Source organism: Streptomyces sp. NPDC039424 (genome assembly GCF_055639495.1).
In genome coordinates, this window is sequence record NZ_JBVKAI010000008.1 from 111035 (window position 1) to 225016 (window position 113982).

The window sequence follows — 113982 nt, forward strand, 5'->3', positions numbered from 1 at the left end:
GCATCCTGTGGGACGTCGGCACCTTCTGGCCGCGCGCCGCCCACCCCTTCGCCCCGCCCTGCTACGCCGAGCGCGCCGTACCGGACCTGACCTGGCGGATGGCCACCTGGACGCGGCGCACCGGGGGACGCCTGGTGCTGTCCGGGCACTCCCAGGGCAGCGTGCTCGCGGCCGCCGCGGCCTGGCAGCTCACCCCCGCCGTACGGGGACGGGTCGCCCTGCTGACGTACGGCTCCCCGCTGGAGCGCCTGTACGGCCGCTGGTTCCCGGCCCACTTCGGCCCGGCCGCGCTCGCCTCCCTGCACCGGGAGGTCGCATGCTGGCGCAACCTCCACCGGCTCACCGATCCCATCGGGGGCCCGATCCGCCTGCCCGGCGACTGCGGGCCGGTCGTGGACCACGCCCCGCTCGAAGACCCCCTGGCATACGGCCGCACCGTCGAGCACCCGCTGCCCGCGCCGCTGCTCGGCCACTCCGACTACCAGGCGGACCCGGTGTTCGCCGAGGAACGGGCACGGCTGCTGGCCCGGCTGCGGACCGAGCTGCCGGGCCCGCGGAGCGCGGACGGCACACCTCAGGGCAGCTCCGGCAGGTCCTCGGCGTAGAGCAGGCTCAGGTCGTCGGTGGTCGGCTCGGCGAGCTGCGCGACCCGGCTCGCGTGCCGCTCCACCATGGCCTCGAAGGTCTGGCGCGCGGTACGGCCGTTGCCGAACGCGGGACCTTTCGGGAGGACGGTGAAGTACTTCAGCAGGGCCTCCGGCGCGCCCGGGGCCAGCCGGTACTCGTGCTCGTCCGCCTGCTGCTGAACGATCCGCAGCAGCTCGTCGGGGCCGTAGTCGCCAAAGGTGATGGTCCGGGAGAAACGGGAGGCCACACCCGGGTTGACCGAAAGGAACCGCTCCATCTCGGCCGTGTAGCCCGCGACGATCACCACCACCGCGTCCCGGTGGTCCTCCATCAGCTTCACCAGCGTGTCGATGGCCTCCTTGCCGAAGTCGCGGCCGGCGTCCTCCGGCGACAGCGCGTACGCCTCGTCGATGAACAGCACACCGCCCCGCGCCCGTTCGAAGGCCTCCTGGGTGCGGATCGCCGTGGAGCCGATGTGCTCGCCCACCAGGTCCACCCGGGACACCTCGACGAGGTGGCCCTTTTCCAGCACCCCGAGGGAGGCGAGGATCTCGCCGTAGAGCCGGGCGACCGTGGTCTTGCCGGTGCCCGGGGAGCCGGTGAAGACCAGGTGGCGCTTGACCGAGGCCGCCTTCAGGCCCGCCTGCTGCCGGCGCCGGCCCACCTCGATCATGTCGGTCAGCGCGCGGACCTCGCGCTTGACGCTCTCCAGGCCCACCAGCGCGTCGAGTTCACCGAGCACGGCAGTGGAAGTCCGGACGGGCTGCTCGGCAGCTCCGAGGGCGGCCGACGGCGGTTCCGGGTCACCGGCCCGCTGCTCGGGGATCAGGCTCAGCAGACCGGGGGACCGGCCCGCCGTCTGGACGGCCGTCTCCCGCGCGGCGGGCGGCTTCGGACCGCCGCTCTCGTCACTGGTGCAGTCCTCCACGACCGGACCGGTGCCGGGCGCGGCGTCCGGCCCGGCGTCCGCGAACTCGTACCCGCCGCGCGCGCACCGCTCGGTGCGGCACTTCTTCAGCGTCGTACGGCAGCCGTCGATGACATGGAAGCCGTATCCGCCGCTGCCGGTGACCCGGCAGCCGAGGAAGCTGCCCCGGCCCCCGGCCGACACGTAGAAACCGGCCTCCGCGGGGGAGTCGACGGTGCAGCGCTCGATGACGGGGTCGGCGCCCTTGGTGACGATCACGCCGGTCTGGGTGCCGTCCAGGGTGCAGTTGTTGAGCGTGCCGCCGCTGCCGTGGTCGCGGAACCAGGCGCCGGTCGCCGCCTCCCGGATCCGGCAGTCGTCGAGCTGCGCGGTCGCCCCGTCGCTCACCGACACGGCCGTGTTGCGCACCTGGGACAGATCGCTGTCGACCACGTCCGCGCGCGAGCCGCGGTCCAGGACGAACAGCGCGTCGGGCACGTCGTGCACCCGGCAGGAGTCGAGCACCACGGTGGCGCCGTCGCTCACCCACACCGCGGGATAGTCGCCCGTGCTGTCGAAGATCTCGCACTGGTTGGCGTCGACCCGGGTGCCCGGGTCCCACACCGACAGTCCGTTGCGCCCGAACTGACGCACCGTCGTCCGGGTCAGCGTCAGCACCGAGCGGGAGCGCAGGTCGATCGCGTTCTCGGGGATGTCGTGGATGCGGCAGTCGGCGAGGGTGAGCACGGCGTCCGTGTCGAGCGTGACGCCGTCCGCGGTGGTGCGGTGCACATCGCAGTCGGTCAGGTGCGCGGTGGCCCGGGCGGTGACCTGCACACCGGAGCCCCGCACCTCGTACACCTCGCACCCCACCGCCTCCAGCGCGGAGTTGTCGCCGGTCACGCTCAGGCCCGGGCCCGAGGAGTGGTGCACCCGGCAGCGCTCCAGCCGGGGATGGCCGCCCCCGCGCACCGCCACGCCGGACTGGCCGGCCGCGACCACCTCGCACTCCTCGAACACCCCGCTCCCGCCGTCCAGTACGGCGATGCCGACACCGGCCGGGTTGTCGACGGTGCAGCGGCGCACGGTCGGGCGGGCACCGCCGCGCACCTCGATCCCCGAGGCGGACCGGGTGACGACCCGGACGTCCATCAGCTCCGGCGTGCCCTCCTCGACGAGCAGCGCGGGCGAGGCCGCGTCCTGGCCCTCCACGTGCAGGTCGCGCACCACCGCCGAGGCGCGGACGGTCAGCGGCACCCCGTCCGGAGGCGCGATGCGCACCGAGCCGGGCGAGCCCTCGGGGCCGCGCAGGGTCACCGCCCGCTGGACGACGAGGTTCTCCCGGTAGGTACCTGGGGCGACGGTGAGGACGTCACCGTCGGCCGCGGCCTCCAGGGCGGCGGCGAGCGAAGCGTACTCACCCGTGCGGCGCCGCCACCGCGATGTGCCGGTGTGCGTCACCTGGACCGTGCCCTGTGCCATGGCGTTGCCGTGCCCCCACCTCGTCGTACGCGGGTCGATGCCGAAGACTTCGGCCGGTCCACCGTAGCGTGCGGGCGGGTGGTGGGTTGACCAGAGCCGGAAGGCCGTCAGCTGCCGGTGCCGGCCTTGCCCCAGTCCGGGCCCGCCCGGTCCCAGGCCTGGTCCCAACGCGCGTACCGGCGGCGGACCATGCGCCAGACGACCAGCCGTCTGCCGCTCTCGACGGCGCCCGCGGTCAGCAACGCCGCGCCGAACCCGGCGAGTACGGCGTGCGTCGTCGCGGTCGCCGAATCCAGCGGGCGGGTCACCATGTGCCCGTGCCGGTCGGTCCAGAGTCTGAAGTGGTCGCCCGGGTGCGGGGACTTGAGAGGCACCATGACCGGCGCCTGCTGCCGGGTGCCGTCCGGGGCGGTCCAGTGAGCGAGCACACGGGTGCGGGTGTCGCGCGCGGTGTCGGGGTCGGGCTCCAGCGGGGTGCGGTCCAGCTTCCGCGTCACCGTGGCCGTCACGAGGTGACGGGCCCGGTGCTGGTCCTGGACGGAGCGCTGGAGGGAGTCCTGGGCCACGGCGCCGACGAGCAGACCGATCACCGGGGCGGCCACCGCGATCAGCAGCAGGGCCACGAGGGCCACCCAGGCCTCGACCAGATCGGTCGTGCGGCGCAGTGGATTGTTCCGCCAGCGCCAGAGTCCGCCGATTGCCCGCACCGTCCCGCACCCCCCTTCCCGCTCCGTGATAACCCCCGGCGGAGCCGTTCGCCCGCGGTCCGGTCGAAGAGAGAGCGAAATCACCCCCGCTCCCGACCGGGACCTCTCATGAACTTCTCACGATCTGCCAACGACCCGGTCCGGCCCCTGGTTCCCGGCCGGCGGCGCCGTCTCGGCGACGTTCGGGGGCGCTGCCCCCGACCAGCAGACCCCGTCCTCCTAAAGCCCTACTCAAGGATCCGCACGGCGTCCCCGACGCGGACGGTGCCGGGGGACTGGGGTACGAGGTTCTGCCCGAACACCAGCTCCTTGCCGAAGCGGCGGTGCCGCCCCAGGGTGCGCAGGGGTTCCCGGCCGCGCTCGGCGGTCGTCTGGTCGGTCGTGGTCACGACGCACCGCCCGCACGTCCTGGCGACCCGGAAGACCACCTCGCCGACGGCGATCCGCGTCCAGTCGTCCTCGGCCCAGGCCTCGGTGCCCGCCACGACCAGGTTCGGCCGGAAGCGGGTCATGGGCAGCGGGCCCTCGTGGGCGTGCTCGCCCCGCGCGATGAGGGAGTTGAGGGCGTCGAGGGAGGCGGCGGTGGTGACGAGCAGCGGATAGCCGTCGGCGAAGCTCACCGTCTCGCCGGGGAGGGCGTAGTCCGGATCCACCGGGCGGCGGGTGGCCGGGTCGTCCATGTGGACCAGACGGACGGAGGTCGCGAGATGCCCGGCGCACCAGGCGTGCGCGGCCTCGTCGGCCACGACGGCCTCCACCTTGGTGCCGAAGACGCTCACGGTCACCGTGTCCGCCGACCGCGGCACGGGCACCGTGAGCGGCGCCAGGCCGGGCGCGGACAGACGAATGCCGCCGCCGGGCACGAGCTCGGCGGCGGCCAGCGCCAGGCGCGGGTGTTCGCGCTGTGTGACGACCTTTCCCCCGTCGTCGATCAGCACCCAGCGCCGGTCTCCGGTCAGCCCCCAGGGCTCCACGACGGCCTCCCGGGGCGAGAAGCCCCGGAACGCCTTGACCGGATACACGTGGATCGACTGCAGTTCGGCGTTCCCCATGACGTCATCGTGCCAGGTGGCACCGACATCCGGGGAGGCCGGTCAGTAGCCGCGGTACTGCTGGTTGTTGTACGGCTGCTCCTGATACGGGGCCGCCGCGGGCCGCGGGGCCGCGGGACGCATCGCCTCGTAGCCGGTGCCCTGTGCCATCGGGCGGGGCTGCTGCTGCGGGCCGGGGTAGCCGCGCGGGGCGGTGGCCTGCTGCGGGATGTACGCCGCGGGCGCCTGCTGCAGCGGGGCCGGCTGCTGCGCCTGTGGGTAGCCGTAGACGGGGGCGGCCTGCTGGGAGGGGCCCGAGGGGAGCGCGGGCAGGGCCGACGGCAACGCGGGCAGGTGGCTGCCCGAGTCGTAGGCGGCGGGAACCCGGATCGGGGCGATCTGCGGAGTGCCCCGTTCGGCCACGAGCGAGTCGTAGATCGGGGTGTCCGGGAAGGAGGCGGAGTAGTAGCCGCCACCATAAGTGGAGCGGGGGGAGGTCATGGCACATAAGTTAAGCCCACGATGTGCTGGTTGGGGAGACCGATAAGAGGGTTGTTTTCCGTGTCGGCGGTGACGCGGGATCCCTAATCCGAGCGAACTCGGGAAAATAGGACGCCAATCGCCGTTTTGATCTTGTAAAGGCCGAGTTCCGGGCCGGTTACCGGGGGTTGGCCGCGCGATTGCCGTGCTTCTCGTAAGAGCTCCCTGTGCCCGGGAATAGGTTGGCCGGGTAGGGATGGGCCAGGTACGGCGAGGACGGGCCGGGAAGCGGCCCGTGGATGATCGCGATGGGGGCGGACATGACAATGCCGAAAGGATCGAATGCGCCGGTGCCCACGACGGCCCTGCGCGTCGAATTGGGCTGGCGTTCCGGGCCGGGCGTCCCCGACGCGGACGCTTCGGCGCTGCTTCTCGCCTCCGGAAAGGTTCGCTCCGACGGGGACTTCGTCTTCTACAACCAGCCCGCGCACTCCTCCGGCGCGGTCCGGCACGAGGGCAAGCGGAACGGCGGAGGGCGGGTGACCGACACCCTTGTCGTCGACCTCGCGCGCGTGGAGGGCGCGATCGAACGGGTGGTGCTCGCCGCCTCCGCGGACGGCGGGACGTTCGGGCAGGTGCCCGATCTGTACATCGAGGTCCGGGACGCCGAACGGGGCACGGTGGTCGCCCGCTTCGACAGCCCGGGCGCGACCGTGGAGACGGCCTTCGTCCTCGGGGAGTTCTACCGGCGCCAGGGTGGCTGGAAGTTCCGTGCCGTGGGCCAGGGCTACAGCAGCGGACTGGCGGGCCTGGCCACGGACTTCGGCATCACGGTGGACGAGCCGCAGCACCCGGCGTCCCCCGCCGCCGCACGAGCCGCGATGCCGGCTCCGCCCGCGACACCCGCCCCCGCGATCCCGCCGATGCCTGCGGCCCCGCCGCCCGTCGCCCCGCCGGCCCCGCCGCCCCCGGCCCCTCCCGCACAGCCCGTCCGCCTGACGAAGGTGACGCTCACCAAGGCCGCCCCCTCCGTGTCCCTGGCCAAGCAGGGCGGCACCTCCGGCGCCATGCGGGTCAACCTCAACTGGCAGACACGCAAGCAGTTCCCCGGCCGTGCGCCCCGGCGCGGTTCGGCGGACCTCGACCTCGACCTGTGCGCCCTGTACGAACTCGCCGACGGCCGCAAGGGGGTCGTACAGGCCCTCGGCAACGCCTTCGGGGCGCTGCACCGGCCGCCGTACATCCACCTCGACGGCGACGACCGCACCGGGGCCCTGGCGAGCGGCGAGAACCTCACCGTCAACCTCGACCACCAGCGCGACTTCCGCCGCATCCTCGTCTTCGTGACCATCTACGAGGGCGCCAGCTCCTTCGCCGACCTGCACGCGACCGTCACGCTCCAGCCCCAGCACGGCGCCCCGATCGACTTCTCGCTCGACGAGTGCACGGTCCCGTCCACGGTGTGCGCCCTCACCCTCATCACCAGTACGGACGGCGACCTGGTCGTCCGGCGCGAGGCCCGCTACCTCGTGCCGGAGCGCGGGGTGAGCCCGCAGCGAACGGTCGACCGTGCCTACGGGTGGGGCATGAACTGGACCCCCGGCCGGAAGTAGCGACCGGGGCGGAGGTCACCCCTCGTCCGGCACGGCGTCCGGGCGGGCGTACGTACGGCCCTTCCAGGCCGCCCCGCGCCCTCGATAGTGCAGCACCGCGGAATCGACCGTCATGAGGAGATACAGGAACGCGGTGAAGGGGAGCAGGGGAGCGAGCCACGGCGGCTGTCGGTAGTAGCGGAGCATCGGGACGTACGTCGCCGTCATCACCAGCCAGGCCGCCGCGCCGGTGACCGTGGCCGCCGCGCTCCCCGCCGCCGCGCCCACCACCACGGCCGCGGGCGGCACCAGGTACACCAGCACCAGCCCGGCGACCGTACCGAGCAGCAGCAGCGGGTTGTGCCGCAGCTGCGCGTACGCGCTGCGCGCGACCATCCGCCACAGGTCGTGCAGCCGCGGATAGGGGCGCACACTGTCCACCCGGTCGGCCAGGCCCAGCCAGATGTGGCCGCCGCCCGCCTTCACGGCCCGTGCGAGCGCCACGTCGTCGATGACCGCGTGCCGGATGGCGTCCGGGATCCGCGCCCGCTCGGCCGTCTCGGCGCGCAGCAGGACGCAGCCGCCCGCCGCGGCCGCCGTACGCGCGCCCCGTACGCCGATCCGGCGGAACGGATACAGCTGCGCGAAGAAGTAGACGAAGGCGGGCACCACCAGCCGCTCCCACAGGCTCTCCACCCGCAGCCGGGCCATCTGGGAGACGACGTCGAAGTCCCCGGTGCGCGCCGCCGCGACCAGCCGGCGCAGGCTGTCCGGCGCGTGCGCGATGTCCGCGTCCGTCAGGAGCAGGTACTCGGGCTCACGCGCGCGTGCCAGGGCGATGCCGTGGCGCACGGCCCAGAGCTTGCCCGTCCAGCCCGCAGGCGGCTCACCGGGCGAGTCCACGGTGAGCGGCAGCCCGCCATGGCGCCGGGACAGCTCGCGGGCCAGCTCACCGGTGCCGTCCGAACTGCCGTCGTCGACGAGGAAGACCTCCGCCCGCCCCGGATACTCCTGCGCCAGCAGCGAGGGCAGGCTCGCGGGCAGCACGGCGGCCTCGTCGCGGGCCGGTACGACGACACAGACCGGGGGCCACACCTCGGGGTCACGGCACGGCGGCAGCCGGACGTCCGTACGCCAGAAGAACCCCTGGCACAGCAGCAGCCACAGCCAGCCGGCGAGGGACACGGCGGCGGTCCACACGATGGCGCTCACGCGCGAAGTCTTCCCCACCGTAGGTGCCCGCAAGGGCACATCGTCTATCGTGGCGGGGTGAAGATCGCGCTCATGGACTCCGGAATCGGGCTGCTGGCGGCCACCGCCGCGGTACGGCGCCTGCGCCCCGACGCGGACCTCGTGCTCTCCCTCGATCCCGACGGCATGCCCTGGGGTCCGCGCACCCCGGAGGACCTCACCCGGCGCGCGCTCGCCGTCGCCGATGCGGCGGCGGCGTTCGGGCCCGAGGCGCTCATCGTCGGCTGCAACACGGCGACCGTGCACGCCCTGCCCGCCCTGCGGCTCCGCCTGGAACCGGGCATCCCGGTCATCGGCACGGTCCCGGCGATCAAGCCGGCCGCGGCCGGCGGCGGCCCCGTCGCGATCTGGGCGACACCCGCCACCACGGGCAGCCCCTACCAGCGGGGACTCATCGAGGACTTCGCCGACGGCGTGCCGGTCACCGAGGTGCCCTGCTGGGGGCTCGCCGAGGCCGTCGAACACGCGGACGAGGCGGCCATCGACGCCGCCGTCGCCGCGGCTGCCGAGCTCACCCCGCACGACGTGACCACCGTCGTCCTGGGCTGCACCCACTACGAACTGGTGGCGGAACGTATCCGCGCAGCCGTCCAGCGCCCCGACGCCGCACCGCTCGTCCTGCACGGCTCCGCCGGCGCGGTGGCCGCCCAGGCGCTGCGCCGGATCGGCGCCCGGCCCGCTCCCGAGGCCCCGGCCGAGGGCACGCTGACGGTGCTGCTGAGCGGCCGCGAGGGCGAGCTGCCCGCACCCGCTCTGAACTACGCCGAAGGGCGGCTGCTGCGGGCCATGAGCCCGGCCGGCTGACCGGTCCGCCGCGCGGGTGCCGGGCGACGTCACCCTGCGCGACGCGGTACCCGCGCAGCGAAACCTGAGTAACCTCATAGGCATGAGGCACCACCTCCACGACGACAGCGCCCCGCACGCCGACGTATGGACCGGCCGGGCCACCAACCGCGTCCAGTGGCTGCTGGCGCTGGTCGGCGCGGCCTGTGTGGCGCTCGGTATCGAACTGGCCGTCGACTCCACTTGGACCTCCGGCATCGCCCCGCTGGTCATGTCCGTCGTCGGCTGCATCGCGGCCGGGCTACTGGTCCTCTTCGGCACGCTCGCGTTCGTGCACGTCGCCCTGAGAGTCGACACGGAGTGCCTGGAGGTGCGCTGCGGCCACATGGGTGTGCCGCGGCGCCGCATCCCGCTCTCCCAGGTGGTCGGCGCCGAGTTCGCCCCGCACGTCACCCCGCGCCACTGGGGCGGCTGGGGTTACCGCTGGCGGCCCGAGAAGGGCACCGCGGTCGTCGTGCGCCGGGGCGAGGGCATCGTGCTGCGGCTGTGGGACGGCCACACGTTCACCGTCACCGTGGACAACGCCGAGTCCGCGGTGCGCGTCATCCGGGACCGGTTGCGCACCATCGCGACGGGCCCGGCGCGCTGAGACCGGACGGGCGGTAGGCGAGGGGACGCGCGACGGCCTGATCAGCGTACGAGGGTGTCCGCGTCGCCATCAGGCCCGTCCGGCCAGGCGGGCCCGAGTGGCCGAGCCGTGGCCAGCCCGGCCAGCAGCCCCGCGCCCGCCGACACCGTCGTGAAGCTCAGCGCGTCGCCCACCGCGGCGATCGCGGCCAGCCCGGTCAGGGCCGCGCCCGCGGTGAGCACGACCGGCGTGGAGCGGGGGGAGCGCCACAGCGCGAACAGGACCCAGCAGAAGGCCGCCGCCAGCAGCAGCACACCGACGAGCCCCTGCTCCGCCGCCTGTTGCAGCGCCGCCGAGTGCGGCTTGCCGTCGGGCCAGAGCGCCTGCGGCGCGGTGGGGCTCAGCTCGCCGAACCGGCCCGGACCCACGCCCAGTGCCCTGTCCCGGCCGGCCAGGCGCAGGGCGTCGTGCCACAGCCGGACACGGCGCGGGGTGAGGCGGCCCTCGAGGGACGCGTCGAGTCCGGCCGGCAGCACGTTCCCGGCGACCGCCCACACCGTCCCCGTCACCAGGACCGCCGCCAGGGCCAGGCCCGCGATGCCGAGGCCCCGGTGACGCATCCGGCCGGCGGCGAGCGAGCACAGCAGGACGGCTGCGCCGAGGGCGCATCCGGTGGCCGATCCCATGGCGGCGGCGCTCACGGCGATACCGGCGGCCAGCAGCCGCAGGGCGAGCCGCGGTGCCGGGGCGGACGTGGCCCAGGCCGCACAGCAGGCGGCTCCGGTGGCGAGGGTCAGCAGCGCGGCGACGGCACCGGCATGGCCGAGCGGGGTGGCGACCTGGGGCCCCGCCGCGAGATACGGCATGGCCACCGCCAGCCCGAGCCCGGCCAGGGCCCCGGCGCAGGGCGCGGCGACCGGCAGGAGCGCCCCGGCGATCCGGCCCGAGGCGTACCCGGCGGCCACCGCCAGCACCGCGAGCAGCACGCCCTCCGGGCGGCCGCCATGGGCGGCCGCACTGATCAGGGACCAGCCGGCGCAGGCCCCCAGAATGATCACGCCCGCCGCGTCAGAAACGTTTCGTCTGTCGCTGTCCGCCCGCGCGCCCGCTGCCGCGGACACCGTCCGTGTGGATCCCACCCCGCCGCCCCCCGTACCCGGTCCCCCGACCTGTGGCAGACCCCGGCCGCCCGGGCCCTGGCCGGCCGCACGACAGAGGCTGGGGCACACCGTAACGGTTGATGACCCTTTTGTGGACGAGTTGCGCAGGAAAGATGCGGTTCCTGACCGTAGGTGTGCGGAGTGCCGCCCTCCGCACCGCGTTGTCGGCGTCCAGGCCGCCCGCCGTACACTCCCCGAGTGACCGTCACCGCAACTTCCGTGGACCAGCCCGACCGGCTGCGACCGGCGACTCCGTCCATCTGGCGCCGCACCTGGGCGGCCCGTCTGGTCCCGGCAGCCGCCGCCGCGCTCTGCGGAGTGCTGCTCTACCTCAGCTTCCCGCCGCGCACCCTGTGGTGGCTGGCGCTGCCCGCCTTCGCGGGCTTCGCCTGGGTCCTGCGCGGCCGCAGCCGGAAGGCGGCCCTGGGGCTGGGCTATCTGTTCGGGCTCGGCTTCCTGCTGCCGCTGCTGGTGTGGACCGGCGTGGAGGTCGGCCCCGGGCCCTGGCTCGCGCTGGTCGCCATCGAGGCGGTCTTCGTCGCGCTGGTCGGCGTCGGCATCGCCGCGGTCTCCAAGCTGCCCGGCTCGCCGGTGTGGGCGGCCGCCGTATGGATAGCGGGCGAGGCGGTACGCGCGCGCGTGCCGTTCCGCGGCTTCCCCTGGGGCAAGATCGCGTTCGGCCAGGCGGACGGCGTCTTCCTGCCGCTCGCCGCCGTGGGCGGTACTCCGGTGCTGGGCTTCGCGGTCGTCCTGTGCGGCTTCGGCCTGTACGAGGCCGGGCGCCTGGTCGCCGAGGCGCGCCGCACCCGGACCGTGCGGCGCCCGGCCGCCGCGGTGGCGCTGCTGAGCCTGGCCGTTCCGGTCGCGGGGGCGGTCGCCGCCCGGCCGCTGGTGAGCGACAAGGCCGAGGACGGCACCGCGACCGTCGCGGTCATCCAGGGCAATGTGCCGCGCGCCGGGCTGGAGTTCAGCGCCCAGCGACGGGCCGTGCTGGACTACCACGCGCGCGAGACCAAGAAACTGGCCGCCGACGTCAAGGCGGGCAAGGCCGCCAAGCCGGACTTCGTCCTGTGGCCCGAGAACTCCTCCGACATCGACCCCTTCACCAACCCCGACGCGGCCCTCGTCATCGACGAGGCGGCCCGGGCGGTCGGTGTGCCCATCTCGGTCGGCGGTGTCGTCGAGCGGGACGGCAAGCTGCTCAACGAGCAGATCCTCTGGGACCCGGCCAAGGGCCCCACGCAGACGTACGACAAGCGGCAGATCCAGCCGTTCGGCGAGTACCTCCCGCTGCGGTCGCTGGTCGGGGCGATCAACGAGAACTGGACCAGCATGGTCCGCCAGGACTTCAGCCGGGGCACCAAGCCCGGTGTGTTCGACTTCGACGGCGCCAAGGTCGGCCTCGTCACCTGCTACGAGGCCGCCTTCGACTGGGCCGTACGGTCCGAGGTCACCGACGGCGCGCAGATGATCTCCGTGCCCAGCAACAACGCGACCTTCGACCGCAGCGAGATGACCTACCAGCAGCTCGCGATGTCCCGGGTCCGTGCCGTCGAGCACAGCCGGACCGTGACCGTGCCGGTGACCAGCGGCGTCAGCGCGATCATCATGCCGGACGGGAAGATCACCCAGAAGACCGGCATGTTCGTGCCCGCCTACCTGGTCCAGAAGGTGCCGCTGCGCAGCTCCGAGACGCCCGCCACCCGGCTGGGCATCCTGCCCGAGATCGCCCTGGTGCTCGTCGCCGCGAGTGGGCTCGGCTGGGCGATCGGGGCCGGTGTGCGCGGCCGGCGCGCCGGTGACGCGTAGCCGTACGCCGGTCGTGCGCCCTGACCGGGTGACGGAGCGACGGGAACCGGCCCATTAGGGTCGGGCCATGGCAACTCCTGAGTTCATCCGTACACTCCGCGCCTCCGCGGGGCACCAGTTGCTGTGGCTCCCCGGGGTCACCGCCATCGTCTTCGACGACGAGGGCAGAGTGCTGCTGGGTCGCCGGTCCGACACCCGCAGGTGGTCGGTGATCGGCGGCATTCCGGATCCGGGTGAGCAGCCGGCGGCCTGCGCCGTGCGGGAGGTCCACGAGGAGACGGCGGTGCGCTGCGTCGTCGAGCGGGTGGTTCTCGTCCAGGCCCTGGACCCCGTCACCTACGACAACGGCGACGTCTGCCAGTACATGGACATCACCTTCCGCTGCCGGGCCGTGGGCGGTGAGGCGCGGGTGAACGACGACGAGTCGCTGGAGGTGGGCTGGTTCGCGGTGGACGCCCTGCCGGAGCTCAACGAGTTCGGGCTCTTCCGGATCAAGCAGTCCATGTCCGACGCACCCACATGGTTCGACTCTATGACTTCCGGCTGAAGTATGTGTTCGGCCCATATGTGGTGGGCGGTGGGCGCTGCCTAGGGTGAGGCCATGACCTCGCCCAGCCTCCCGCCCGTCCCCCGCACCCCCGCCCTGGACCTCGGCGGGCGCACGGCTCTCGTCACCGGTGCCGCCGGCGGCATCGGCCGTGCCTGCGCGCTGCGGCTGGCGGCCGCCGGGGCCAAGGTGAGAGCCGTCGACCGGGACGCTGCGGGGCTGGACGCGCTCGCCGAGCGGGCCCGGGGCCTGGCGGGCACCGTCGAACCGCAGGTGCTGGACCTCACCGACCTGGACGCCGCGGAACTCGCCGCCGCCGGCACCGATGTGCTGGTCAACAACGCCGGACTGCAGCTGGTACGCCCCATCGAGGAGTTCCCGCCCGAGGTCTTCCACACCGTGCTGACCGTGATGCTGGAGGCGCCGTTCCGCCTGATCCGGGGCGCCCTGCCGCACATGTACGGGCAGGGGTGGGGCCGCATCGTGAACGTGTCCTCCGTCCACGGACTGCGCGCCTCGGCCTACAAGTCGGCCTATGTGGCCGCCAAACACGGCCTGGAGGGACTGTCCAAGACTGCCGCCTTGGAAGGCGCCCCCCAGGGTGTCACCTCCAACTGTGTGAACCCCGGCTATGTGCGCACGCCCCTGGTCGAGAAGCAACTCGCCGACCAGGCGCGGACGCACGGCATCCCCGAGGAGCGGGTGCTCTCCGAGGTGCTCCTGCAGGACAGCGCCGTCAAGCGGCTCATCGAGCCGGAGGAGGTCGCCGAGGCCGTGGCGTACCTGTGCGGCCCGCACGCGTCCTTCGTCACCGGCACCTCGCTGGTCCTCGACGGCGGCTGGACGGCCCACTGAACGGCCCGGCGCCCGTGGGTCCGCGAGTTTTCCACAGGCCTGCCGGGACGACCGGACGATACGGAATCCTGTGAGCATGTCCCGCGATCACGTGCAGTCCGCCGAGCGCCCCGCCACCACCGCCGGGGCGCCCCTCGGCGGTGCCGTCCCACCCGGCTGCGGCACCGAGGCGCCCTTCCTCGAACTGCTGGCCCGCGGCGCCTCGGCGGACGCGTACGAGCAGCCGGTGCTGCTCGCCCGCGCCGAGGGACGGCCCGCCGACCGCGTCGCCGCGCTGGAGGAGGCCAAGGACCTCGCCCTGCGGGTACGCGCGGAGCTGGAGGGACGGCGGCGGCGCGAGGCGGAGCTGTCCGCGCTCTTCGAGACCGCGCACGACCTGGCGGGTCTGCGGGACCTGGACGCCGTCCTGCAGGCGATCGTGCAGCGCGCCCGCTCACTGCTCGGCACGGACGTGGCCTACCTCAGCCTCAACGACCCGGCCCGGGGCGACACCTACATGCGGGTGACGGAGGGCTCGGTCGCGGCCCGCTTCCAGCAGCTGCGGCTGGGCATGGGGGAGGGGCTCGGCGGACTCGTCGCCCAGACGGCCCGGCCGTACGTCACCGAGAACTACTTCGAGGACGACCGCTTCCAGCACACCCTCACCATCGACTCCGGCGTGCGGGACGAGGGCCTGGTCGCCATCCTCGGGGTGCCCCTGATGCTCGGCCCCCAGGTCATCGGCGTGCTGTTCGCGGCGGACCGGCGGGCGCGGGTCTTCGAGCGGGAGCAGATCGCGCTGCTCGGCTCCTTCGCCGCCCTCGCCGCCGCCGCCATCGACACCGCGAACCTGCTCACCGAGACCCGAGCGGCCCTCACCGGGCTGGAACGCGCCAACGCGATCATCCAGGACCGCAGCGCGGTCATCGAACGCGCCTCGGACGTCCACGACCGGCTCGCCGAGCTCGTCCTGCGCGGCGGCGGGGTGCACGACGTGGCCGCCGCCGTCTCCCAGGTCCTGGCCGGCACGGTCGAGTTCACCGAGGCCCAGGCCGCACCACCGGCGGCACTGGAGGCGTCCCGGGCCGAGGGGCACGCCGTCCGGCACGGGGACGACTGGATCGCCGCGGTCGCCGCAGGCGGCGAACTCCTCGGCGCGCTGGTGCTGTACGGCCACCCGGGCCTCGACCCCGTCGACCAGCGCACCCTGGAACGCGCCGCGATGGTCACCTCACTCCTCCTGCTCGCCCGCCGCTCCGCCGCCGAGGCCGAGCAGCGCGTCCGCGGCGAACTCCTCGACGACCTCCTCGACGCCCGCGACCGCGACCCGCGCCTGCTGCGCGAGCGCGCCTCCCGGCTGCACGCCGACCTCGACGCCACCCACGTCGTCCTGGCCGCCCGCCTCGACGGCCCGACGGCCGACGCCGACCTGGAAGCCGACGCGCGCCGCCGGCTGTGGGCCGCCGCGTCCCACCTCGCCGCGACCCGGCAGGGCCTCGCCGCCACCCGCGACGGCGGCACCGTCCTGCTGCTGCCCCTTGCCCCCGGCGACACCGCCACGGACCTGGCCCGCCGCACCGCCCGCCAGCTCGGCACGGCCGTCCACGAGCCGGTCACGGTCGGCGCCTCCGCCTCCGTCGCCGATCTCGCCGCGCACCCGGACGCGGTGGCCGCCGCCTATGCCGAGGGCCGCCGCTGCCTCGACGCACTGCGCCTCCTCGGCCGCTCGGGAGACGGCGCCGCCGCCGAGGACTTCGGCTTCCTCGGCCTGCTCCTCGCGGGCGAGCGCGACGTCGCCGGCTTCGTCGAGCGCACCATCGGCCCGGTGGTGGCCTACGACGAGCGGCGCGGTACGGAACTGCTGCGCACCCTCGACGCGTACTTCGCGTGCGGCATGAGCCCGGCCCGTACCAAGGACGAGCTCCACGTCCACGTGAACACGGTCGCCCAGCGGCTGGAGCGGGTGGGCCGCCTCCTCGGCGACGACTGGCAGGACCCCGGCCGGGCCCTGGAGATACAACTCGCCCTGCGCCTGCACCGATTGGCGGCACCGGCTCAGCACTGACCCCCGCACGGCAGACCGTACGGGGGCAGGCCGCCGTCGCGGGTCAGACGGCCCGAGCGTCGGCCGCCGGGTTCGTGACGGCGGCCTCGGTCCCGGCCGCGTCCCCCACCTCGGCGAGATCCCGGTGACGCGTCTCCTTGGCCACTCCCACGGCGACCAGCGTCACCAGCGCCGCGGCGATCACGTACAGCGCGATCGGGGTCGAGCTGCCGTAGTCGGACAGCAGGGCCGTGGCGATGAGGGGCGCGGGCGCGCCGGCCGCGACGGAGGCGAACTGGGCGCCGATGGAAGCACCGGAGTAGCGCATCCGGGTCGCGAACATCTCGGAGAAGAAGGCGGCCTGGGGCGCGTACATCGCGCCGTGCAGCACCAGGCCCACGGTCACGGCGAGGACCAGGCTTCCGAAGGTGCCGGTGTCGACGAGGGAGAAGAACGGGAACATCCACAGGCCGACCCCGGCCGCGCCCAGCAGATAGACCGGCCGGCGCCCGACGCGGTCGGAGAGCGCGCCCCAGGCCGGGATGACGGCGAAGTGCACGGCGGAGCCGATGAGTACGGCGTTCAGCGCCGTCTGCTTGGAGACACCGGCGGACGTGGTGGCGTACACGAGGATGAACGCGGTGATGACGTAGTAGCTGATGTTCTCCGCCATGCGCGCGCCCATCGCCACCAGCACGTCACGCCAGTGGTGGCGCAGCACGGAGACGAGCGGCAGTTTCTCGTCCCCGTCCGCGCGAGCCGCCTTCCGGGCCTCGGCCCGCTCCAACGCCTCCCGGAAGACGGGCGACTCGTCGACGGACAGCCGGATCCACAGCCCCACGACCACCAGCACACCGGACAGCAGGAACGGGATCCGCCAGCCCCAGCTGCCGAAGGCGTCGTCCGACAGGACCGCGGTGAGCAGCGACAGCACCCCGGTCGCCAGCAACTGCCCCGCCGGCGCCCCGGTCTGCGGCCACGACGCCCAGAACCCGCGCCGCCGCGCGTCCCCGTGCTCGGACACCAGCAGCACCGCCCCGCCCCACTCGCCGCCCAGCGCGAAACCCTGGACCAGACGGAGCGTGGTCAGCAGCACCGGAGCGGCGGCCCCGACACTCGCGTGCGTCGGCAGCAGCCCGATCGCGAACGTCGCCCCGCCCATCAGCAGCAGACTCAGCACGAGCAGCTTCTTCCGCCCGACCCGGTCCCCGTAGTGCCCGAACACCAGGGCACCCAGGGGCCGTGCCGCGAACCCGACCGCGTACGTCAGGAACGACAACAACGTGCCGACGAGCGGGTCGGAGTCCGGGAAGAACAGCTTGTTGAAGACCAACGCGGCGGCGGAGCCGTAGAGGAAGAAGTCGTACCACTCGATGGTGGTGCCGATGAGGGACGCGGCGACGATGCGCTTGAGGTTGGCGGTGGGTGGGGGAGCGGTGGTTCCGGAGGCCATGTGCGCCACTTCCTCGCGTGCGGTGGGGACGGGTGGGTGTCCGGATACCGTAGGAACGCGCAGGTCAGGCGCACATGTGGCGGCGCCACACACTTCGGGCGGCGAGTGTGCGTGGAGCGCCCATGCCCCGTGAGCCAGACTTTCCATTGCGGAAAGTTGAGTCTTGCCGCACTGGAAACACTCCTCTAGTCTTTCCGTCATGGAAACCAACGGGGACGTGATCCGACCGACACCGCAGCAGGCCCGCGACGCACTGACCGAGATCGAGCAGATCCACGCCTCTACCGCCGCCCTGTCCGCCACCCCGTGGCCGCTGTGGTTCACCACCGCGCTCACGCTGTACATAGCTGCCATCCCGCCGGTCTACGGAGGTCTGGTGGCGGCTTCCGAGTGGCTGCTGCCCAGGGTCGCCTGGGGCGTCGTCATGGCGGTGATGACAGCCGCCTATCTGGCGCTCTTCGCCGCCGCGGCCGGCTCCTGGAAGAAGAAGACCGGCGTCGCACTGCGCCTGGACGTGCTGCCCAAGCGTGCCACCGTACCGATGGCCGTCGGATTGCCCGCGCTCCTGGTGGGATCGGTGATCGCCTTTCGCGCCACCGGCGAGCCGGTGTGGCTGTTCGCCGCCTCTGCCGTGGGCGCCGCGGTATCGATCGCCTTCCACCTCACCTTCATCCGTCTGCACCGGAAGAACTCGTGAGTCCCGACCCCGCCGACCCCATGGATGGCTTCGACATCACCATCCACGCCCCCAATCGGCTGCGCATCTGCGCCCTGCTCGACACCGCAGGCGAAGCCGAGTTCGCCGTCGTCCAGCGAGAGCTCGATGTCTCCGCCTCCGTGCTGAGTAAGCACGTCACCGTGCTGATGGACGCCGACTACGTCGAGCAGCGCAAAGCCGTCCGCGACACTCGCCAACGCGTCTGGCTTCGGCTCACCCGACGGGGCCGCGACGCCTACCAGGCACATCTGGCCGCCCTGCGCGCCATCATCGGCTCGTAGGAGCGAGCCCGGGTCGTACTCACGCGCACAGTTCCCCAGGGGCCCGTTCCATCAGTGGGCCTCCGCCGCACGTGTCAGGGATGTGGGAGCCGATGCGACGCCCGCGTCACCCTGGTCGACGCCGTGGGTGGCGCAGTTGAAAGCCACCGGCATGATCATGCCCGCCCCGAAGCCGAGCAGGAGTCCCGCGACCAGCACACCCTCGACGTAGGCGGTGTCGGTCCCCATGGTGAGAAACCACAGCATGCCGCAGGAGACGAGGTGCATGCCCGGCGCCATCAGCACCCGCGGCGGGACCTTGCGCAGCAGCCGGGTGGCGAGCCCGCCGGCCGACAGCAGGACCGCCACGGTCATCGGGGCATACACACAGGAACAGACGCTTGATCGGCGGCTGGTTCACGCTGATGTGCTGGCAATGATCGATGCGGATCAGCGGTTGGGTTGGCGAGAGCGGTCCGGGGCGAGGATGCGCCGCAGAACGCGGGTGACGACACCGCGGGGTGTGCGACACGCTGGGCGGTGGGGGCGGGTACGTGTCGGCACCCCGTAGAAATACGCAGGTCAGGCGCACCTGTGGTGGGCCAACATAGTTCCGGGGCGGGGTATGCGTGCGGCTCCCCTGCCTGGTGGCGAATGAATGGCGCATCGCCGCGGATGAGATGGGCGATTTCGGTTTTGCCGCAAGCCCTCGAAAATCCCTTCTCGTGCAGGCTAGGATGTTGATCTCCGCGGCCCCACAACGGCTTTCGGTGCCAGTGGAAAATAGTGAGGCGACGTCAACCGGCTATCTCCCTGGAAGGGGATTTTTTCGTGCGAACCACCACGCTGGGCAATGGAGGGCCGGTCATCGGTCGAATAGGCCTGGGGACGATGGGTATGTCCTTCGCCTACGACCCGCAGAACCGAGATGACGGCGCTTCCCTTGCCGTGGTGCGCCGGGCCCTCGATCTGGGCGTCAACCTCATCGACACGGCCGATGTGTACGGGCCGTTCAGCAACGAGGAACTGGTCGGCGAGGCCCTCGCCGGACGGCGTGACGAGACCGTGCTCTCGACCAAGGGCGGGGTACGGTACGACGGCGCCGAGTTCACGCTCAACGGGCGTCCCGAGTACCTCCGTTCCGCCCTGGAGGCCAGTCTGCGCCGGCTGCGCACCGACCACGTGGACCTCTACTTCCTGCACCGCGTCGACCCGGAGGTGCCGGTCGAGGAGAGCTGGGGCGTGCTGTCGGAGCTGGTCGCCGAGGGCAAGGCACGCGCCATCGGTCTTTCCGAGATGTCGCTCGACGAGCTGCGCCGGGCCCAGCGCGTGCACCCCGTGGCCGCCGTGCAGTCGGAGTTCTCCCTGTTCACCCGGGAGTTCCAGGCCGACGTGGTGCCCTACTGCAATGAGCAGGGGATCGCCTTCCTGTGCCACTCGCCGCTCGGCAGCGGCCTGCTGAGCGGACGCTACTCGTCCCCGACCGACCTCGGCGACGGTGACTTCCGCGCCGAGATGCCCCGCTTCACGGCGGAGAACTTCGCCGCCAACATGCGTCTCGTGGAGATCGTCCGCGCCATCGGTGAGCGTCACGGAGCCACGTCCGCCCAGGTGGCACTGGCGTGGCTGCTCGCGCAGGGCGAGTACGTCATCCCCATCCCGGGCACCAAGACCGCGCGCTACCTGGATCAGAACGTCCAGGCCGCCGAGCTCGCGCTGACGAAGGATGAGATCGCCGAGCTCGACGCGCTGCCCACGCCGGTGGGTGCGCGCGAGTGACCGCCGATCTCTCCCCGTTTCCGTCCCGGCCCCGAAACTGAGTGAGAACGCGTGCAGAAATTCGTCATATTCGATCTCGATGACACGCTGGTGGACAGCACCGGCGCGATCGACCGATGGTTCGTGGAATTGACCGAGCAGCGGTCCCTGGGAGCGGACGGGCTGGAATTCCTGCGAGAAGAGCAGAAGCGACCGGTCCCGCCCGACGAGACGTTCCGCGCCATCGTGGACCATTTCGGATTCTCCGAGTCACCGACCGAACTCCGGCGGAATTTCTCGGTACGGATGCCGCAGCTTGTCCGGACGTTCGACGGTGTGCCGGAGAATCTGCGCGCGCTGCGCGAACACGGCTGGCGGACGGCGCTCCTGACCAACGGCACAGAGGCTCAGCAGCTTCCGAAGATGCATGACGGCCTGGGGGACCTCTTCGACGTGGTGTGCTACGCCGACGACGAGGTGGTGAGCAAACCCGATCCGGAGATCTTCCGCATCGTCGCGCGCCGCGCCGGCGTGGAGCTGGAGCACGGGTGGATGGTCGGCGACTCCCTGGAGTACGACATCGCGGGCGCCGGGCCCCTGGGGATGTCGACGATCTGGATCTCGGGCGGCCGGGCACTGCCGACCGGGGCCTCGATTCCGGGTGAGGTCGTGAAGACCGTCGCGGACGCGTTCCCGATCCTGCTGGCGGAGTGACGGACCGACGGAGCGACGGCGAGTGCGGACGAGGCGAGGACACCTCGTCCGCACCGAGCCGTGTCATCCTCCCGACAGGAACTTGGCTATCGGCGGCCCGAAGCGATCGGTGTCGACCAGGAACGCGTCATGCCCCTGAGGTGACTCCAGCGGCAGGAACCGGACGTCGGTCCCGCCGGCACTGAGTCCATCGGCTATCTGCCGCTGCTGCTTCAACGGGAACAGGATGTCCGTCTCCACGCCGACCACCAGTGCCCTGTCGAGGCGCAGCCGGGACAAGGCGCCCTCCGGGGTGTCGCCACAGGACTCGCCCAGGTCGAACTGGTCGATGGAACGGCTCAGGTAGAGGTAGCTGTTGGGGTCGAACTCGTGCAGGAAGCGGCCGGCGTGGAATGCGAGGTAGCTCTCCACCTCGAACTCCGGGCCGAACGGTTCCTTCCCCGGCAGACGGTCCCGGTTCAGACGCGCCCGCCCGAAGCGACTCTCCCACTCCTGGGCCGACCGGTACGTCGCCATGCCCAGCTTGCGTGCGAGGAGCATGCCGCTTCGCGGGTACTGCTCCGCGTGGTACCGGCCCTGGTTCCACTGCGGGTCGCGCCGGATCGCCTCACGCTGCAACGACCGGATGGCGATCGAGAACGGCAACGAGTGCACCGCGCCGGAGATGTTGATGTGGCTCCGTGCGATCCCGGGGTGCCGGGAGAGCAGGGCCAGCGCGCTCATCCCTCCCATGGAGGCGCCGATCACGCAGGCCAGTTGCTCGAAGCCCAGCGCCCGCACGGTGTAGGCCGCGGCATCCGCGATGTCCTCGATGGTGATGTCGGGGAAGCCGAGCCGGTACGGCTCGCCCGTCCGCGGGTCGATCGAGGCCGGCCCCGTCGAGCCCTTGCAGCTGCCCAGCGAGTTGATGCAGATGACGTACCAGCGGTCCGTGTCGATGGGCTTGTCCGGCCCCACCATGGCCTCCCACCAGCCCGGGCTGGGGTCGTCCGCGTGCGAGGCCGGGTGCGCGTCGGCCGAGAGGCCGGTGAGGATCAGGATGACCTCGCGTGCCGCGTTCAGCTTCCCGTAGGTCTGGTAGCCGATACGCGCGCCGTGGAGCGTGCCCCCACGTTTCATCGGGAAGCCGTCGGGCAGGTCGACGAAGCGTGTGGCAGGGGGGATGAATTCCCTCATGCGCCGTTCCCCTTCAGGTTCAGGCGCCGCCGGTGCCCTCGTCGAGCGAGGCCAGCCATTCGTCGTCCGAGCCCTCGTTCATTCCCTCGAACAGGAAGGTGGACAGGTAGCGCTCGCCGGTGTCGGGCAGCATGGCGAGCAGGACCGAGCCCTCGGGAGCGGTCTGCGCGACCTGCAGCGCCGTCGCCACGGCGGCTCCGGCGGAGATCCCCGTGAAGATGCCCTCCTCGGCGGCGAGGCGGCGCGCGGTGTCGCGTGCCACGACCTCGTCCACGGTCAGCAGCTCGTCGATCACGCTCTGGTCGAGCACGCCGGGCACGAAGTTGGGGGCCAGCCCCTGGATCTTGTGTGCCTTCCACTCCTGGCCGGCGAGCACGCGGGCCGTCTCCGGCTCGAAGGTCACGACGCGCACGTCGGGCCGGGCCAGCTTCAGCATCTGGCCGACGCCCGTGAGGGTCCCGCTGGTGCCGAAGCCGGAGACGAAGTAGTCCAGCCGCTTACCGGCGAAGTCGCTCAGAATCTCGGCCGCCGTGGTCTCCCGGTGATAGGCCGGGTTGGCCGGGTTGTCGAACTGCTGGGAGCGGAACCAGCCGTGCTTCTCCGCCAGTTCGTCGGCCCTGGCCCGGCCGCCGGCACTGCCCTCGGCGACGGCGGGGAAGAGGATGACCTTGCCGCCGTAGGCCCGGATGAGCTTGCGCCGCTCCACCGAGAAGTCGTCGCCCATGACCGCCACGAACTGGTAGCCGCGCGCCGCGGCCACCATCGCCAGGGCGACGCCCACGTTGCCCGAGGTGCATTCCACGATCGTGTCGCCGGGCTTCAGCTCGCCCCTCGCCTCGGCGTCGAGGATGACGGAGAGCGCGAGGCGGTCCTTCACGGAGCCGCCGGGATTGAACGACTCGACCTTGGCGTAAAGGGTGACGTGGTCCGGCGCGATGCGGTTCAGCTTGACGATCGGCGTGCGGCCGATGGTGTCGAGAATGCTGTCGTACAGAGGCATGGGGAACTGTCCTTCGTCGGTGAATACGCCTTCGCGCGTCGAGTCGGGCTGTCGGTCGCGGTTTCGGTTGCCCGGGGCGGGCGCGTCGCGGGTCGCACGGCGCGCCCGCCCCTCTCCGGCGAGCTCCGTCAGCTCACGTGCTGGGCGATGGCGCGTGCGCAGTCGAGCGATTCGGCGTGGGTGGTGTCGACCTCCACGTCGTACACGACGCCCTTGTGCACCGTCTCGGCCTGCAGGGCGGCCATGCCGGGCACCCGGTCGCCCCGGGCGATCTCCCGGGCCGAGGCGGTCTCGGGGGCGCAGTGCACGCCGACCCACAGCACCTGAAGGCCTTCGAGGTGTCCGCGGAGGCGCTCCTGGTCGGTCCGACCGCCGAGGAAGACGTCGTCGATGATGATCCGGGCGCCCGCCCGGGCCATGGCGGCGACGCCCTTCGTCCAGGCGGTCTCCATCGCGCGCCAGCCGTCGCCGAGGATGACCTCGCCGCCCTGTCCGAACGCGACGCCGGAGCCCGAGTCGAGCAGGGAGGGCGGCAGCCGGTCGATCAGGTCGTCCACGCCCATGTTGATCCACGGTTGCGGGAGAATCGCCTTGAGGCAGCGGACGATGCCGGACTTGCCGGAGCTGGATCCGCCGTTCAACACGATGACGTGAGTGCTCACTTGATGAAATCGCCTTCCAGAGATGTGCGTTCCGTCGTGCGGTGACGAGGCCGGGGGGCGCGGTCCGCCGGCCGCCGCGCGGCGGGAGGAACGGGGGTGACGGCGGGGGCGGGTGACCGCTGCGCCGAAGCGTGTGTCATGACTCCGTTGCCGAGAGGCGCACCGGCCGGCCGGGCTCGCTCGTCACCTCGCGCAGGATGTCGACGTACTCGTCGAGCATCCGCTGTGCGGTCGGCTGGTCCAGGACGTCGGCGCTGTAGGGGAGTACCACCACCAGCTCGTCCTCGACCTCGTTGATCTCGATGGTCAGATCGGCCTTGGCGGTGCCGTTGTCCACGAGCCACGGCACCGCGTCGGTGCCGGTGAGCCCGGCGAACGGGCGCAGCGGTCCCTGGTAGGCGAGGACCACCTGGACGAGGGGCTGGCCCGAGGCGCCGGCCCGGGCTCCGACGGCCCGCACCACGTCGTTGAACGCGACGTGCTGGTGTTCCAGCGCCTCCTGGATCTGGCCGTCGAGGCCGTCGAGCACCTGCAGCGGGACCGGCTCGTCGCCGAGCGGCACCCGCATCGCCGCGGTGTTGGTGAAGAAGCCGATGACGTCTTCGGACTCCCGGTTCGGGCGCCCGGAGAACGGCGAGCCGATGAGCACGTCATGCTGTCCGGTGTGCCGGGACACCAGCACGGCGAGCGCGAGGAGACAGACGGCGTACGGCGTGGTGCCCGCCTCCTTCGCCAACCGCTCCACGGCCTGGCGCAGTTCGGCGCCCGTGCCCTGGTTGAGCCGCGCGCCCAGATGACTGAACGAGGGCGGCCGTGACACGGCGGCCGGCAGACGCACCTCCGTCGGCGCGCCGGCGAGCAGCTCGCGCCAGTGGGCGAGACCCGTGGTGAGCGCGGGGTGTCCGACCGTGGCGCGCTGCCAGACCGCGTGGTCCCGGGGCCGCAGCTCGGCGTCCGGACGCGGGGGAGGGGTACGGCCGTCCCGGCGCGCGGCGTAGCACCGCGCCAGGTCGAGGTCGAGCACGTCCTGCGACAGGCCGTCGGCGACCGTGTGGTGGGTGACGAGGACGAGCACCCACGCGTCGGGCGCCGTGGTGAGCAGGAACGCCCGGAGCAGGGGAGCCCGGTCCAGGGCGAAGGGCTTCGCTCCCAGCGCGGCGGCGCGGCGTGCGGCCTCCGCGAGGGGGTCGGGGGAGCCGCTCAGGTCCTCCTCGGCCAGCTCCACCGTCACCCGGGGGGCGACGTCGACCCGCAGGTCGGCACCGTCGAGGTGGAGGCTGCTGCGGAAGGCCTCGTGACGGTCCGCCAGGTCCTGTACGGCCTGCCGGAGCGCGGGCACGTCGAGCTGCCCGGTCAGGTGCAGCGCGGAGGTCTCGTTGTAGGCGACGGACGCCGCCGGCTTCATCCGGGCCTGGGTCCACACCCGCCGCTGGTGCAGCGAGGCGGGGTAGGACGGGCCGGTGTCCGTCCGGGCGAGCGGGGGCAGCGCGGCCCGGTCCGCGTCGCCGGCGGCCAGCAGCCCGGCCATTTCCGCCAGCGTGCCGGTCCCGAGCACCTCGCGCACGGTCAGCGGGACGCCGAAGTGCTCGCGGATACGGTTCTGCACCCGGATGGCCTGGAGCGAGGTGCCACCCAGGGCGCGGAAGCCGTCGGTGGCACCCACCCGCTCCGTGCCCAGGACCTCCTCCCAGATCCGGGCGAGGTCCGTCTCGGTCCCGGCCTTCGGCGCCGTGTAGGCGGTCCTTGTGCCCGTGCCCGGCAGAGGGTGCGTGCGCAGCTTCGCCAGGTCGACCTTGCCGTGTTGGTTGAGCGGAAGGCTGTCGAGTCGCACGACGAAGGACGGGACCATGACGGGCGGTAGCTCCCGCGCCAGCAGCTCGGGGAGCTCCGACTCGATACCGGCGGCGCCGACGACGAAGGCGACGAGCCGGGCGTCGGGTCCGTCGCCCTGGACGACCGCGGCGCACGAGCGCACGCCGGGGTGGGACGCGAGGACGGCCTCGACCTCGCCGCGCTCCACGCGGTGGCCGCGGACGTTCAGCTGCCCGTCCACGCGGCCCAGGAAGTCCAGATTGCCGTCGGGCAGGAGCCGCACACGGTCGCCGGTGCGGTAGAGCCGGGCGCCGGGGCGGTCGCTGAACGGGTCTGCCGGGAACTGTCGCTCCGTCAGTTCGGGAAGCCCCCAGTAGCCCCGGGCCAGTCCGCGGCCGCCGACGTAGAGCTCGCCGGGTTCGCCGTCCGGTACGGGCCGCATCCGCTCGTCCAGGATGTGGAGTTCACGACCGGGCAGCGGCTTGCCGATGGGGGGCGCCTCGCCGGGGCGGCGCTCGTCCGAGACGCTCGCCGCGACCGTCACCTCGGTGGGGCCGTACACATTGATGAACCGCCTGCCGCTGCCCCAGCGTTCGGCGGCCTGCGGCTGGCAGCGCTCACCGATGTAGGCCAGCGTGTGCAGGTCGGGCAGGGCCGGTTCCTCGGTGAGCTCGGCGAGCAACGCGGGCGGCAGCATCGCGCCGGTGACCCGCGCGTCGTGCAGGAACCGTACGAGGCCCGGCCCGGCGGTCTCGACCGCGGGGGGCGGGATGACGACGGTGCCGCCGGCGGCGAGCACCGCGTAGATGTCGAGCGCCTGCGTCTCCCAGGTCAGTGGGTAGAACTGCAGGAAGCGGGTGCCGGGCCCGAGCTTCAGGTAGGGGGCGATCACGCCCATGAACCAGGCGACGGAACCGTGCTCGGCCATGACGCCCTTGGGCCGGCCGGTGGTTCCCGAGGTGTAGGTGATGAAGGCGAGGCGGTTCGGGTCCCCGGGCGGCAACTCCGCCGTGGCACCCGCGGTTTCCCAGGCGCCGCCGGTCTTGTGCGGCTCCGGCGGGGCGGCCAGCTCCTCGGCGATCAGCAGCGGCAGGCCGTCCGAGGGCACCGCCGATCGCATCGTCCGGCTCGCTATCGCGAGGCGGGGCCGGATGTCCTCGAGGATCCAGCGCAGCCGGGCCTCGGGGTGCGCGGGGTCGAGGGCCACATAGCCGCCGCCGGCCTTCAGGATGGCCAGCAACGTCACGACCATGGAGACGGAGCGCTCCAGACACACGGCGACGAAGACCCCGGGCTTTACCCCCTGGGCGACCAAGCGTTGCGCCGCAGCGTTGGAACGGCGTTCCAATTCGCCGAATCCGAGGTGGTCGGTACCGTCTTCGACGGCCGAGAGATCAGGGTTCGCCTGGGCCCGTTCTGTTATCAGTTCATGAATTGTCGTACGGCTCATGTGCGAATTCCCATGGTGTGGTTCCACGAGGTGGTTTTCCTCTGCCATGTGCGCTGTTTGCGCCACGGATCACGAGACTTCGGGCGCAATGGAAGGAATGGCGGTCGAGGGTGGGATACACCCATTCGTCCGGAAGTCGGCTCAATCGGACATACGGCCGTTGGAAGGTGATCGGTCACCGCTATGTACAACTCGGGAAGACGGCGTGTGCGCGCATGGCGCGGATATCCGCTCGCTTGACTCGCGACGGATCGCCGAAGATCATCCTCACATGTGCCCGATGTGCTGGCAAGAGGGTGTCAAAACCGGTCATGTCTCACTGAATATCCCCCGTCGATGCATTCGTAGCCTCTGCAGCACGCACTGTAGTTTGGAGCCGCAGGGGTGGCAAGCGCAGGCATCTTTGCGGATGGGATCGAAGTCCCTTGCCTGGACCGGGACTTATCTGTTTGGATGAAGGGCATCGGGCTTTGACACGGGGGAGTCTTTCATGCACGACACCGAGTTGGACTCGGATGTGCCGTTTACGTCGTGTCGTCGCACGCTCCGGCATCGCCGGCCCTGGAGCCACCTCCGGATCGGCCCAATGCCCAGGATGCCGCGTTGAGAAACCGACTGTGAGGCTGGTCGCAGCCGATCGCTGGACCTGACAGGGTCGTCCTCCCCCTCTTGGGGAGTCGACGGATTCCGGCCATTCTGAGGTGCCGCAAGGCCTTTTCGCGCCATTCTCGTGGTGCGGGAGCGGCCGGTTCGGCACCTGTCGACGCGCGCTGTCAGGTCATCGTAATTCGACTCAACAGCATCGATTCGGACGGCCGAACCTCGCATGCAGTTGTGAAGTCAAGGGAGGGGCCTGGTGATTCAGGTACGAGAACCAACGTTACTGTCGGATACATCCGGCGGTGAGTCCGCGGGCAACGGCCTCGGGGCGCTGGACGACGTGACCATCGCCTTGACCGACGTCGAACGGGAAGCTGCACACGAGGAATTTGCGGCGAACGCCCGCGCGATGAAGTCTCGGTCCCTGGACGACGAAGAGTTACTCACAGCGGCCGAACTCTCCGGATACCGGCTGCCCAGCCGGATCGTGCAGACACTGCGTCAGTTCCGTCGGCACGGGAATGACGCGGGCGTCCTTCTCATCAGAAACATGCCGACCGACGTCGACATTCCGGTGACTCCGCCCAATGGGTACCTGACGGACTGGGACGAGCTCCCGGTGGCCACCTTCGCCCAACTCGCGGTCGCCTCCACCGTCGGAGAGGTCATCTCCTACGCCGACGAGAAAGCGGGTCGAATCGTCCAGGACGTCGCTCCTGTCGAAGGAGCGGCGGAACGCCAGGAGAATTCGGGGACCGTATATCTCGAACTCCACACCGAGGACGGATTTCATCCGTACAAGCCGGACTTCATCACCCTGATGTGTCTTCGCCCCGATCACGAGCGAAGGGCCCACACCGTCCTCGGCTCCGTGACGCGGGCGCTGCCCCTGCTCTCCGAGGAGACCGTCGCCCTGCTGCGCCGGCCGCTCTTCCGGCTCCGGGTGAGCAGCTCCTTCGGGGACGGCAGCACCAACCTGCTGACCGACCCGGTGCCTGTGCTGTCCGGTGCGGCCGACATGCCGGAGCTGCTCGCCGACTTCCACGCCATGGAACCCCTCGGGGACGAGGCGCGAGCGGCGTTCGAGGAGCTCAAGTCGGCGTTCCTGGCGACGCTGAGCGGGGCGGTGCTGGACGTCGGCGACATCCTCGTGGTCGACAACCGCTCCGCCATCCACGGGCGTTCCCCGTTCGTCGCGCGCTTCGACGGAACGGACCGCTGGCTCAGACGCTGCTTCGCCGTCTCGGACATCCGCCGCTCCCGAGCGGCCCGTGCCCCGGGCTCGCGGGTCTGCGCACCCCTGCTCACCATCGGTCTCTCCGCCGCACCGGCCGGCGTCACCCCCACACTGCGAATCGAGGATCCGGCGTGAACCGGTTCATGACCACCCTGGAGGAGCTGGCCGAGCGACCGCCACGCCACATGCTCCTGCTCTACTCCGGCGGGCTCGACGGAACGTATCTGCTCCAGCACCTCCAGACGCTCGGTACCACCGTGACCGCGCTCAACGTGCGCATCGGTGACCCCGAGCCGTCCGCCACGGCCGCGGAGCAGGCCCGCCTGTTCGGCGCCGAGTTCGTCGATGTGGATGTGACGGATCGTTTCTTTGGCGAGTTCGCCCCCGCCGCGGTGCACGCGGACGCGTTGTACCAGGAGCAGTTCCCCGTCGGGTCGACGCTCACGCGGCCGCTCATGGCGCAGACCGCGGTCCGCGTGGCGCGTGAGCACGGCTGCGACGTCATCGGTCACACGGCCACGTACATGCAGAACAGTTCGATCCGGCTCAGCGGGTCGATCGCCGCGCTCGACCCCGAGATCGGCGTCGCCGCGCCCTTCCTGGGCTCCGACCTGCCCCGCGCGGACAAGCTGGCCGCGCTCCGGGAGGTCGGCGTCACCTTCCCCGAGGGCATCCACAGCATCGACAGCAACCCTTGGGCACGCGTCATCGAGTGCGGGTCCCTGGAAAGCCCGGAGAACCGCCTCGACGAGAGCGTCTTCAGGTGGACCAGGGATGTGTCGGACGCCTCCGACGAGCCGGTCGAGATCGCCTTCACCTTCGAAGCGGGGCTGCCCGTCGCCCTGAACGACGAGCCCATCGCCTTCGGCGACCTCGTGCACCGGCTCAACACACTCGCCGGCGAGCACGGCGTCGGTCGCTCCTCCGGCCTGGAGGACACGCCCTTCGGCGTGAAGAACCACGAGGTCCGCGAGGCGCCCGCCGCCACCGTCATCATCAAGGCGCACCAGGTCCTGGCCAACGCCGTGTACACGGCCCAGGAGCACGCGGTACGCGGAGCCATCGCCCGCGAGTGGACCACCACGGTCGTCCAGGGCGGATGGTTCAGCCACCTCGGGGAGAGCCTGGCGAAGTGCCTGGCCGACCTGGACCGGCCGCTCGACGGCACCGTCCGGCTGCGTCTGCACAAGGGCACCGTCACCGTCCTCAGCGTGTCCTCGCCGAACGGCCTCTACTACACCCGCTTCGGCAAGAGCTTCCACGACTCGATGCTCGAGTACTCGTACACACCGTGGCTGTCCCTGGCCACCCTGCCCAGCCGCCTGCGGCGATTCGGAGATCTGCGATGAACACCAGCAAGAGGGACCTCGTCGACCTGTCGCACGTCGTGCGGGCGGGCATGACCACCTACCCCGGGCTCCCGGGGCCGGTCATCGAGGACCACATGTCCCGGGCGGACTCGCGCGGCAAGTACACCCCCGGGACGGAGTTCCAGATCGGGCGGATCACCCTGGTGGCCAACACCGGCACCTACGCGGACGTCCCCTTCCACCGCTTCGACGGGGGCGCCGACCTCTCCGAGGTGCCGCTGTCCCGCTTCGCGGACCTGGAAGGGGTGGCCGTCTCCGTGCCGGCGGGCACCCGCGGCATCGGTCCCGAGGCCTTCGAGGGCTTGGAGGTGACCGACCGGGCCGTCCTGGTGCACACCGGCTGGGACCGGCACTGGGGCACCGAAGCGTACAGCGACGCGGAGCACCCGTTCCTGAACGCGGACGCCGTCGAGTGGCTGGTGGCCCGCCGCCCCGCACTGGTCGGCATCGACTCGGTCAACATCGACGACATGGCCGACGGGACGCGTCCGGCGCACACCGGGCTGCTCGCCGCGGACATCCCGGTCGTCGAGCACATGACGGGGCTCGAGCAGGTCGTCGGCCGTTCCTTCCGCTTCCACGCCGCGCCCGTCGCGATCGCCGGAATGGGCACCTTCCCGGTCCGCGCGTACGCCCTCGTCGACGCACAGGGCTGACAGCGCCTCACGAGAGCAGGACGTTCCTACTTCTACGAAGGTCGTGGACATGGAGAAGTACCACCTGGACGCCCAGGCCAACGCGGAGATCGACGAGCTCGTGCGGGAGCTGACCGCCGACGTGGCGAGCGTGCACGCGGCCGAGTTCCACCAAAAGGCGGCCGTGCTCGCGCACGAGCTCCCCCGGGACCTGCGCCGGGCGCTCACCGAGTTCCGGCTGACCGAGCCGTCGGGCGGATTCCTGCTGTCCGGCGTACGGATCAGCGAGGACCTCCCGCCGACCCCCGGCCACTGGCACCAGGACGAGGAGGCCGCGGCGCTCCGCGAGGAGGCCGTCTTCGCCCTGTGCGCCCAGCTGCTCGGCGACCCGTTCGGCTACACGACGCTGCACCTCGGTTTGCTGATGCACAACATCGTGCCCATCAAGGGCCACGAGAAGGAGCAGATCTCCTCCGGCTCGGCGGAGACGCTGGCGTGGCACACCGAGGAGGCGTTCCATCCCCACCGCTCCGACTACACGGCGCTGATGTGCCTGCGCAATCCGTACGGAGCCCCGACCACCTACGCCGACATCGCCGAGCTGGAGATCGACGAGGGGGACCGGAAGATCCTCCGGCAGCCGCTGTTCGCCGCCCGGCCGAGCGGCTCGCACTCGGCGGAGCGCAACGCCTACACCACCCACCTGCCGGAGCACCGGCACGCCGCCGCGCGCGAGAGCTTCGACCGCATCGAGGAACTGCACCGCAACCCGTCCGTGCAGCCGGTGCTGTTCGGCGGCGAGGACGACCCGTACCTGTGTGTCGATCCCGACTGCATGACTGCGCTGAACGAGGAAGCGGCCGGCGCGCTGGACCGGCTGTGCGAGGAGATCAACCGGAAGCTCCAGGACGTCACCCTCGCCCCGGGCGAGATCCTCTTCCTCGACAACTTCCAGGCGATCCACGGCCGCAAGCCGTTCACGGCGCGGTACGACGGCACGGACCGCTGGCTCAAGCGCATGAACATCACCCGGGACCTGCGCCGGTCGCGCGTCCGCAGGCCCTCGGCCGAGGCCCGGGTCATCGCCTAGCGGGGTGTCCCGGCGCTCAAGCCTGATCGCCGGGACACCCGCGCCTCCACCTGCACGGCCCCCGGCCGACCTCCCCGTACTGCACGTTCAGCAAGTCGAAAGAGGGTCCATCCGTGAAACTGCCTGCCTTCGTCGCCCAACACCTCGGGCGGCGCGGCGACCTGTTGGCGCTGGAATCGGGAACGCGGAGCTGGTCGTACGCGGAACTCGACGAGGTCACCCGGGACCGCTCGGCGCAGCTGCGCCGGCTCTGCCCGGACGGCGGCCGGGTCGTCCTGGTCGGCGACCACACCGCCGAGGCGCTGATCTGGGCGCTCGCGGTGATGCGGGCGGGGCTCGTCCACACCCCGCTCAACCCCAAGCTGCCCGTGGACCGCATGCGGGAGGCCATACGGGCCGCGGATCCGCGCCTCGTCCTGTGCTGCACGCCGGACGTGCGCATCGCGCTCCAGGAGCAGGGCGGAGCGGTCAGGGTGCTGGGCTGCGAGGAGATCGCGTCCGCCGCCGCGGAAACGGGCGAGAACGCGGAAACGAGGACCACGCCCGTCTCGGAGGTGGCGTACTCGATCTTCACCTCCGGCTCCACCGGTGTGCCCAAGCTGGTCAACGTGGGCCATGCCGGCATCGAGAATCTCTGCCGCGAGCAGACCCGGCTCTTCGGTATCGAACCGGGTGACCGCGTGCTGCAGTTCTCGTCGCTGTCGTTCGACGCGTCGATCGCCGAGATCCTGGTGACGCTGTACGCCGGCGCCCGCCTGGTGGTGCCGCCCCATGAGGGCGCCTCGTGGCTCGGTGCCGTGGGGACGCATCTGCGGGACCACGGCTGTGACGTGATCACGGTGCCGCCGTCGGTGTACGCCCGGCTGGACGACGGGGCCCGCAAGGCGATCGGCACGGTCGTCTTCGCGGGCGAGGCCCTGTCCGAGGTGGAGTTCCGGGCCGCGGCCCGCTACAGCAGGGTCCTCAACGCCTACGGCCCCACCGAGGGCACCGTCTGCTTCTCCGTCGCCGAACCCACCCGCTTCACCACCTCCGTCGGCCGCCCCATCGGCGGCTACGAGGCACGGGTCCACGACCCCGAGCACGGCACATACGCCCCCTCAGGACGCGGCGAACTCGTCCTCGTCGGCCAAGGCGTCGCACTCGGCTACGAAGGCGTGCCCCGCGAGGGCGGACCCTTCACCGCCGTCGACGGCAGCCCCGCCTACCACACCGGCGACGAGGTAGAACTCCGCGACGGCGAGGTCTACTACCTCGGACGCATCGACGAGCAGATCAAACGCCTCGGCCACCGCATCAGCCTCACCGAGCTGAGCGGCAGGATCGCGGAGCTCCTGGACGCGTCGGCGGTGCTCCTGGAGGACGACACCTCGCTGGTCCTGGCGCACACCGCGACGGCCCACCCGGAGGCCGAGCTGAAGACGCGGCTGCGCGCGCTGCTGCCGCCCTGGGAGGTGCCGGACGCCCTGCTCGCCCTCCCCGAACTGCCGATCACGGACAACGGCAAGGCGGACAAGGCGGCCGTACGGGCTCTCCTGCACCAGGCGGCGGAGCCGGTGGACACGGCCGACGGCGCATCCCCTACGGACTCGGGGCAGGCCTCTCGCGACGACCGGGCCACCGTCCACGCCGTCGTGGCGGGCGTCCTCGGCACCGAGATCGAGGCCGACCTCTCCATCTTCGACGCGGGCGGCGACTCGCTCGCGCTCGTCCGGGTCCAGGTCGAACTGAGCGAGATCTACGGCGAGGACACCGTCCAGGCCGTCTTCGACCTGCTCAGCTACGACTTCAGCGTCGACGGGTTCCTCCAGGGCCTGCGCGGCCTGTCCGGGAACGAGGCCGCGGACGGGACCGGGACCAGGGCCGAGGCCGAGGCCGGGGCGGCGGCACACGACCCCGTGCCGGGTGTCTTCGCCACCGTCTCCGCGGAGTTGGCCGGGCTGCCGGCCGAGCTCACCGCCCTGCGCCCGCAACCGGCGGACGACGGGGAGCGACGGCGTGCCGTCGTCCTCACCGGCGCCGGCGGCTTCATCGGCGGCCATGTCCTGGACCGGCTCCTCGCGGACGGGCGCGCCGTCACCGTCGTGACCACGAGCGACCCCGCGGAGCTCGTCTCCCGGCACTGCGCGCGCTTCGACCGAGACCCCGCCGACCTCGCCGGCGTCGAGTTCCTCGGCTACGACGACCTCGACAGCGCGGCCGGGGGCGGCGACCGCTGGGGCCCCGTCGTGCACTGCGGCTTCGAGGTCAACCACCTCCTGCCGCTCGAACGCCAGTTGAACGGCAGCATCGCCTCCACCCGCGCCCTGGTGCGTGCGGCCGCAGCCCTGGACGCGCCGCGCTTCGTCTTCCTGTCCGCCGCCTCCGTCGGCGCGGGCTTCGTGCCCCTCACCGAGGAGGCGCTGGCCGCGGTCGGGGAACCGTACTCGCAGGCGAAGTTCCTCGCCGAGGGATACGTCGGGGCGCTCGCGGGCGAGCGCTGCCGCGTCGACCTCGTACGCGCCGGGCTCGTGTACGGACACACCGGCTCCGAGGGCTCGTTCCTGGAACGGGACGTGTTCGCCCAGCTGCTGCGGCTGTCGCTGCGGCACGGCATGCTGCCCCGCCTCGACGGCGGCGTCCCTGTCTGCCACGTCGCCGACGTCACCGCCGCACTCCTCGCCGCGGCCGACTCCAAGGCCCCGGCCAAGGCGTCGGTCCTCGTGCAGCGCACGTACGACATCGAGGAGCTGCGTGCCGCACTCGACTTCGAGCAGGACCAGATCGTGGACCCGCAGGAGTGGCTGACCACCGTGAACGAGGACGGCACCGTCGAGCGTCCCCTGCTGTCGGCCTTCCGGCAGTGGCTCGGCGCCGAGGGCTGGGGCAAGCACGTGCGCACCACGGACCGGCCGATCATCCGGGAACTCCGGACGAACCACCTGTGAGTAGGAGAGCTGACATGACCTCGGCACCGCTGCTGTCCCTGAAGCGCAATGTCATCGCGGAGCCCGCCGTCGCCGGGTGGTACGCCTGGTCGTACCTGCTGCCGCCGTTCACCCTGGCGAAGTACCTCAAGGGCCACTACCGCACTGTCGTCGAATCCTTCCTGGAGAAGCCCGACACGCACCGCACCGCGCTCAAGCAGGCCCGCTTCCAGGGCGGACCCTTCGTCCACGAGCGCGAGGGGTCGTACGAGAAGATCCGCGACTGGTACGAGTCGGCGCGTGAGCAGTACGCCCCCCTCATGGAACTCGCCGACGCCATCGACGAGTTGGAGCAGAAGATCCTGCCCACCCTGGACGGCGCCTCCATGGAGCCGGTCTACCGGCAGCTGCCCGAGCCGCTGGCCGGGCGGGTGGAGCTCTTCTACAACCGGGACAACCGCACCCCCGACTACCGCTTCATCGAGCCGCTGTTCTACGCCTCCCCGTATTTCGACCCGGGGCTGCACCAGGTCCGCTTCTCCGAGATCCACCAGGACGCCCGGGAGTTCGCCCTCACGACCCCGGTGCTCGAGTACACCCCCGAGCAGGTCCTCGTGACCGTCCCGCTCTCCTCGCCGCTGCTCGACCAGGTCTTCGCCGGCGGGATGAGCGCCGACGAGCTGGACCGCGTCACCGCCGAGCTCGGCCTGAAGGGGGAGCGCGCAAAGACCTTCAAGGGCTTCTTCGAGGAGACCCCTGAACCGGCCGCCGCTCCACAGGACGCCCCGGACACCATCGAGTACGTGGGCCACGCCTGCGTGTTCGTACGCCACCGCGGCACCACGTTTCTGGTCGACCCGGTGATCAGCTACAGCGCCTACTCCCACGAGAGCGACGGCCGGTTCACCTTCGACGACCTGCCCGAGCGCATCGACAACGTGCTCATCACCCACAACCACCAGGACCACATGCTCCTGGAGACGCTGCTCAAGATCCGGCACCGGGTCGGCCGTGTCGTCATCGCCAAGTCCGCCAGCTCCAGCCTCGTCGACCCGGACCTCAAGCGGATCCTGCGCGCCCTTGGCTTCCGGGACGTCGTGGAGCTCGACGACCTCGACACCCTGGAGACCCCCGGCGGCACCATCACGGCCCTGCCCTTCCTCGGTGAGCACGGCGACATCCGCATCCGTACCAAGTGCGGCTGGCTCCTCGACCTGGACGGCACCCGCGTCCTGTTCGCCGCCGACTCCACCAACATCTCCCCACAGCTGTACGGGCAGGTCACGGCCTCCGTGGGCCAAGTGGACACGGTGTTCATCGGAATGGAGAGCGTGGGCGCCCCGGTCAGCTGGCTCTACGGGCCGCTCTTCCCCGAGCGCCTGGAGCGCAGGATCGACGCGGGCCGCCGCCTCAAGGGCAGCAACTTCGAGCAGGCCTCGGCCATCGTCGACACGCTCCGGGCCGGCTCGGTCTATGTCTACGCGATGGGGCAGGAGCCATGGCTCGGCGCGGTCATGTGTGTCGAGTACGACGAGAACCACCCGGCGATGATCGACAGCGACAAGCTGGTGGCGTACGTCAAGGAGCGCGGGGGCCGGGCCAAGCGGCTGTTTCTGCACGAGTCGATCGCGGTGCGCCCATGACCCTTGAGGCGGACCGGGCCACCCCGGCACGTCAACGGCAGCACGTCGTCCACGTCGGCTTCCACGCCTCCGAGGCCCACGCCGTCGACTTCGACGCCGACCACGTGACGGCCGTCATGCCGCGCCGCAGCGCCGCCCGGCTCCCCGAGGAGCTGGCCGCGCGCTTCGCGCGGATCGCGCTCCTGGACCTGCCGGACTCGGACGACCTGGACACGTACGACCACGCCTTCGACCGCATCCGCGAACTCGTCGAGGGGCTGGCCGCCGAGTTCGGCCCCCCGGCCGCGATCGTCGGCATGTACGAGCACACCACGCTGCCGGCCGCCCGGCTGCGCGAGCACTTCGGGCTCCCGGGCACGAGCGTGCGCACGGCGATGCTGTGCCGGGACAAGGTGCCGATGAAGGAGGCGGTGGCGGCCGCGGGCGTGCCCGTACCCCGTTTCCTGCCCGTCGGCTCCGGCACCGACCCGGCCGCGCTGGAAGCCTTCGCCCGCCGGGCCCCCGGCCGTATCGTGCTCAAACCGCGCAGCCAGGCCGCCGCCCGGGGCGTCCACGTCCTCGACGACGGTGCCGCGCTCCTGGAGCTCGCCGCCGCGGGCGGCCTGGAAGCGGGCCACGAGGTCGAGGAGTTCGTCGCCGGTCCGATCTACCACATCGACGGCGTCGTACGCGACGGCACCATGCGCTGGTTCTGCGCCTCGCGCTACCTGGACACCTGCTTCGACTTCCAGCACGGGGACGTGCCGCTCGCCGCCGTCACCCCTGACGACCCGGACCTGGCGGCCCGTATCCGCGCCCTCACCGCGACTGTCGTCAACACCCTCGGTCTGCGGGAGAGCGTGATCCACCTGGAGCTGTTCCACACGCCCGACGACGAGCTGGTCTTCCTGGAGATCGGCAACCGGTTCGGCGGTGCCGGCATCCCCTGGCACCAGCGCACCGTCTTCGGCGTCGACCTGGCCCGGGAAGCCGTGCTCGCCTGCCTGGGCAGGCCCTCGGAGGTGGAGACCCCGAGGACCATGCTCGACCACCAGGACCCGTATTCCTCCGGGTGGCTCTACATGCCCCTGGCGGTGCGGGAACCCCGGGTGGTCGACGGGATCACCGGACTCGACGACCTCCCCGACTCGGTGCTGGCCACCCGGATCCCCGCCGTCGGCGACGTCCTCGAACAGAGCGGCAGCGTCTGGCCCAACGCCGGCGGCTTCCTGGTCGGCGGCCGGTCCTCGGCGGAGGTGGAGAAGGACATGGCACGGATCGCGGAGACCTACGCGCTCACCACCGTGCCCCTCGCCGAGGCGGGAGAGGGAGACGGCGGATGAGCACCACGGACCCCGACGAGTCCGGGGCGGCTCCCGTCATGGCCCGGACGCCGGAGCGGCCGCGTCCGGCGCAGACCTCGTGGCGCAAGTTCTGGCTGCTGACGTCGGCGGCGTCGGTGTCCGAACTGGGCGACACGTTCCTGCACCTGGCGATGCCGTGGACGATCCTCGCCGCCACGGGGTCGCCGATCCTCGCCGCGCTCAGCCTCGGCGTGCAGTACCTGCCGTTCGTCGCCTCGCCCCTCCTGGGCACGCTGATCGACGGGTACGAGCGGCGGCAGGTGTTCATGGTCGCGGAGCTCACCCAGGGTGTCCTGATCGGCCTGACACCGCTGCTGCTGATGGCGGGCCAGGTCGAGATCGTCCTCGTGGTCCTGCTGATCGCCGGGTGCGGCACCGTGGTGTCCAACCTGACGAGCGACTTCGGGCTCCTGCCGCAGCTCGCTCCTGCGGACAAGGTCACCGAGGCGTACAGCAGGTACGGGACGGCCACGCAACTGGCCCGGTGCATCGGTCCCGCGATCGCCGGCGGCGTCCTCGCGGCACTCGGCGACCACTGGGCCCTGTGGATCGACGCGGCGACCTTCCTCGTCACCGCGCTGGTCGCGCTCGCGCTGCCGCGCGGCGAGAAGCCGACCGCCGAACGCGGCTTCCTGCGCATGCAGGTCGAGGGCTTCAGGAGCTTCCGGCGTATCCGGGGCATCCCCCGGATCACCCTGGCGCTGATGCTCTACAACCTCGGCGCCGGCGCCGTGCCCACCGTCATCCTGGTGCTCGCGAGCCGCACCTGGGGCTGGTCCAGCGGTTGGGCGGGCATGGTGCTCGCCGCGGGAGCCGCGGGCAGCGCCCTCGGCGCGTGGCTCGGCGGCCGGCTCTGGATCGACGCGCCCTCGGAGCGCCGGATCGGACTGTGGTTCGCCATGTGCGCCCTGTCGTGCGTGGCTCTGCTGACACCTTGGCCCGCGGTGGTGGTCCTCGGCTTCTGCGCCCTGATGGCCGGCGAGGGCGGGATGAACGTCACCACCAACGAGTACCGCTTCCGGATGATCCCGGAGGAGATCGCCGGCCGCGTCAACGCGGTGATGCGCGCCTTCATCCTCGGCGGGGCCGCGCTGTCGTCCCTGCTCCTGGGGTGGTCGGTCTCCCTGCCGGAGGGGATGCTGCGCCTCGCCCCGGCGTTGCTCACCTCGGCGCTCGCCGTCCTGCTCTGGTGGGGCGTGCGCGGGGCCCGCGCGGCGGCAGCGCCCCCGGTCGTCCCGAAGCGGTCACCCGAGTAGGCCGCTTCACCGCCTCAACTGCACACACTGAGAACCGAGATCAGAGCGTCGGTACGGTGCCGGGCGACCCGCCCGCGCCGCCCGACCGTGAGAGAGGAAACGCGGATGCTGTACATGTTCGCCTTCGACAAGGTGGGCATCGTGGTGGGCGATCTGTACTTCGTCGATCCCGAACCCCTCAAGGGACAGGAGAGCGCCGAGCACGGCGTCCGTCTGGAGCTGCGGGTGGTCGAGCAGGGTGAGCTCGTCGACTCCATCTACGCGGCCTATCCGATCGCGGTGGGCCGGCCCGTGTGGCGTGCCGACTTCCTGGAGTCGGTCGACGGGAAGCCGGGAAGCTTCGACCGCACGCACCACCACCCGGTCTTCACCGGGTGGGATCCGGGCGACCGGGTCTTCGTCCGCGAGCTCTCCGCGGACCCGCTGGGCTGGCTGGGGGACAGGCTGGCCGACCTGGACGGTCTGCTGAGGGCGGGCGGCTTCCCCGCCGACACCGCCGCTCCGAGCGACGCGGCTGAGCTGCGCAGGACCGCGCCCGAGATCGTGGAGGCTACCCGCAGGCTGCTCGAAAGGGTGCGCGCGGGCGAGCTCGGCAACCCGCCGGAGGGCGAGCCGCCGGCCCCCGCCGAGGGCCGGCAGCAGGCGCTGGTCCGCTCCGGCTGGCTCTGACCGGCGCCCGCGACCGTCCCCGTGGCCTCCGCGCGTGACAGCCGTGCGGGCCGGCGCCCTCGTCGGGGCACCGGCCCGCACGGTCCGTCAGTATCCGTCCTCGCCGATCACGTTGATCAGCGGCTCGCCCGCCGCGTAGCGCTGCAGCTGTGCCTTGGCCAGGGCCATCGCCTTGGCCGGGGGTGTGCCGTTCGACCCGGCGACGTGCGGGGTCAGCAGGAGCCCGGGCGCGGACCACAGCGGATGACCGGCGGGCAGCGGCTCCGGGTCGGTCACGTCCAGCGCCGCGAGGAGCCGGCCGGCGCGCAGCTCGGCGAGGAGCGCGGCGTTGTCGACGAGGCCGCCGCGGGCCGCGTTCACCAGGAGGGCCCCATCGCGCATCCCGGCCAGGAACGCGGCGTCCACGAGACCGGCGGTGGTGGGGGTCAGTGGCACGAGCAGCACCACGATGTCCGCCTCGGGCAGCAGCTTGGGCAGCTCGTCGAAGCCGTGCACGCCCTCCCGCGCCTGCCGGGCCACACCCACGACCTCGACGTCGAAGGCCGCCAGCCTCCTGGAGAGCGCCGCACCGATCGAGCCGTGGCCCACGACCAGCACCCTCTTGCCCTCGAGGGAGTCGGTCTGGACGTAGTCCCACCGTTCGTCGCGCCGCGCCTGCCCGAAGCGCGGCAGCCTCAGCAGATGGGCCAGGGAGACCCCGATGATCCACTCGGCGACCGCACCGTCGTACGCGCCCCGGGCGTTGCACAGCGTGACCCCGCTCGGCACGAAGGGCTTGATCCACTCCACCCCGACGGACTCCAGCTGCACCAGCTTCAGCCGGGGCAGCTCGGCGAACCGGGCCAGTTCCCCGTCGGCGACGTCGAACGGCGGGACGATGACCTCCACCGTGTCCGCCGAGGCCGGGAGCTCGGGACCGCCGGTCCACACGTCGGCGCGGAATCCCTCCGGCAGCCCGCCCATAAGGGACTCGGACTCCGCCTCGGGCAGCCAGACCGTTATCACGAACTCATCTCCTGTCGTACGGCATCGCCCGCACCCGGGCAGCGGTCAGCGGTTTCGGCAACGAGGAACTCCAGGTTCCCCGGATTGCTCTTTTCAGGAAGATCCATACGCCGCACATTATCGTCCCGAGCCGCACACCACTACCGTCGGCGGGAACATGATGACCTCGGCAACGTGCCTAGTGAAACGGAGAGTTGTGCCCTGTCCTGGACGGCGTGGTGTTCGCCCCGGAATCCGTTGACACCGCCCTGGTGGGACGGTAAGAATCGAGATCAGCTGACATCCCGCGCGCACTTCCTCATTCGTATCGCCCTATTTCTGGCAGGGTTTCTTCCGCGAATGCGACGGGAATTAAAACGCCTCCGCCGAACCGTTACACCACTCCCGTTCGCCTTCTCACTAAGGAACCCGTCATGACCGACCAGGCCGTCCACACCGCCGGCGCCGCCGCCGAGGGCGCACCCGTCCTGCTGCTCGTCGGCAGCGGATACCGCCCCTACCGCGAGTACGTCCTGGCCGCCGTCTCTCGGCACTACCGGCTGTGGCTCCTGGACCCGGCCGAGGCGACCTGGCAGCTCCCGTACTGTGCGGGTGCCACCCAGGTCGACACCCAGGACGCGGACGCGGTGCGGGCGGTGGCGCGGACCGTCATGGAGTCCCTCCCGGTCGTCGGCGTCTTCACCTACGACGAGACGAAGGTCGTCTCCTGCGCGCGGCTCGCGCAGGACCTCGGGCTGCCCGGCAGCCCGCCCGAGACCATCACCAGCTGCCGGGACAAGGCGGCCACCCGTGCCGCACTCGCCGCCGCCGGCGTGCCCCAGCCCCTCTCGTACACCGTCACCACGGCCGAGGAGGCTCTCGTCGTGGCCGAGAAGATCGGCTACCCGGTGATCGTCAAGGCGCGCGCCATGGCCGCGAGCTTCGGCGTCGTGCGCGCCGACGGCCCCGAGGACGTCGCCGCGGCGTTCGCCGCCGCCGACGGCGCCGAGTTCCCGAACCTGCCCCGCTACCCGGCGAACGTGCTGGTGGAGGAGTTCCTCACCGGCCCCGAGATCAGCGTCGACGCGGTCATCCACGACGGGGAGGTCACCCCGACGGTCCTCGCCCGCAAGCGGCTCGGCCTCGAACCGTACTTCGAGGAGACGGGACACGACGTCGACGCGAACGACCCGCTGCTCACCGACGCGGAACTGCTCGACCAGCTCCGGGAGATCCACCGCGCCCTGGGCTTCGTCCACGGCGCGACCCACTCCGAGTTCAAGCTCACCCCCAAGGGCCCGCGCCTGGTGGAGATCAACGCCCGGCTCGGCGGAGACCTCATCCCCTACCTCGGTTCGCTGGCCACGGGCTCCAGCCCCGTCGTCGCCGCCGCCCACGTCGCCGCCGGCCGCCGGCCCGACACCACCCCGAAGCACCGCAAGGCCGCCGCCATCCGGTTCCTCCTGCCCACGGGCGCGTGCGAGACCATCGACGTCGTCGTCCACGAGGACCGCTTCGGCCCGACGATCCACGCGACGGACATCACCACGGTCCCCGGGGACCGACTCGCCCTCCCACCCGCCGAGTTCACCACCCGGTACGGCCATGTCATCGCCGTCGGCGACGACATGGAGCAGGTCATCAGCGACCTCCAGGAGCCCGAGCGTCTCCTCGAACTACGCGCCCGCCCTCTGTCCGACTGACCCGCGACCGGTCAAGCGATGAGAACAGGAACCCACATGACCAGCGTTTCCGAGGAACTCGCCGGCGTCGCGGTGGACCCGGCCGGGACGGCCCCCCAAGTACGGCTCGACACCGCCGCCCTGCACGCGTCGGTGCGGGACCCCGCGCTCACCTCCATGACGCTGCTCAACGACATCGCCGGCCGCTACCCGGAGGCCGTCTCCTTCGCCGCGGGACGCCCCTACGAGGGTTTCTACGACGTCGCCGCGCTCAGCGGCCATCTGCGGACCTTCGAGCGGCATCTGACGGACGACCTCGGTCTCGGGCACGAGGCCGTGCGGCGGACCTTCTTCCAGTACGGCCGCACCAAGGGGTTCATCCACCACCTGATCGCCCAGCACCTGGAGAACGACGAGGGACTGACCGTCGACCCCGAGTCCGTCCTCGTGACCACCGGCTGCCAGGAGGCGATGGTCCTCGTGCTCCGGTCGCTGCGCAGCGGCCCGCGCGACGTGATCCTCGCGGCCTACCCCTCGTACGTCGGCTTCCTCGGCGCCAGCCGGCTCGTCGACATGCCCGTCCGTCCCGTGCGCGAGGGGCCGGGCGGCATCGACCTGACGGATCTCGCCGAACAGATCCGCCGCGCCCGGGCCGAGGGGCTGTCTCCCCGCGCCTGCTACGTGGTGCCCGACTTCGCCAACCCCAGCGGGGTCAGCATGTCGGAGGCCGACCGGCGCGGGCTGCTCGACCTGGCCGAGCGGGAGGACATCCTCCTGCTCGAGGACAACCCCTACTCGATGTTCCACGCGGGCGGAGGGCGGCTGCCCACGCTCAAGTCGATGGACGCGAGCCGGCGTGTGGTCTACTTCGGGTCGTTCGCGAAGACCGCCTTCGCCGGGGCGCGGGTGGGATACGTGATCGCGGACCAACCCGTCCTCGGCGGCGGGCAGTTCGCCGACGAGCTCGCCAAACTCAAGAGCATGCTCACGCTCAACACCTCCACGGTCGCCCAGGCGGTCATCGGCGGGTTCCTGCTGGAGAACGGCTGCAGCGTGGAGCGCGCCACCACCCGGGAGGCGGAGGTCTACCGCCGGAACCTGGGCGCCGTGCTCACGGCCCTCGACGAGCGCTTCGGCAGCCGTGGTCCGCTGCGCGACGCCGGCGTCTCCTGGAACACCCCGGCGGGTGGCATGTTCGCCGTAGTCACGCTGCCGTTCCGTGCGGACGACGCCATGCTCGAGTACTCCGCCGGGCGCTTCGGCGTGCTGTGGACACCGATGCACCACTTCTACGCGGGCGACGGCGGATTCCACCAGATACGCCTCTCGTTCAGCGTCCTTTCGGCCGAGCGGATCGACCTCGGCATAGAACGACTGGCCGGGCTCGTCGCCGACCGCGTCTGACCCGACCGGAAACGGTGTACGGCAACGCCCTCAGCGTCGCGGTACTCACGTAGGGAGCCGCCGACCCCCGCACGGTGTGACGGAGCGCGACTGCTTGGCTGCTCAATTGACCGGCAGGAGCGTCAAACGTGCTCGCCTGAGCTTATGCGCCGGTGTCCTGGGAACTCGGAAATCCCCACAAGACGCCACATAACCCCCGGCGCCGGGTCGCACCCCTGGGGCGGGCAGGCGTTCAGGTATCACCGCGAGGAGCGACCGTGACCATTCGTATCGGAGTGGAGGAAGAGTTCCACGTCCTGGAGGTGGAGAGCGGGCTGCTCGTGCCACGTGCCGGTGCGGTCCTGCGTCAGCTCCCCAGACGGACCTTCACGACCGAGCTGCACCGGTCCACCGTGGAGTCGAACAGCGGGGTGCACACGTCCCTGGAGGACCTGCACGCCGACCTCACCGGCACGAGACGGCGGCTCGACGGGGCCGCCTCCTCGTTGGGGCTGGCCGTCGTGGCCGCGGGCACGGCACCCCTGGCACCCGCCGCCTCGGCGCACCCCACCGCCGGCGCACGCTACCGCCACATGGCCGAGGAGTACCGGAAGGTCGCCGACGAGCAGCTCATCTGCGGGGCCCAGGTCCATGTGGACGTGCCCGACAGAGACACGGCCGTGCGGGCCATGTGCGTGGTCTCGCCCTGGCTGCCGGTACTCCTGGCGATCTCCGCCAGCTCACCGTTCTGGCAGGGGGCCGACACGGGATACGCGAGCTGGCGCACTATGGTGTGGCAGCGCTGGCCCACCGCGGGGCCGGCCGGCTGCTTCCCGAGCGCGGCCGAGTACGACGCCGCCGTGCACGACCTCGTGCGGGCCGGGATCATCAGCGACGCGGGGATGATCTACTACGACGTCCGGCCCTCGGCCCATCTGCCGACGCTGGAACTGCGGATCTGCGACGCCTGCCCGCGCACGGAGACGGTGGTGCTCATCGCCGGACTCTTCCGCGCCCTGGTGACCGAGGCCCGCGAGCGGCTCCGTACCCGCGGTGCGCCCGGGTGCGCGGGCCGGCACGAGTGGCTGCGGGGCGCTTCGTGGCGTGCCGCCCGGTCCGGCCTCGAAGGCACACTGGTGGATCCCGAGACCCACCGGGAGGCGCCTGCGCCGCAGGTCGTGCGGAAGCTGCTCGTCCGGCTGCGCCCCGCGCTGGAGGCCCACGGGGACTGGCAGACCGTCCGGGCGCTGACAGAGGCGGCGCTCGCCGACGGAAGCGCCGCCCGGCGCATGCGCCGGGCGACGCAGGAAGAGGATCTGCTGGCCTGTGTCGACATGCTGATCGCCGAGACCCGCGGCGAGCGCGGACACCGCGGCTCGGCACCGCTCGGCCGCGGGTTCACCCCGTCCTTCGCCGCGGGCGGCTCGCACTCCTCCGCCGGCCCCGGATCGCCCGAGGTCATCGGCCGCTGACGTGCCGGTGAACATCCTGAGGCCGGTACCCCGGTCCGGCATCGCCGCCCACGCGTTCAGAAAGGGTTTCGTCATGTCCACCAGCACAGGAGGTGGTTCGTCATGTGCGGTCTGAGCGGGGAGATCCGCTTCGACGGCCGGCGGCCCGACCTGGCGGCCGTAGCACGCATGAGCGACCGGCTCGCCGCCCGCGGACCCGACGGGCAGGGAACCTGGACGCGGGGCGCGGTCGCGCTGGGGCATCGGCGACTGAAGATCATCGACCTGTCGGACCTCGGAGCGCAGCCCATGACGGATGCCCGGGGCGGGATCACCGGCGTCTTCAACGGTTGCGTGTACAACTACCAGGAGCTGCGCGACGAGCTGAGGGGGCTGGGGCACCGCTTCGCGTCCACGTCCGACACGGAGGTGGTGCTCAAGGCCTACCAGCAGTGGGGAACCGCCTGCGTCCAGCACTTCCGCGGCATGTTCGCCTTCGCTCTCGTCGAGCACCGGACCGGCCGGGTGGTGCTGGCCCGTGACCGGCTCGGGATCAAGCCCCTGTACCTGGCGCGGACACCGGGCCGGCTGCGCTTCGCCTCGTCGCTGCCCGCCCTCCTCGCCGCCAAGGACGTGGACACCTCGCTCGATCCGGTGGCCGTCCACCAGTACCTGAGCTGGCATGCCACGGTCGCGGCGCCGCGCACCGTCCTCAACGGGGTGCGCAAGCTCCCCCCGGCCACCGTGCGGGTCGTCGAACCGGACGGCACCCACTACGATCACCGCTACTGGCAGCCGTCCTACCGGCGTCGCGCCGAGCACGCCGGCATGGGCGCGGACGAATGGCGTGACGCGGTGCTGGACGCGCTGCGCACCGCCGTGCGCCGGCGGATGGTCTCCGACGTACAGGTCGGTGTCCTTCTCTCCGGCGGCCTGGACTCCAGTCTGATCGTCGCGCTGCTGGCCGACGAGGGCCAGCGTGACCTGATGACGTTCAGCGTCGGGTTCGAGTCGGAGGGCGGCGAGGAGGGCGACGAGTTCTGGTACTCGGACCTGGTGGCCCGGGAGTTCGCCACCGACCACCGCCGGCTGATGGTTCCCTCCGACCGGGTGGCGCCGGCTCTGGACGGGGCGGTCGCGGCCATGAGCGAGCCGATGACCAGCCATGACGTGGTCGCCTTCTACCTGCTGTCCGAGCAGGTGTCCAAGGAGGTGAAGGTCGTGCAGAGCGGGCAGGGCGCCGACGAGGTGTTCGCCGGCTACCACTGGTACCCGCGGCTGGCCGAGGTCGCGCGCGAGGACGCACCGGAGCGGTACGCCATGACGTACTTCGACCGGCCGCACGCCGACCTCGCCCGGATCCTGCGGCCCCACATGCTGCCCCACGACGACGTCTCGGGCCGCTTCGTCCACGAGCACATGGCGGTCCCGGGGGCACAGACCGCGCTGGACGCCGCTCTGCGGCTGGACACGCAGGTCATGCTCGTCGACGACCCGGTCAAGCGTGTCGACAACATGACCATGGCCTGGGGCCTGGAGGCCCGGGTGCCGTTCCTCGATCACGAACTGGTGGAGCTGGCCGCGGCCTGCCCGCCGGAACTCAAACTGGCCGACGGCGGCAAGGGCGTGCTGAAGGAGGCGGGCCGCAAGCTCCTGCCCCACGAGGTCGTCGACCGCCCCAAGGGCTATTTCCCGGTTCCGGCCATCCGGCACATGGCCGGTCCCGTCCTGCAGCGAGTGCGCGAGGCGCTCCGGGCGCCCGAGGCCACACAGCGCGGCCTGTTCCAGGAGTCGTACGTGGCCGAGCTCCTCGCGGCGCCCGACGAGCACCGAACCGCACGGGGAGCCAACGCCCTGTGGCAGGTGGCTTTGCTGGAGATATGGCTGCAGACGCACGGAATCAAGTGACCGACGACCGGGGCGTGTGGGGCGCGCACGGCCCGGCGCCGGCCCAGCCGCCCCTCGTCGCCCCCCTCGGGGCACCCGGCGCGGCCCCGACGGCCGCGCGGCCTCCGGACGCCCGGTCGGCAGAGGCGCCGGGTGCCACCCGCACCGCCGCCCCGGCGCAGGTGCCCCTGCCCGAGGCGGGCGGCCCGCGAGACGCCGTGACCCGGCTGCGCGCCCACGGGTGCTGGTATCCCTCTGCCAACGCCGACGGCACCGAAACGGCCTTCATCTGCGACCGGGGCGGCGTCCCCCAACTGTGGGCCGGCCCCGTGGACGGTGCCGAGGTACGGCTGCTCGACTCCTCCCCGGATCCCGTCAAAGAGGTGGCCTGGTCACCGGACGGCCGCTGGATCGCCTACACCACCGCACCGGGCGGTGGTGAGCACTCACGGGTGCTGTGCGTACGGCCCGACGGCACCGGCCGCCGCATCCTGGCCGGGGCCGACCCGGCCAGTACCGCCTATCTGGGCTGCTGGGCGCACGACGGCTCCTCCGTCGCCGTCACCGTCGCCGCACCGGCCGCCCCGTACGGGGACGTCACGGGGCACGCCCCGCCGGCCCCCGGCCCGGCCGACGGTTACCCCGGCGGCGCCCTCCCGCCCGCCGACTGGGCGGACCGGGACGGTCATGCCACGCTCCTCGGCCCGGCCGCGTACGACGCCGGACCGGGGGTGGAGCCGAGCGGAGTGCCGACCGACGCCACGGCCGCGGCGGTCCGGCCCGATGGCGGCCTGTCGGTCTACCTGATCGATCCCGACGCTCTGGCCTCGCCCGTTCTGCTCACCACGGAAACGCACGCCGCCACCCTGCGGGTGTGCGACCTCAGCCATGACGGCGAACTCGCGCTGCTGCGCCGGGGGCCGCGCGGACGGCGGGAGGCGGTCGTCCGGCACACGGCCGACTCGGCGACGACCTTCGCCATGCCGGTCGCCGACGGCGACCCGTGGATCGGCCGGTTCTCTCCCGACGGGCGGACGCTGTGGCTGCGCAGCAACGCCGACCGGGAGCACGCGGCGCTCTTCTCGGTCGCCCTGGACGCCGACGGCGGGCCGTGCGGGACGTCCGTCGCGGCGGAACGCGAGGGCAGCGACCTCGAACTCCTGGCACTGGCCCAGGACGGCCGTACGGCCGCGCTGGCGTGGAACGCACAGGGGGCGAGCGAACTCGAACTCGTCGAGACCTTCCCGACACGGCAGGCCCCGGACAACACGGGCCCGGCAAGGCCCCTTCCCCTGCCCCACGAGGTCGTCACGCGCATCGCGGCGGCCGGCGCGGGGCGACTGCTGCTCGCGCTGTCCGGGTCGCAACGCCGACCGGGCCTGTGGTGGGCCCATGAAGGCGTGTCCCTGCTCCGCACCCCCTGGTCGTCGCGCGACGAGGACGCCGTCCCACCGGGCCGCCCGCCCGTGCGCCCCGTCCCCTTGCGGCTCACGGCGCGGGACGGGCTGCCCCTGAGCGGCTGGTACTACAGGGCACCGGGCCGTGCCCCGGACGAACCGGCGCCCTGTGTGATCCATCTGCACGGCGGCCCCGAGGAACAGGAACGCCCGGTCTTCAGCCCGCTCTACCACGAGCTGATCGGGCGAGGCCTGGACGTCTTCGCCCCCGATGTCCGCGGCTCCCTGGGGCACGGCCGCTCGTTCGTCGACGCCGACCTGGGCGCGGGCCGCTTCGCCGCGTTGGACGACGTCGCGGACTGCGCGGCCCACGCGGTGACGGCCGGCCCCGCCGATCCGACACGGCTGGCGGTCATGGGACGGTCGTACGGCGGTTATCTGACGTTCGCCTCCCTCGTCCGCCACCCGGAGCTGTTCCGCACCGGAGTCGCCGTATGCGGCATGTCGGACTTCCTGACCTTCTTCGCCGGTACCGAGCCCTGGATCGCGGAGTCCGCGGCGCACAAGTACGGCCACCCGGAGCGCGACCGCGAGCTGCTGCATGCCCTGTCGCCGATGAGCCGCATCGACGCGCTGCGCGTCCCGCTGCTCGCCGTCCACGGCGAACACGACACCAACGTGCCGCCGGGGGAGTCCCAGCAGTTCGTACGGGCCGCGCGCGAACGGGGCATCCCTGCCGCACTGCTGACCCTGCGCGACGAGGGCCACGACTTCCTGCGCGCGGACAACCGGCGGCTGTTCCGGCGGACCGCCGCCGACTGGATGGAACGGCACCTCCACATGTGAACCCGCCGCACCGGCGCGGTACAGGCCGAGTGGCTTCCATGCCACCGATCGGCGCTGTGCGGTCGCGGGCTCCCGTCGCCCGGGACAGCCTGAAGAAGGCCCGTCACATCGGCCGATGCCACTCACCACGCTTAAGGCGGCACCGTAGATGCGCATGAAGTGGACCGAAGCGGGACTGACCGAGAACTCGGTGCGCTGGAGGCTCATGCTGGCCAGCACGACCATGCTCTTCGTAGAGCTGGCGCTGATCAGATGGGCGGGCGCCAACGTCGTCCACCTCAGCTACTTCTCGAACTTCATCCTGCTGGGATCGTTCCTCGGCATCGGCCTCGGGTTCCTGATCCCCGCCGCGCGCGGACAGTGGCTCAAGAGCTGGACACCGGTCCCGCTGGCGCTTCTCGTCATCCTGGTACGCGCGTATCCGGTGCAGGTGCGTCAGAGCAGCGAACAGGTCATCTACTTCACCGCCGTGAAGACCACCGGCTTCCCCGAATGGGTGACGCTGCCGGCCATCTTCCTGCTGACCGCGGTGATCATGGCCGGCATCGGCAAGATCACCGCCGATCTCTTCCGCCGGCTCCCCTCGCTCGACGCCTACCGCTACGACCTGCTCGGCAGCCTCACCGGCTCGGCGTCCTTCGCCGTGCTGTCCTGGCTCCGCGCCCCCTCCGTGGTGTGGGGCGTACTCGCCGCCGCGGCCCTGCTGATCCTCGGCGGACGGCGCAACGCCCTGCTGTATGTCATCCCCCTCACGGCGATGGTCGCCGCGCTGTTCCTGGAGGCGGCGCCCGGCATCTCCTGGTCGCCCTACTACAAGATCCAGCTCCAGGCCTCGTCGTCCACCAACCGGACCTACACCATCTCCGCCAACGGCGTCCCGCACCAGAGCATCGCGCCGCTCCCGGTGCTCCTGCAGGAGGGCTCGCCGTACCGGCAGGCGTACGACCGGACGCCCCACAACCCGCACAAGCGCGTGCTGGTCATCGGGGCGGGCAACGGCAACGACGTCGCGGTCGCACTGGACCGCGGAGCGGAGCGCGTGGACGCGGTCGAGATCGATCCCCGTCTGCAGCAGATCGGCGCCCAGCTGCACCCCGCCAAGCCGTACGACGACCCCAGAGTGCACGTCCACATCGACGACGGACGGGCCTTCCTGGAACGGACGCACAATCAGTACGACCTCGTCGTCCTGGCGCTGCCGGACTCGCTGACACTGGTGGCGGGCGCCAGCAATCTGCGGCTGGAGAGCTATCTGTTCACCCAGCAGGCGTTCGAGGCCGCGCGCGATCACCTCGCGCCGAACGGCGCGTTCGCCATGTACAACTACTACCGGCAGAGCTGGCTGATCGACCGCTTCGCCGGCACCCTCCAGGACCTCTACGGCCACGCTCCCTGTATGACCACGTTCAACACGAACGCGGCCGTGCTGGTGGCCGGGATGACGACCGCCGACCAGTCCTGCGGCCAGGTCTGGCACCCCAGCGGCGCGGTTCCGGCGGCCGCCAGCGACGACCATCCCTTCCCGTATCTGCTCCACCGCGACATTCCCACGCTCTACCTGGGCGCGCTGGGCGCGATCCTGCTGGTGACGCTCCTGTCGGTGCGCATGACCGGGGTTCGTATCCGGCGCACGCTCCGCTACACCGACATGTTCCTGCTGGGCGCGGCCTTCATGCTGCTCGAAACGAAGAACGTGATCGGCTTCGCCCTCTACTTCGGCACGACCTGGCTGGTCAACGCCCTTGTCTTCATCGGCGTCCTGCTCGCCGTCCTCGCGGCGGTCGAGGTCCGGCGCAGGCTGCGGCGGGTCAACCGACCGCTGCTGCAGATCCTGCTCCTCGGTACCCTCGCGGTGGCCTGGCTCGTCCCGGCGGAGGCCGTGCTCTCGCTGCCCTTCGCCGGGCGGCTCGCCGCCGCCATCGCCCTGGCCTTCGCCCCCATCTTCTGTGCCAACCTCATCTTCTCCGACCGCCTCGCGTCCGCCCCGGACCCGACAGCCGCGTTCGGCGCGAATCTGCTGGGCGCGCTGACCGGGGGCGCACTCGAATACCTGGCGCTGGTGTCGGGTTATCAGGCGCTGCTGCTGGTCGTCGCCGCGCTGTACCTGGGCGCGTACGTAGCCATGCGCTTCGCCGGGCGCGGACGGGGCGGGCGGCCGGCGCGGGCGCCGGACGAGACGGTGGCCGTCAGCAAGTGAGCCGTGCCGGTCGCCTCTCGGCATGTGAGGGGTACGCGGAGGAGGGACAGCCGGGCGTATCGATTCGCCAGGTCGGCAGGTGGAAGAAGTTGATGTCGATGATCTCCGAGATGGTTCTGGTGCACACCGACGACGCCACTCTTCCCGGTGACCTCGTCATCCCCACACCGGTGCGGGCCACGGTGCTCTTCGCGCACGGCAGCGGCAGTTCCCGGCACAGCCCGCGCAACCGGATGGTGGCCGCCGAGCTGCGCACCGCCGGGCTCGGCACGCTTCTGCTGGACCTGCTGAGCGAACGGGAGGAGCGGCACGACGCGCTGACCGGCGAATACCGCTTCGACATCCCACTTTTGGGCCGACGGCTCGCGGCCGCGATCGACTGGCTGGGGGCGCAGCCCGGTACCCGGGGTCTCCCGGTTGTCCTGTTCGGCGCCAGTACGGGCGCTGCCGCGGCGCTGGTGGCCGCGGCGGAGCGGCCGGACCGGGTGCTGACCGTGGTGTCGCGGGGCGGGCGGCCCGATCTCGCGGGCGACGCCCTGGACCATGTGCGGGCGCCGGTCCTGTTCATCGTCGGAGGCGAGGACCAGCAGGTGCTGGAGCTGAACCAGCAGGCGGCGGAGCGGCTGCGGGCCCCGCACGCCCTGCGCGTCATTCCGGGGGCGACGCACCTGTTCGAAGAACCCGGCCGGCTGGAGCAGGTCGCCGAGACCGCGAGGCGGTGGTGCGAGGACCGACTGCGCTCCCCGCGGGAGGCGACACAGGACTGACAGACCCACGCGCGTGCCCGGGCCGGACGGCGTGCCGACCGCTCCGCCGGGGCGTAGCGTCCCCATAGGGGCGAGCCCGGGTGCTTCCGGTGCGGTCGTACGGGCCCGAACAGGGCGGACGACCTCGCGCGGCAGTCCTCGCGGACGCCCCGGTCAGGACGGAGGTGCCTCGTGACCGGCGCAGGCGATGCGGCCACCGACGCGGACGGACTGGACACCGCGTTCGCGGAGACGGTGCGCCGGACCGGCGCGTCCATCGGCGCCCTCTACCTTCTCGCGCCGGACGAGCAACTGCTGTGTCTGGACGTGCTGTGGGGAGCTCCGGCCGAGTTCGCCGAACCGTGGACGAGGATTCCGTTGAGCGCCCCCGCGCCGGTGGCCGAGGCGGTCCGTGAGGATCGCATGGTGTGGGTGGGCAGCCAGGGAGAGATGGCCCGCTCCTATCCGCGCACCGCGATGGCGCTTCCCTACCCGCTGGCGCTGGCCGCCGCGCCGGTCACCGGCGTCCGGCGGTGGGGAGCCCTGCTGCTGATGTGGCCGGCCAACCGTCCGGTGTACATGACCCAGCGGGAGCGGGGGAACATCGCGGCCAGTTGCGGACGTCTGGCCCGGCTGCTGGAGGAAGCCGCCGAGAACGGCAGGCCGCGGGAGACCGGAGACCGGCCGCGCGTGCTCCCCGCCACGACCGGCCGCAGGCCCGAGGGCCCGGGGAGGGCCGCCGCCGACTTCGTGGAGCGGCTGCCCGGCGGCAGCTGCGCTCTGGACCTGGAGGGGCGCCTCACCTACCTCAGCTCCGGGGCCTGCGACCTGCTGGGCCGCGACGCCGGTCAGCTGCTGGGCACGCTGCCGTGGCAGTCCCTGCGCTGGCTCGACGACCCCACCTACGAGGACCGCTACCGCGCCGCGGTCATCAGCCGTGAGCCCGTCGCCTTCACCGCGTGCCGCCCGCCGGACCACTGGCTGGACTTCCACCTCTACCCGGACGCCAGTGGCATCAGCGTCCGTATCGTTCCGAGCGGCGCACTGCCCCCGCCCTCACCGGCGCCCCGCCACTCCACTCCGCGCACCGCCGCACCGGCCCGCGCGGGCCGGCTCTACCAGCTCACCCACCTGGCCGCCGCGCTGACCGAGGTCGTCGGCGTCCAGGACGTCATCGACCTGGTCGCCGACCAGATCATGCCCGCCTTCGGCGCCCAGGGCCTGGTCCTGTCCGCCGCCGAAGCCGGCCGACTGCGGATCACCGGGTACCGCGGCTACGAGCCCCACACCATCGAGCGTCTCGACGGCCTGCCCCTCGACACCGCCTTCACCCCGGCCGGGCACGCCCTCGACAGCGGTATCCCCGCGTTCTTCGCCGACTCGGAGGAGATGCGACGCGCCTACCCCGAGGCCACGCTGATCAGCGGCAAGGAAGCCTGGGCCTTCCTGCCACTGATCGTCTCCGGCCGGCCCGTCGGCTGCTGCATCCTGTCCTACGACCGTCCCCACGAGTTCCCGGCCGAGGAACGCGCCGTCCTGACCTCGCTCGCCGGCCTCGTCGCCCAGGCCCTCGACCGCGCCCGCCTCTACGACACCAAACGCGACCTCGCCCACGGACTGCAGCAGGCGCTGCTCCCGCGCACCCTTCCCGCGGTCACCGGCCTGCGGGTCGCCGCCCGCTACCTGCCCGCCACCCGGGGCATGGACATCGGCGGAGACTTCTACGACCTGATCCGGCTCGGCGACACCGACGTGGCGGCCGTCATCGGCGACGTCCAGGGCCACGACGTCGCGGCCGCCGCTGTGATGGGGCAGGTCCGTACCGGCGTCCACGCCCACGCGGTCCTCGGCGCCACCCCGGGCCAGGTCCTCTCCAGAACCAACCGGCTCCTCACCGACTTCGGCCCCGACCTGTTCACCAGCTGCCTCTACGCCCAACTCGACTTCGCCCAGCGCCGCGTGACCCTGGCCAGCGCCGGCCACCCGCCACCCCTCCTGCGCCTGCCCGACCGCGACACCCGGCCCCTCGACATCCCGCCCGGACCGCTGCTGGGCATCGACCCCCACGCCGACTTTCCCGTGACCGAGATCCCGCTCACCCCAGGGATGATGCTCGCCTTCTACACCGACGGCCTCATCGAGTCACCGGGCGTCGACCTCGACGACTCCATCACCCACCTCGCGGACATCCTCGCGCACGCCGACGACCGGGACCTGGACCTGCTCATCGACACCCTCTTGCGGAAGGCGGGCCCCAGCGGGCAGCGCACCGACGACGTCGCCCTCCTCGTGCTGCACCACGCTGCGGACCGCTGACAGCGGACCGGCTCGGTCAGGGCGACGGTGAGGCGGCGTCGTCCGGGGCCGGCGCGCTGTGCGTGTCGTTCTCGTGCGCGGCCATGTCGAGCAGGACCAGCTTGTCGTGGTCCGGGGTGCCGGGGTCGGCGAAGTACGCGATGAACCGGTGCCCCGGTGTGCCTTCGAGCTGCATGGACTGGTAGCCGGGGGTGAGGTCGCCGACCTCCGGGTGGTGGAAGGTCTTGCTGCCGTGGGTGTGCCACCGCACGTCGTAGCGCTCCCACAGGTCGGTGAACTCCGGGCTCTTCTGCAGCAGTTCGTCCATGATCTCGGCCAGGTCCGGCGCGTCCGGTTCGATGCCGGCGAGGGCGCGCAGACGGCCGACGATGGCCCGGAGCTGCTCGTCCCAGTCGTCGAACAGGTCGGTCGCGGCGGGGTGGAGGAAGAGGTAGCGCACCACGTTGCGCTTCTTCGCCGGCCAGTCCGCCATCCCGGCGAACAGCCGAAGCCCGCTCGGGTTGCAGGCGAGGATGTCCATGGTGCGGCTGATCACGTACGCCGGGAAGGGGCGCAGGCTCTCCAGCAGCAGCTCCACTCCCGGCCGTACGGTCCGCACGGGCGGGGAGGCCGGCTCCCGAACGGAGCCGCCCGCGGCCAGGGCGGCGAGGTTGCGCAGGTGCTCGTGGTCGGCGGAGTTGAGTCGCAGAGCCCGGGCGAGGGCGTCGACGACGGAGGGGCTGGGGTTGTTCTCCTTGCCCCGCTCCAGACGGACGTAGTAGTCGACGCTGACCCCGGCCAGCGTGGCCAACTCCTCCCGGCGCAACCCGGGGGTGCGCCGCAGTCCGGGGCCGGTCGGCAGTCCGGCCTGCTCGGGGGTCACCTGCGCGCGGTGGGCCCGCAGAAAGGTCCCCAGTTCGCTGCCGCCGTTGCCGTTCTGCCGCTCACGTGCCATGGCCCCAGCGTGGCAGGCCGACGTGACCGGGCCATGAGCTGGACCGCCGCGCAGGACGACGAAGGCGAGCCCGTCCGCGTCGTGGCGTTCGGCGACCGGCCAGCCCGCGCACAGCAGGACGAGTTCCTCCTCGTCGAGGGCGATGGCCCGCTTCCCGGCCGGTACGGCCGCGGCGACGGGCGTGATGACGCAGAGGGTGCCGCCGGGCCGCAGCCGTTCGCGCAGCCGGTTCATCACACGGGGTCGGTCGCGGACGAAGGCCCAGCTGAGGCGGAAGGTGATCAGGTCGTACGCGGGGTGGGGCAGATCGTCGAGGGAGTCCCGCTCGATGTCGAAGCACCGGTAGGTGATGTCCGCGCTGTTCCCGGCCTCACGGCGGGCGAGGCCGACGGCGGCGGGGGCGCAGTCGACGGCGTCGACGGTGTAGCCCCCGGCGGCGAGGTGGCGGGCGAGTTCGCCCAGCCCGCAGCCGACGTCCAGGGCCAGGCCACCCTCGGGAGCCGGAGTGTGGACGGCGAGCAGCCGCCGCTCGGCCTCACCGAGCGGCCGGAAGGTCCGGCCACTGGTGTAGTACGCGTCCCACTGGTCGGGCGTGGTGTGTCCCACCGGTCGGGCTCCTTGTCGGTCACGGATCGTCCATGAGAGTGGTGCGGCAGCGCGCACTGACACAAACCGATGGATCACCACGGAGTTGATCCCCGCCGAGCGGCAGACGCGTCAAGCCCTCCCGTGTGCCTCCTGGGAGCGGCGCGACAGGGAGTCGATGACCACCGCGGCGAAGAGCACCCCGCCGGTGATCACGAGCTGGACGGCGGTGGGGGTGTCCGTGAGGGCCATGCCCGAGGCGATCGACTGGATGACCAGCATGCCGAGTACCGCCGACCAGGTCGTACCGCGTCCTCCGAACAGGCTGGTGCCCCCGATGACGGCTGCCGCGATGGCGTTGAGGAGCAGGACGCCCGAGCCCGAGCTCTGGCTCACCGAGGTGATGCGGGAGGCGAGGAACAGGCCGCCGATCGCGGCCATGGTGCCGGAGACCGCGAGCACCGCGGTCTGTACCCGCGTCACGCTGAGGCTGGCGCGACGGGCCGCCTCGACACCGCCGCCGAGGGCGTAGATCTGCCGTCCGTAGCGTGTGCGCCGCAGAACGATGTCGAGACCGGCCACCACCACGAGGAAGATCAGGAGAGCGAGCGGCAGGCCCTGGAAGCGGTTGAGCAGGTACGCGGCGGCGAACGTGACCACCCCGAGTCCCGCCGTACGTACCGCGATGCCCTGGAGCGAACGGTGCGGCATGTCGACGGCCCTGCGGCGCCGCCGGTCCAGGTAGAGGGCGAGGAAGACCATGCCGGTGCCGACCGCGGCCACCGCGTAGGCGGCGCTGTCGTTGGTGAAGTAGTAGCTGGTCAGTCTGGCGACCAGCCCGTCCTCGTCGAGGTTGACGGTGCCGCTGGTGCCGAGGATGTAGAGCATGATGCCGTTCCAGGTGAGCAGCCCGGCGAGCGTGACGACGAACGCCGGTACCCGGGTCTTGGCGAAGGAGAAGCCCTGGGCGGTTCCCGCGAGGGTGCCGGTGAGCACCGCGAGGACGAGGGCAAGCCATTCCGGCACGCCGTTGTTCACGTTGAGCACGGCGAAGACCGCCGCCGCGAGCCCGCTGATCGAGCCGACGGAGAGGTCGAGCTCACCGATCAGCAGTACGAAGACGATCCCGACCGCGATCAGTCCGGTGCCCACGATGTCGACGCTGAGGTTGGACAGGTTCCGGGGGGAGAGGAAGTTGTCGTTGAGGCTCTGGAAGATGATCCAGACCACGGCCAGGACGAGGACGACGGGGAGCGAGCCCAGTTCACCGGCGCTCAGCTTGTGCCGGAAGAGGGCGGGCCAGCCCCGTACCGCACGGGCGACGGCCGGCCCGCGCCCGGGCCGACGGGACTCGGCGGGCGCGGCGGATTCGGCCCGCATCTCGGCCTCCATGTCACGCTTCGCTTTCACCACCCCGCCTCCCGGTGGGCCATCCGGCGGGGCACGTTCTCCGTGGCGCCCGTGATGGAGGAGATGATCTGTTCCTGGGACGCGGTGTTCACGTCGAAATTGCCGTTGTTGCGGCCGAGCCGCAGTACGGCGGCCCGGTCGGCGAGAGCCTTCACATCGCCCATGTTGTGGCTGATGAGCAGGACTCCCAGGCCGCGGTCGCGCAGCCGGTCGACGAGGTCCAGGACCTCGGTGGTCTGCTCGAACCCCAGGGCCGCGGTCGGTTCGTCCAGGAGCAGGACCTTCGGGTCACCGAGGAGCGAACGGGCGATGGCCACGGTCTGCCGCTGGCCGCTGGACAGTGCGACGACGGGGCCGCGCAGGTCGGGTATGCCCCTGGTCAGGCGGTCCAGCAGTTGTCGGGTGCGGCGCTCCATCTCCACCTCGTCGAGGAACCCGAATCTGCGGATCTCCCGTCCGAGGAAGAGATTGCCGACGACGTCGAGGTTCCCGCACAGCGCGAGGTCCTGGTAGACGGTGGCGATGCCGAGGTCGCGGGCGTCGTGGGGGCGCCTGATGTGGACGGTCCGGCCCTCCCACTCGATGGCGCCCCTGTCCGCGGGGGCGACGCCGGAGATCACCTTGACCAGGGTGGACTTGCCGGCCCCGTTGTCGCCGAGCAGGGCGAGTACCTGGCCGGCGTGGATCTCCAGCTCGATGTCCGAGAGGACGTCGACGACGCCGAAGCGCTTGCACACGCCGTGCAGCGCCAGCAAGGGGGGAGCCGGCACGGGAACCATCTCCTTCCCGGGGATCCGGGCGCGGGTCGTGACCGGTCTGTCAGGTCAGCCCGGCCCTCTGGCAGGCAGCGTCGAGTTGGGGCGTGCAGATCTGAGGGACGGTGTACACGCCGTCCTTGACCACGGTGTTCTCGATGTTGGCGACGGTCACGGACACCGGGATGAGCATGACGGCCGGGATCATCGCCCCGCCGCGCGTCTCCACCGTGCCCCTGGCGACCCCGTCGAGACTCTCACCGCGGGCGGCGGCCACGGCCATGGCGCCGCCGGCGGAGGCCTCGGGCTTGAAGGGCTTGTAGACCGTCATGTACTGATCGCCGCCGACGATCCGGCGTACGGCTCCGAGTTCGGCGTCCTGGCCGGTGACGGGGGGCAGCGGGGCCACCTTGTTCGCCTTGAGGGCGGAGATGCTGCCGGCGGCGAGACCGTCGTTGGCGGCGTAGACCCCGTCGATGTTGTTGGCGCCCAGGGCGGAGATGGCGCCGGACATGTTGATGTTCGCCATCTCGGGCCGCCACTGGAGTGTGTCGTACGCCTTGGCGATCTGCGCTTTCCCCCTGAGCACGGACAGCGCGCCCCGCCTGAACGACACGGCGTTGGGGTCGCTGGGATCGCCGTTCATCATGACGATCCGGCTGCCGTGCGCCCGGTCGGCCATGGCCTTCAGCAGTGCCCTGCCCTGGAGCCTGCCGATCTCCTCGCCGTTGAAGGAGACGTATCCCGAGACCGGGCCTTCGGCGAGACGGTCGTAGGCGATGACCGGGATATCCGCGTCATGTGCCTTCTGCACCGTGACGCCGAGCGATCGGGCGTCCACGGCCACGAGCACGATGGCGTCGACCCCCTTGGTGATCAACGAGTCCATCTGTTCCTGCTGAAGGGCCACCTCGCCCTTGGCGTTGGCGTGCTCGACCACGCAGTCGTCGCACAGCTCCTTGATCCGCTGTTCGAGCAGGGGCCGGTCCTGTGTCTCCCAGCGAGCGGTGTTGGCGTCCGGCAGCAGGATGCCGATCCTCGGCGCGTCACCCGGGTCGGAGCTGTTCCCGGTGTCCTGTCCGCAGGCCGCCAGTGCTACGGCCGTCGAGGCCGCGGCCATCACTCTGGCCGCGCTCCCTATGAAGGTCTTCATGTGAGAGACCTCCCTCATCCGCATGAGGCCCGGGCGCGTGGGGGACCGGCGCGCGGACCGTGCGGCGTCCACGTCCTGTGCGGGAAGGCCGGGCCGTGCGGGGCACGCGGGGGGCGACGGGCGGGGGTTCGGCCCGACCGGCCCGGCACCGGCGGCTTCCCCGGCGACCATGGCGGCACCCGGCTTCGGGCGGCCCCGGCACCGGCGCCCAAGTCCCGCCCGGACCACGTGGATGTGGCAAAACGACCACGTCGTCAGTGTGACACCGGCGGCGGTGATCTGCGAATGCGGCGGCTGCGATCCTCGATCTCTGGAATAGGGGCACATGGGATGGATTCAGCAGATCTGTCCGCTTGACTCATGTATGCGATTCTTGTATGAGAGTGCCCAGATCTCAGGCTGTCGGCACCTCGGCCGGGACGGGAGGTAGGTTGCGGACATGCCTCATGACGGCAGTGCCCGGGCCGGCGTCTCGCAGCTGCGGGCATCCGAGGCCGAAGCCGCCGACACCGGCTCACCGCCTCCGGTGCCGGAGGCGGTGGCGAGTGTCCGCGCCCTGACGTACGCCGGAGCCGCGCTGGCAGCGGTCTATGTGGTCCAAGTGCCCGGTGCCGGGAGCGAAGAGCTGCGGTTGGTGGAAACCGCCGGACGCGCCAATTCCGCGTACGGACTGCCGGAACGCCTGGCCTTGTCCGGGGGCTCGCCCGCGGCACACGCCGTCCGCACCGGCCGGCCCCTGTGGCTGACCTCCGCGGCACTCGCCTCCTTCCCCGAGGGCGGTCCGGCGCCACCGCGGGCGCAGGCGTCGCTCGGCGCGCTGCCCCTGGGGCCGGAGGCCGGGCGGCTGGGCTGCATGGTCGTCGTGGGAGCCGCCGCCGACGGCTTCGAAGCCGAGCAACAGCGCTTCCTGGAGCGGTACGCCGACGCGGTCGCCGGGCTGCTCGGGGCGGGGGCCGGCGCCGGGCGGCGTACGCCGGCGCCGCTGCTCAGTCCCGCGCTGCGGAGTCTGCGCGTCGGCTCTTTCGTGCTGGTGCCGGACACGGGCCTGATCGAGGCGGACGAGACCATGCTCGAGCTGGTCGGCATCACACCGGCCGACTTCGACGGCAAGGCGGACACCTTGCTCGCGCACGCCCTCCCGGAGGACATGCACGCGCTGATGTCGGTCCTGGAGCCGTCCGCCCAGGCGTTCGGCGGCCGGGAGCTGGAGTTCCGGGTCCGCCGCCCCACCGGCGAAATGCGCTGGCTGAGCCTGAGCTGCCGGTCGGAGGCGAGTACCGACGGCCGGCCGGACCACGTCCTGGGTGTGGTGACGGCGACCTCGGTCCTGCCCCGGAGCACCGACGACGTCTCCCGGATCCAGTGGCTGACCGCCGCACTGGACGAGGCCTCGACGGTCCTCGACGTCAGCCGGGTGGTGGTCACCGCGCTGCGGGAGCCGCTGTGCGCCGACCGGGTGGCGCTCGCAGAGCTGCAGGACGACCGGCTCATGGTCACCGTGCTGGACCCGCCCGAGCCCGCCGCCTGGCCGCAGACATGGCGCCCCGAGTGGCGTTCCGAGTGGCCCGACGCACCGGTCAGCGCCCTGCCCACCCTGCACGCGGCGGTGCGCGACGGACGTATGGGACTGTGGCCCGCCGACGCGGCCCTGGAACCGGGACTCGCGGGCATCGGCCCCGGAGGGCTGGCCGTCCTGCCGCTCCCCGCCAAGGGCCGGGTCGCCGGAGTGTGCCTGATCGGCTGGGACCGGCGGCACGAGTTCGTCCCCGAGGAACGGTCCCTGCTGACCGCCACCGCGTCGCTGGTCGGTCAGGCCCTCAGGCGTGCGCACGCGCACGACGCCGAACAGGAACTCGCGACGATGCTGCAGCGCAGCCTGCTGCCCCGACGGCTGCCCGAACTGCCCGGGGGGACGGCCGTCGCCCGGTATCTGCCGGCCAGGCGGGGCCTACAGGTGGGCGGTGACTGGTACGACGTCATCGCCCTGTCCGAGGACCGGGTGGCGCTGGTCATCGGTGACGTGCAGGGGCACAGCGCCGGAGCCGCGACGATCATGGGCCAGATGCGTACCGCGGTCAGGGCCTACGCGGTGGAGGGTCATCCGCCCGACGTGGTCGTCTCGCACGCCAACCGGCTCCTCGTGGGCATGGAGACCGACCTGTTCGCCACCTGCTGCTATGCCGAACTGGACATGGAGGAGGGCAACACCCTGTTCGTCCGGGCCGGGCACCTCGCACCGCTGATCCGCCATCCCGACGGCAGCACCGAGGAGGTGCAGGTCGAGGGCGCGCTCCCGTTGGGCATCTCCGCGGAGGCGGAGTTTCCCATGACCGCGGTCGCGCTGGCCCCCGGCACGATGCTCGCCCTGGTCACGGACGGACTGGTGGAGGCCGCCGACCTGCCCCTGGACGAGGGGATGCGCCGCACGCGCGTCGCACTGGCCGCGGCCGATCCGTCGGATCCGGGGCGGGTGGCCGACGCACTGCTGGGCGACGCCGGCCGCCGCGAGGACGACGTGGCGCTGCTACTGCTGCGCTACGACGGCATGAAGACCCGGCCGATACGGGCCGGCTGGGCGGTGTGGCGGCTGCCCGACGCCGTCATGCACGCCCGCCGTTTCACCGCGCGCACGCTGCGCCGCTGGGACGTGGAGGACGTGGCCGACTCGGTGCTGCTGGTCGTGTCCGAACTCGTCACCAACGCCCTGGTGCACACCCAGGGGCCGGTCCACGTCGACCTGATGCTCCGCGGCGACCGGGTGCGCGTCTGCGTCAGCGACTCCTCTCCGCGGGCGCCCGCCAAGCCGGTGATCGTGGACTGGGAGTCGACCGGCGGCCGGGGGCTGATGCTGGTCGAGGCGATGTCGGACTCCTTCGGCTCGATGCCGGTGGCCCGCGGCAAGCAGGTGTGGAGCGAGATCGTCGTGCCGCGGCGCGAACCGGTCGGCGCGGGCCCGGGCCCCGGTACCGATCAAGGTGGTCTGCCATGAGAACCCGTACCTGGCCCGTCGTCGCGGCGTGCGTCGCGGGGCTCATGACGATGTCCCTGGCCGCCTGCGGAGGGCAGGACAAGACGGGCACGGACAGCTTCACCGTGGGCCTGCTGCTTCCGAGCCGGGCGCTTCCGCGCTGGGAGCATTCCGACAAGCCGCTGATCGAGAAGCGGGTGAAGGACCTGTGCCCCCGCTGCGCCATCGAGTACGCCAACGCCGAGAACGACGCGACGAGGCAGCGGCAGCAGATGGTCTCCATGATCACCAAGGGGGTCAGGGTCCTGATCCTCGACGCCGTCGACACCAAGGCGCTCCGCTCCTCGATCCAGGAGGCGCGGAAGGAGGGTGTCCCCGTCGTCGCCTATGACCGGCTCGCCGAAGGCCCGATCTCGGGCTTCGTCAGCTTCGACGGCGGGAAGGTCGGCAGGCTCCAGGGCGAGGCGCTCCTGAGGGCGATGGACGGCCGGGCGAAGGGCGGGACCGTCGTCATGATGAACGGGGATCCGGCCAGCCCGAACGCGGCGTGGTACGCACGGGGCGCGCTGTCCGTCCTCACCGGCAAGGTGAAGATCGGCAGATCCTACGAGACCCCGGGCTGGAGCACGGAGAACGCCCACACCAACATGTCCGCGGCCATCGCGGCCCTCGGTCCGGACCGGATCAGCGGCGTGCTGGCGGCCAACGACGCCATGGCCGCGGGTGTCATCTCCGCCTTCAAGAGCGCCCGGGTCCGGGAACTTCCCCCCGTCACCGGGCAGGACGCCGACCTCGACGCCGTGCGGCGCATCATCGAGGGCGAGCAGTACATGACGGTGTACAAGCCCTTCAAGGCGGAAGCGGCCACGGCCGCCGCCATGGCCGTCGCCCTGGGACGCGGCGGGAACCCGCGCGACATCGCCACGACGACGACCGACAGCCCCACCACCAAGAACATCCCGTCCGTCCTGCTGACCCCGAGCGCGGTGACCGCCGGCACCATCAAGCGGACACTCGTCAAGGGCGGCGTGTACACCGTCGCCCAGATCTGCACCCGGGAGTTCCGGCCCGCCTGTGACAGGGCCGGACTCACCGGGTGAAGCAGGTGTCGGTACGGGGCGGCAGCAGCGCTCCCAGCGCGGGGGAGGGGTCGAGGCCCAATTCCTCCCGCAGGATACGGCGGCATTGTTCGTATTGACGCAGTGCCGCACCCCTATTACCCGCGGCCAAATGCGCCTTCATCAGTACGCGATGGGCGCTTTCCCGCAGGGGTTCCGTACGTACGGCGGTGAGGCCGGCGGCGACTGCTTCGCCGTGGCGCCGGGCTTCCGTCAGGCGCTCTGTCATCGCTTCCAGAGCGTAAAGCCGGAGCTGATGGTATTGCTCCTGTTCAATCAGCATCCAGTCGTGTTCCGGCCATTCCGGTAGCAGATCCGCGGACAAATCGGCCAGTGTCTGCATCGTGAGGATGTCGTCGCAGGGGCGAGATTTGTCGAGCAGGCGGTGTGCGCGTGCGACCGCCTCGCGCAAATCGACCGCGATGTGCCCGGAGATGGCCAGTTCATGCACGGACACGTCGATGATGGGGTGGCCCATGCGCGTCGCCCGCCACAAGGACGACCTCAGATTCGCATTGGCACGCGATGCCGTGACGTCCGGCCAGAGAATTCCGGCCACGTAGGTGCGCGAGCGCGGCATGTCCTGAAGGGCCAGGAATGCGAGGAGCCGCTGCGTGCTGGAGCAAACCGGAACGCGTGTATGGTTCACCGATAATGTAAAGCCCTTGAGCAGTCTCAAGGTGATGACATGTGATTGTCCGTTCATCGACGCCCCCGGTACCGATGTCGGCTTCCACGATCTTCGCCGCGGCGCACGTGATTCTCGAAGCCATGTTACGAGCAAGTCATGATCGTAGGTCGCTTCTTAGCGTTTCGGGCGTCGGAAAGGAATCACCGGAACGTCGCGGAAACGTCACCCCTCCTGTTCCAGGAGCTCATCGAGCCAGGTGCGTACCGCTTCGAGGACATCGGCGGCCTTGCCCGCCGCGCAGGGGGGCTCCTGCTCCCCGTCGACCACGCGGATGATGCGTGCGCGCAGGCCGTCGGACCTGCCGCCTTCCACCCACACCCGGAGTATCAGGACGCCGGACCGCGTTGAGGGGGTCTCCATGAGAGAGCGAGTGTTCCCCACCCATGTCACCCCGGCGTTGTCGGTCCGTGTCCGGTGACGTCATCGCGTTTCGCGAGGACACCGGCGTGACGCCGATGTGACGGGTGAGTCGCGCCCGTATCACAGAGGACTCCGCATTGTTTCGGCGTACGCCGTCAGCGCGGGCCGGGTGGAGGGGGCTTAGTGGGTGACTTCGGTGTGATCGCCGATGTCTCGTCGGGCATCGTCAGCACTCTCACACAGGCCCTGCGCGGGCTGAGCCAGGTGGAACCGCCGATCGCGGAACTCAACGACCTCTCGGAGACGGTGCAGACGCCGCCGCCCAAACTGACGGTGTTCCTCTACGAGATCGCCGAGGACCCCACCTCGCGCAACCGGCCTCCGGTGCGCTCCCAGCCGCCCGATCCGCTGACCACCCGCAAGCCGCCGATGGCCCTGCTGCTGCGCTATCTGATCACCCCCTGGGGCGGCGACCAGACGACCCAGCACCGGATGCTCGGACGCGCCCTGCAGACCTTCTACGACGACGCGATCCTGGACGGCGCACAGTTGTCCGGGGGCCTCGCCGGCAGCACGGACTCGCTGCACCTGACCCTGACACCGCTGACCCTCGACCAGAAGTCCTGGGTCTGGTACGCGATCCAGAAGCCCTACCGGCTCTCGCTGAACTACGAGATCCGCGTCGTGAACCTCGACTCGGCGATCGAGACGCCGGTGCGGCCGGTGCTGAGCCGGACCATCGGCGGGACGGCGACGCCATGACCGCCTTCCAGTACCTGGCCCGGTCGACGCTTCTCAGTCCCCTGTGGCTGGTGCCGTTCGACGAACACGCCCGGCGGGTGCGAGCCGCGGGCGTGGAGGTCCGCCTCGAACGGTTCGAGGACCCCGGCGGCTGGCTGCCGCTGGACGACAAGGTGGTGCGCACACCCAGCGGGGCGCTCGCCTTCCCGGGACTCGGCAGGCGGAGCGAACCGTGGACGGCCCGGCCGGAGCGCCACCGCGCCGTTCTCACGGCCGCCGGATACCAGCCGCTGTACCCGGCCGACGACCAGCCGTTCGATGCCGGCCTCGTCGGCGTCGAGTTCCTGGTGCACCCCTACGACGACACCCACCCGCCGGCCGTGCAGGCCTCCCCGAGGCTGGTCCGGATGCTGCCGGCCGTCTCCTTTCCCTACGCACCCGGCGTGCGCACGGTCCACGGCGTCGTGGTCGACGCGGCCACCCGGGCGCCCGTCGCGAACGCGCTCGTCGAGGCCAGGGGGCGCACCGGCGAGGACCTGACGCCGTGGCACGAACGCACCCTGACCGACACCACCGGCGCCTTCCGGCTCGCCCTGCGCTGGGAGGGCGAGAAGGCGGCGGACCACCCCGTCGAGGAGACCTTCCGCCTGGAGGCCGCCGAACGGCCTGGCCGCGCGGGGGCGTTGACCGTGCGCCTGCCCCAGGACGCCGAGCGCCGACACGTCATCGAGATCCGTGAGCAGTGAAGGAGCCATCCATGGCCGAGTATCTGAGCCCCGGGGTCTACATCGAGGAGATCGATGCGGGGCCACGGCCGATCGCGGGGGTGAGCACGAGCACGGCCGGCATGGTCGGGGTCACCGCTCGCGGTCCGTACACCGGCAAGCCCAAACTGGTCACGAACTTCCTGGAGTTCCAGACCGTCTTCGGCGGCTTCCTGCCCGAGCCGGACGCGGGCGTCCGGGACGCCTGGGCGAACAACCCCGACGAAGGCGGCCGTTGGTGGCTGTTCCCGCTGGCCGTCAAGGGCTTCTTCGACAACGGCGGGCAGCGGCTGTACGTCAAGCGCGTCGCCGCCGCGCAGGCCACCCCCGCCTCGGGCACCCTCGGCCACGGCCTGGTGAGCCCCGTCGCCACCGACGCCGCACGCGGCGCCACCAGCCTTCGGCTCGGCCATCTGATCGGCTTCACCGGCGTCGGCCAGCAGATCGAGATCTTCCGCGGCGACGACCAGCAGACGATCCACACCGCGGTGGTCTCCGGCTACGACATGGGCGCCCGCCGCATCGAACTGGACACCGCCCTGCCCGCCGAGGTCAGGACCACCCGCGGGGACTACGTCCAGGTCGGCGACCGCGGCACCGAACAGACACTGCGGCTGTCCGCGGTGAGCCCCGGCGCGTGGGGCGCGGCCGTCCAGGTCCGCGTCCAGCCGATGGTCGGCGCCGCGCTGCCGGTGCTGCCCGACCCGCAGGAGGGCGCGCTGTTCATCACCCGCCTGGTCGCGGACGCGCCCGCGGACAGCGAGACGGTCGAGGTGGCCGCGGTGACCGGGCTCGACCCCGACGACCTGCCCGCCGACCTCTGGGTGCAGATCGGCGCCGGCCGGTTCAAGGCCCAGGCGAGCCAGCCGGCCGACGGCAAGGTGACGCTCACCCTCCCGGCGGGCACCACGCACGCGGCCTGGGACACCGGACTCACGGTGCGCCGCGTGCGCCGGGGCAACACCGCGGCGGGACGCACCCTGCGGATCGGCGGCGCGAGCCGGCTGTACGAGGGCGCCGTCACCCAGCTCGACGACGGCACCACCCTGACCCCGCTGACCGTCGAGTCGATCGCCCAGGACGCGGTCACCTTCGACCGCAACGTGCCGGGCACGCTCTTCGAGGGCGACCGGATCCACCTGGTCGAGGCGGAGGTCAGCACCCGGTTCACCGACGCGGGCGGCGCGGCGGTCACCGAGTCCTTCCCCAACCTCCGGCTCACCGGCGACAGCCCGGCGAACGTGGCGACCGCCCTGGAGAGCCGGTCGCAACTGGTGCGGGCCACGGCACTGGCGGGCCTGTCCACCGACCTCACGAAGTTCCCGGTACCCGCGATCGGCTCCTGGCTGACGCTGGCCGACGGGGACGACGCGTACGACAGCCTGAGCGTGGCCGACTTCGTCGGCGCGGACGGCGGCAGCGGCCGGCGCACCGGCATCGTGGCCCTTGAGGACATCGACGAGGTGGCCGTCTGCGCGGTGCCCGGCATGTGGTCCGGCACGGTCGAATCGGCCCTGGTCACCCACTGCGAGACGCTCAAGGACCGGTTCGCGATCCTCGACCCCCGCGACGGCCTCGACATCGAGGGGATCCAGGCGTTCCGCGAGCCGTTCGACACCAAGTACGCCGCGCTCTACTACCCCTGGCTGGTCACCCGCGACCCCTCCACCAACCGTGACGTCGAGGTACCGCCGTCCGGCCACATGGCCGGCATCTACGCCCGGGTCGACGTGGAGCGCGGTGTGCACAAGGCGCCGGCCAACGTGGTCATCCGGGGCATCCGGCAGACCGACGGCATCGCCCAGGACATCACCAAACGCCACCAGGACCTGCTCAACCCCAAGGGCATCAACGCGCTGCGGTTCTTCCCGGGCCTCGGCCACCGGGTGTGGGGCGCGCGCACGCTGTCCTCGGACAGCGCGTGGAAGTACATCAACGTGCGGCGGCTCTTCCTCTTCCTGGAGGAGTCGATCGACGAGGGCACGCAGTGGGTGGTCTTCGAGCCCAACGACGAGGCGCTGTGGGCCCTGGTCCGCCAGACGGTCACCAACTTCCTCACCACGGTCTGGCGCAGCGGCGCACTCGCCGGAACCACCGCCGACGAGGCGTTCTTCGTCGCCTGCGACCGCACCACGATGACCGAGGACGACCTGGCGAACGGCAGGCTCATCTGCGCCATCGGCGTCGCGCCGGTCTTCCCGGCCGAGTTCGTGATCTTCCGGATCCAGCAGAAGACCCGCGAGACCCAGCTCGCCTGAGCACCCGACTGAGAAGGGGCCACCATGCCACCCGTGACCAGGGAAGATCCCTACGCGTCCTACAACTTCCAGATCATCGTGACCAACGTCAGCGACGACGGGGTCGCGGTGAGCGGGTCCTTCACCGAGATGAGCGGTCTGGAGCTGGAGATCCCGCCGATCGAGTACCGCACCGGCAGCGAGGACATCACCGTCCGCAAGATCCCGGGGCTGAAGAAGTTCACCAACCTCACCTTCAAGCGCGGCATCACCGGTCATGTCGGCTTCTGGAACTGGGTGGTCGAGGCGCTCAACGGCAAGGTGCGGCGCACCTCCGGCTCGATCGTGCTGCTCGACGAGAACCGCCAGGAAGCCATGCGCTGGAACTTCGACCGGGGCTGGCCGACCAAGTACACCGGCCCCACGCTCAGCGCCACCAAGAACGAGATCGCCATGGAGACGCTCGTCCTGGCGGTCGAGAAGCTGGAGATCGACGTCTGACATGACCAGCGAAGCGCTTCCCGGCGTATCCCTGACGTTCGTCCCGCGCGGCTCCGAGACGGAGCCGCTGCGCACGGACGTGGCGGCGTTCCTCGGCCGGTTCCGCCGTGGCCCGGCCGGCTCTCCGGTACGGGTGGAGAGCTGGAACGACGTCGTGGGCGCCTTCGGAGTGCCGGACGGCGCCTTCGCCTCTCCGTACGCCCTGCGCGGCTTCTTCGAGAACGGCGGCCGTACCGCCTGGGTGATCCGGGTGTCCGGACCGGCCGCCACCGCCCGGGCCCGGTGGGAGATCGGCGAGCTCAGCGGATTCGCGGCCACCCGCTACCGGGTGGTCGCCACCAGCGCGGGCGCCTGGGCCAACGGCGCGCGCGTCGCCATCCGCTTCCAGTCCAGCACGGTCGCCGGGCCGCCCACGGTGAGCCTGCGGGTCACGGTCCCCGGCGAGGCGTCCGAGTCCTTCCCCGGCCTGCCGCTCACCGAGGTGGCCGACCGGCTCACCGGATCCCGCTACATCCGGCTGCTCCCCGACGGACCCGCGCCGCCCCCGGGACGCCCCGGCCCGATCTCCACGTCCTGGGACCTGACGCTGACGGGCGGCACCGACACCGCGCCCACCCGGCAGGAGTACACCGACGCCGTCACCGCGCAGGCCGAACTCCCGGAACCCGCCCTGGTGGCGCTGCCCGACCTGGGCACCGACCTGTCCGGGGCCGCGCACACGGACGTCGTCCTGGAGCTGCTGCGAACCGTCTCCCCGCTCCTGGACCGCCTCGCCGTCCTGGACGTCCCGCCCGGACTGTCCAGCGTGGACGACACGGTGGAGTGGGTGGAGTCGCTGGCCGCGTCGGGCGACAGCGAACTGCTGAGCTGCGCGGCCGTCTACCACCCGGCGCTGCGCACCCCCGACGGCCCCGCACTGCGCACCGTCCCGGCGTCCGGCCACGTCCTCGGCGTGATCGCCCGGCTCGACGGCGAGCGCGGAGCGCACCACACCCCCGCGGGCGCCGTGATCCTGGAGGCCGTCGACCTCGCCGCCGACCTGCCGGAGCCGCAACAGGTCCGGCTGTTCGACGCGGGCGTCGACCTGATCCGCTGCACCCGGGGCCGGGGACTGATGGTGTGGGGCGGACGCACCCTGTCCACCGATCCGCGCACCCGCTACACGGCACACCGCCGGCTGGTGCACCTCCTGGTGCGCGCGATCCGACGGGTGGCGAGCCCGCTGGTGTTCGACGTCAACTCGCCCGAGCTGCGCCTCACACTGGTCCGCGCGGTCACCTCGGTGCTGCTCGCCGCGTTCCGGGCGGGCGCCCTGGCCGGAGCGCGGCCCGAGCAGGCGTTCCGGGTGGTGTGCGACGACACCAACAACCCGCCGGAACAGGACCCCGGGCAACTGGTCTGCGAGATCGAGTTCGCCCCCGCCGTCCCCATGGAGTTCATCCGGCTGCGCCTCGTGCTCGGTCAGGACCGTGGCCTGGAGGTGATCGAGGCATGACGCAGGATCCGCTGCCCAAGTACCGCTTCCTGGTGACGCTCGACCCCGGAGACGCGTATCTGCCGCCCGCGCAGGCGCTGTTGCTGCCGCTGGTCGCCTCCGGAGCGTTCCAGGAGGTCACCGGGCTCGGCGCGCAGCTGGAGGTGACCAGCTACCCGGAGGGCGGCCGGAACGACTCCGTGCACCAACTGCCGCTGCGCCACTCGTGGAACCGGATCACCCTCAAACGCGGAGTGGTCCGCGACGCGGGCCTGTGGGCGTGGTACCAGGCCGGGCTCGCCGACTCGCTGGGCGCCCGCCGCGACGGCGCGGTGATCGTACTCGGCCCCGACGGGACGCCCGGCGCGGCCTGGGCGTTCCACGGCGGGCTCGCCGCCAAGTGGAGCGGCCCCGACCTGCACGCCGAGCAGAACGCGATCGCCATCGAGTCGCTGGAGATCGCGCACGAGGGGCTGACCAGAGTCCCGCAGGACGCCGCGGCCGACGCCGTGTCGCGGCCGAACCAAGGGAGGTGACCGGCGTGCCGAAAGTGACCATTCACAACCTAGAAGTCCGGTTCCAGGTGGAGGGCGACGACGGCGCCGTGTTCACCCGGCTGTTCAACAAGCACATCCAGGCCTGGGCGAAGCTGTACGAGGACGAGTGCGCCCGTGCCCGGCACACCGACGCCGAACGCAGCTTCGGTGACGGGGAGGGCCGGCTGTGAGCGTGACACCCGTCTCCTTCGCCCGCCAGGGCGCCGCCCAGGCCCGCCTGGAGATCGTCCGGCCGGTCATCGCCGACGAACGGCAGCGGCGTATCCCGCTGCGGTTCAACCCCACCGACTACAAGCTGAGCAAGAGCAACACCTTCGCCGAGATCACCATCCCCGGCCTGGAGACGCCGCCCCTGCAGTACGTACGCGGCGGCACGGAGACGCTCACCGTGCAGGCGCTCGTCGACACCTCCGACACCCTGGAGAACGTACGGACCGCCTATGTCGCCGCCCTGCGCAACCTGCTCAGGCCCGACAGCCGGGAACACGCGCCGCCCGTCGTCCGGTTCGTGTGGGACGAGGAGGTCTTCACCGGCGTCGTCGAGAAGCTGGACGTCAACTACCAGCTGTTCCGGCCGGACGGCGTGCCGCTGCGGGCCATGCTGGACCTCTCCCTCAAGGAGTTCCGCCCCGCCGCCGTCCAGGTCGCCGCGACGCCGCGCTCCTCGCCCACCGTGGAGAAGAGCTATGTGGTGCGCCGCGGCGACACCCTCAGCTCCATCTCCGCCGCGCTCTACCGGCGGCCCGACGCCTGGCGGGAACTGGCGCGGGCCAACGGGATCAGCGATCCACGCGACCTCAGGCCGGGCCGGGTACTGACCGTGCCCCGGCTGCCGTGAGGAGCGCGCGATGAGCTCTCCCACGCCGGAGGTCGCCTCCCCCGACCGGTACGCGCCCGAGTTCGAGGTGCGCATCGAGGGGCTGGAGATGGACCCCTCCACCAAGAACGACATCGTCGACATCAAGGTGAACCGGGACCTCGACGAGATGTCCGGCTTCGACCTCACCCTCAACAACTGGGACGACGCCAACCTGCGGTTCAAGCACAGCGACTCGCCGCGGTTCCGGCTCGGCGGCCGGGTCTCGGTCCGGCTCGGCTACGCCGACAAGCTGCTCACCGTCGCCACCGGCACCATCTCCACGCTCAGCCCGAAGTTCACCGACGGCGCGTCCCCCACCGTCCAGGTCAGCGGGGTCGACGGGCTGCTGCGGCTCAAGGACCGCAAGCCCACCGAGAACGAGACCAAGGTCTACCGCGATCTGCCCGACTGGCGGATCGCCGAGCAGATCGCCCAGCGCAACCATCTGCGGATCGAGGTCACCAGGGAGGGCCCGACCCATGACCTCGTGGTGCAGAAGAACCAGGACGACGCGACCTTCCTGCTGGAGCGCGCCAAACGCCTCGACTTCGACTGCTACATCCTGCCGGATCCGGCCACCGGCGAGGACACCCTCTACTTCATCAAACCCACCGACGGCCGCGACGGCCGCCCGATCCGCGTGTACCGGCTGGCCTACGCGCCCGGGCTGTCCACCGGCCCCACCGGCCAGCCCGCGGGACTGATCCCCAACCTGATGGAGTTCACCCCCACGCTGACGGTGTCCCAGCAGGTCAGCAAGGTCACCGTGCGCGGCTGGGATCCGCGCACCAAACAGGCGATCGCGTTCACCGCGACCGCCGAGAACCTCCCCGCCGGCCAGAACGCGGCCGACGGGGAGAGCGGACCGCAGGTCGCCGCGTCCACCCTGCAGGGCCGCCAGGACGTGGTGGTCGACGCGCCGGTCACCAGCGACCAGGAGGCCCGCGAACTGGCGATCAGCCTGCTGCGGGAACGCGCGTACGAGTTCATCACCGCGACCGGCAAGGTGGCGGGCCTGCCCGAACTGCGGCCCGGCGACAACCTGGAGATCTACGGCCTCGGACGCCGCTTCTCCGGCACCTACTTCGTCAAACGGGTCGAGCACACGCTCAACACCAGCGGTTTCTTCACCCAGTTCACCGGACGGCGGATCCACCAGGGGGACCAGTGACCACCAGGACCACGCCACGGGCCCGCAGCACCGACAAGCGGTACTACGGCGTCGTCGAAGCGCTCGTCGTGGAGAGCGAGGGCGACGACGAGGGCCGGGTCAAGCTGAAGTTCCCGTGGTTCGACGGCACCACGGTCACCGACTGGTGCCGGGTCAGCCAGCTCTACGCGGGCAACGGCTACGGCTCCGTGTTCGTCCCGGAGACCGGCGACGAGGTGCTCGTCGCCTTCGTCCACGGCGACATGCGCTTCCCCGTCGTCCTGGGCGGTCTCTACAACGGCCAGGACAGGCCGCCGACCGCCCGCACCGACGGCCGCGACCAGAAGCTCATCCGGACCAAGCACGGCCACCAGGTGCTCCTGGACGACACGGCCTCCAAGGCCGCCGTACGCATCACCTCGGCCGCCGGACACGTGGTGGAACTGGACGACCAGGGCAAGGCGATCCGGATCACCGCCGCCGAGGGCGGCAGCGTGACCGTGTCCGCGCAGGGAGAGATCACCATCAAGGCGCCGAAGGTGACGGTCGACTCCTCCTCCATCGAGCTCGGAGCCGGGGCCACCGAACCGCTGGTGCTCGGCAACGCGCTGCTCCAGGCGTTCAACACGCACATCCACCCCTCGCCCGCTGGACCGACCGGTCCGCCGGCCGTCCCGCTCACCCCGGCCGTGCTGGCCAAGAAGGCGAGGACGGCATGAGCGAGGACTTCCTCGGGACCGGCTGGCGGTTTCCCGTCCTGCCCGACGAGGCCGGGCGGCTCGGCTACGCCGTGGGCGAGCAGAGCATCGAGCACTGTCTGCGGGCGCTGCTGCTCACCGGCCGCGGTGAGCGCGTGATGCAGCCCGAACTCGGCACCCGCGCGCAGGAGTTGGTGTTCGCCCCGGGCAGCGTGCAGAACCTGCGCGACCTGGAGAACTCGATCGCCGAGGCGGTCCGCGACCACGAGCCCAGGGTCGAGCTCGACGAGGTCCGGGCGGAGGCCGACCCCGCCGACGAGTCACGGATCACCGTCTCCGTCGTCTACCGCGTCCGGCGCAGCAACACCAAGGCGAACCTGGTGTTCCCGTTCTACGCCGGGCTCGCCGGCCCGACGGGGAGCCCGTCATGACCCTGCCCGCGCCCCGGCTCGACGACCTCACCTGGGCCGACATGATGGCGGCCGTCCGCCGCCGGATCCCCGCCGAGTCGGACGGCACCTGGACGCTGCACGCGCCCGTCGACCCGGGCGTCACCCTCCTCGAACTCTTCGCCTACCTCCTCGAACAGCGGCTGTACTGGCTCGACCAGGTACCCGACGCGCTGGTCGTCGCGATACTGCGCCTGCTCGGCCTCGACCCGCCGCGCCCCGCCCGGCCCGCGGCCACCGTGCTGCGCCTGTCCGCCCGGCAGCCGGGCACGGAGGTCCCGGTCGTCCCCGCCGGGACGGCGCTGACCCGGGACCCGACCGGGCGCGTCGTCTTCACCCTGGACGACGACGTCACCGTGTTCCCGCTCGCCGAGGACACCGACGTCACCGTGTGGACCGACCGCGACCGCACGGCGGACCTCAGGGCCCGCCGGGGCGTCGCCCTGCTCGCGAGCGACGGCGCACCCGCGCAGGCCCGGTTCACCCTGCCGCTCACCGGAGACCTGTCCGCGCCCGGCCCGCTCTGCCTCCTCGTCGAACTGGACACCCCGGCCGCGTCCGCGGCCTCCTGGCTGCCCGCGGCGGTCACCGACGTACCGCCGCCCGCCGACCTGACCTGGTCCTGGTTCCGGCCGGACTCCGACACCGCGGGCCCGTTCGAGAAGGTCGAGGACGGTACGGCCGGGCTGCGGCGGTCCGGGGTCGTCCGGCTGCACCCGCCCGCCGAGTGGACCACCCGGAACACCGGCCTGCTGGTGTCCACCCCGGCCGCGACATACGCCGCCCCGCCCCGCCTCCTCCAGCTCGCCGTCAACGTCTCCACGGCCCGCCACCTCCGGCGGTACACCGCGAGCGGCGCCGACCTCGCACAACAGATCGACGCCTGGCTCAAACTCCCCGGCCAGCACCTCGTCCTCCCGGACGCCGCCGGACGCCTCCTGGAAGCCGCCGTCCGTCTGGCGGGCCAGGACTGGCAGCCGGTGCCCGACTTCACCTTCGGCACGTCGGCCGACCGCGTCTACGTCGTCGACCGGACCGAGGGCGCGGTGGTCTTCGGCGACGGACTCACCGGACGCATCCCCCGGCCGGACCCGGACGTGACCGTCGCCTACGCGCTCGGCGGCGGCCGGGACGGCAACGGCGGACTGACCGCGAACTGGGTCGCGGCCCCCGACTCACCGGCGCCACCCGGCGCGGTCTCGGCCGCCAGCCTCGTACGGGCCGAGGGCGGCGAGGACCCCGAGACGGTCACCGCCGCCCGGCAGCGCGCGGCAGCGGCCCTGGGGGAGGTCACCAGGGCGGTCACCGCGGACGACTTCGTCACCCTGGCCCGTACCACTCCGGGCGTCGCCGTCGCCCGCGCCCACGCGTCCCTCGGCGAGCACCCGGGCTTCGCCTGCTCCCCGGTGCCCGGCGCGGTGAGCGTCCACATCGTCCCGGCGGCGCAGCGGACCGACCTCGCCCGCGAGGACTTCGTCGCCGCGCCCCGGCCCGACCCCGGCATGCTGCGCGCCGTCGCCGCCCGCCTCGACCAGGCCCGGCTGCTCACCGCCGAGGTGTTCGTGCGCGGGCCCCGCTACCGCGATGTGGCGCTCCGGGTCGACCTGTCGGGCGGCCCGGCCGACCGCCCCCGCGTCCTCGCCGTGCTCACCGCCGCGCTGCGCCGCCACCTCGACCCGCTCGTCGGCGGCGAGTCCGGGGACGGCTGGCCGTTCGGGGAGGCGCTGCGCCCCTCGGCCCTGCTGCGGGCCGCCCAGCGGGCGCTCGGGGACCTCGCGGACGTCGCCGGTGTGGCGATCGGCCTGGACGGCGCCGACCCGGACGAGGCCTGCAACGACGTGGAGTTGCACGCCGGTGAACTGCCCGCGCTGCGGACGGTCCGCACCAGGATCGTGCCCGCCGTGGAACCGGGGGAGGGGCTGGCATGACCGGTGACGTGTGGTGGGAGAAGGAAGCCCGGACCGAGGACGGGACCGAGGGCGGGCTGGTACCGGGGCCCGGACCGTCCGGGGTCCAGCCCGAGCTGGTCGAGGCGACCCGGGAGGCGGTCCGCTCCGACGTACGCGGCCGGATCGCCGGGTACACCCCGGACTGGACCGACCCCGACCGCCAGGACGCCGGCGTGGCGCTCGTACGCCTCTTCGGCACCCAGGCCGAACCCGTGCTCACCCGGGTCAACCGGCTGCCGGAGAAACTGCTGGCCGAGCACCTGGCGACGGCCGGGGTGGGGCGGCGGCCCGCCAGCGCGGCCGGCGCGCTGCTGGAGTTCACCGTGAACCCGCCGGACGGTGTGTCCGTACTGGTCCCGGCCGGCTTCCAGAGCGCGGCGTCCACCCCCAGGGGCCAGGTGGTCTACGAGACCGACCAGGACCTCTACGCCACCCCGGCGACCCTCGCCGCACTCGCCGTGCAGGAGGCGGGAACGCTTCAGGACCTGCCGCTGGGACCGGCCGGGCCGAGCCGCCCGTTCGCGCCGTTCGGCCGGGACCCGCAGCCCGGCGACGGCCTGTGGATCGGACTCGCCGCGCAAGCCGTCCCCTACCCGCGGCTCACGCTGGGCTTCGTGGTCGCCGCCGCGCCGCCCGCGCCCGTGGCCTCCGGCGGACCGGCACCCCTGCCGCTGCCGTCCGCACCGCTGCTGCGCTGGGACGTCCTCGACGGCACCCGGCTGGTGCCCGCCGAGCTGATGCGCGACTCCACGGCCGGATTCAGCTCCGGCGGGACCGTGGAACTCGGGGTCCCGCGCTCGTGGGAGCCGGGCAGCCCGCCCGGCACCCGGCCCAGGCCCCGGCTGCGCTGGCTGCGCCTGCGGATCGCGCACGGCGCCTTCGACGGACCGGCTCCGGTGCTGTCCGGGCTGCGGCTGAACATGGTCGCGGCCACGGCCGCCCGCACGATCCGGGACGAGCCGCTGCAACCCGTGCAGACCCCGGGAGCGACCGGCCGCCGGCGCATGACGCTCAGCCAGGTGCCCATCCTCGCCGGATCCGTCGTCATCGAGGTCGACGACGACACGGGCGCAGACGTGTTCGGCACCACCGCGGGATCCTCCTCCCGCTGGCGGGAGGTGGAGAGCCTGGCCGGGTACGGCGCCGACGACCGGGTGTTCACCGTGGACCACGCGAGCGGCGAGGTGACCTTCGGGGACGGCGTCAACGGCGCCGCCGTACCGCCCGGCTTCCGCAACGTCCGGGCCGTGCGGTACCGGGTCGGCGGCGGCAGCGCCGGCGCGGTACGGGCCGGCGCCGTCAACGGGGTGGTGACCGCGCTGCCGTACGTCACCGGCGTCAACAACCCCTTCCCGGCCACCGGAGGAGCGGACGCCGAGCCGGACGCCGACGCGATGCGCCGGGGTGTCGGGCAACTGCGCGCCCGGGGCCGGGCCGTGGCACCCGCCGACTACGGCCTCCTCGCCACGGACGCGCCCGGCGCGTCCGTGGCCCGCGCCCAGGGCGTGGCCGGCCTCCACCCGCAGTTCCCCGGAGCGCCGATCCCCGGGGTCGTGGGCGTCCTCGTCGTACCGCCGGGCGACGACACCGGCGAGCCGCCGGTCCCCACCGCCGCGACGCTGCGGGCCGTCACCGACTTCCTGACCCGCGAGGTCGCCCCCGCCGGTGTCACCGTGGTCGCCGCACCCGCGCCGTACCGCAGGGCCGCCGTGGAGGCATGGGTCACCCTCGACCCGGACCTGGACCGCGCCGCAGTCCTGGCCCGGGCGGGCGACGCGATCCGCGCCTACCTCGACCCGCTGCACGGCGGGGAGAACGGCGCGGGCTGGCCGTTCGGCGGGGCGCTGCGGCACACCGCGCTGGTCCGGCGCCTCCTCGCGGCCGACGGCGTCCTGGCCGTCTCCCGGCTCTCGCTCGTCGTCGACGGAGTACGGCAGCCGCCCTGCACCGACCACGCGATCCCGCCCCACACCCTCGTCTGGCCGGAGCGCCCGCTGCTGATCCCGGTAGGAGACCGGCCATGACGTGCATCCCGCACCCCGCCACCTTCCGCCTCCTCGACGCCCACGTCGGCTGGGAGGAGCCCACCGGCGGCGAGCCCGGGGCGGACGGCGTCGTCGGCTTCGACGACCCCGCCGGAATCCGGCTGGCCCACGGCGGCCCCGATCCCGAAGGCCCCACCAGGGACCAGCTGCTGCCGTGGTTCCCCGACCCCCGCCTCGCCCCCGGATGCGGCCCGTGCGCCTGGTACCTGCTCGTCCCGGACGGGCCGCGGCTGCTGCGCCGCGACGTCTGCACCGGCGCCTGGACCCCCGTATGGCCGCCCGACTGCGACCCCGGCACGCTGCGCGAGCCCGTCTCCGTCGCCGCGCGGGGACACCGGCTGGCCGTGGTGGACCGCGACCGGGTCCTGGTGTGGCGCCGCGAGGGCGAGCAACTCGCCGGTGTCATCAGGGCCCGGCGGGCCCGGTGGGCGGCGCTCGCACCCGGCGACCAGGTCCTGGTGGCCTGCCAGGGCAGTACGGACCTGCGCCGGTACGACTCGACGGGCGCCTTCCACGGGGTGCTGCGCACCGGTGCGCGGGGCGAGGTCGTCGGGCTGCGCGGCGGAGGGGACCGTACGGTCTGGCTGCTCACCGACGACGGGGGCCGGCTTGTGATCCACCGAGGCGGCCGGCACGGCGGCTTCGAGACCGCCACCATGGCCGAACTCGCCGCGGCACTGCCGCCGTCCGCGCTCGTCTCGGCCGACGAGGACGGGTTCTGCCTGCGGGACGACGGCCCGGACGGGGCCGTGACCACCTGCCACACCTGGCAGGGCGGCCCGAGGCGGACCCCGCCGGCGACGGCCGCCCCGTACGCCACCAGCGGGACCCTGCTCACCGGGCCGATCGACAGCGGCATCTCCCGCTGCCGCTGGCACCGCGTGCGCGTGGACGCCGACCTGCCCGCGGGCACGGCGGTCGCGGTCCAGATCGTGGTGACCGAGGACGGCCGGTACGACGAGAGCGACTGGCAGACGGCGGCCCCCGGAGCCACGGACTTCCTGGTCGACCAGCCTCCCGGCCGCTATCTGCGGCTGCGGCTGCGGCTGTCCGGCGACGGCGGCAGCACACCGCTGGTACGCCGGATCCGCCTCGACTTCCCCCGGGTCACCAGCGCCGAACTCCTGCCGCCCGCCTTCCGCACGGACCCCGCGGCCGACGACTTCACCGAGCGCTTCCTGTCGCTCTTCGACGCCTCCCTCGCCGACCTCGACCGGGTGATCGAGCGGTATCCGGCCCTCCTCGACCCGGCAGGCGTCCCGGACCGGGTGCTGCCCTGGCTGGCCGGACTGCTGGGCCTGTCCTTCGAGGCCGGCTGGGACGCCGGGACCCGGCGCGCACTGCTGGCGGCGGCTCCGGCGCTGTACCGGCGCCGGGGCACACCGTGGGCGCTGCGGGAGGCGGTACGCATCGTCTTCGGGGAGAGCCCGGTCGTCGACGAACTGGCGGAGGAGCGCGGTTGGGCGTGGCTGCGCGAGACCGCGGGCTCCACGAGCGGACCGGGACTGGGCGCCGTACGGCTGTTCAGCCGGTCGGCGAGCCGGTTCCGGGTCGGCGGCTCGGCGCTGGGCGCGGCGCCGCTGCGCGCGTTCGGCGCCCCGGAGACCGATCCGCTCACCGCGCACGCGCACCGGTTCCGGGTGCTCCTGCCCGCCGGATCGGCGGACGAGCGGGCGCTGCGGCGGCTGGTGGAGCGGCAGGCACCGGCCCACACGGTGGGAGCGGTACGCACCGGTGGCGCGGGCTTCGTGGTCGGTTCACGGTCCACCGTCGGTGTGGACACCGCGTTCGTACCGCTGCCGCCGCCCGTGCTGGGCGGTGAACGACCGCTGCGGCTGGGCCGCGACGGGGTGCTCAGAGCAGGACCGAGAGGGTCGCGCCGAGGGGTGGGCGTGGGAGTCGTCTCCGCCGTCGGTGTGCATACGCGAGTTGTGTGAGAGGACGGGCGATGACGGAGACAGAGACACAGCACCCGGCGGAGTTCGAGGCGCCGCCCCTGCGCAGGCTGCGGTACTTCCACGGCCAGATGCTGGGCGCCAGGGACTTCCAGCGAGAACAGGAGTACTACCGCGAGAAGTTGAAGCTGCGCATGCGCTGTCTGCTCGGGTACGGCGTGGTGTGCGGCCTGTTCGTGGAGCCGGTGCGGCACGACGAGGACGACTGCTCGCCGGCCGGTGACGCCGCCGAGACCGAGGAGACGGAGCGCACCCGGCACAGGGCCAAGGTGCGGATCACGCCCGGACTCGCGGTGGACGTCGACGGCAACGAGGTCGTGGTCCGCGGCGGCTGCGTGATCGATCTGTGGAAGGCGCTGCCGCCGGAGGAACGGGACACGGACACGGTCTGGATCGGTGTCCGGTACGCCGAGCGGGCCGTCGAGGCCACGCGCGCCGTCTACAACGACGCCTGCGCGGAGACCTCCGACTGCGAGTACGGCTGGACGGAGGAGTGCTACTCGGTGCGCGTCACCGGGTGCGAGCCGCCGCGGGACGAACGCTGTGACACCTGCTGCGCCCCGTGCGGACACAAGGTGCTGTGGCTGGCCAGGATCGACTGCGTCGACTTCCGCGAGCCGGTCCGCGAGGACCGGATCCACATGAACGTCCGCCGCCCGTTCGGCCGGCATCTGCCCACGGTGATCACCGGCGTGAACTGGATCCACGGACACACCTACACCATCGACGAGGCCAAGGCCCTGCTCGGCACCCAGCACGAGGACGGCGGGCTGGTGGTGCGGTTCTCCGCCGGCGTGCGGACCGACTCGCTGCAACCGGGCGTGGTCGAGATCCAGGTGATCGAGGGCGGCAGCGGCCGCAACGCCTCCACCTGGTACATGGGCGGTACGTTCGCCCGGCCCGAGGACGACTCCTGCGAGTTCACCGAGGACTTCCGGTACCGGCAGACGACGCGCGAGACGCTGCAGGACGGCGACCGCGTACTGATCACCGTCCGTACGGCGTTCATCCTGGACCGCTGCTGCCGCCCGGTCGACGGCACCCACGTCGGCGGACGCGTACCGCTGATCGAATGCCATGACGACACCGACACCGACACCGATTCCGGTACCGACACCGCCGCGCCGCCCGGCACCGACCGGCGCGGCGGCTGCGACCTCCCGCCGTCCGGCATCGGGCCGTGGACGTCCGGCGCCGGAACGGGTGGGGACGTCTTCGAGAGCTGGTTCTTCGTGAAGGAGCGCTGATCATGGCAACAGACTGCGGATGCGGCTGCGGTGGCGACGCCACCCGCACCTCCGCCTTCGTGCGTCCCCGCTTCTTCGCCGGGCAACTGCTGACCGAGGACGACCTCAGTCTGCTGGTCGACTACATGACGGCGAAGGACAGACTGCGCAACCGCTCCCTGTCCGGTTCGGGAGTCGTCTGCGGACTCGGCGTCACCTGCGACCCCTGCGGCGGCGGAACGGTGGTGGTGCACCCGGGACACGCGTTCGACTGCGCGGGCAACGACATCGTGGTGTCCTGCACCGAACGGGTCGACGTCCGGGCCCTCGTGCAGGAGCAACGCGTCAGCGTCCTCGGCGTGGACTGCCAGGAGCCCTGCGACGACGACGGCGCGCGCCGCTACGGCCTCTTCGTCAGTTACCGGGAGCTTCCCGTCGAGCCGGTCGCGCCCTACGCCACCGAGGAACCCTGCCCCGCGACGGGGTGCGTCCCCTCCCGGATCCAGGAGGGCTTCCGGTTCCTGGTCAAGTGCGGCGACTTCGAGGACCACCGCCACAACCCCGGCACCCGACTGCTCGCGAGCCTCGGCGATCTGGGCCGGGCCGACCAGGCCCGCACCCGCGACCGGCGGCTCGGCCACTACCTCGACGCCCTGTTCACCGCGGCCCTGGGCACGGGCCGCACCTTCCGGTTCGACGCCACCGACGCGAAGCGGTACGCCACCGGGCTCGCCTGGCTGCGTGAGAACGCCGCGGGCGGCGAGGGGCCGCTGCCGCCGCCCACTGCCCGCGAGATGACCGAGCAGGTCCGCGCCGTGGCCGGCGCCGTCGCCCGGTTCGACACCTACGACCCGGCCGGGCAGGACGGTCTCAGGAGGGAGTACCAGGACCTCGAGTCCGTCCCGGAGGCCCGCCGGGTACTCGGAACGGCGTGCGACCGGCTGCGCCACGCCGACATGGAAGCGACGTGGCCCGACCCGCTGCGCCGCACCCTCGCCCGCGCGGTGGTCACCGAGACCGCGGCGCGGATCGTACCCGAACGGGGAGACCCGGACGCGCCGTTGGAAGTACGCCTGGTCGCCCAGGGCACACCGCTCAGCCACGCGCTGCAGGCGGAGTTCCGCGCGGACCTCGTCCTGATCCGGGAGTGGCTCCTCGGCCGCCTGGAGCAGACCGCCGGTGTCGCCGACTGCGCGCTGCGCCCGGAGGTCGCCGCCATCGACGTACCGCCGCTGCTGCCGCCCCCCTCATGGGACAGCACGGAACGCACGACCATCGCCGACCTGCAGCGGATCGCGGAGGCCGGCGCCGCGCTGACAGGCGCGGTGCGCCGGTTCGTGACCGACGCGGCGTGCGCCACGCTGAACCCGCCGTGCGGCGACAGCACCGACACCGACGTCCTGCTCGCGTACGTGGAACTGGACGGCTGCGACGTCGTACGCGTCTGCTCCGCCACCCGGGAACAGGTGCTGCCGGGCGGCTCGGCGTACGGCGAGTGGCTGCCCAAGCTCTACCGGCTGCGGGAACTGGCCGAGCGGGTCTGCTGCCGGCCCCTGCCGCGCCACCGGAAGCCGGAACTCCCGCCCCAGGGCACCGTTCCGCGCCCGTACGTCGAAGGGCTGCTCGGCGACTGGCCGCGCACCGGCGACCTGGAGGAGATGCTGTCCCTGCTGCTCACCCCGGCCCCCGGGGAGACACCGCCCAAGGCCCTGCACGAGCAGGTCTACACCACACCCAGCGAAGTGACCGACAGCATGCAGGAACTGGCCATGCTCAGAACCCAAGTGGCCGACCTCAACGCCGCGTTGGAGGGGTTGCGTGCCCAACTGGGCGGAGCGCAGGAGCAGGTGAGCCGGATGGCGGAGCAGCTGCCCGAGCGGCTCGGACCCCGCCTGGAGGAGCTCGAAGGTACCCCGCGAGGCGGAGACGCCGATCCCGCCACTCCTGCCAACCCCGCCGCTCCCGCCGACCCCGCGAAGCCTCCGGCGAAGCGGACCCGGCCCTCCCGTGGCCGGAAGCCCGGTGAGACGCCATGACGGGCCCGATGCGCCCTGTCTTCCACGAGGGCCAGGTACTGGCCGCCGCGGACCTGTCGGCCACGGTGGAGTACGCGCGCGGCCTCTCCGCCCGGCACGCCCGCCACCTGCACGAATGGGGCATCGCCGAAGGGCTGGGCCTGGTCACCGAGCCCCGTACCGACCCGCTGACCGACGCCCGCTACGTCGAGGTGAGCGTGTCGGCGGGGATCGCCGTCGACGGGACCGGCCGCGAACTGGTCCTCACCGACCCGGTCGTGCTCCGCGAGAGCGACTTCGAGGAGGTCAACGGCGCCGACCAGGAGACGGACGAGCCCTATCCGGTCTTCCTCGCCGCCGCCGACCGGGAACCGGCCACGTCCGCGCGGCCGGACTCCTGCGGCGGCTCCACCGCCAAGACCCGGGTGGAGGAGTCGTACCAGATCCTCTTCGGACGGCTCGGCGACGAGCGGCTGGTCGCCGACCAGCAGCCGCCCGCCACCGGCGCCCCGCTCGCCGACCCGCCGACCCGCTGGCTCGTCCTGCTCGGCTACGTCCGCTGGACGGCGGGCCACTTCAGCGGGATCGAGACCACGGCGCGCGGAGTGCCGGTGCGGTTCGCCGGAGTACGGGCGGACGTCGTCTCGGCCCAGTCGGGCTCGCTGACCCTGCGCACCGGCGCGGCCACCGAGGAGGGCAAACCCGCGATCGTACTGTCCGGCGGCGACCAGCCGAGCCTGGTCTTCGGCCTCTACCAGGGCGGCGGCACCGTCGAACCGCTGATGACCGTGGCGGGCAACGGCAACCTGACGATCGCGGGCAGCTTCAACGGCCGGCTGCCCGTCGGCAGCACCCTGGTGACCTCGGGGACCGCCACCGACGGCATGCTGCTGCCCCTGCCGGCGGGCATCACCGCGGAACAGGTCGCCGACGGCCGGGTCGTGGCCCATGTCCACCTCACCCCGCGTACTCCACCCGTCCTGGGCGAGACGACCCTGTACAGCCCGGTGGAGGCGACCGTGGACGGCGACCTGCGGGTGCGGTGCCGGGTGCGCCTGTACGACCCCGTGAACGGGCCGGGCAATGTCGTCGAGCGGCCCGGGGCGGTCGACTTCCTCGTCGTGGCGACGGTCGCGGCAACGAACGGCGGTGGCTGACGATGGCTCTTTCCGTGGTGTACACGCTGAACACCGGCCATGTCGTGGGCGCGCTGGCCCTGACCGGCGCGACCGCCCTGGCCGACGCCGCCGCGCTGGTCGGGCGCGCCCTGCCGTTGCGGGTCTCCCTCGGCAAGGACGGCACCGCGACCCTGCCGCTCGACGCCCGGGAACTCGGCGTCGCGGCCGTGGACGACGAACCGGGCGTGCCGGCCGAGCCGTTGGCCTACGGAGTCGAGCGCGGCTCGGACGGCAAACCCAAACCGACGCTGCTGCGCCTCCCGTCGTGGACCGGCGGTCTGGTGCTGGCCAAGGACGGCCTCACCGTCACCGTGCCCCACGCCCCCACCGCCCTCATCCCTGTGGTCGCGCTGATCTCCGACGACCAGGACACCCATGTGCTGGCCGGGGAGATTCCCGCCCAGCAGACGGCGGTGACGCTGCCGGTCACCCTCGACGAGAAGACCTCCTACGGCCTGCTGGTGCTGGTGGGCGGCTGGGCGGGCCGCCTGGAGAGGAAGGACCTGCCGTGACCGCGCCCGCCGCCGGGTCCACCGGGGAGATCACCGTGCACCGGTGCTCCGTGACGGTGGTCCGGCGTGGCGGCTGGAGCTGGGGGCCCGATCCGCGCGGCCTCGTCCGCCAGGTCGTCGACGCACTCCCACAGGCCCTGGAGGAGCACTTCGCGGAGCATCTCGCGGGCGACGGCCCGGACGTGGAGATCACCGAGCCGGTGACCGTCACCGTCCGCCCGGCCCGGCCCGGCTGGTCCGGGCACGGCGAGGTGCCGTCCTTCGACGTGCATGTCGCACCGGTACCGGTGACGGAACTCCCCGCCGAGGGCTCCGCCGCCGAACCGGCGTCGTTCGAGGAGTCCTTCGCGCAGGCGCGGACACCGTGGTCGCCGCCCGAGACCGCCGCGCTCTTCACCGAACTCGCCGAACGCGACGAACTGGACGCGCTCCTCGCGCTGCTCCCGGACGACTCGCTCCGGGTCTTCCTGCTCGCACTGCTCGACGCCGACGGCGCCTCGGCCGCGCGGCTGTTCGCGGAACTCGCCCGGCGCGCCCTGCGGACCGGGCCGGCCGAGACGCTGCCCGAGCCGCTGCGCGAAAACCCATCGGCAGCCGACCTGTCCCGGCTGCTCACGGAGTACATCGCGGGGACGGACCACGAGGACGTCGTACGGCTCGTACGATCCCTGCCCGACGCCTTTGACGAGCCGGACCGGACCGCCGCCGAGGTGCGCCCTCCCGCAGCGGACGGCGCCGTACCTCGCGCGACCAGGCGTGAGGTACGGGTGTGCTCCGCGCTGCCCTTCCTGCTCGCCGGTCCGCTGGCCCGGATCGGGTACCTGGACGCGATCGGCCCCGCCCTGGCAGGCGTCGAACTCGCCGACGAGGCACCGCTGTTCGCGGCGGCGCTGGCGTACAAGGTGCTGGGCGCCACCGCACGGGGCTGGCGCCGCGGCGACCAGGACCGCGAGGCCGCGGCCGTCTTCGCCGGTCTCGACCCGCCCGTGCCCGAGGAACGGCTCACCGGTTTCGCCGACCGGGTACGACCCGCGCTCCCGCTCCTCGACGGCGTCCTGGCGCTCGCGGTGTGCCGGGGACACGACCCCGCCGACCCGCTCCTGATCACCGGGACGGACGACGGGCTGCTCCTCGTCGACGCCCAGGGCATGTTCCCGATCGCCTGGGCCGCGGACACCATGCGGCTGCTGCCGCACTGGCAGGCGTGCGGCACACCGCCCGTACTGATCTGCGACGGTCCTCTCCCGCCCGGAACCCTGCGCGAACTCGCCGCGGCGGACGTGCCGTTCCTGACCGCCGTACCACCACTGCGCGGCGACCCGGTGACCCGGCTGCCCTGGCGCCCCCCACTGTGGACGGCCGGCCAGGAGCGACCGGATCCACGGCTCGCCGCTGCCCTGCCCGGCCACGCGGCACGCCTCGTGGACCTGGTCACCGCCCTGGCCGTCGATCGCAGGGCGGTACCGCTCGCGGCCGACGGCGGCCTGGAGCACACCGTGACCCTGGCCGCCACCCTGGGCCTGTCCACCATCGCCTGGACGCTCTGGCAGGGGCGCGAGACCCCGGACCCGGTGTCGGCCCTGAGCCGTTTCGCCGACCTGGAGGCCACGGTCCGGTTCGAGCCCGACGCCGTACGGGTGCGCGTCCCGCTCGGCCGGCGCCACGCGGACCTGCTGCGCGGCGGACTGCTCGCCGACGTCCCCGACGTGGTGTGGCTGGACGGCCGCACCCTCACCTTCTCGGGCGGGTGAGCGACATGGGCGAACCAGCGGTGGAACACCTGCGGATCCGGCTGGCCGGCCTGCACGGCGCACTGCGCGCCGCCGTGGCACGGCAGGCGGAGGTCGCCGCCAGGCTCACCCGGCCGGACCTCACGCCGTACTGCGTGACCGACGAACAGGTCGGAGTCCTCCTCGACGAGGTGCACGGCTTCACCGAGGCCATGGCGGAGCCGTACGACCCCCAGTGGCCGGAGCCGGAGCCCGAACGGCTGCTCAGACGGCGCGCGTCCGCCGAGGGCCGGACCCTGCCGCTGGACGCCCTGGCCGCCAGGTTCCGCCTGACCCGTGCCGAGCAGGACGCGCTGCTCCTCGTCGCCGCGCCCGAACTGGACCGGGGCTACGAGCGGATCTACGCCTACATCGTGGACAACCTGAACCGGCGGCTGCCGAGCGTGGAACTGCTCGTCACCGTCGGCGCGGACGGTGCGGCGGCCCGGCTCGCCCTGCGCCGCGCCCTCGGTCCGGCCGGCCCACTGCGCCGCTGCGGCCTGCTGCGCGCGCACGGAGAGGCCCCGGTGGAACTCGCCCAGGAACTGGTCCTCGGGCCCGGGGTGCTGGACTTCCTGCTGGGCTGGGGTGCGGACGTCGGTCTGCTGGGCCACGACCCCGGCGAGGTCCCGGACCCCCAGCCCCATGTCCTCTCGCCGCACCTGTCCTCGGACCGCCTCATCCGGCTCGGCCGCGCGCTGGGCTCCGGCGGCATCGACCTGGCCGGGCTGTGGGGATGCCCGCCGGACGGTCAGCTCGACGCCGTACAGGCCCTGGCCCGAGCGGCGGGAAGACCACTCCGTCAGCTCACCTCCGCCCCCGAGGCCGACCTGCGGACGGCCGCCGCACTGGGTGCGCTGCTCTGGATCCCCACCGACGACCTGCACGGCGAGCCGCACGCCCCGCACGCCTCCGTCGTGTCCGCGGCGCTGCTCCGCTCGCGCGTACCGGTCTGCCTGACCGGCCTCAAGCCCTGGCGCCCCGCGGGACTGCTCGCCGCCCGCGCCTACGCCGAACTCACCGTCCCCGTACCGGGTTTGGGCGACCGGCGCGCCATGTGGTCGGCCGCGCTCCCGGACCTGGACGGTCCCCTCCTGGAGGACCTCGCCGTCCGCTACCGGATGAGCGGTGGCGAACTGCGCGCCGTGGCCTCCGTCGCCGGGGCCGGGGCGCGTCTGGCCGGCAACGGCCGCCCCGAGCCGGTCTCCGACCACGTCGAACCCGCCATCGCCACGGTCACCCGAGGCCGCAGCGGCAGCTCCGTCCGCTCCATCCTGCCCCGCCGCACCGTCGACGACCTGGTCCTCCCCGAAGTCCAGTTCCACCAGATCCTCGAAATCGCCTCCGCCTTCCGCGCCTGGCCCCGTATCGCCGAAACCTGGGGCTTCGCCCGCCGCACGGCACACGGCGGCGTCAAAGCCCTCTTCACCGGCGAACCCGGCACCGGCAAGACGATGTCCGCGGAGATCGTCACCGGCATGCTCGGCCTGGAACTGCTGAAGGTGGACCTCGCCCAGGTGGTCTCGAAATGGGTGGGCGAGACGGAGAAGAACATGGAGGCCGCCTTCCGGCAGGCCGAGGAGAGCCACGCGGTACTCCTCTTCGACGAGGCCGACTCCCTCTTCGGCAAACGCGGCGAGGTCAAACACGGCACCGACCGCTACGCCAACCTGGAAGTCGGCTACCTGCTGCAACGCCTGGAGGCGAGCGACGGCCTGGTGATCCTCACCAGCAACCTGAAGGACAACATCGACCCGGCGTTCACCCGCCGCTTCCACTTCGTCGTCCACTTCCCCCGCCCGTCCACCCCGGAACGCCGCCGCCTGTGGCGCCTCGCCTTCCCCCCGGAAGCCCCCCTGGCCCCCGACGTCGACCTGGACGTCCTCGCCCGCCTCGACATGACGGGCGCGGGCATCTCGGCTGCGGCCCGCACGGCAGCGTTGGCGGCGGCCGACAGCGACAGCACCACGATCGGCATGCGCCATGTCGTACGCGGTGTAGCGCGCCAGTTCCAGCGCGAGGCACGCTTGCTGCGTCCGGCGGAACTCGGGCCGCATGCCCATTTGCTCGATGACGGCTCACAGGGGTGATACCGATGCTGCCTTCCGAACCGCCGCTGTCGCTCCATCGGCTCCTGGCGCCGGTACCACCTGCCCGGGGCCCGGAGGCCGCGGTCGCCGCCCGCCAGGGACAGCCTGCCGCCACCGTGGCTGAGGCGCCCGTGAGCAACGCGACGATGGCCCACGCGACGCACCACCCAGCCCTGGTGGGGCCTTCACTCCTGGCGGCTCATGACCGGTCGGGCAACGCGGCCGTGGTCAAAGCCGCGATGTTGCGGCAGTGAGGCGCGGCCCTCGGGCCCGGTACGGTGCGTCAGCCGCCGTGTCGGGAGGCGGTCAGGCGCTGCAACTCCTCGATCACCTCGACCAGCTCGCGTATCTCGGCCACGGTCTCCTCGTCGACCGCGTCGTACCGCGGATGCGCGGAATCCCACATCGCCTCTTCCAACCAGTCGGCGTACTGCGTGTGATGCTCGTGCAGTACGGCGAGGAGGGAATCGCCCGAGCGTACGACCTCGTTGTGCGGCTCGATGTCCTTCGAGATCCCGAGGACTGTCGCCCGGCCGGCCCCGAGTTCGGTGAGGCTGTAGCAGTGCATCCGGCCGCCGTGCGTCAGGTTGATGTTGACGCCGAGGAAGAGGGGGACCAGGTCCGGGTCACGTGCGAACACCTTCCGCTCGATGTCCTCCATCGCGGTGGGCCGCTCGGTCGGCCCACCGCGCTCGGGGGGCACGGCCAGCTGCCAGGGCAGGTTGGTGAAGCTCCCCATGAGTTCCAGCGACGTGGGGCCCGCCTCGGCGAGCACGAAGAACTCCTCAGGGAAGCCGACGCCGTAGCAACCGCGTACGATCTCATGGGGGCCCAGGCCCTCGGCGTAGAGGGCCCTTGCCAGACGGGCCATGGAGGCATAGTCGCCCTTGGTCACTCCGCCCCCTCTCTGGCCTGCTTGACTTCGTTCTTGGTGCTCTCCAGGAGCGGAGCCAGCTGCCCCCACTCCCGTTTCAGTGCGTCGGCGGTCAGCGCGGTGATGATGCGGCGCGTCACTTGCTGAGCCTTCTTGATGATCTGCGCAGCTTGCGGCTTGTCCTCATCCATCGCCAATCGGATCAGGTGTTCGGCATCGTTCCTCAGCTTCTTGGCACGTGCCCTGACGACCACGCTGTTCACGGTCCGCCGTGGATCCTCGGCCATCAGTTTGACGACCTCTTCGACATGCACGAAGACCGAGTCCTGCAGTTGGCCCTGCAGTGCCTCCCAGGCTCTCTTGCTGATGCCCTGCGGCCGAGGCGTGGACATGATGAACTCCTGGGCGAGCCGTGTGGCGCTGGCCATGTTCTGTGCCTGCAACACCACTGCGTAGGCCCTGTGGCTGCGGCGGGCGATCTCGTCGGCGTTCAGGTTCGGGTCGAGGCCCTCGCCGCGAGCGGCGCTGCCGACCTTGTGCGGGGGCACCTCGAGGCGACGCTTCTCATCGCCCGGAGCCGGGCTGGTGGTGGTGCTGGCCAGGGGCGCGTAGACGATGGAGAAGCCATCGCCGAACAGCCGCATCAGTTTGATCTTGAGTTTGCGGCCCTCTGCACCACCGATGGGATACAGCTCTCCCTGCGCCTGGAGCAGGCCACGGGTCCGGGCGTCCTGGAAGATTCCCTCTGAACCTTCCTTGTCCCACGCCTTGATGAGCATGTTCGGCTCGGTCGGGTAGAGCATCTGCGGGTACAACTTGGCGATGGCCTCCCGGATCGCCCGGTCCACTTGGTTGGACAGGGTCGTCAGCTGCACGGTGCGGGGGTCGGCGTCCTTGTGCCAGTCGAAGTTCTCGAAGGTGTAGCCCCCGATGGTGAGCAGCGGGTGCTCTCGCAGCTTGGTGAGTATCTCGGTGTAGGCGGCCAGGACGCCCATCCCCTTGACGGTCGCGACGCCGGTGTCGGCGTCCTGGCTGACGATGTGAACCTGCTTGTTGGCCGTGCTGAGGATCTCCACCGCCTTCTGCGTGTACGAGGAGCCGAGCACCTCCTGACGGAACACGCCGTAGGGGAGGGCCTTCTTGTCGCGCAGACCCTTCTCGTTGGCCTCCGCGAGCTCCTTCTTGCCTGACGCGAGGTCCTGGTACTTCGCGCGCACCTCGGCCAGGGGGACGTTGCTGTTCGTCGGCTCCCCGTTCTCGGTGCGGACCCACCTGGGTGTCCAGACGAAACCGAAGACGGCCGCAACGAGCTTGGCCGGCGGCTTGACCATGTTGATGGCCGCGGTGAGCTCACTCTTGTTCTGCTCGGGCTTGAGACCCTCGAAGGTGTTGACACCGATGACGACCGCGGTCCTGGCCGCCGCCATATCCTCCGATGCGCCCCCGGGCGCGTTCCACGCCGTGCTCAGATACCGGGAGGCCACAGCGGGGTTGCCCTCGATCTCCTTGGGAATGGCCGCCATGTTGACGACGAAACCGATGAAGGGGTCGTTCCCCTGTACGGGGGGCCTGACATCGTGCAGTTGCGTGACCGTCGGCCCGTACCTGACGACCGCGATGCGGCCCTGAGCCTGGGCGATCGCATACGGGAATTCCTGCTCCGACAAGGTTTCGACCGGTGTCTCCGCCTCCGGGTTGATGGCCACCTTGACGAGGTACTTGCCCTCGGCCACCTTCTTGAGCTGGATCCGCGTGAGATCGTGCCGCTTCTTGATGGCCGGAAGCCCTCGCCGCACGGACTTGACCGTCGCCGATTCCTCGTCGAGCAGACGCGTCGCGTCGCGCACGGCGGCGTCCAGGGCGCGTTTCTTGTCCGTGTCGGATCGTTTGTCGGGACGCTTCTTCCGGGGGTCGGGCCTGTCCCTCCGCTTCGGCCTGCGCCGTTTGTCCGAGCGGCGCTTGCCCGGGCGGCGCCGGCTCCGAAGGCGCCCGGGCCGCTCCGGGTCCGGCCGGCGCTTCTTGGGCTTCTTCCTGTCGAACTTGGCCTTGAGCTTGGCCCAAAGTTTCTTCACCAGCCCCACGATCTTGTCGATCACCCAGTCCACCGCCCGGTTCACCGGCTTGGACAGGGCCTGGACGATCTGTTTGACCTTGGCGGCGATGCCGCCGAGGCCCAGGAGCGAGGCGAGGAAGCCGAGGAGGACGGGGATGGAGCGGGCGAGGGCGTTTTCGATGAGGGAGGGGACGCCGCCGGTGCCGCCGCGGGCGATGGCGATGACGGCGTCGAGGACGGCGTTGACGAAGTCGATGATCTGGCGGGCCTGGGTGACGATGAAGCGGACGATGTCGATGATCAGCTTCACGGCGCGGACGAACGCGGAGGCGGGGTTGAGGAGTGAGAGGACCCACATGATCCCGGCCTGGACGACCGTGGGCGTCACATAGGCGATGACCTTGTCCAGCAGCTCCTTGCGCAGGTCGCCGACGCGGGTCTTGAGGTCCTCCCACATGCCGGCGACGCCCCGTTTGCGGACCTCGGCGACGAGCGGTAGCGCGGTTTCGGCCGCCGAGATCGCCGGTTCCATCTTCGGGACCTTGCGGACGATCCGGGCGCGGATGTTCTGCCAGGTCAGCCCGAGCAGAGAGGCGAGCATCTGCACGACACCCTGGGCGTCGAACTTGGCGGGCAGTTGGAGCCCCGCCTCGCTCGCCCGGCCGAGCAGCCAGCCCATGATGCCCTGCTGGAGGTGCCGCCCGATGTTGCGCAGGAACTGCCGCAGACCCGCGCCGACGGCGGTCACCAGGTTGCGGAGGAAGCCGATCGGGTCCTTGAGGATCAGCATCACCGCTTGCGCGGCCTTGGCCAGCACCGCCAGCAGCAGGTTCTTGAGCTCCATGATCGTGTTGATCACGGCCTTGACCGCGTCGACGGCCTTGTCGACGAGCCCCTTGTTCTTCTCCTTCTCCGCGGCGATCTCGTCGTCGACGGCCTTGAGGGCGTCGGTGTACTTGGTGGCCAGCGTGTCGACGAGCTGGGTGCCCTTGTCGTCCACGGACTGGGTGAGTTCGTCGAACTTGTCGTTGAACTCGGCTGCCGCTTCACGGCCGATGGCCCGCAGGTCGGCCGGGAGCTTCTGCACCGCGTCCCGCATCTGGGACCGGCCCAGCGCGATGCGCCGCTTCGCCCGGTTCAGCTCCGCGCCGATCGTGGTGGCGACATCGGAGATGACCTGCCGCATCCGGCGGACGTAGTGGTCGCGGGCCTCTTCGAAGATCTTGTCGGCTTCGGCCGGCAGCCCGGCGAACAGGTCGCGTACCCAGCGCAGTTTGCCCGTCGCGCCCGAGTACCGCCGGTCCTTGTACTCCTCCATCCTCCGTTTGTGCTCGGCGGTGAACGCGTCCCGCGCCTGTTTCTCGCCCCTGCCGAACTGGTCGTCGACCAGCTTGTCGAGACCGTCGAGAATGCCCTGGACGTCCTTCTGCATCGTGTCGAAGACACCTTGCAGGAGGGTTGTGACCTGGGCTCTCTTCTCCTCGTCCCGGCCCTTGGCGCCGGTCTTGCCCGTGTCGACCCGCTGCCCGGTCAGCGCCCGCTGGGCGCCCATCGCACCCATCGCGGCGGTGCCGAGCCGCTGCGCCTGCGCGGTCGCGGCGCGCAGCTCCCGCTTCTCGTGCCCGCGCATCCGGCCGGGGGCCACCTCGGAGTGGCGCTCGGCGGTCTTCTTCTCGCTGAGCGCGTGGGTGAACGTGGGCTCGTTGGACCGCTGCAGCTGTGTCTCGGTAACCTGCGCGTCCGCCATCCGCTGGTTGACGTCGGCGGGGCCGGCGGACAGATCGGTGGCCGAGGGCGGCAGGGTGTCCGGTACGGCGTTCGCCGCGTCCGGTGCGCCCGGAGCCCCGGGCGGCCGGTCGGCGGCCATCGGTACGACCTGTTTGGGCACGGCCGCGGAGGTGTCCGGCGGGGCCGCGGTCGTCGTGGCGATCTGCTGGGCGGAGTCCGACTTGCCCTCGCCGACCCGGCCGTGCACCTCCGCGCGGACCTCGTCGGCCTTGCCGGAGTCGGCGAACTTGTCCGCCTCGTCGAGGTTCTTGGGGGCCTTGTCGGCGATCGCCTTCTCGACCGCCCTGATGAACGCTTCCTTGTCGAACTCCTTGGGCTGGGCCTCGTTCATCTTCTCGGCGTTGGCGGTCTTGCCCTGCGCCTCCGTGTCGTCCTTCGGCGGACGCGCCGCGCCCTGTGCGGACGCCGCCTCGGTCCGTGGCGGCGGGTGAGAGGCGGCCAGTGACCGCTTCTTGCGTGTTACGTCCTTCTTCAGATGCGCGAACTTGGGGTCCGCGTGCGGGCCGGGCCGTGCCCGCACCTCCTGCGCGGCACCGGCCGCGGGTGCGGGCGCCGAGGCCGAGGCCGGTGCCGCTGCGGCGGGGCCGGGCTCACCTCGGCCGGCCGCCGCCACGGCGCCGTTGCCGAACATGTCCTGTGCGGCGGCCGGGGGCCGCCCGGGGAGGGGCGGGGCCGGGACCGCCGCGCGCCCGCTCGCCGGGGCGGCCGTCACCGACGAGTTGGACGACTGCGACCGGGAGGACGCGGGGCCGGCTGTCTCCTGCCCGTGTCCCACCGCCGGGGCGGCCGTCGTCGACACCTTCGGCCGCAGTGCGAGAGCCTTCGGCGCTGGCATCGGACGGAATCCCTCCCACGGCACGTCGGCGGCGACGGGAACCCAGTGCCCGGGGACACCCTCACGCAGGGTGCCAGCGCGGGTGTGACGAGAGCGTCACCCCCGTATCTCTCGAAGCGTCAGCCCGCGTCGGGGCCGGGGTCGGAGACGAGGTCGGTGAGGCGCCGCATGAGGGAGACGAGCAGGACGCGCTCGGTGGGTGTGAACGCCTCTTCCTTCAGGATCTGTTCGAGGCCACCCGGGAGACCGTCCACCTCGGCGTCCGCGAGGGCCTGGACGTGGTCTGCCTCGAACGCATCCACGGCCACGAGGCGCTGCGGCTGCCCTCCCGCATCGGCGGCAGCCTGCCGCTGAGCCGCACCGGTGTGGGCAAGGCCCTGCTGGCCTTCTCCGGCGCCGAGCTCGCCTACGAGGAACAGGAGGCCGCACCGGGAGTGAGCTGCATCGCGGCCCCCGCGGTGCGGACGGCGGCGCTGGGGCTGTCCCGGGTCCTGCGCGGGAGCGGGTGACCGCCGGCCGCGCCGGGTTCAGCGGCGCAGCGCCTCGAAGGCCCGCCGGGCGCCGATCCCGATCGCCAGGTCGATGTCCGGTGCAAGGTTGGCCCGGCGGTCGGAGCGGGTGAGCGCGGCCATCGCCACCCGGTCGCCGGACTCGGACTCCACCACGCCGATCTCGTGCCGCAGATGGAGAAAGGTTCCGGTCTTGCCGCTGACCCGGAGCGTGTCCGCGCGCAGCTCGCTCGCCAGCCGCTGCGTGAAGACCTGCAGCCCCATCAGCCGGCGCAGTTCCGCGGTCGCGCCGGTGTGCGCGATCTCGTCCCGCCACACCCGCCGCAGCAGGGTGACGAGCGCCGAGGCGGTGCCGAGGTTGGCGTACGCCGGATCCAGCGTCTCGATGGTGTGCCGCCCCGAGTGGTCGTCGCGGATGGCCAGTTCGAGGGCGAGGGAGAAGTCGTTGCCGGCCGCGCCCGCGGCGCATTCGTACAGGCGGTTGAGCCGGTGCCGCATCCGTATGCCCGGACAGCCCCAGGCGCGCAGGCGGGCGTCGACGTCCTCCACCGGTACCAGGTCCAGCAGCGCGTCGGCGCTCGCGTTGTCGCTGACCGAGAGCATGAGCAGGAGGAGGTCGCCGACGGCCACCGTGGCCGGGTGCCGGAAGGCCGCCAGCCCGGTGGGCCCGACACTGCTCGTGGCGGGGTCGACGGTCACCGGCCGTGCCGCGTCGAGTTCCCCGGTCGCGATCAGGTCCAGCGCGACGAGCGCGAGCGGGACCTTGGCCACCGAGGCGAGGGGTACCGGTTCGTCGACGTCGAAGCCGAGTTGCTCGCCGGTGTCGATGTCGCGGGCGAGGAACGAACCACGGACGCCCAGGTCCGCCCAGTCCGCGGCGATCGCCTCGGCGACGCCGAGGAGGTCGGCGTCACCGGCGACGCAGGCCGGACGGCGCGCGGGGCCGGCGCTCATCCGCGCGCCGCCAGCCGCGACGGGGCGTCCTCGCCCGCGGCCCCGGACGGCGCCGTGACCGGGCCGCCCGTCGGGGCGCCGACGGCCGCGGCCAGGAGCGCCACCAGCCAGTCCGGCACAGGTGCGGCCCCCCGCCGACGCCGTGCCGCGCCCGGGTCGTACCCCCGGTGCAGCGACGCGTCGGCCAGCGGCGCCCAGCTCACCCCGTGCCGCCGGGCGAACGGCTCGGCGCACAGCAGCCGCACCCGCCCGGCCAAGGTCTCGGCGAGCGCGGTCGCCGCGGGCCCCGCCGGACGGAACAGGCCCTCCGGCAGCCCGGCCCGGGCCGCCGCACGACTCAAACGGTCCCGGGCGTAGGGGACTTGGTCCTCCGCCATGGTGAGAACAGGCATCGCGGCCCGCGGTTCGCGCCCCGCGCCCCGGCCGCGTACCGGGCGCAGGTCCTCCAGGTGGACCGCGCGGGGACGAGGCAGCCGCGGGGCCTCGGCCGGGACGGGGGAGGGCCCGTCCGGTGGGGGCGCGGAGGCCAGGCCCAGCGGGACGCGCAGCGCCGCGTTCTCCGGGGGAACGCGGAGCACGGCGTACGCCAGCGATCCCGCGGCCAGGCCCGATTCCCGTTCCTCCGGCGGGAGTTCGTGCACACCGAGCGGGATGCCGTGCTTCGCGCCGGCGCGGATGACCCGCGCCAGCGCCGCCGGGCCGCAGTCCTCGGGCACGCCGACGGCACGTACCGCCGACTGCCGGGCCGACCGCGCCACATGCCGCAGCCGCTGGGCCCGGTCCAGGACGTCCTGGGCGTACGGCAGCAGGAGAACGCCGAACTCGGTGACCGTGACCTGCCGTCGCGACCGGTCGAACAGCAGGCCGCCGAAGTGCTCCTCGAGCGTCTTGATGCGCCGGCTCAGCAGCGGCTGGGCGATCCCCAGCCGGTCGGCGGCGCGCGAGAAGCTCGCCTCGTCGACCGTCGCGACGTATGCCTCCAGGTGCGCCACCAGATCCACCCTGGAGTCATATCAATAAGTTATCGCCCGTTCAAAGTTCACTCTTGGACATGGGTGGAGTTCCGTTGCTTGGCTGTCCGCCATGACCAGTGCCACTCCTCTGCCGCGCCGAGGCCTGCTCAGGTTCGGCCTCGCCGCCTCCACTGTCGTACTCACCTCCGCCGGGCCGGCGTCGGCCGCGCCGGCGGCGCCGCCCTCCCGGGCGCGCGGCGCCGAAGACCGGTTGCGCGATCTCGAGCAGCGGTACGCCGCGCGCCTCGGTGTCTACGCCCGCAACCTCCGTACCGGGGAGGTCGTCTCCTACCGGGCGGGGGAGCGCTTCGCGATGTGCTCGACGTTCAAGGCGTTCGCCGCCGCGGCGATCCTGCGCGACCACGATCGCCGCGCGCCGCTGGGCAAGGTGATCCACTACCCGCCGGCGGATCTGCTGCCGAACTCCCCGATCACCGAACAGCACGTCGCGACCGGCATGACGGTGGGCGACCTGTGCGCGGCCGCGATCCAGCACAGCGACAACGCGGCGGGGAACCTGCTGCTGCGCGAGATCGGCGGACCGGACGGGCTCACCCGGTTCCTCCGTGCGCTCGGCGACCCGGTGAGCCGGCTCGACCGCTGGGAGCCCGAGCTGAACACCGCCGTCCCCGGCGACCCGCGCGACACCACCACACCGGAGGCGCTCGGCCGGGGCTTCGAGCGGCTGGCGCTGGGCCGGGCCCTGGCCGCCCCCGACCGCGAACGGTTCGTCGGCTGGCTGAAGGGCACCGTCACCAGCCGCGAACGGTTCCGCGCCGGACTGCCCGACGGCTGGGTCGTCGGGGACAAGACCGGCACCGGCGACTACGCGAGCGCCCATGACCTCGGCGTGGCCTGGACGACCAGGAGGACACCGCTCCTGCTGGCCGTGCTGTCCTCGAAGACCGCCCAGGACGCGCCGGTCGACAACGCGCTGATCGCCGACGCGGCACGCCTCCTCGCGGACACCCTCGCCCCGGGCGAGTGACGGCGCCCGGCCGGGTCACGGCGACTGGAAGGCCAGCCGGGCCGCGAAGCCGATCAGCAGCAGCCCGGTGACCTGCTCGATGCGGGCCCGCACCCGTGGCCGGCGCAGCACCCTGCCGAGCCGGTCCACGGTGGCCACGTACAGGCTGAACCAGAGCAGGTACAGGACCGCGAACACCAGCGACAGCAGCAGTGCCCGGGGCAGCACAGCGCCCCGGGACGGCAGGAACTGCGGCAGAAAGGTGACGAAGAACAGCGCCACCTTCGGGTTGAGCGCGTTGGACAGGAACCCCTGGCGCAGCATCCGGCCGCCGTCGCCCGCGCGGAGTGCCGCACCGTCCACGGCGTCGTCCTCCCGCGCGCCCTCCCGCACGGTGCGCCGGGCGCCGCGCAGGGTCGCGACGCCCATCCACACCAGGTAGGCCGCCCCCACCACCTTCAGCACGGTGAAGGCGGTGGCGGAGGCCAGCAGCAGCGCGGAGACCCCGAGCGCGGCGGCGGAGACATGGACGCTGAGGCCGAGCACCCCGCCGAGCATGGTCAGCAGCCCGGCGCGGCGCCCGCCGACCAGCGCGTTGCGGGTCATCAGGGCCTGGTCGGGGCCCGGGATGACGATGAGGACCAGACAGGCCGCGGTGAAGGTCAGCACGGGGTGCTCCGCTCCGCCGAGCGGACCGAGCCGACGGCCGCCGCCAGCGCCCGCTGGACGGGTGCCGGTCGCTCGCGCAGGTAGAAGTGCCCGCCGGGGAACCGGCGGACGGCCACCCCGGCCGAGGTGTGCTCGCCCCAGGCCCGTAGTTCGTCCGCCGTGACCCGGTCCTCCTCGCCGCCGAACACGGTCAGCGGCACGGGCAGCGGACCAGCCGGCCACCAGACGTAGGTCTCCAGGATCCGGTAGTCGGCGCGCAGCGCGCCCGCCGCGAGCTCCCGCAGTTCGGCCGAGGCCAGCACCTCGTCCGGCAGCCCGCCGTGCAGGCGGGCCACCGTGTCGAGCAGCTCGTCGTCGGGCAGCCGGTGCAACCCCGTGGCCGGATGCGGCAGATGCGGCGCCCGGAAGCCGGAGACGACCAGCCGGGCCGGCAGCGGACGCCCGGTGGCCGCCAGGGCGCGCGTGACCTCGTAGGCGACCAGCGCCCCCAGGCTGTGCCCGCAGAACACGAACGGGCCCGTGGCGAACGGCACTTCGCCCAGCAACGCCTCCACCAGCTCCCGCATCGAGCCGGGCATGGCCTCGCTCAGGCGCGGGAAGCGGCCCGGCAGCTGCACCGCGTGCACCCGCGCCGTGCGCAGGTCGCGGGCCCAGCGCAGGTACTCGGCCGCTGTACCGCCCCCGTGCGGGAAGCAGTACAGGTCGCAAGGGGCGGGCCGGGACGGCCCGCTGAGCAGCCAGTTGGGCACGGCAGTCACACTCCCGTCGGCCGTGAGGCGGTCAGACGGCGGGCCAGGGCGTCCACCGTGAAGTGGTCGAAGACCTCCCTGGGCCGCAGCGGGACGCCCAGTTCGTCGCGGGCCTTGGCGCAGATGACCAGAGTTGTGGCCGAGTCCACGCCGAGCAGGTCCAGCCCGGTGGCCGGGTCGATCTGGTCCGGGGTCACGTCGAGGAGCTCGGCGAGGAAGCCGGTGAGCCAGCCGGCGACAGAGTCATGGGTGTGCGCGGTGACCGCCGGAGAACAGGGCCGCCAGCACCGCTGTCGGGGTCAGTCCCCGCTCCTCGCAACGCCGTTGCAGCGTCTGCCACTTCTCCTCGGGGAGGTGGAACTCGCGGTGGGTGAAGCGCGGCCGGTGCACGCTCACCGGCGACTTGGCCAGCGGCAGCTCGGGCGGCGGGGCGAGGGCGGCGGCCCGCGAGGTCCAGTAGGCGAGCGCCTTCCGGTAGCGGGGGCCTGTGAGCCCCGTTCCAGTTCGAGGGCGTAGTCACGGAACGTGACGCCCACCGGCGGCAGTTCGAGGTCCGGGTCCTGGCACAGCGCGCTCCACTCGCTGAACAGCAGGGTGAGGCTGGCCAGGTCGACCATCAGCAGGTCGACGCTGACGTGCAGACGGTCGTGGCCGGGCAGCCGGGTCAGGCGGAGGTCGAACAGCGGCCAGTCGGCCGCGGAGTAGACGTGGTGCGACATCTCCTCCCGTAACGCGAGCAGCGTGCGCTCCCTGTCCTCCTCGGAGGCGGAGCGCAGATCGGTACATCGGACCTCGAACCCGGGGACGGTCTCCAGCACGCGCTGGCGTCCGTCGGGGCCGACGACCGCGCGCAGCATGTCGTGCCGCTCCACGAGGTGCCGCCAGGCCCGGGAGAGCACATCGGGGTCGAGGCGGCGGCCCTCCAGTTCGAAGTAGGCGTGCGGGGCGACGTTCCCCAGCACGAAGTTGGGGCCGCGGCCGACCCAGTAGGCGTACTGGATGTCGGTCAGCGGGAACGGCTCGAACCGCTCCGCCCCGGGGGCGTTCGTTGCATTTCGGACCTTCACGGGACTCCCTCTCTCTTCATCGAGCGCAGGTGAGTCGTGCCGGCACCGGCACGGTGGGACGGGTGGTGGGAGACGGCTACGGTACGGGAGGCGGTGCGGCGGACTACCGCGCCCGTGCGGCGGCCTCGACGGGCCGCCGCCGGACCTGTCTGCCGCTCGGCAGGCAGGCGCACTCGCCGAGCAGCACCGGCCCGCCCCCGTCGTCCTCGGCGGACGCGGGCATGGGGCGGCGGGCCCGCCGCAGCGTCGCGGTGAGCGGCAGGACGCCCATCGCGTTCGCCGGGAAGCCGACCCCGGGCACGGTGCGGCGGCCTGTGAGCCGCAGGGGCCGGCCCGCGAGGTGCACGGAGGTGCGGGGCATGGCCGGACCCAGGCATAACCACGACAGCCCGTGCGCGCCGATCAGCCCGTCGACCGGCCGCCACTGGCCAGGCCACCGCATCGATCCCCACCTCTCCGAGCGGCTCCACCTCGGCCGTGACCAGGGGTACGGCCGTCCCCGGGGCGCGGGCGCCGGCCGCCTCTCCGGCCCCGGAGGCCACCGGTACGGCGAGCCACGGGTGACCTGCCTCGGCGGCAGCGGCAGCCGGGTGCCGGGCGCGGCCGGTGCCTCGGCATGCGCGATGCCCGGCACGGCGGCGGCCGGTCCACGCCCACCCGGCGCACCGTACCGTCGTGGGGCGGATAGCAGAAGCGGACCTCGGCGCGGCCGTCGCGATCCGGCCGCAGGCCGGGGGCGCGCCCACCGGGCAAATTCGGCCGCCGCGACGACCGGCGGACCGTCGGGCCCGAAAGCCACGGCGGGGACGCTGATCGAGAAGTCGCTCCCGGCTGGGTACCCGGCTCCGGTCAACCCAGGGGGCTCGGTGCGACGAGGAGGCTGCGGTGACTGCGAGTGACAGCCCTAGGGGCAGTGCGACGGGTACGCGACCGGTCGGCTCGGTACGGGTCGAGCTGCTCGGCATCTACCTCAACGACCATCTGGCGGGAGCGACCGTAGGTACCCGCCGTGTCCAGTACGTGGCCCGGGCGAGCCGTGGCACCCCGCTCGGTGAGGCGCTGGAACCGATCGCGCGGGAGATCGCGGAGGACCGGAAGACCCTGCTGGAGATCATGGACCGGCTCGGGGTGCCGGCGCGCCGGTACAAGGTCTGGGCGGCCGGCGCGGCCGAGCTGGCGGGGCGGCTCAAGCCCAACGGGCGCCTCGTGAACCGGTCTCCGCTCACGTCTGTCGTCGAACTCGAGTTCCTCCGGCTGGGCGTCGAAGGCAAGGCGGCGGCCTGGCGGACGCTGCGTCCGCTGTCGGAGACGGACAAGCGCCTCGATCCGCGGCAGCTCGACGAACTCCTCGCACGCGCGGGGCGGCAGCTGCGCACGCTGGAGGAGCTCCGCTTCCGCAAGTCGCAGGAGGTCTTCCACGAGCACGGATGATCCAGTGTCCTCCGGCGGGTCCCGGGTACTCGCCCTCGCGCAGGAAGCACACAGGACACACAAGGCACAGGTGAGGAAGCCCCGGCATGACCGTTCCCGAAGAGCACCGCCCGAAGACGAACGCCACCGACGAGGTGGTCATGGAGCCGGCGCGGAGCACGGACGCGAAGCGTCGCCGTACCCCCGGACCGTCCAGCCGCACCCTTCGGGAGGCGATGGACGAGGCGGGGATCGAACGGAACGACTTCGAGGACGACAAATAGCGGACAAGGAGGCTCCCCCCATGGCACACACCAGCGTTCCGGAGGTGCTGGCCGCGCTGAAGGACGTCGACTTCCCGGCCGACAAGGACCGGCTGGTCACGGCGGCGCGCTCGGCGGGCGCCCCCGAGGAGGTGGTCAAGGCGCTGCGCGAAATCCCGCCGGAGCGATACGCCGGCCGCGAGGAGGTGGCCCGGTCGGTCCGGGTGGACCCGGACTCGGACCTCGGATACAACCCCGCGCAGCGTGCGGAGCAGGCCCGTCAGGGCGGCAGGCCCGGACTCTCCCAGCACCTGCGGGAAGAGCCGAAGACGCCGATTCAGGAGGAACTGGACCGCTGACGGCTCCCCGCCCCCGAGATTCCCGACCCCGCGATCCGGCCGTGCCGGCGGTGGACCGCGGGCGTGCGGTGCAGAGCGATCAGGGCGGCGTCGTCGTCCAGGCGTCCACCCGTGTGGGCGAAGAGGTCGCGGCGGATGTGGTGCAGGAGCGCCTCGGGCCCGGACTCGGTCCAGCGCGCGACGCGTTCCGCCAGCGGGTAGAAGCCGCCGCCGGCGTCGCGGGCCTCGATGACACCGTCGGTGTGGAGCAGCAGGGTGTCGCCGGGCTCGAAGGAGAACACGTCCAGCGTGTAGTCCGCCGGGCCCGTGCCGCCGACACCCAGCGGGGGCGCGGGATGCAGGCTCGGCACGGTGACCACGTGACCGGGGCTGAGCAGCAGCGGGGGAGGGTGGCCGCAACTGGTCATCCGGGTGACCGGGTCCCCGTCGGGGATCTCCACGAGCAGCGCGGTGGCGAAGCGTTCACCGGCCTCCTCGGGCGGTTCGAAATCGGCGGTGTAGCGGCTCACGCTCTGCTCCAGGGTGGCGGCCAGGTCGGGCAGCGAGGTCTGCCGGTGGGCCGCCTCACGGAAGGCGCCGAGCAGCAGCGCCGCCTCGCCGATCGCGGCGAGCCCCTTGCCGCGCACGTCACCGATCAGGACACGGACGGTGCCGTCGCACCGGGTGGCGGCGTACAGGTCGCCGCCGATCTGGGCCTCGTCCTCCGCGGCCAGGTACAGCGACGCGATCCTCAGCGGGCCGATCTCCTCCGGGAGCGGCCACATCAGCACGTGCTGGGCGGCCTCCGCGACCGTCCGTACCTGGGCGAGCTGCGCCCGGCGCCGGTCGCGGACCGCGCAGTAGAGCACGATCAGGCCCGTCAGCACGGCGAGGGTGACGAGCTGCACCAGGTGGTTGGTGGTGGTCAGCCCGCCGTGGAAGTGGGCGATGACGGTCTGGGCCGCCAGCGCCAGCACGCCCACCAGCCCGGTCGTCCGGGGACCGGCGAAGGACGGGGTGAGCGCCGGCGCGATGACCAGCGCGGGCCCCAGATGGATGTCCTCGGGCGAGCGGATGTCCACCACCGTGATCGCCACGATGAACGCGATCGGAAGCAGCAGCAGCGCGTGGCTCGACTGCCACGACTGCCGCGGAACCGCACCTCTCGCCCGGGGCCCCATGCCTACCAGCCTGCCCCACGCCCCGGCGACCGGCCATCGCGCCGATCTGTGCCGATCGCTGTGAACCGCCCGGTCAGCGGGGTACTCGGAGCACGGCCGGACGAAAGCCGACCACTGAAGGAGGAAAACGCATGAGCACGGTCAAGGAAGCGGTCGAGGTCGAGGTCCCCGTCCACACCGCGTACAACCAGTGGACGCAGTTCGAGCAGTTCCCGCAGTTCATGGAGGGAGTGGAAGAGGTCAGGCAGCTCGACGACCGCCACAACCACTGGACCACCAAGATCGGCGGAGTGCAGCGGGAGTTCGACACCGAGATCGTCGACCAGCTCCCCGACGAGCGGATCACCTGGCGCACCGTCAGCGGCGACACCCACCAGAAGGGCATGGTCCGCTTCCAGCGCCTGGACGACACGCACACCCGGGTCGAGCTCGTCATCGACATCGAGCCGGAAGGCATGGTGGAGAAGGGCGCCGACGCGCTGGGCCTGATCGACCGGCGGGTCAAGGGAGACATGCGGCGCTTCAAGGACTACATCGAGCACCGCGGCGGCGAGTCCGGCGCCTGGCGCGGACGCATCAAGCCCGGCGACCCCGGCCAGGTGCTCTGAGTCCTGGCACGGCGTGCTCCAGCTGGGCGCTGCCGCCCCACGGCCGGGCCCTGGACTTTTCGTCTAGATGCTGGACAATGATTCCAGCCCCGTCCTGTCCAGGACGGTGACGGCCCGGCATCCGGCGACGGCAGCGGCCGGCAGCGCCCAGAACGGAGTACGTACATGCCCGACACCCCGCCCGTCAGCCTGCGGGACGTCCAGGACGCCGCAGCGCGCATCGAGGGGGTCGCCCACCGGACGCCGGTGCTGCGCTCGCGGACCCTGGACGAGCTGGTGGGCGCCGAGGTCGTCGTCAAGTGCGAGAACCTCCAGCGCGTCGGCGCCTTCAAGTTCCGCGGTGCCTACAACGCCGCGTCCCGGCTGTCCGCCGGCCAGTTGGCCAAGGGCATCGCCGCCTACTCCTCCGGCAACCACGCCCAGGCCGTCGCCCTGGCCGCCCGCGTGCTCGGCACCACGGCCGTGATCCTGATGCCCGAGGACACGCCCGAAGCCAAGCTGGAGGCCACGGCCGGATACGGCGCGGAGATCGTCACCTACGACCGCTACACCGGCGACCGGGTCGCCATCGGCGAGGCCCTCGCCGCCGACCGCGGCCTCGCGCTCATCCCGCCGTACGAGCATCCCCATGTCATCGCGGGCCAGGGAACCGCGGCCCTGGAGCTGATCGAGGAGGTCGGCGAACTGGACGCCCTGGTAGTGCCGGTGGGCGGCGGCGGACTGATCGCCGGGTGCGCCACCGCCGCCAAGGGGCTCCTTCCGGACATCCGGGTGATCGGCGTCGAGCCGGAGGCCGGGGACGACACCAAGCGGTCCCTGGAGGCCGGCCGGCGCGTCTCCGTCCCCGTGCCCCGCACCATCGCCGACGGCCAGGCCGCGGACATCCCCGGCGAGCTCACCTTCTCGATCAACCGTCGCCTGCTCGACGGCATCACCCTGGTCAGTGACGACCAGATCCGCGAGGGGATGCGCTTCGCCTTCGAACGTCTGAAGACGGTCGCCGAACCGAGTGGCGCGACCGCCCTCGCCGCCCTGCTCGCCCACCGCGTCGAGCCGTTGCCCCGCCGGATCGGCGTCATCCTCTCCGGCGGGAACGTCGGTGCCCGGCGGTTCGCCGAACTCCTCGGCGGCTGACGGGTCCGGGCTGCACTCAGCAGTCCCGGAACTCCGGTGACTGGTTGAGGATCTGGGCGCGCGGCGAGGTGAAGCGCGTATGGGTCGCGCCGCCGCGGTCCTCGGGACGGAAGACGGCCACCCGGTGACAGTTCTGGAAGGCCAGCGCGACCCCGAAGTGCCGCTCCAGGCTGCCCCGGATCGCGTCGCTCGACAGCGCCCGCAACAGCTGACCGCGTTCCCTCTCGGACGGCGGAGGCGTGACGTTGTCGGCGAACTCGGCGGTGCCCGCGCGCAGTTCTGCGGCCAGACCGGAGATCAGGTCGTAGGCGTACGGCAGGGACGTACGGACCGTTGCGACGAAGTCCTCCTCCCGTACCCGGCCCGTCCCGGCTTCGGCGAGCAGTTGCGGGGAGACGTCGAGCGACATGGGTGTTGTCCTGTCTGTGTAGGGGTTTTCCAGGAAATCGGTCGAGCGGTCGTGTCAGCGGCCGGAGCCGGAGGCGAGTGCCGCCGGGCCGTACCGGAAGTCCGGGTCGACCTGGGCGGCGAGGTCCTGCCCGGTGGCCCGGTCGGCCCAGGCGGCGGCGTTGCGCAGGTGGAACTCGACGGCGTACCGCCGGAAGGTGTCCCAGTCCTGCGTACGGGCGTCCACGGCGTCCCGCAGCAGGGTCAGCGCGTGCGCGTTGGACGGCTCCAACTCGCCGCGTGGCCGCCCCTGTTCGGTGGCCCGCACATAGTCCGACCGTGTGCAGTGGGCCACCAGGTCGTCGCCGACGTGCTCCTTGAGGAAGAGCAGGTCGTCTTCGCCGGTGACCTTGTTGCCGACCACGGCGACCGGGATGCCGAACTCCGCGGCGTGCTCCCGGTACTGGCGGTGGACGGAGAGGCTCTTGAGGGTCGGTTCCACGACCAGGAAGGTCATGTCGAAACGGGTGAACAGACCGGAGGCGAAGGCGTCCGCGCCGGCCGTCATGTCGACCACGACGTACTCGCCGGGCCCGTCCACCAGGTGATTGAGATACAGCTCGACCGTGCCGAGCTTGGAGTGGTAGCACGCCACCCCGAGGTCGCTCTCCTCGAAGGCGCCGGTCACCATCAGCGGTACCCCGCTGACCCGCTGGACGTGCCGGGCGTGGATCTCGTCGTCCCCGAGCGGGCGCAGCAGCCGTGAGCCGCGGCCGGGCGGGGTCGTCTTGACCATGGCGTCCCGGGACGGGATCCGGGGGTTGGTGCCCCGCAGGTAGTCCTTGATCTCCCCGGTGTACGCGCTGAGCGGCGGCGCGGTGAGGGCCTCGTCCTCGCCGAGTCCGAGGGCGTGCGCCAGATGCTGGTTGATGTCCCCGTCGACGGCGACCACGGGCGCGCCCGCCCGCGCCAGATGACGGGAGAAGAGAGCCGACAGGGTCGTCTTGCCGCTGCCGCCCTTGCCTACGAATGCCACGCGCATGGCTAGCCACTCCTATTGGAAATGGATTTCATGTGCATAGGCTGGAGGGGGCGGGGTGCGGTGTCAAATCACCGATCCGCCGATCGGGGCAGGACGGGGACGAGTTGGGCGGCCGGTCATCCGTGCCGCAGGGCCTCCAGCAGTCGGCCGTGCAGTCCGGCCGGGGCGACGAGGAAGCTTTCGGAGGCGGCCGTCCACGGGCCGCCGCCGGCGTCGCTGACCACCGCGTCCGCCTCCCGGGCGACCAGGGCGCCGGGCAGCAGGTTGGCGGCGTCCCGGCCGAACTGCCAGAACGCGTCCAGGCGTCCGCCGGCGGTGTCGGCGATCTGCCAGCTGGTCGGACCGAGATTGCGGACCGCGGCCACCCTGGGCAGCACCGCGGCGAGCGACCGGCCCGCCGCCTCGGCCACCCCCGGCTGCCGGGTGATGAACGGCGGCTGGCTGGTCGCGACGACGGCCGCCGCCGGATCCGTCTTGACCGAGGGCGTGAGCGGCCGCCCGTCGAGCGTCGCGCCCTGCCCACGAGCGGCCAGATACGTCTCACCCAGCACAGGCGAGTGCAGCGCCGCCGCCACCGGCTCGCCGTCGCGCACCAGCGCCAGGCTCACGCAGTACTGCGGCAGCCCCTGCAAGAACTGCACCGCCCCGTCGACCAGGTCCACCACCCACACCTCGCCGTCCGACGGCGGCACGGCCTGGTCGTCCAGTTCGTCCGCCCAGTCCACTCCCGGCCGCAGGTCCTCCAGGCGACGCCGCATGACGGCCGCCGCCGGTGCCTCCAGGGCGTCGAAGGCCTCGGCGAACTCCTCGACGGTGGTGGCCCGCCCGGGGCGCGGCGCGGCCGTCAGTAGCCGCCCGACCTCGTGCGCGGCGGCGGCCATGGGGGCGAGCAGGTCCTGGTACGACGTCATGGTGGGCTCCCTCGGAGTGGATCGCTTTCGGTGACTCGATCCTCGGACGCGTCGACCACCGACCGACTCTCCAGACCTACTGGGTGAGCGATAATGTCCCTCGTGGATCTGGAAATGGCGGATCCGGTACTCGATGAGCTGGACCAGCGGCTGATCGCCGCGTTGCAGTGCGACGGGCGGCTCGCCGCGGAACGGGCCGGGGAGGCGCTCGGGGTCAGTGCGTGCACGGTGCACCGGCGCTGGCGGACCCTGCTCGGCGACGGGGTCTGCCGGGTGATCGCGCTCCCCGTGCGGCCCGACACCGTCGGTGCGCTGCTCCTGCGGATCCGGGTGCTCGGCGGCAGGCTCGACGCCCTCACGGCGGCCCTCGCGGCCCGGCCCGACGTCCCGTTCATCGACCTCTCGGCCTCCGGCGACGAGATCCTCGCCGTCTCCTGGACCCGGCCCGGCAGCCGGGACCACCTGGTCTTCCGGGAACTGCCCGCCACCCGGGCGGTCACCTCCGTCTCCGCGGACACGGTGCTGCACGTCTTCGCCGAGGCCCAGGAGTGGCGGCACGACGTACTGACCGAGACCGAACGCACCGCCCTGACCCCCACCCCGGCCCGCGCGGACGCCCCCGGTGAGCCGGACGACGTGGACCACGCCGTCCTGGCCGCCCTTCAGGACGACGCACGCGCCCCGGCGGCGGCCGTGTCCGCGCGCACCGGCCATCCCGAGTCCACCGTGCGCCGCCGCATCGCCCGGCTCGCGGAGACCGGGCGCCTGCTCACCCAGGTCGTCGTCGACCCACGCCGGCTCGGACTGGACATCGACGCCAACGTGATGATGCGCCTCGCCCCCGACCGGCTGGACGCGGTGGGCCGGGAGCTGGCCCACCATCCCGCGGTGCACGGCGCGTTCGCCACGACCGGCGCGTTCAACCTGCACGTCGCGGTCTGGGTGCGCGACCTGGCGCACCTCTACCGGTTCATCACGCGGGACCTGGGCGGGCTGGGCGTCGAGGGGGTCGAGACCGTCATCGTCGGCCAGGCGGTCAAGCGCCCCGGAAAGCCGCCGGTGATCCTTGACGCCCGGCACCGGCCGACCTAGCGTCCACTCCTCGGCACCCGTCCGGACAGGCAGGTCGGCGATGGACCCCAACGAACGCCAGAGACCTCTGCAGGTGGAGACCCACGGCCTCGACGTCATCGGCGACGCCGAGCGCAAAGGCACCCCACGCACCCTGTTCTGGCCCTGGTTCGGGGCGAACGTCTCCGTCCTCGGGCTCAGCTACGGCGCCTTCGCCCTCGGCTTCGGCATCTCCTTCTGGCAGGCCCTGACCGCCGGTGTGCTCGGCATCGTCGTCTCCTTCCTGCTCTGCGGCTTCATCGCGGTGGCCGGCAAGCGCGGCTCCGCGCCCACGATGGTGCTCAGCCGCGCCGCGTACGGCGTGCGCGGCAACCGGCTGCCGTCGCTGGTGTCCTGGATGCTCACGGTCGGCTGGGAGACGGTCCTCATCGCCCTCGCCACCCTGGCCACCGCGACCGTCTTCGGCCGGCTCGGCTGGGGCGGCGGCACCGAGACCAAGGTCGTCGCCCTGCTCGTGGTGGCCGCGTTGACCGTGGCCGGCGGTGTCATGGGCTTCGACCTGATCATGCGGCTGCAGACCGTGATCACCGTGGTCACCGGCGTGCTCACCGTCGTCTACATCGGGCTCGTCGCCGACCACGTCCACTGGGACACGGTGAGCGCCGTCCCGGCGGGCTCCGCCCAGGAGTTCATCGGCGCGCTGGTGTTCATGATGACGGGCTTCGGCCTCGGCTGGGTGAACGCGGCGGCCGACTACTCCCGCTACCTGCCCCGGAGTTCCTCCAGCCGGGGTGTGATCGGCTGGACGGCCTTCGGCGCCTCCCTCGCCCCCCTGCTCCTGCTGGTCTTCGGGCTGCTGCTGGCCGGTTCCTCCGGCACGCTCGGCAAGGCCGTCGCCGCCGACCCGATCGGCGCGCTGACCACGCTCCTGCCCACCTGGTTCCTGGTCCCGTTCGCCGTGGTCGCCGTGCTCGGGCTGGTCGGCGGCGCGGTCCTGGACATCTACTCCTCCGGACTGGCCCTGCTCTCGGCGGGCCTGCCCGTGCCCCGCTATCTGGCCGCGCTCCTCGACGGCATCCTGATGATCGCGGGCTCGGTCTACATCGTGTTCTTCGCCGATGACTTCCTCGGCCCGTTCATGGGCTTCCTGACCACGCTCGGCGTGCCCATCGCCGCCTGGTGCGGCATCATGCTGGCCGACCTGGCGCTGCGCCGCCGGGACTACGACGAGGGCGACCTGTACCGTCCGCACGGCCGCTACGGCGACGTACCGCTGCCGCCGCTGCTGCTCACCCTCGCGGCCACGGCCGTCGGCTGGGGCCTGGTCACCAACACGGCCGCGAGCCGGCTGAGCTGGCAGGGCTACCTCCTCGGCCCGCTGGGCCTGGGCGGCAGGTCCGGCGCCTGGGCGTACGCCAACCTCGGCGTCCTCGCCGCCCTCGCGCTCGGTCTCCTCGGCACACTCGCCCTCGGACGCGGCCGGATCCGCGACCAGGAGGCCCAGGCGCCGAGCCCGAAGGCGGACGCGGGGGTGCCCGGCGCGTGACCCCCGTCCCCGGCCTGCTCGCCGTCATCGACATGCAGCACGTCTTCGCCGACCCCGGCAGCCCCTGGGCCGCGCCCCGGTTCGCCGAGGCGGCGGCGGGCGTACGACGACTGCTGCCGGCTTTCGCCGGACGCGTCACCTTCACCCGCTTCCTGGCGCCCGGGGAACCCATCGGGGCCTGGCGGGCCTACTACGCGCGGTGGCCCTTCGCCCTGCGACCGCCCGACGCCGGTCTGTGGCGGCTCACCGACGAGTTCGCGGCCCGGGCGGAGCACGTCCTCGACGCCACCACCTTCGGCAAGTGGACCCCGGAACTCGCCGACCGCGTCGGCCCGGACGGGCGCCTGGTCCTGGCCGGCGTCAGCACCGACTGCTGCGTGCTGTCCACCGCCCTGGCCGCCGCCGACGCCGGGACCGAGGTGCTGGTCGTCGCCGACGCCTGCGCGGGCGCGGACGACGACTCCCACACCGAGGCGCTGCACCTGCTGGACCTGTACCGGCCCCTGATCCGTGTGACGACGGTCGCGGAACTGCTCGGTGCGGACGGGGAATGAGCGGTCCGCTCCGCATGCCCCCGGGCCGACTGGGTACGCGCTCAGGACCGCGCCCGGGGCGAACCGGCTCCGGGCGGCCGTACGACCGCCGCTACCAGGGGATCTGCCATGGAGACACCCGCGTACGACGACACGCCCACGCCGGCCCAGCGGGCGCTGGACGCGCTGGCCGAGAACGCCGAGGACCCGACCGCGCTGTACACGCTCGCGAGCAGCGACGTGCTGGTCCCCGTACCGGACGACGCCGCCGACGAGGACGCCACCGACCCCTCGGCGGTGGCCCTGCCCGTTCTGGAACGGCCCGGGGACAACCCGGTCGTGCCCGTGTTCACCTCGGAGCTGACGATGGCCGATCTGCTGCCTTACGTCTCCCGCTACCGTCTGGTGCCACTGGGCGCGCTCGCCTCCCAGTGGCCGGCCGACGACCTCTCGCTCGCCATAGACGGCAGCTCCGCGCACGGACTGACCCTCACCTCCGAGGGGGTGCGCACGCTGCTGGCCCGTCAGGCGGGCTGAACGACGGACCCCGGCGGCCGGGCACCTCCCGGCCGTCGCGGCCCGCCCGCCGCGCGAGGGCCTGCGGTCCCTGCGCGACCCGGCGGCCGTCCACCTCGGCGAGGACGGCGACACAGAGGAGTGAGCGGATGCGCGTCAGACGGAGTCGGGCGGCAACGCGCCGAGAACGGCCGCGAGGCTGTGCGGGTCGCGGCGGGCGATGTTGTGGCCAACGGGGATCTCGTGAACCCGCCAGCCCGAGTCGTTGCGCAACCGTTCGGTCAGGGTCACGAACGGGCTCCCTGCCCACGCGCCACCACTGATGAACGTTCGGCCGAGCGCGCGGCCGGGGTTGCCTCTCAGCCTGATCGACTGGACGAGGCTCGCCATTGGATGCGGTCGCGCGCGAGGGTCGAGCCCATCAGGGACTGCGACCCACCGACCGTCGGCGCCGGCGCCGGCTATGAACGTCTCCCGGAAGCTGTCGCTGGTCAAAGACCAACATGAATCCCCGTCGTCCGGGACGTAGGCGTCGATGAAGACGAGCTGGTCGAGGCGGTCGCCGAGCCGATCCGCGACACCAGCGATCACCATGCCGCCGTAGCTGTGCCCGCACAGTGCGAGGGGCGTTTCGTCGCTACGGTCGATGATCTCGGCTACCTGGTCAATATGGGTGTCGAGGTTCGGCGGACGGTCCACATCGATTGGGCCGTCCGATTCCAACCCTGACAGGGTTACCGCCTCGACCTGGTGACCGTCTCGGTGCAGCTCGGCGGCCACCGAGTCGAACACCCATCCGCCTTGCCAGCCACCCGGCACCATCACGAACTTCACCGCGTCATCGTAGGTCAAGCCGGGGCCGGAGGTCGGCCGGAACTGACCCCTCGCAAGGGGTGGTCCGCGCGGGCCCGGGAGGGAAGATCCCAGCGGAGAACCGGGTGAGCGAGAGGGGTGGATGGTCGTGAGGGTCGTCCTGCTGGGCACGGCCGCCGGTGGTGGTTTCCCGCAGTGGAACTGTGCCTGTGCCCTGTGCTGCGCGGCCCGGGACGGCAGACTGCCCGCCCGCACCCAGGATTGCGTGGCCGTCACCGGCAACGGGCGCGACTGGTGGCTGCTGAACGCCTCGCCCGACATCCGCACCCAGCTCACCGCCACCGCCGCGCTGTGGCCCGGCCCCGGTCCCCGGCAGACGCCGCTGCGGGGCGTGCTGCTGACCGACGCCGAGGCCGACCATGTGACGGGCCTGACCGTGCTGCGCGGGGCGGCGGACCTCAAGGTGTACGCGGCCCCGCCGGTGCGGGCCACGCTCACCCCGATGCGCGACGCCCTCGGCCGCTACGCCCCCTGGCAGTGGGCCGACAGCCTGGCCGACGGTGGCTTCGTGCTGGCAGGAGGGCTGGTCGTCACGGCGCACCCGGTGGGGACCAAGGTGCCGAAGTACGTACCGGACGCCGGACGCGAACCGGACGACCGCTGGGTGACCGCGTACCGCGTCGAGGACCTGGCCACCGGCGGAGTCCTGGTGTACGCGCCCTGCGTGGCCGCCTGGAGCCCGGTCCTGGACGAGCTGTGCGCAAAGGCCGGCTGCGTGCTCATGGACGGCACGTTCTTCGCGGCCGACGAGATGGGCACGGCGGTCAGCTCCGGCCCGGGGCAGGCGGCCATGGGCCACCTCCCGGTGACCGGCCCGCACGGCAGCCTCGCCGCCCTGGCCCGCCACCCCCGCGCGCGCCGGATCTACACCCACCTCAACAACACGAACCCGTTGCTCGACCCCGCCTCACCGGCCCGGGCGGAGGCGACCGCGCACGGGGTCGAAGTCCTGCCGGACGGGGCCGGGTTCACGCTCTAGGCGGTCCGTTCCTCCAGCATCCGGGCCAGTACCGCACGCTGCAGGGGCAGCACCTCGGCGTGCAGCTCACGTCCCTTGCCGGTGAGTGCGACCCAGACGCCGCGCCGGTCCTCCACGCAGACCGAGCGCTCCACCAGGCCTTCCTTCTCCAGCCGCCCGATCAGGCGGGACAGGGCGCTCTGGCTGAGGTGCACCCGTCCGACCAGGTTCTGCACCCGGCACTGGTCGCCCTTGTCGGACGTCTCGGAGGCGAGCAGGTCGAGTACCTCGAAGTCGCTCGCGCCCAGCCCGTGCGGGTGCAGCACGCGGTCGATCTCGCAGATCGTGCGCGCGTGCACCGACAGGATGTCCCGCCACCGTTCCTCGAGCCGCGCGTCGGCCGTCTTCACTGCCATACCCGCACGGTAGCACCGATCCGGGCAATTGTTGAGTGTGCAACTAGTGCGGGTGCATGCGGTCGTACGAGGCTCAGGCCGCCGTGTCCTGGAGCAGCCCGACCAGGTTGCCGTCGCCGTCCTTGACCGAGGCGATCAGCCTGCCGCCGCCGACGTCCTGCACGTCCTGGAGCAGGTCCGCCCCCGCCTCCAGCAGGGCCGCGAGCCGCTCCCTGAGGTCCGTCACGTGCCAGTACGGCACTGGCCCGGTCATGCCCTTGGCGTGCCCGTTCGGGTCAAGGCCGACGTCCTGCCCGGCGGCCTTGAAACCGACGTAGTAGGGCTCGTCCGCATAGGGCTCGACGCCCAGCAGAGCCGTGAACAGGGACTTGGCGCGGTCGAGGTCCTTGACGGGGTAGATGATCGTCTGGAGGCCGGCGGTCATGGAACTCACTCCTTCGAGGTGCGTGGGATCACCGACGGGATCCGTCGGTGATCCCACGCTAGGACCGGGAGGCGCGGGACCGCTTCTTCAATCCTGACCGGTTGCGGCCGTCACTCGTTGTGCAGCACCTCCGCGACCGTCAGCCGGGCCGCACGCCGGGCCGGCAGGAAGGCACCCAGAAGGGCGATCACCAGACCCGCGAGGGCCAGTCCGGCGAGGACCGGGGC

99 protein-coding genes and 3 pseudogenes (2 of these 102 only partly in view) are annotated in these 113982 nt (G+C 72.2%); 63 read left to right on the top strand and 39 right to left on the bottom strand.

From position 1 onward, the window contains the following. Positions 1-605 carry the final stretch of a hypothetical protein gene (locus tag ACZ7L0_RS21610; protein ID WP_471244115.1) on the top strand. The gene continues 1759 nt to the left of window position 1, outside the view, so the window shows 605 of its 2364 coding nt (coding positions 1760-2364); its start codon lies off the left edge, out of view; its stop codon occupies positions 603-605. On the opposite strand, the gene ACZ7L0_RS21615 is transcribed toward ACZ7L0_RS21610, so the two are convergent. From ACZ7L0_RS21615 to ACZ7L0_RS21630, 4 genes are all read right to left on the bottom strand, one after another. Then, entirely contained in the window at positions 575-3016 is a 2442-nt protein-coding gene (locus ACZ7L0_RS21615; protein ID WP_471244116.1) for a right-handed parallel beta-helix repeat-containing protein, read from the bottom strand. The genes ACZ7L0_RS21610 and ACZ7L0_RS21615 overlap by 31 nt on opposite strands. A gap of 107 nt (positions 3017-3123) precedes the next feature. Continuing rightward, positions 3124-3723, bottom strand: a complete 600-nt coding sequence (locus ACZ7L0_RS21620) for an Rv1733c family protein (protein ID WP_471244117.1) — start codon at positions 3721-3723, stop codon at positions 3124-3126. Between the two features lie 227 nt (positions 3724-3950). After that, positions 3951-4775 (bottom strand): MOSC domain-containing protein, encoded by an 825-nt coding sequence (locus tag ACZ7L0_RS21625; protein WP_471244118.1) that lies wholly within the window; start codon positions 4773-4775, stop codon positions 3951-3953. Between the two features lie 42 nt (positions 4776-4817). Beyond that, positions 4818-5255, bottom strand: coding sequence for a DUF6643 family protein (locus ACZ7L0_RS21630; protein WP_471244119.1), 438 nt, complete (start codon positions 5253-5255; stop codon positions 4818-4820). Between the two features lie 305 nt (positions 5256-5560). Here ACZ7L0_RS21630 and ACZ7L0_RS21635 point away from each other — a divergent pair, with 305 nt between their 5' ends. Further along, on the top strand, positions 5561-6847 hold the full coding sequence (locus ACZ7L0_RS21635) for a TerD family protein (protein WP_471244317.1): 1287 nt from the start codon (positions 5561-5563) through the stop codon (positions 6845-6847). A gap of 15 nt (positions 6848-6862) precedes the next feature. Here ACZ7L0_RS21635 and ACZ7L0_RS21640 read toward each other — a convergent pair whose 3' ends face one another. Next, on the bottom strand, positions 6863-8038 hold the full coding sequence (locus ACZ7L0_RS21640; RefSeq protein WP_471244120.1) for a glycosyltransferase: 1176 nt from the start codon (positions 8036-8038) through the stop codon (positions 6863-6865). Between the two features lie 57 nt (positions 8039-8095). On the opposite strand from ACZ7L0_RS21640, the gene ACZ7L0_RS21645 reads away from it, so the two are divergent. Further along, positions 8096-8881, top strand: coding sequence for a glutamate racemase (locus tag ACZ7L0_RS21645; RefSeq protein WP_471244121.1), 786 nt, complete (start codon positions 8096-8098; stop codon positions 8879-8881). A gap of 82 nt (positions 8882-8963) precedes the next feature. Further along, on the top strand, positions 8964-9509 hold the full coding sequence (locus ACZ7L0_RS21650; RefSeq protein WP_471244122.1) for a hypothetical protein: 546 nt from the start codon (positions 8964-8966) through the stop codon (positions 9507-9509). Between the two features lie 41 nt (positions 9510-9550). Here ACZ7L0_RS21650 and ACZ7L0_RS21655 read toward each other — a convergent pair whose 3' ends face one another. Next, positions 9551-10609, bottom strand: a complete 1059-nt coding sequence (locus tag ACZ7L0_RS21655; RefSeq protein ID WP_471244123.1) for an O-antigen ligase family protein — start codon at positions 10607-10609, stop codon at positions 9551-9553. A 237-nt stretch (positions 10610-10846) separates the two neighbouring features. On the opposite strand from ACZ7L0_RS21655, the gene lnt reads away from it, so the two are divergent. The 4 genes from lnt to ACZ7L0_RS21675 all read left to right on the top strand — a co-directional run bounded on the left by lnt (position 10847) and on the right by ACZ7L0_RS21675 (position 15903). Further along, on the top strand, positions 10847-12457 hold the full coding sequence (gene lnt, locus ACZ7L0_RS21660) for an apolipoprotein N-acyltransferase (protein WP_471244124.1): 1611 nt from the start codon (positions 10847-10849) through the stop codon (positions 12455-12457). Positions 12458-12524: 67 nt separating this feature from the next. Continuing rightward, positions 12525-13004 (top strand): NUDIX hydrolase, encoded by a 480-nt coding sequence (locus ACZ7L0_RS21665; RefSeq protein WP_471244125.1) that lies wholly within the window; start codon positions 12525-12527, stop codon positions 13002-13004. A gap of 54 nt (positions 13005-13058) precedes the next feature. Beyond that, on the top strand, positions 13059-13859 hold the full coding sequence (locus tag ACZ7L0_RS21670) for a 3-hydroxybutyrate dehydrogenase (RefSeq protein ID WP_471244126.1): 801 nt from the start codon (positions 13059-13061) through the stop codon (positions 13857-13859). 76 nt (positions 13860-13935) lie between these two features. Further along, positions 13936-15903: a helix-turn-helix domain-containing protein gene (locus ACZ7L0_RS21675; RefSeq protein ID WP_471244127.1), complete on the top strand. Its 1968-nt coding sequence runs from the start codon at positions 13936-13938 to the stop codon at positions 15901-15903. Positions 15904-15946: 43 nt separating this feature from the next. On the opposite strand, the gene ACZ7L0_RS21680 is transcribed toward ACZ7L0_RS21675, so the two are convergent. Next, on the bottom strand, positions 15947-17335 hold the full coding sequence (locus tag ACZ7L0_RS21680; protein WP_471244128.1) for an MFS transporter: 1389 nt from the start codon (positions 17333-17335) through the stop codon (positions 15947-15949). A 199-nt stretch (positions 17336-17534) separates the two neighbouring features. Between ACZ7L0_RS21680 and ACZ7L0_RS21685 the strand changes: the two genes are divergently transcribed. Both ACZ7L0_RS21685 and ACZ7L0_RS21690 read left to right on the top strand, forming a co-directional pair. Beyond that, complete coding sequence (locus ACZ7L0_RS21685; protein WP_471244129.1) at positions 17535-18032, top strand: hypothetical protein; 498 nt, start codon at positions 17535-17537, stop codon at positions 18030-18032. Beyond that, positions 18029-18334, top strand: a complete 306-nt coding sequence (locus tag ACZ7L0_RS21690) for a transcriptional regulator (RefSeq protein WP_471244130.1) — start codon at positions 18029-18031, stop codon at positions 18332-18334. Before ACZ7L0_RS21685 ends, ACZ7L0_RS21690 begins: the two co-directional genes overlap by 4 nt. Before the next feature lie 51 nt (positions 18335-18385). On the opposite strand, the gene ACZ7L0_RS21695 is transcribed toward ACZ7L0_RS21690, so the two are convergent. Beyond that, positions 18386-18688 (bottom strand): hypothetical protein, encoded by a 303-nt coding sequence (locus ACZ7L0_RS21695; protein WP_471244131.1) that lies wholly within the window; start codon positions 18686-18688, stop codon positions 18386-18388. Positions 18689-19144: 456 nt separating this feature from the next. On the opposite strand from ACZ7L0_RS21695, the gene ACZ7L0_RS21700 reads away from it, so the two are divergent. Together ACZ7L0_RS21700 and ACZ7L0_RS21705 are read left to right on the top strand one after the other, a co-directional pair. Continuing rightward, a complete protein-coding gene (locus tag ACZ7L0_RS21700; RefSeq protein WP_471244132.1) occupies positions 19145-20092 on the top strand; it encodes an aldo/keto reductase in 948 nt (315 codons plus the stop codon). A 51-nt stretch (positions 20093-20143) separates the two neighbouring features. After that, the gene (locus ACZ7L0_RS21705; RefSeq protein ID WP_471244133.1) at positions 20144-20785 is read left to right on the top strand and encodes an HAD family hydrolase; all 642 of its coding nucleotides are present in this window, start codon (positions 20144-20146) and stop codon (positions 20783-20785) included. A 63-nt stretch (positions 20786-20848) separates the two neighbouring features. Here ACZ7L0_RS21705 and metX read toward each other — a convergent pair whose 3' ends face one another. The 4 genes from metX to ACZ7L0_RS21725 form a co-directional block, all read right to left on the bottom strand. Continuing rightward, positions 20849-21961 (bottom strand): homoserine O-acetyltransferase MetX, encoded by a 1113-nt coding sequence (metX, locus tag ACZ7L0_RS21710; RefSeq protein ID WP_471244134.1) that lies wholly within the window; start codon positions 21959-21961, stop codon positions 20849-20851. A 19-nt stretch (positions 21962-21980) separates the two neighbouring features. Continuing rightward, complete coding sequence (gene cysK / locus ACZ7L0_RS21715; protein ID WP_471244135.1) at positions 21981-22961, bottom strand: cysteine synthase A; 981 nt, start codon at positions 22959-22961, stop codon at positions 21981-21983. Between the two features lie 128 nt (positions 22962-23089). After that, complete coding sequence (cpt, locus tag ACZ7L0_RS21720) at positions 23090-23623, bottom strand: chloramphenicol phosphotransferase CPT (protein ID WP_471244136.1); 534 nt, start codon at positions 23621-23623, stop codon at positions 23090-23092. A 136-nt stretch (positions 23624-23759) separates the two neighbouring features. Then, positions 23760-26933, bottom strand: coding sequence for an amino acid adenylation domain-containing protein (locus ACZ7L0_RS21725; RefSeq protein ID WP_471244137.1), 3174 nt, complete (start codon positions 26931-26933; stop codon positions 23760-23762). Between the two features lie 1102 nt (positions 26934-28035). On the opposite strand from ACZ7L0_RS21725, the gene ACZ7L0_RS21730 reads away from it, so the two are divergent. The 9 genes from ACZ7L0_RS21730 to ACZ7L0_RS21770 all read left to right on the top strand — a co-directional run bounded on the left by ACZ7L0_RS21730 (position 28036) and on the right by ACZ7L0_RS21770 (position 39634). Continuing rightward, complete coding sequence (locus ACZ7L0_RS21730) at positions 28036-28857, top strand: TauD/TfdA family dioxygenase (protein ID WP_471244138.1); 822 nt, start codon at positions 28036-28038, stop codon at positions 28855-28857. After that, the gene (locus ACZ7L0_RS21735; RefSeq protein ID WP_471244139.1) at positions 28854-30071 is read left to right on the top strand and encodes an argininosuccinate synthase domain-containing protein; all 1218 of its coding nucleotides are present in this window, start codon (positions 28854-28856) and stop codon (positions 30069-30071) included. Before ACZ7L0_RS21730 ends, ACZ7L0_RS21735 begins: the two co-directional genes overlap by 4 nt. Beyond that, positions 30068-30748, top strand: coding sequence for a cyclase family protein (locus ACZ7L0_RS21740; protein ID WP_471244140.1), 681 nt, complete (start codon positions 30068-30070; stop codon positions 30746-30748). The genes ACZ7L0_RS21735 and ACZ7L0_RS21740 overlap by 4 nt, the downstream gene beginning before the upstream one ends. Before the next feature lie 49 nt (positions 30749-30797). After that, positions 30798-31817, top strand: coding sequence for a guanitoxin biosynthesis L-enduracididine beta-hydroxylase GntD (gene gntD / locus ACZ7L0_RS21745; protein ID WP_471244141.1), 1020 nt, complete (start codon positions 30798-30800; stop codon positions 31815-31817). A 113-nt stretch (positions 31818-31930) separates the two neighbouring features. Continuing rightward, on the top strand, positions 31931-34744 hold the full coding sequence (locus tag ACZ7L0_RS21750) for an AMP-binding protein (RefSeq protein ID WP_471244142.1): 2814 nt from the start codon (positions 31931-31933) through the stop codon (positions 34742-34744). 14 nt (positions 34745-34758) lie between these two features. Then, a complete protein-coding gene (locus ACZ7L0_RS21755) occupies positions 34759-36366 on the top strand; it encodes an MBL fold metallo-hydrolase (protein WP_471244143.1) in 1608 nt (535 codons plus the stop codon). Continuing rightward, positions 36363-37688 (top strand): ATP-grasp domain-containing protein, encoded by a 1326-nt coding sequence (locus ACZ7L0_RS21760; protein ID WP_471244144.1) that lies wholly within the window; start codon positions 36363-36365, stop codon positions 37686-37688. The genes ACZ7L0_RS21755 and ACZ7L0_RS21760 overlap by 4 nt, the downstream gene beginning before the upstream one ends. Then, the gene (locus ACZ7L0_RS21765; RefSeq protein WP_471244145.1) at positions 37685-38965 is read left to right on the top strand and encodes an MFS transporter; all 1281 of its coding nucleotides are present in this window, start codon (positions 37685-37687) and stop codon (positions 38963-38965) included. Before ACZ7L0_RS21760 ends, ACZ7L0_RS21765 begins: the two co-directional genes overlap by 4 nt. A gap of 105 nt (positions 38966-39070) precedes the next feature. Next, positions 39071-39634 carry a hypothetical protein gene (locus tag ACZ7L0_RS21770; RefSeq protein WP_471244146.1) on the top strand — a complete coding sequence of 188 codons (564 nt, stop codon included), beginning with the start codon at positions 39071-39073 and terminating at the stop codon, positions 39632-39634. A gap of 87 nt (positions 39635-39721) precedes the next feature. Here ACZ7L0_RS21770 and ACZ7L0_RS21775 read toward each other — a convergent pair whose 3' ends face one another. Continuing rightward, the gene (locus tag ACZ7L0_RS21775; protein ID WP_471244147.1) at positions 39722-40639 is read right to left on the bottom strand and encodes a 2-hydroxyacid dehydrogenase; all 918 of its coding nucleotides are present in this window, start codon (positions 40637-40639) and stop codon (positions 39722-39724) included. Between the two features lie 413 nt (positions 40640-41052). Between ACZ7L0_RS21775 and ACZ7L0_RS21780 the strand changes: the two genes are divergently transcribed. The 8 genes from ACZ7L0_RS21780 (at position 41053) to ACZ7L0_RS21815 (ending at position 54523) form a co-directional block, all read left to right on the top strand. Continuing rightward, entirely contained in the window at positions 41053-42321 is a 1269-nt protein-coding gene (locus tag ACZ7L0_RS21780) for an ATP-grasp domain-containing protein (RefSeq protein WP_471244148.1), read from the top strand. A 36-nt stretch (positions 42322-42357) separates the two neighbouring features. After that, positions 42358-43704, top strand: a complete 1347-nt coding sequence (locus ACZ7L0_RS21785) for an aminotransferase-like domain-containing protein (RefSeq protein ID WP_471244149.1) — start codon at positions 42358-42360, stop codon at positions 43702-43704. Positions 43705-43961: 257 nt separating this feature from the next. After that, positions 43962-45155 carry a carboxylate-amine ligase gene (locus ACZ7L0_RS21790; protein ID WP_471244150.1) on the top strand — a complete coding sequence of 398 codons (1194 nt, stop codon included), beginning with the start codon at positions 43962-43964 and terminating at the stop codon, positions 45153-45155. Between the two features lie 102 nt (positions 45156-45257). Beyond that, positions 45258-47042 carry an N-acetylglutaminylglutamine amidotransferase gene (locus ACZ7L0_RS21795; protein WP_471244151.1) on the top strand — a complete coding sequence of 595 codons (1785 nt, stop codon included), beginning with the start codon at positions 45258-45260 and terminating at the stop codon, positions 47040-47042. Continuing rightward, entirely contained in the window at positions 47039-49264 is a 2226-nt protein-coding gene (locus tag ACZ7L0_RS21800; protein ID WP_471244152.1) for a prolyl oligopeptidase family serine peptidase, read from the top strand. The genes ACZ7L0_RS21795 and ACZ7L0_RS21800 overlap by 4 nt, the downstream gene beginning before the upstream one ends. A gap of 154 nt (positions 49265-49418) precedes the next feature. Further along, a complete protein-coding gene (locus ACZ7L0_RS21805; protein ID WP_471244153.1) occupies positions 49419-51461 on the top strand; it encodes a spermidine synthase in 2043 nt (680 codons plus the stop codon). Positions 51462-51559: 98 nt separating this feature from the next. Further along, positions 51560-52228, top strand: coding sequence for a dienelactone hydrolase family protein (locus tag ACZ7L0_RS21810; protein ID WP_471244318.1), 669 nt, complete (start codon positions 51560-51562; stop codon positions 52226-52228). Between the two features lie 171 nt (positions 52229-52399). Beyond that, positions 52400-54523: a SpoIIE family protein phosphatase gene (locus ACZ7L0_RS21815; RefSeq protein ID WP_471244154.1), complete on the top strand. Its 2124-nt coding sequence runs from the start codon at positions 52400-52402 to the stop codon at positions 54521-54523. A gap of 16 nt (positions 54524-54539) precedes the next feature. Here ACZ7L0_RS21815 and ACZ7L0_RS21820 read toward each other — a convergent pair whose 3' ends face one another. The 5 genes and pseudogenes from ACZ7L0_RS21820 to ACZ7L0_RS21840 form a co-directional block, all read right to left on the bottom strand. Further along, complete coding sequence (locus ACZ7L0_RS21820; RefSeq protein WP_471244319.1) at positions 54540-55457, bottom strand: helix-turn-helix transcriptional regulator; 918 nt, start codon at positions 55455-55457, stop codon at positions 54540-54542. A gap of 171 nt (positions 55458-55628) precedes the next feature. After that, positions 55629-56144 (bottom strand): annotated as a pseudogene (locus ACZ7L0_RS21825) (class I SAM-dependent methyltransferase); the annotation flags it as partial. 30 nt (positions 56145-56174) lie between these two features. Then, a complete protein-coding gene (locus ACZ7L0_RS21830) occupies positions 56175-57434 on the bottom strand; it encodes a sugar ABC transporter permease (protein ID WP_471244320.1) in 1260 nt (419 codons plus the stop codon). Between the two features lie 14 nt (positions 57435-57448). Further along, the gene (locus ACZ7L0_RS21835) at positions 57449-58231 is read right to left on the bottom strand and encodes an ATP-binding cassette domain-containing protein (protein WP_471244155.1); all 783 of its coding nucleotides are present in this window, start codon (positions 58229-58231) and stop codon (positions 57449-57451) included. Positions 58232-58271: 40 nt separating this feature from the next. Further along, the gene (locus tag ACZ7L0_RS21840) at positions 58272-59360 is read right to left on the bottom strand and encodes a substrate-binding domain-containing protein (protein ID WP_471244156.1); all 1089 of its coding nucleotides are present in this window, start codon (positions 59358-59360) and stop codon (positions 58272-58274) included. A gap of 439 nt (positions 59361-59799) precedes the next feature. Here ACZ7L0_RS21840 and ACZ7L0_RS21845 point away from each other — a divergent pair, with 439 nt between their 5' ends. Beyond that, positions 59800-62349, top strand: coding sequence for a SpoIIE family protein phosphatase (locus ACZ7L0_RS21845; RefSeq protein ID WP_471244157.1), 2550 nt, complete (start codon positions 59800-59802; stop codon positions 62347-62349). Beyond that, entirely contained in the window at positions 62346-63428 is a 1083-nt protein-coding gene (locus tag ACZ7L0_RS21850; protein ID WP_471244158.1) for a sugar ABC transporter substrate-binding protein, read from the top strand. Before ACZ7L0_RS21845 ends, ACZ7L0_RS21850 begins: the two co-directional genes overlap by 4 nt. Here the strand turns inward: ACZ7L0_RS21850 and ACZ7L0_RS21855 are convergent. After that, positions 63418-64152 (bottom strand): AfsR/SARP family transcriptional regulator, encoded by a 735-nt coding sequence (locus tag ACZ7L0_RS21855; protein ID WP_471244159.1) that lies wholly within the window; start codon positions 64150-64152, stop codon positions 63418-63420. The genes ACZ7L0_RS21850 and ACZ7L0_RS21855 overlap by 11 nt on opposite strands. Before the next feature lie 147 nt (positions 64153-64299). Next, on the bottom strand, positions 64300-64497 hold the full coding sequence (locus ACZ7L0_RS21860; protein WP_471244160.1) for a hypothetical protein: 198 nt from the start codon (positions 64495-64497) through the stop codon (positions 64300-64302). A 183-nt stretch (positions 64498-64680) separates the two neighbouring features. On the opposite strand from ACZ7L0_RS21860, the gene ACZ7L0_RS21865 reads away from it, so the two are divergent. Genes ACZ7L0_RS21865 through ACZ7L0_RS21960 form a run of 20 tightly spaced genes read left to right on the top strand, consistent with a single transcriptional unit; the run spans position 64681 to position 88666 of the window. Next, positions 64681-65259: a Pvc16 family protein gene (locus ACZ7L0_RS21865; protein ID WP_471244161.1), complete on the top strand. Its 579-nt coding sequence runs from the start codon at positions 64681-64683 to the stop codon at positions 65257-65259. Next, positions 65256-65984, top strand: a complete 729-nt coding sequence (locus ACZ7L0_RS21870) for a carboxypeptidase-like regulatory domain-containing protein (protein WP_471244162.1) — start codon at positions 65256-65258, stop codon at positions 65982-65984. Before ACZ7L0_RS21865 ends, ACZ7L0_RS21870 begins: the two co-directional genes overlap by 4 nt. Before the next feature lie 11 nt (positions 65985-65995). Beyond that, the gene (locus tag ACZ7L0_RS21875; protein ID WP_471244163.1) at positions 65996-68260 is read left to right on the top strand and encodes a phage tail sheath C-terminal domain-containing protein; all 2265 of its coding nucleotides are present in this window, start codon (positions 65996-65998) and stop codon (positions 68258-68260) included. Between the two features lie 24 nt (positions 68261-68284). Continuing rightward, complete coding sequence (locus tag ACZ7L0_RS21880; RefSeq protein ID WP_471244164.1) at positions 68285-68740, top strand: phage tail protein; 456 nt, start codon at positions 68285-68287, stop codon at positions 68738-68740. A gap of 1 nt (position 68741) precedes the next feature. After that, entirely contained in the window at positions 68742-70235 is a 1494-nt protein-coding gene (locus ACZ7L0_RS21885; protein WP_471244165.1) for a phage tail sheath family protein, read from the top strand. Next, entirely contained in the window at positions 70232-70750 is a 519-nt protein-coding gene (locus ACZ7L0_RS21890) for a phage tail protein (protein WP_471244166.1), read from the top strand. The genes ACZ7L0_RS21885 and ACZ7L0_RS21890 overlap by 4 nt, the downstream gene beginning before the upstream one ends. A 5-nt stretch (positions 70751-70755) precedes the next feature. Next, the gene (locus ACZ7L0_RS21895) at positions 70756-70941 is read left to right on the top strand and encodes a putative phage tail protein (protein ID WP_471244167.1); all 186 of its coding nucleotides are present in this window, start codon (positions 70756-70758) and stop codon (positions 70939-70941) included. Further along, entirely contained in the window at positions 70938-71609 is a 672-nt protein-coding gene (locus ACZ7L0_RS21900; RefSeq protein ID WP_471244168.1) for a CIS tube protein, read from the top strand. The genes ACZ7L0_RS21895 and ACZ7L0_RS21900 overlap by 4 nt, the downstream gene beginning before the upstream one ends. Before the next feature lie 10 nt (positions 71610-71619). Next, positions 71620-72801, top strand: coding sequence for a phage late control D family protein (locus ACZ7L0_RS21905; RefSeq protein ID WP_471244169.1), 1182 nt, complete (start codon positions 71620-71622; stop codon positions 72799-72801). After that, positions 72798-73499 carry a phage baseplate assembly protein V gene (locus tag ACZ7L0_RS21910; RefSeq protein ID WP_471244170.1) on the top strand — a complete coding sequence of 234 codons (702 nt, stop codon included), beginning with the start codon at positions 72798-72800 and terminating at the stop codon, positions 73497-73499. The genes ACZ7L0_RS21905 and ACZ7L0_RS21910 overlap by 4 nt, the downstream gene beginning before the upstream one ends. After that, complete coding sequence (locus tag ACZ7L0_RS21915) at positions 73496-73909, top strand: GPW/gp25 family protein (protein WP_471244171.1); 414 nt, start codon at positions 73496-73498, stop codon at positions 73907-73909. Before ACZ7L0_RS21910 ends, ACZ7L0_RS21915 begins: the two co-directional genes overlap by 4 nt. Continuing rightward, complete coding sequence (locus tag ACZ7L0_RS21920; protein WP_471244172.1) at positions 73906-75855, top strand: putative baseplate assembly protein; 1950 nt, start codon at positions 73906-73908, stop codon at positions 75853-75855. Before ACZ7L0_RS21915 ends, ACZ7L0_RS21920 begins: the two co-directional genes overlap by 4 nt. After that, a complete protein-coding gene (locus ACZ7L0_RS21925) occupies positions 75852-77900 on the top strand; it encodes a putative baseplate assembly protein (RefSeq protein ID WP_471244173.1) in 2049 nt (682 codons plus the stop codon). The genes ACZ7L0_RS21920 and ACZ7L0_RS21925 overlap by 4 nt, the downstream gene beginning before the upstream one ends. Further along, positions 77897-79858, top strand: a complete 1962-nt coding sequence (locus ACZ7L0_RS21930; RefSeq protein WP_471244174.1) for a phage tail protein — start codon at positions 77897-77899, stop codon at positions 79856-79858. Before ACZ7L0_RS21925 ends, ACZ7L0_RS21930 begins: the two co-directional genes overlap by 4 nt. A gap of 11 nt (positions 79859-79869) precedes the next feature. Then, positions 79870-81123 (top strand): hypothetical protein, encoded by a 1254-nt coding sequence (locus ACZ7L0_RS21935; protein ID WP_471244175.1) that lies wholly within the window; start codon positions 79870-79872, stop codon positions 81121-81123. A 2-nt stretch (positions 81124-81125) separates the two neighbouring features. Further along, positions 81126-83138: a hypothetical protein gene (locus ACZ7L0_RS21940; RefSeq protein WP_471244176.1), complete on the top strand. Its 2013-nt coding sequence runs from the start codon at positions 81126-81128 to the stop codon at positions 83136-83138. 8 nt (positions 83139-83146) lie between these two features. Next, a complete protein-coding gene (locus ACZ7L0_RS21945; protein WP_471244177.1) occupies positions 83147-84274 on the top strand; it encodes a hypothetical protein in 1128 nt (375 codons plus the stop codon). A gap of 2 nt (positions 84275-84276) precedes the next feature. After that, on the top strand, positions 84277-84807 hold the full coding sequence (locus tag ACZ7L0_RS21950; RefSeq protein WP_471244178.1) for a hypothetical protein: 531 nt from the start codon (positions 84277-84279) through the stop codon (positions 84805-84807). After that, the gene (locus ACZ7L0_RS21955; RefSeq protein ID WP_471244179.1) at positions 84804-86558 is read left to right on the top strand and encodes a hypothetical protein; all 1755 of its coding nucleotides are present in this window, start codon (positions 84804-84806) and stop codon (positions 86556-86558) included. Before ACZ7L0_RS21950 ends, ACZ7L0_RS21955 begins: the two co-directional genes overlap by 4 nt. Before the next feature lie 5 nt (positions 86559-86563). Further along, positions 86564-88666, top strand: a complete 2103-nt coding sequence (locus ACZ7L0_RS21960) for an ATP-binding protein (RefSeq protein ID WP_471244180.1) — start codon at positions 86564-86566, stop codon at positions 88664-88666. A 283-nt stretch (positions 88667-88949) separates the two neighbouring features. Here the strand turns inward: ACZ7L0_RS21960 and ACZ7L0_RS21965 are convergent, their stop codons facing one another. From ACZ7L0_RS21965 to ACZ7L0_RS21975, 3 genes are all read right to left on the bottom strand, one after another. Further along, positions 88950-89537, bottom strand: a complete 588-nt coding sequence (locus ACZ7L0_RS21965) for a hypothetical protein (RefSeq protein WP_471244181.1) — start codon at positions 89535-89537, stop codon at positions 88950-88952. A 20-nt stretch (positions 89538-89557) separates the two neighbouring features. Further along, on the bottom strand, positions 89558-94216 hold the full coding sequence (locus ACZ7L0_RS21970) for a phage tail protein (RefSeq protein ID WP_471244182.1): 4659 nt from the start codon (positions 94214-94216) through the stop codon (positions 89558-89560). 119 nt (positions 94217-94335) lie between these two features. Further along, complete coding sequence (locus tag ACZ7L0_RS21975; RefSeq protein ID WP_471244328.1) at positions 94336-94518, bottom strand: hypothetical protein; 183 nt, start codon at positions 94516-94518, stop codon at positions 94336-94338. Here ACZ7L0_RS21975 and ACZ7L0_RS21980 point away from each other — a divergent pair. Beyond that, a pseudogene (locus ACZ7L0_RS21980) lies at positions 94429-94725 on the top strand (IclR family transcriptional regulator domain-containing protein); the annotation flags it as partial. The gene ACZ7L0_RS21975 and the pseudogene ACZ7L0_RS21980 sit on opposite strands and share 90 nt — an antisense overlap. A gap of 18 nt (positions 94726-94743) precedes the next feature. Here ACZ7L0_RS21980 and ACZ7L0_RS21985 read toward each other — a convergent pair. Both ACZ7L0_RS21985 and ACZ7L0_RS21990 read right to left on the bottom strand, forming a co-directional pair. Beyond that, on the bottom strand, positions 94744-95679 hold the full coding sequence (locus tag ACZ7L0_RS21985; protein WP_471244183.1) for a serine hydrolase: 936 nt from the start codon (positions 95677-95679) through the stop codon (positions 94744-94746). Next, complete coding sequence (locus ACZ7L0_RS21990) at positions 95676-96680, bottom strand: LysR family transcriptional regulator (RefSeq protein WP_471244184.1); 1005 nt, start codon at positions 96678-96680, stop codon at positions 95676-95678. The genes ACZ7L0_RS21985 and ACZ7L0_RS21990 overlap by 4 nt, the downstream gene beginning before the upstream one ends. 82 nt (positions 96681-96762) lie before the next feature. Here ACZ7L0_RS21990 and bla point away from each other — a divergent pair, with 82 nt between their 5' ends. Next, positions 96763-97680 (top strand): class A beta-lactamase, encoded by a 918-nt coding sequence (gene bla, locus ACZ7L0_RS21995; RefSeq protein WP_471244185.1) that lies wholly within the window; start codon positions 96763-96765, stop codon positions 97678-97680. Positions 97681-97695: 15 nt separating this feature from the next. Here bla and ACZ7L0_RS22000 read toward each other — a convergent pair whose 3' ends face one another. The 6 genes and pseudogenes from ACZ7L0_RS22000 to ACZ7L0_RS22025 form a co-directional block, all read right to left on the bottom strand. After that, the gene (locus tag ACZ7L0_RS22000; protein ID WP_471244186.1) at positions 97696-98328 is read right to left on the bottom strand and encodes a LysE family translocator; all 633 of its coding nucleotides are present in this window, start codon (positions 98326-98328) and stop codon (positions 97696-97698) included. After that, positions 98322-99077 carry a thioesterase II family protein gene (locus tag ACZ7L0_RS22005; protein WP_471244187.1) on the bottom strand — a complete coding sequence of 252 codons (756 nt, stop codon included), beginning with the start codon at positions 99075-99077 and terminating at the stop codon, positions 98322-98324. The genes ACZ7L0_RS22000 and ACZ7L0_RS22005 overlap by 7 nt, the downstream gene beginning before the upstream one ends. 5 nt (positions 99078-99082) lie before the next feature. Further along, positions 99083-99295: pseudogene (locus ACZ7L0_RS22010) on the bottom strand (acyl carrier protein); the annotation flags it as partial. A 25-nt stretch (positions 99296-99320) separates the two neighbouring features. Further along, positions 99321-99473 carry a hypothetical protein gene (locus ACZ7L0_RS22015; RefSeq protein WP_471244188.1) on the bottom strand — a complete coding sequence of 51 codons (153 nt, stop codon included), beginning with the start codon at positions 99471-99473 and terminating at the stop codon, positions 99321-99323. After that, complete coding sequence (locus ACZ7L0_RS22020) at positions 99470-100144, bottom strand: condensation domain-containing protein (RefSeq protein WP_471244189.1); 675 nt, start codon at positions 100142-100144, stop codon at positions 99470-99472. The genes ACZ7L0_RS22015 and ACZ7L0_RS22020 overlap by 4 nt, the downstream gene beginning before the upstream one ends. A 103-nt stretch (positions 100145-100247) precedes the next feature. Beyond that, complete coding sequence (locus ACZ7L0_RS22025) at positions 100248-100586, bottom strand: hypothetical protein (RefSeq protein ID WP_471244190.1); 339 nt, start codon at positions 100584-100586, stop codon at positions 100248-100250. Between the two features lie 443 nt (positions 100587-101029). Here ACZ7L0_RS22025 and ACZ7L0_RS22030 point away from each other — a divergent pair, with 443 nt between their 5' ends. The 3 genes from ACZ7L0_RS22030 to ACZ7L0_RS22040 all read left to right on the top strand — a co-directional run bounded on the left by ACZ7L0_RS22030 (position 101030) and on the right by ACZ7L0_RS22040 (position 102176). Further along, positions 101030-101575 carry a hypothetical protein gene (locus tag ACZ7L0_RS22030; protein ID WP_471244191.1) on the top strand — a complete coding sequence of 182 codons (546 nt, stop codon included), beginning with the start codon at positions 101030-101032 and terminating at the stop codon, positions 101573-101575. 86 nt (positions 101576-101661) lie between these two features. Continuing rightward, on the top strand, positions 101662-101838 hold the full coding sequence (locus tag ACZ7L0_RS22035) for a hypothetical protein (RefSeq protein ID WP_471244192.1): 177 nt from the start codon (positions 101662-101664) through the stop codon (positions 101836-101838). Between the two features lie 20 nt (positions 101839-101858). Continuing rightward, a complete protein-coding gene (locus ACZ7L0_RS22040; protein ID WP_471244193.1) occupies positions 101859-102176 on the top strand; it encodes a DUF2795 domain-containing protein in 318 nt (105 codons plus the stop codon). Here the strand turns inward: ACZ7L0_RS22040 and ACZ7L0_RS22045 are convergent. Beyond that, positions 102155-103336 (bottom strand): PP2C family protein-serine/threonine phosphatase, encoded by a 1182-nt coding sequence (locus ACZ7L0_RS22045; protein ID WP_471244194.1) that lies wholly within the window; start codon positions 103334-103336, stop codon positions 102155-102157. The genes ACZ7L0_RS22040 and ACZ7L0_RS22045 overlap by 22 nt on opposite strands. A gap of 131 nt (positions 103337-103467) precedes the next feature. Here ACZ7L0_RS22045 and ACZ7L0_RS22050 point away from each other — a divergent pair, with 131 nt between their 5' ends. Both ACZ7L0_RS22050 and ACZ7L0_RS22055 read left to right on the top strand, forming a co-directional pair. Then, positions 103468-103944 carry an SRPBCC family protein gene (locus ACZ7L0_RS22050; protein WP_471244195.1) on the top strand — a complete coding sequence of 159 codons (477 nt, stop codon included), beginning with the start codon at positions 103468-103470 and terminating at the stop codon, positions 103942-103944. Between the two features lie 165 nt (positions 103945-104109). Beyond that, positions 104110-105078, top strand: a complete 969-nt coding sequence (locus ACZ7L0_RS22055; protein WP_471244196.1) for a pyridoxal-phosphate dependent enzyme — start codon at positions 104110-104112, stop codon at positions 105076-105078. A 16-nt stretch (positions 105079-105094) separates the two neighbouring features. Here ACZ7L0_RS22055 and ACZ7L0_RS22060 read toward each other — a convergent pair whose 3' ends face one another. From ACZ7L0_RS22060 to ACZ7L0_RS22070, 3 genes are all read right to left on the bottom strand, one after another. Beyond that, positions 105095-105487, bottom strand: coding sequence for an SCO5389 family protein (locus ACZ7L0_RS22060; RefSeq protein ID WP_471244197.1), 393 nt, complete (start codon positions 105485-105487; stop codon positions 105095-105097). 54 nt (positions 105488-105541) lie between these two features. Then, the gene (locus ACZ7L0_RS22065) at positions 105542-106507 is read right to left on the bottom strand and encodes an ATP-binding protein (RefSeq protein WP_471244198.1); all 966 of its coding nucleotides are present in this window, start codon (positions 106505-106507) and stop codon (positions 105542-105544) included. Positions 106508-106623: 116 nt separating this feature from the next. Next, the gene (locus ACZ7L0_RS22070) at positions 106624-107418 is read right to left on the bottom strand and encodes an inositol monophosphatase family protein (protein WP_471244199.1); all 795 of its coding nucleotides are present in this window, start codon (positions 107416-107418) and stop codon (positions 106624-106626) included. Between the two features lie 102 nt (positions 107419-107520). Here ACZ7L0_RS22070 and ACZ7L0_RS22075 point away from each other — a divergent pair, with 102 nt between their 5' ends. The 4 genes from ACZ7L0_RS22075 to ACZ7L0_RS22090 all read left to right on the top strand — a co-directional run bounded on the left by ACZ7L0_RS22075 (position 107521) and on the right by ACZ7L0_RS22090 (position 111105). Continuing rightward, positions 107521-108510 carry an AsnC family transcriptional regulator gene (locus ACZ7L0_RS22075; protein ID WP_471244200.1) on the top strand — a complete coding sequence of 330 codons (990 nt, stop codon included), beginning with the start codon at positions 107521-107523 and terminating at the stop codon, positions 108508-108510. Positions 108511-108550: 40 nt separating this feature from the next. Beyond that, positions 108551-110035 (top strand): purine-cytosine permease family protein, encoded by a 1485-nt coding sequence (locus ACZ7L0_RS22080; protein ID WP_471244201.1) that lies wholly within the window; start codon positions 108551-108553, stop codon positions 110033-110035. After that, positions 110032-110589 (top strand): cysteine hydrolase family protein, encoded by a 558-nt coding sequence (locus ACZ7L0_RS22085; RefSeq protein ID WP_471244202.1) that lies wholly within the window; start codon positions 110032-110034, stop codon positions 110587-110589. The genes ACZ7L0_RS22080 and ACZ7L0_RS22085 overlap by 4 nt, the downstream gene beginning before the upstream one ends. Before the next feature lie 108 nt (positions 110590-110697). Then, a complete protein-coding gene (locus tag ACZ7L0_RS22090) occupies positions 110698-111105 on the top strand; it encodes an SseB family protein (RefSeq protein WP_471244203.1) in 408 nt (135 codons plus the stop codon). Positions 111106-111240: 135 nt separating this feature from the next. Here ACZ7L0_RS22090 and ACZ7L0_RS22095 read toward each other — a convergent pair whose 3' ends face one another. Next, complete coding sequence (locus tag ACZ7L0_RS22095) at positions 111241-111918, bottom strand: alpha/beta fold hydrolase (RefSeq protein WP_471244204.1); 678 nt, start codon at positions 111916-111918, stop codon at positions 111241-111243. A 121-nt stretch (positions 111919-112039) separates the two neighbouring features. On the opposite strand from ACZ7L0_RS22095, the gene pqqB reads away from it, so the two are divergent. Next, positions 112040-112936, top strand: coding sequence for a pyrroloquinoline quinone biosynthesis protein PqqB (gene pqqB / locus ACZ7L0_RS22100; protein WP_471244205.1), 897 nt, complete (start codon positions 112040-112042; stop codon positions 112934-112936). On the opposite strand, the gene ACZ7L0_RS22105 is transcribed toward pqqB, so the two are convergent. From ACZ7L0_RS22105 to ACZ7L0_RS22115, 3 genes are all read right to left on the bottom strand, one after another. Then, positions 112933-113331 carry a MarR family winged helix-turn-helix transcriptional regulator gene (locus tag ACZ7L0_RS22105; RefSeq protein ID WP_471244206.1) on the bottom strand — a complete coding sequence of 133 codons (399 nt, stop codon included), beginning with the start codon at positions 113329-113331 and terminating at the stop codon, positions 112933-112935. The genes pqqB and ACZ7L0_RS22105 overlap by 4 nt on opposite strands. Before the next feature lie 73 nt (positions 113332-113404). Further along, complete coding sequence (locus ACZ7L0_RS22110; RefSeq protein WP_471244207.1) at positions 113405-113755, bottom strand: VOC family protein; 351 nt, start codon at positions 113753-113755, stop codon at positions 113405-113407. A gap of 110 nt (positions 113756-113865) precedes the next feature. After that, a protein-coding gene (locus ACZ7L0_RS22115) for an ABC transporter permease (protein WP_471244208.1) crosses the window boundary here: on the bottom strand, positions 113866-113982 show its 3' end. Its footprint extends 2193 nt past the window's final position; only the last 117 of its 2310 coding nucleotides appear in the window; its start codon lies off the right edge, out of view — the gene reads right to left on this strand; its stop codon occupies positions 113866-113868.

What these genes read in the sequence shown, in the direction of transcription:
- ACZ7L0_RS21830 (WP_471244320.1), bottom strand. Translation starts at nt 57,434, where the DNA reads ATGGAGGCCGAGATGCGGGCCGAATCCGCCGCGCCCGCCGAGTCCCGT.
- ACZ7L0_RS21770 (WP_471244146.1), top strand. Translation starts at nt 39,071, where the DNA reads ATGCTGTACATGTTCGCCTTCGACAAGGTGGGCATCGTGGTGGGCGAT.
- ACZ7L0_RS21795 (WP_471244151.1), top strand. Translation starts at nt 45,258, where the DNA reads ATGTGCGGTCTGAGCGGGGAGATCCGCTTCGACGGCCGGCGGCCCGAC.
- ACZ7L0_RS21650 (WP_471244122.1), top strand. Translation starts at nt 8,964, where the DNA reads ATGAGGCACCACCTCCACGACGACAGCGCCCCGCACGCCGACGTATGG.
- ACZ7L0_RS21835 (WP_471244155.1), bottom strand. Translation starts at nt 58,231, where the DNA reads ATGGTTCCCGTGCCGGCTCCCCCCTTGCTGGCGCTGCACGGCGTGTGC.
- ACZ7L0_RS21725 (WP_471244137.1), bottom strand. Translation starts at nt 26,933, where the DNA reads ATGGCAGAGGAAAACCACCTCGTGGAACCACACCATGGGAATTCGCAC.
- ACZ7L0_RS22110 (WP_471244207.1), bottom strand. Translation starts at nt 113,755, where the DNA reads ATGACCGCCGGCCTCCAGACGATCATCTACCCCGTCAAGGACCTCGAC.
- ACZ7L0_RS21675 (WP_471244127.1), top strand. Translation starts at nt 13,936, where the DNA reads ATGTCCCGCGATCACGTGCAGTCCGCCGAGCGCCCCGCCACCACCGCC.
- ACZ7L0_RS21845 (WP_471244157.1), top strand. Translation starts at nt 59,800, where the DNA reads ATGCCTCATGACGGCAGTGCCCGGGCCGGCGTCTCGCAGCTGCGGGCA.
- ACZ7L0_RS21890 (WP_471244166.1), top strand. Translation starts at nt 70,232, where the DNA reads ATGACGCAGGATCCGCTGCCCAAGTACCGCTTCCTGGTGACGCTCGAC.
- ACZ7L0_RS22055 (WP_471244196.1), top strand. Translation starts at nt 104,110, where the DNA reads ATGCCCGACACCCCGCCCGTCAGCCTGCGGGACGTCCAGGACGCCGCA.
- ACZ7L0_RS21625 (WP_471244118.1), bottom strand. Translation starts at nt 4,775, where the DNA reads ATGGGGAACGCCGAACTGCAGTCGATCCACGTGTATCCGGTCAAGGCG.
- pqqB (WP_471244205.1), top strand. Translation starts at nt 112,040, where the DNA reads ATGGTCGTGAGGGTCGTCCTGCTGGGCACGGCCGCCGGTGGTGGTTTC.
- cysK (WP_471244135.1), bottom strand. Translation starts at nt 22,961, where the DNA reads ATGCCTCTGTACGACAGCATTCTCGACACCATCGGCCGCACGCCGATC.
- ACZ7L0_RS21785 (WP_471244149.1), top strand. Translation starts at nt 42,358, where the DNA reads ATGACCAGCGTTTCCGAGGAACTCGCCGGCGTCGCGGTGGACCCGGCC.
- ACZ7L0_RS21885 (WP_471244165.1), top strand. Translation starts at nt 68,742, where the DNA reads ATGACCAGCGAAGCGCTTCCCGGCGTATCCCTGACGTTCGTCCCGCGC.
- ACZ7L0_RS21860 (WP_471244160.1), bottom strand. Translation starts at nt 64,497, where the DNA reads ATGGAGACCCCCTCAACGCGGTCCGGCGTCCTGATACTCCGGGTGTGG.
- ACZ7L0_RS22080 (WP_471244201.1), top strand. Translation starts at nt 108,551, where the DNA reads ATGGACCCCAACGAACGCCAGAGACCTCTGCAGGTGGAGACCCACGGC.
- ACZ7L0_RS22035 (WP_471244192.1), top strand. Translation starts at nt 101,662, where the DNA reads ATGACCGTTCCCGAAGAGCACCGCCCGAAGACGAACGCCACCGACGAG.
- ACZ7L0_RS21950 (WP_471244178.1), top strand. Translation starts at nt 84,277, where the DNA reads ATGGCTCTTTCCGTGGTGTACACGCTGAACACCGGCCATGTCGTGGGC.
- ACZ7L0_RS21960 (WP_471244180.1), top strand. Translation starts at nt 86,564, where the DNA reads ATGGGCGAACCAGCGGTGGAACACCTGCGGATCCGGCTGGCCGGCCTG.
- ACZ7L0_RS21780 (WP_471244148.1), top strand. Translation starts at nt 41,053, where the DNA reads ATGACCGACCAGGCCGTCCACACCGCCGGCGCCGCCGCCGAGGGCGCA.
- bla (WP_471244185.1), top strand. Translation starts at nt 96,763, where the DNA reads ATGACCAGTGCCACTCCTCTGCCGCGCCGAGGCCTGCTCAGGTTCGGC.
- ACZ7L0_RS21685 (WP_471244129.1), top strand. Translation starts at nt 17,535, where the DNA reads ATGGAAACCAACGGGGACGTGATCCGACCGACACCGCAGCAGGCCCGC.
- ACZ7L0_RS21810 (WP_471244318.1), top strand. Translation starts at nt 51,560, where the DNA reads ATGATCTCCGAGATGGTTCTGGTGCACACCGACGACGCCACTCTTCCC.
- ACZ7L0_RS22045 (WP_471244194.1), bottom strand. Translation starts at nt 103,336, where the DNA reads ATGGGGCCCCGGGCGAGAGGTGCGGTTCCGCGGCAGTCGTGGCAGTCG.
- ACZ7L0_RS21940 (WP_471244176.1), top strand. Translation starts at nt 81,126, where the DNA reads ATGGCAACAGACTGCGGATGCGGCTGCGGTGGCGACGCCACCCGCACC.
- ACZ7L0_RS21820 (WP_471244319.1), bottom strand. Translation starts at nt 55,457, where the DNA reads ATGGCACGTGAGCGGCAGAACGGCAACGGCGGCAGCGAACTGGGGACC.
- ACZ7L0_RS21965 (WP_471244181.1), bottom strand. Translation starts at nt 89,537, where the DNA reads ATGGCCCGTCTGGCAAGGGCCCTCTACGCCGAGGGCCTGGGCCCCCAT.
- ACZ7L0_RS21930 (WP_471244174.1), top strand. Translation starts at nt 77,897, where the DNA reads ATGACGTGCATCCCGCACCCCGCCACCTTCCGCCTCCTCGACGCCCAC.
- ACZ7L0_RS22060 (WP_471244197.1), bottom strand. Translation starts at nt 105,487, where the DNA reads ATGTCGCTCGACGTCTCCCCGCAACTGCTCGCCGAAGCCGGGACGGGC.
- ACZ7L0_RS21915 (WP_471244171.1), top strand. Translation starts at nt 73,496, where the DNA reads ATGAGCGAGGACTTCCTCGGGACCGGCTGGCGGTTTCCCGTCCTGCCC.
- ACZ7L0_RS22025 (WP_471244190.1), bottom strand. Translation starts at nt 100,586, where the DNA reads ATGCGGTGGCCTGGCCAGTGGCGGCCGGTCGACGGGCTGATCGGCGCG.
- ACZ7L0_RS22070 (WP_471244199.1), bottom strand. Translation starts at nt 107,418, where the DNA reads ATGACGTCGTACCAGGACCTGCTCGCCCCCATGGCCGCCGCCGCGCAC.
- ACZ7L0_RS21755 (WP_471244143.1), top strand. Translation starts at nt 34,759, where the DNA reads ATGACCTCGGCACCGCTGCTGTCCCTGAAGCGCAATGTCATCGCGGAG.
- ACZ7L0_RS21760 (WP_471244144.1), top strand. Translation starts at nt 36,363, where the DNA reads ATGACCCTTGAGGCGGACCGGGCCACCCCGGCACGTCAACGGCAGCAC.
- ACZ7L0_RS21740 (WP_471244140.1), top strand. Translation starts at nt 30,068, where the DNA reads ATGAACACCAGCAAGAGGGACCTCGTCGACCTGTCGCACGTCGTGCGG.
- ACZ7L0_RS22065 (WP_471244198.1), bottom strand. Translation starts at nt 106,507, where the DNA reads ATGCGCGTGGCATTCGTAGGCAAGGGCGGCAGCGGCAAGACGACCCTG.
- ACZ7L0_RS21665 (WP_471244125.1), top strand. Translation starts at nt 12,525, where the DNA reads ATGGCAACTCCTGAGTTCATCCGTACACTCCGCGCCTCCGCGGGGCAC.
- ACZ7L0_RS21945 (WP_471244177.1), top strand. Translation starts at nt 83,147, where the DNA reads ATGCGCCCTGTCTTCCACGAGGGCCAGGTACTGGCCGCCGCGGACCTG.
- ACZ7L0_RS21925 (WP_471244173.1), top strand. Translation starts at nt 75,852, where the DNA reads ATGACCGGTGACGTGTGGTGGGAGAAGGAAGCCCGGACCGAGGACGGG.
- ACZ7L0_RS21840 (WP_471244156.1), bottom strand. Translation starts at nt 59,360, where the DNA reads ATGAAGACCTTCATAGGGAGCGCGGCCAGAGTGATGGCCGCGGCCTCG.
- ACZ7L0_RS21970 (WP_471244182.1), bottom strand. Translation starts at nt 94,216, where the DNA reads ATGCCAGCGCCGAAGGCTCTCGCACTGCGGCCGAAGGTGTCGACGACG.
- ACZ7L0_RS21875 (WP_471244163.1), top strand. Translation starts at nt 65,996, where the DNA reads ATGGCCGAGTATCTGAGCCCCGGGGTCTACATCGAGGAGATCGATGCG.
- gntD (WP_471244141.1), top strand. Translation starts at nt 30,798, where the DNA reads ATGGAGAAGTACCACCTGGACGCCCAGGCCAACGCGGAGATCGACGAG.
- ACZ7L0_RS21615 (WP_471244116.1), bottom strand. Translation starts at nt 3,016, where the DNA reads ATGGCACAGGGCACGGTCCAGGTGACGCACACCGGCACATCGCGGTGG.
- ACZ7L0_RS21855 (WP_471244159.1), bottom strand. Translation starts at nt 64,152, where the DNA reads ATGAACGGACAATCACATGTCATCACCTTGAGACTGCTCAAGGGCTTT.
- ACZ7L0_RS21880 (WP_471244164.1), top strand. Translation starts at nt 68,285, where the DNA reads ATGCCACCCGTGACCAGGGAAGATCCCTACGCGTCCTACAACTTCCAG.
- metX (WP_471244134.1), bottom strand. Translation starts at nt 21,961, where the DNA reads ATGAGGGAATTCATCCCCCCTGCCACACGCTTCGTCGACCTGCCCGAC.
- ACZ7L0_RS22105 (WP_471244206.1), bottom strand. Translation starts at nt 113,331, where the DNA reads ATGGCAGTGAAGACGGCCGACGCGCGGCTCGAGGAACGGTGGCGGGAC.
- ACZ7L0_RS21695 (WP_471244131.1), bottom strand. Translation starts at nt 18,688, where the DNA reads ATGACCGTGGCGGTCCTGCTGTCGGCCGGCGGGCTCGCCACCCGGCTG.
- ACZ7L0_RS21905 (WP_471244169.1), top strand. Translation starts at nt 71,620, where the DNA reads ATGAGCTCTCCCACGCCGGAGGTCGCCTCCCCCGACCGGTACGCGCCC.
- ACZ7L0_RS22040 (WP_471244193.1), top strand. Translation starts at nt 101,859, where the DNA reads ATGGCACACACCAGCGTTCCGGAGGTGCTGGCCGCGCTGAAGGACGTC.
- ACZ7L0_RS21670 (WP_471244126.1), top strand. Translation starts at nt 13,059, where the DNA reads ATGACCTCGCCCAGCCTCCCGCCCGTCCCCCGCACCCCCGCCCTGGAC.
- ACZ7L0_RS21935 (WP_471244175.1), top strand. Translation starts at nt 79,870, where the DNA reads ATGACGGAGACAGAGACACAGCACCCGGCGGAGTTCGAGGCGCCGCCC.
- ACZ7L0_RS22050 (WP_471244195.1), top strand. Translation starts at nt 103,468, where the DNA reads ATGAGCACGGTCAAGGAAGCGGTCGAGGTCGAGGTCCCCGTCCACACC.
- ACZ7L0_RS21765 (WP_471244145.1), top strand. Translation starts at nt 37,685, where the DNA reads ATGAGCACCACGGACCCCGACGAGTCCGGGGCGGCTCCCGTCATGGCC.
- ACZ7L0_RS21985 (WP_471244183.1), bottom strand. Translation starts at nt 95,679, where the DNA reads ATGAGCGCCGGCCCCGCGCGCCGTCCGGCCTGCGTCGCCGGTGACGCC.
- ACZ7L0_RS21630 (WP_471244119.1), bottom strand. Translation starts at nt 5,255, where the DNA reads ATGACCTCCCCCCGCTCCACTTATGGTGGCGGCTACTACTCCGCCTCC.
- ACZ7L0_RS21635 (WP_471244317.1), top strand. Translation starts at nt 5,561, where the DNA reads ATGCCGAAAGGATCGAATGCGCCGGTGCCCACGACGGCCCTGCGCGTC.
- ACZ7L0_RS21870 (WP_471244162.1), top strand. Translation starts at nt 65,256, where the DNA reads ATGACCGCCTTCCAGTACCTGGCCCGGTCGACGCTTCTCAGTCCCCTG.
- ACZ7L0_RS21920 (WP_471244172.1), top strand. Translation starts at nt 73,906, where the DNA reads ATGACCCTGCCCGCGCCCCGGCTCGACGACCTCACCTGGGCCGACATG.
- ACZ7L0_RS21805 (WP_471244153.1), top strand. Translation starts at nt 49,419, where the DNA reads ATGAAGTGGACCGAAGCGGGACTGACCGAGAACTCGGTGCGCTGGAGG.
- ACZ7L0_RS22090 (WP_471244203.1), top strand. Translation starts at nt 110,698, where the DNA reads ATGGAGACACCCGCGTACGACGACACGCCCACGCCGGCCCAGCGGGCG.
- ACZ7L0_RS21730 (WP_471244138.1), top strand. Translation starts at nt 28,036, where the DNA reads ATGCCGACCGACGTCGACATTCCGGTGACTCCGCCCAATGGGTACCTG.
- ACZ7L0_RS21680 (WP_471244128.1), bottom strand. Translation starts at nt 17,335, where the DNA reads ATGGCCTCCGGAACCACCGCTCCCCCACCCACCGCCAACCTCAAGCGC.
- ACZ7L0_RS21850 (WP_471244158.1), top strand. Translation starts at nt 62,346, where the DNA reads ATGAGAACCCGTACCTGGCCCGTCGTCGCGGCGTGCGTCGCGGGGCTC.